Source organism: Microcystis ichthyoblabe FBCC-A1114 (assembly GCF_050500245.1).
Classification (GTDB): Bacteria; Cyanobacteriota; Cyanobacteriia; order Cyanobacteriales; family Microcystaceae; genus Microcystis; species Microcystis ichthyoblabe_A.
In genome coordinates, this window is the sequence record NZ_CP191408.1 from 1962173 (window position 1) to 2077515 (window position 115343).

110 protein-coding genes and 8 pseudogenes (2 of these 118 running past the window's edge) are annotated in these 115343 nt (G+C 42.8%); 50 read left to right on the plus strand and 68 right to left on the minus strand.

Features of this window, described 5'->3' with window-relative positions:
- From ACQY1Y_RS09495 to ACQY1Y_RS09505, 3 genes are all read left to right on the plus strand, one after another.
- Positions 1-295 carry the final stretch of an NAD(P)/FAD-dependent oxidoreductase gene (locus ACQY1Y_RS09495; RefSeq protein ID WP_024970543.1) on the plus strand. Its footprint begins 968 nt before the window's first position, so the window shows 295 of its 1263 coding nt (coding positions 969-1263); its start codon lies off the left edge, out of view; its stop codon occupies positions 293-295.
- A gap of 76 nt (positions 296-371) precedes the next feature.
- The gene (locus ACQY1Y_RS09500) at positions 372-617 is read left to right on the plus strand and encodes a hypothetical protein (protein ID WP_002739747.1); all 246 of its coding nucleotides are present in this window, start codon (positions 372-374) and stop codon (positions 615-617) included.
- On the plus strand, positions 617-958 hold the full coding sequence (locus ACQY1Y_RS09505) for a type II toxin-antitoxin system PemK/MazF family toxin (protein WP_012268344.1): 342 nt from the start codon (positions 617-619) through the stop codon (positions 956-958). Before ACQY1Y_RS09500 ends, ACQY1Y_RS09505 begins: the two co-directional genes overlap by 1 nt.
- A gap of 614 nt (positions 959-1572) precedes the next feature.
- On the opposite strand, the gene ACQY1Y_RS09510 is transcribed toward ACQY1Y_RS09505, so the two are convergent.
- The gene (locus ACQY1Y_RS09510) at positions 1573-3159 is read right to left on the minus strand and encodes a hypothetical protein (protein ID WP_430014465.1); all 1587 of its coding nucleotides are present in this window, start codon (positions 3157-3159) and stop codon (positions 1573-1575) included.
- Positions 3160-3434: 275 nt separating this feature from the next.
- On the opposite strand from ACQY1Y_RS09510, the gene ACQY1Y_RS09515 reads away from it, so the two are divergent.
- The 3 genes from ACQY1Y_RS09515 (at position 3435) to ACQY1Y_RS09525 (ending at position 4239) form a co-directional block, all read left to right on the plus strand.
- Positions 3435-3719 (plus strand): BrnT family toxin, encoded by a 285-nt coding sequence (locus ACQY1Y_RS09515; protein ID WP_002779234.1) that lies wholly within the window; start codon positions 3435-3437, stop codon positions 3717-3719.
- On the plus strand, positions 3694-3879 hold the full coding sequence (locus ACQY1Y_RS09520) for a hypothetical protein (RefSeq protein WP_002739472.1): 186 nt from the start codon (positions 3694-3696) through the stop codon (positions 3877-3879). Before ACQY1Y_RS09515 ends, ACQY1Y_RS09520 begins: the two co-directional genes overlap by 26 nt.
- Before the next feature lie 183 nt (positions 3880-4062).
- The gene (locus ACQY1Y_RS09525) at positions 4063-4239 is read left to right on the plus strand and encodes a hypothetical protein (RefSeq protein ID WP_002739998.1); all 177 of its coding nucleotides are present in this window, start codon (positions 4063-4065) and stop codon (positions 4237-4239) included.
- Here the strand turns inward: ACQY1Y_RS09525 and ACQY1Y_RS09530 are convergent.
- On the minus strand, positions 4165-4434 hold the full coding sequence (locus ACQY1Y_RS09530; protein WP_002779230.1) for a type II toxin-antitoxin system RelE family toxin: 270 nt from the start codon (positions 4432-4434) through the stop codon (positions 4165-4167). The genes ACQY1Y_RS09525 and ACQY1Y_RS09530 overlap by 75 nt on opposite strands.
- Positions 4431-4649, minus strand: coding sequence for a hypothetical protein (locus ACQY1Y_RS09535; RefSeq protein ID WP_002748617.1), 219 nt, complete (start codon positions 4647-4649; stop codon positions 4431-4433). The genes ACQY1Y_RS09530 and ACQY1Y_RS09535 overlap by 4 nt, the downstream gene beginning before the upstream one ends.
- Positions 4650-5070: 421 nt before the next feature.
- On the opposite strand from ACQY1Y_RS09535, the gene ACQY1Y_RS09540 reads away from it, so the two are divergent.
- On the plus strand, positions 5071-5964 hold the full coding sequence (locus ACQY1Y_RS09540) for a hypothetical protein (RefSeq protein WP_430014466.1): 894 nt from the start codon (positions 5071-5073) through the stop codon (positions 5962-5964).
- Between the two features lie 71 nt (positions 5965-6035).
- Here the strand turns inward: ACQY1Y_RS09540 and purH are convergent, their stop codons facing one another.
- The 6 genes from purH to ACQY1Y_RS09570 all read right to left on the minus strand — a co-directional run bounded on the left by purH (position 6036) and on the right by ACQY1Y_RS09570 (position 19330).
- On the minus strand, positions 6036-7571 hold the full coding sequence (purH, locus tag ACQY1Y_RS09545; RefSeq protein ID WP_430014467.1) for a bifunctional phosphoribosylaminoimidazolecarboxamide formyltransferase/IMP cyclohydrolase: 1536 nt from the start codon (positions 7569-7571) through the stop codon (positions 6036-6038).
- Positions 7572-7990: 419 nt separating this feature from the next.
- A complete protein-coding gene (locus ACQY1Y_RS09550; protein WP_002740119.1) occupies positions 7991-8704 on the minus strand; it encodes a polysaccharide deacetylase family protein in 714 nt (237 codons plus the stop codon).
- A 168-nt stretch (positions 8705-8872) separates the two neighbouring features.
- Positions 8873-9133: a hypothetical protein gene (locus ACQY1Y_RS09555; RefSeq protein WP_002793277.1), complete on the minus strand. Its 261-nt coding sequence runs from the start codon at positions 9131-9133 to the stop codon at positions 8873-8875.
- A gap of 1 nt (position 9134) precedes the next feature.
- A complete protein-coding gene (locus ACQY1Y_RS09560) occupies positions 9135-12242 on the minus strand; it encodes a Calx-beta domain-containing protein (protein ID WP_430014468.1) in 3108 nt (1035 codons plus the stop codon).
- Positions 12243-13477: 1235 nt separating this feature from the next.
- Positions 13478-17314, minus strand: a complete 3837-nt coding sequence (locus tag ACQY1Y_RS09565; protein WP_430014469.1) for a S8 family serine peptidase — start codon at positions 17312-17314, stop codon at positions 13478-13480.
- Between the two features lie 939 nt (positions 17315-18253).
- Positions 18254-19330 carry an AI-2E family transporter gene (locus tag ACQY1Y_RS09570; RefSeq protein WP_002740146.1) on the minus strand — a complete coding sequence of 359 codons (1077 nt, stop codon included), beginning with the start codon at positions 19328-19330 and terminating at the stop codon, positions 18254-18256.
- Positions 19331-19707: 377 nt separating this feature from the next.
- On the opposite strand from ACQY1Y_RS09570, the gene ACQY1Y_RS09575 reads away from it, so the two are divergent.
- Positions 19708-20475: an ABC transporter ATP-binding protein gene (locus tag ACQY1Y_RS09575; protein ID WP_042791122.1), complete on the plus strand. Its 768-nt coding sequence runs from the start codon at positions 19708-19710 to the stop codon at positions 20473-20475.
- A gap of 5 nt (positions 20476-20480) precedes the next feature.
- On the opposite strand, the gene ACQY1Y_RS09580 is transcribed toward ACQY1Y_RS09575, so the two are convergent.
- From ACQY1Y_RS09580 to ACQY1Y_RS09625, 10 genes and pseudogenes are all read right to left on the minus strand, one after another.
- Positions 20481-20786 carry a hypothetical protein gene (locus ACQY1Y_RS09580; RefSeq protein WP_002739492.1) on the minus strand — a complete coding sequence of 102 codons (306 nt, stop codon included), beginning with the start codon at positions 20784-20786 and terminating at the stop codon, positions 20481-20483.
- The gene (locus ACQY1Y_RS09585; RefSeq protein WP_002739848.1) at positions 20783-21067 is read right to left on the minus strand and encodes a hypothetical protein; all 285 of its coding nucleotides are present in this window, start codon (positions 21065-21067) and stop codon (positions 20783-20785) included. Before ACQY1Y_RS09585 ends, ACQY1Y_RS09580 begins: the two co-directional genes overlap by 4 nt.
- Positions 21068-21202: 135 nt before the next feature.
- Positions 21203-21481, minus strand: a complete 279-nt coding sequence (locus ACQY1Y_RS09590; RefSeq protein WP_353847148.1) for a YgiT-type zinc finger protein — start codon at positions 21479-21481, stop codon at positions 21203-21205.
- Positions 21420-21737: a DUF4258 domain-containing protein gene (locus ACQY1Y_RS09595; protein ID WP_430014470.1), complete on the minus strand. Its 318-nt coding sequence runs from the start codon at positions 21735-21737 to the stop codon at positions 21420-21422. Before ACQY1Y_RS09595 ends, ACQY1Y_RS09590 begins: the two co-directional genes overlap by 62 nt.
- Before the next feature lie 108 nt (positions 21738-21845).
- A complete protein-coding gene (locus tag ACQY1Y_RS09600) occupies positions 21846-22094 on the minus strand; it encodes a hypothetical protein (protein ID WP_002739691.1) in 249 nt (82 codons plus the stop codon).
- A gap of 330 nt (positions 22095-22424) precedes the next feature.
- The gene (locus tag ACQY1Y_RS09605) at positions 22425-22676 is read right to left on the minus strand and encodes a hypothetical protein (RefSeq protein ID WP_002779207.1); all 252 of its coding nucleotides are present in this window, start codon (positions 22674-22676) and stop codon (positions 22425-22427) included.
- A 35-nt stretch (positions 22677-22711) separates the two neighbouring features.
- Complete coding sequence (locus ACQY1Y_RS09610; RefSeq protein ID WP_002739967.1) at positions 22712-22909, minus strand: hypothetical protein; 198 nt, start codon at positions 22907-22909, stop codon at positions 22712-22714.
- 113 nt (positions 22910-23022) lie between these two features.
- On the minus strand, positions 23023-23796 hold the full coding sequence (locus ACQY1Y_RS09615; protein WP_430014471.1) for a PEP-CTERM sorting domain-containing protein: 774 nt from the start codon (positions 23794-23796) through the stop codon (positions 23023-23025).
- A gap of 472 nt (positions 23797-24268) precedes the next feature.
- Positions 24269-25678: pseudogene (locus tag ACQY1Y_RS09620) on the minus strand (IS4-like element ISMae7 family transposase).
- 177 nt (positions 25679-25855) lie between these two features.
- On the minus strand, positions 25856-27073 hold the full coding sequence (locus ACQY1Y_RS09625) for a CCA tRNA nucleotidyltransferase (RefSeq protein ID WP_002740293.1): 1218 nt from the start codon (positions 27071-27073) through the stop codon (positions 25856-25858).
- A gap of 94 nt (positions 27074-27167) precedes the next feature.
- Between ACQY1Y_RS09625 and ACQY1Y_RS09630 the strand changes: the two genes are divergently transcribed.
- The 3 genes from ACQY1Y_RS09630 to ACQY1Y_RS09640 all read left to right on the plus strand — a co-directional run bounded on the left by ACQY1Y_RS09630 (position 27168) and on the right by ACQY1Y_RS09640 (position 28178).
- Positions 27168-27416, plus strand: a complete 249-nt coding sequence (locus ACQY1Y_RS09630; protein ID WP_002760106.1) for a Ycf34 family protein — start codon at positions 27168-27170, stop codon at positions 27414-27416.
- Between the two features lie 110 nt (positions 27417-27526).
- Positions 27527-27784: a hypothetical protein gene (locus ACQY1Y_RS09635; RefSeq protein WP_149106510.1), complete on the plus strand. Its 258-nt coding sequence runs from the start codon at positions 27527-27529 to the stop codon at positions 27782-27784.
- Positions 27774-28178 carry a type II toxin-antitoxin system VapC family toxin gene (locus ACQY1Y_RS09640; protein WP_008207411.1) on the plus strand — a complete coding sequence of 135 codons (405 nt, stop codon included), beginning with the start codon at positions 27774-27776 and terminating at the stop codon, positions 28176-28178. The genes ACQY1Y_RS09635 and ACQY1Y_RS09640 overlap by 11 nt, the downstream gene beginning before the upstream one ends.
- Positions 28179-28197: 19 nt before the next feature.
- On the opposite strand, the gene ACQY1Y_RS09645 is transcribed toward ACQY1Y_RS09640, so the two are convergent.
- The 3 genes from ACQY1Y_RS09645 to ACQY1Y_RS09655 all read right to left on the minus strand — a co-directional run bounded on the left by ACQY1Y_RS09645 (position 28198) and on the right by ACQY1Y_RS09655 (position 35041).
- On the minus strand, positions 28198-30891 hold the full coding sequence (locus ACQY1Y_RS09645) for a DNA methyltransferase (protein ID WP_430014472.1): 2694 nt from the start codon (positions 30889-30891) through the stop codon (positions 28198-28200).
- A 206-nt stretch (positions 30892-31097) separates the two neighbouring features.
- Positions 31098-32555, minus strand: a complete 1458-nt coding sequence (locus tag ACQY1Y_RS09650) for a DASH family cryptochrome (RefSeq protein ID WP_430014473.1) — start codon at positions 32553-32555, stop codon at positions 31098-31100.
- 173 nt (positions 32556-32728) lie between these two features.
- Positions 32729-35041: a GumC family protein gene (locus ACQY1Y_RS09655; protein WP_430014474.1), complete on the minus strand. Its 2313-nt coding sequence runs from the start codon at positions 35039-35041 to the stop codon at positions 32729-32731.
- A 672-nt stretch (positions 35042-35713) separates the two neighbouring features.
- On the opposite strand from ACQY1Y_RS09655, the pseudogene ACQY1Y_RS09660 reads away from it, so the two are divergent.
- The 9 genes and pseudogenes from ACQY1Y_RS09660 to ACQY1Y_RS09700 all read left to right on the plus strand — a co-directional run bounded on the left by ACQY1Y_RS09660 (position 35714) and on the right by ACQY1Y_RS09700 (position 44731).
- Positions 35714-36484 (plus strand): annotated as a pseudogene (locus tag ACQY1Y_RS09660) (Uma2 family endonuclease).
- A gap of 144 nt (positions 36485-36628) precedes the next feature.
- Positions 36629-36907, plus strand: coding sequence for a hypothetical protein (locus ACQY1Y_RS09665; RefSeq protein WP_036401672.1), 279 nt, complete (start codon positions 36629-36631; stop codon positions 36905-36907).
- Positions 36908-37044: 137 nt separating this feature from the next.
- Positions 37045-37764, plus strand: a complete 720-nt coding sequence (locus tag ACQY1Y_RS09670) for an FkbM family methyltransferase (protein WP_259679000.1) — start codon at positions 37045-37047, stop codon at positions 37762-37764.
- 31 nt (positions 37765-37795) lie between these two features.
- Positions 37796-39331: an oligosaccharide flippase family protein gene (locus ACQY1Y_RS09675; RefSeq protein WP_430014475.1), complete on the plus strand. Its 1536-nt coding sequence runs from the start codon at positions 37796-37798 to the stop codon at positions 39329-39331.
- Between the two features lie 442 nt (positions 39332-39773).
- Positions 39774-40523 carry a class I SAM-dependent methyltransferase gene (locus ACQY1Y_RS09680; protein ID WP_430014476.1) on the plus strand — a complete coding sequence of 250 codons (750 nt, stop codon included), beginning with the start codon at positions 39774-39776 and terminating at the stop codon, positions 40521-40523.
- A gap of 6 nt (positions 40524-40529) precedes the next feature.
- A complete protein-coding gene (locus ACQY1Y_RS09685) occupies positions 40530-41429 on the plus strand; it encodes an FkbM family methyltransferase (RefSeq protein ID WP_430014477.1) in 900 nt (299 codons plus the stop codon).
- Positions 41430-41434: 5 nt separating this feature from the next.
- Positions 41435-42634 carry a glycosyltransferase gene (locus tag ACQY1Y_RS09690; protein ID WP_002745573.1) on the plus strand — a complete coding sequence of 400 codons (1200 nt, stop codon included), beginning with the start codon at positions 41435-41437 and terminating at the stop codon, positions 42632-42634.
- 19 nt (positions 42635-42653) lie between these two features.
- A complete protein-coding gene (locus ACQY1Y_RS09695; RefSeq protein WP_430014478.1) occupies positions 42654-44027 on the plus strand; it encodes a hypothetical protein in 1374 nt (457 codons plus the stop codon).
- A 173-nt stretch (positions 44028-44200) separates the two neighbouring features.
- Positions 44201-44731 carry an IS1 family transposase gene (locus ACQY1Y_RS09700; protein WP_430014661.1) on the plus strand — a complete coding sequence of 177 codons (531 nt, stop codon included), beginning with the start codon at positions 44201-44203 and terminating at the stop codon, positions 44729-44731.
- A gap of 63 nt (positions 44732-44794) precedes the next feature.
- Here ACQY1Y_RS09700 and ACQY1Y_RS09705 read toward each other — a convergent pair whose 3' ends face one another.
- Entirely contained in the window at positions 44795-45730 is a 936-nt protein-coding gene (locus ACQY1Y_RS09705; RefSeq protein ID WP_430014662.1) for an IS110 family transposase, read from the minus strand.
- Positions 45711-46849, minus strand: a protein-coding gene (locus ACQY1Y_RS09710; protein ID WP_430014479.1) for an IS630 family transposase whose coding sequence is annotated in 2 segments (ribosomal slippage) — positions 45711-46417 and positions 46417-46849 — 1140 coding nt in all. Because the reading frame shifts where the segments join, the coding sequence is not laid out codon by codon here. The genes ACQY1Y_RS09705 and ACQY1Y_RS09710 overlap by 20 nt, the downstream gene beginning before the upstream one ends.
- A gap of 368 nt (positions 46850-47217) precedes the next feature.
- Between ACQY1Y_RS09710 and ACQY1Y_RS09715 the strand changes: the two genes are divergently transcribed.
- Positions 47218-47505: a helix-turn-helix domain-containing protein gene (locus tag ACQY1Y_RS09715; RefSeq protein WP_069473899.1), complete on the plus strand. Its 288-nt coding sequence runs from the start codon at positions 47218-47220 to the stop codon at positions 47503-47505.
- A 10-nt stretch (positions 47506-47515) separates the two neighbouring features.
- On the opposite strand, the gene ACQY1Y_RS09720 is transcribed toward ACQY1Y_RS09715, so the two are convergent.
- Together ACQY1Y_RS09720 and ACQY1Y_RS09725 are read right to left on the minus strand one after the other, a co-directional pair.
- Complete coding sequence (locus tag ACQY1Y_RS09720; RefSeq protein ID WP_430014663.1) at positions 47516-47977, minus strand: IS630 family transposase; 462 nt, start codon at positions 47975-47977, stop codon at positions 47516-47518.
- Positions 47978-48198: 221 nt separating this feature from the next.
- The gene (locus ACQY1Y_RS09725; protein WP_256094101.1) at positions 48199-49323 is read right to left on the minus strand and encodes an IS4 family transposase; all 1125 of its coding nucleotides are present in this window, start codon (positions 49321-49323) and stop codon (positions 48199-48201) included.
- 115 nt (positions 49324-49438) lie between these two features.
- On the opposite strand from ACQY1Y_RS09725, the gene ACQY1Y_RS09730 reads away from it, so the two are divergent.
- Complete coding sequence (locus tag ACQY1Y_RS09730) at positions 49439-50125, plus strand: IS630 family transposase (RefSeq protein WP_430014480.1); 687 nt, start codon at positions 49439-49441, stop codon at positions 50123-50125.
- 223 nt (positions 50126-50348) lie between these two features.
- Here the strand turns inward: ACQY1Y_RS09730 and ACQY1Y_RS09735 are convergent.
- Positions 50349-50636 (minus strand): annotated as a pseudogene (locus tag ACQY1Y_RS09735) (IS4 family transposase); the annotation flags it as partial.
- Between the two features lie 58 nt (positions 50637-50694).
- Here ACQY1Y_RS09735 and ACQY1Y_RS09740 point away from each other — a divergent pair.
- A pseudogene (locus ACQY1Y_RS09740) lies at positions 50695-51559 on the plus strand (IS5 family transposase).
- A 203-nt stretch (positions 51560-51762) separates the two neighbouring features.
- Entirely contained in the window at positions 51763-52008 is a 246-nt protein-coding gene (locus tag ACQY1Y_RS09745; RefSeq protein ID WP_002767334.1) for a hypothetical protein, read from the plus strand.
- Positions 52009-52079: 71 nt separating this feature from the next.
- Here ACQY1Y_RS09745 and ACQY1Y_RS09750 read toward each other — a convergent pair whose 3' ends face one another.
- Positions 52080-52478, minus strand: coding sequence for a YidH family protein (locus ACQY1Y_RS09750; protein WP_024970573.1), 399 nt, complete (start codon positions 52476-52478; stop codon positions 52080-52082).
- 71 nt (positions 52479-52549) lie between these two features.
- A complete protein-coding gene (locus ACQY1Y_RS09755; RefSeq protein ID WP_024970572.1) occupies positions 52550-53356 on the minus strand; it encodes a prohibitin family protein in 807 nt (268 codons plus the stop codon).
- A gap of 816 nt (positions 53357-54172) precedes the next feature.
- Here ACQY1Y_RS09755 and ACQY1Y_RS09760 point away from each other — a divergent pair.
- The 4 genes from ACQY1Y_RS09760 to ACQY1Y_RS09775 are packed head-to-tail and all read left to right on the plus strand — an operon-like array spanning position 54173 to position 58632.
- Positions 54173-55471, plus strand: a complete 1299-nt coding sequence (locus tag ACQY1Y_RS09760) for an O-acetylhomoserine aminocarboxypropyltransferase/cysteine synthase family protein (protein WP_430014481.1) — start codon at positions 54173-54175, stop codon at positions 55469-55471.
- Between the two features lie 15 nt (positions 55472-55486).
- Positions 55487-56578 (plus strand): homoserine O-acetyltransferase MetX, encoded by a 1092-nt coding sequence (gene metX / locus ACQY1Y_RS09765; protein ID WP_430014482.1) that lies wholly within the window; start codon positions 55487-55489, stop codon positions 56576-56578.
- A 51-nt stretch (positions 56579-56629) separates the two neighbouring features.
- Positions 56630-58048 carry an AAA family ATPase gene (locus ACQY1Y_RS09770; protein WP_430014483.1) on the plus strand — a complete coding sequence of 473 codons (1419 nt, stop codon included), beginning with the start codon at positions 56630-56632 and terminating at the stop codon, positions 58046-58048.
- Positions 58045-58632, plus strand: a complete 588-nt coding sequence (locus ACQY1Y_RS09775; RefSeq protein WP_002779088.1) for a hypothetical protein — start codon at positions 58045-58047, stop codon at positions 58630-58632. Before ACQY1Y_RS09770 ends, ACQY1Y_RS09775 begins: the two co-directional genes overlap by 4 nt.
- 13 nt (positions 58633-58645) lie before the next feature.
- Here the strand turns inward: ACQY1Y_RS09775 and ACQY1Y_RS09780 are convergent, their stop codons facing one another.
- From ACQY1Y_RS09780 to cysK, 10 genes and pseudogenes are all read right to left on the minus strand, one after another.
- Positions 58646-58858: a DUF6887 family protein gene (locus tag ACQY1Y_RS09780; RefSeq protein ID WP_002779089.1), complete on the minus strand. Its 213-nt coding sequence runs from the start codon at positions 58856-58858 to the stop codon at positions 58646-58648.
- Positions 58859-58949: 91 nt separating this feature from the next.
- The gene (locus tag ACQY1Y_RS09785; protein ID WP_430014664.1) at positions 58950-59192 is read right to left on the minus strand and encodes a DUF6888 family protein; all 243 of its coding nucleotides are present in this window, start codon (positions 59190-59192) and stop codon (positions 58950-58952) included.
- Between the two features lie 40 nt (positions 59193-59232).
- Positions 59233-59940, minus strand: coding sequence for an MBL fold metallo-hydrolase (locus ACQY1Y_RS09790; RefSeq protein ID WP_223210829.1), 708 nt, complete (start codon positions 59938-59940; stop codon positions 59233-59235).
- Positions 59941-60738: 798 nt separating this feature from the next.
- Positions 60739-61383 (minus strand): annotated as a pseudogene (locus ACQY1Y_RS09795) (FAD/NAD(P)-binding protein); the annotation flags it as partial.
- 197 nt (positions 61384-61580) lie between these two features.
- Positions 61581-62219 carry a cadmium resistance transporter gene (locus tag ACQY1Y_RS09800; RefSeq protein WP_430014484.1) on the minus strand — a complete coding sequence of 213 codons (639 nt, stop codon included), beginning with the start codon at positions 62217-62219 and terminating at the stop codon, positions 61581-61583.
- Between the two features lie 31 nt (positions 62220-62250).
- A complete protein-coding gene (locus tag ACQY1Y_RS09805) occupies positions 62251-62826 on the minus strand; it encodes a Crp/Fnr family transcriptional regulator (RefSeq protein WP_002731893.1) in 576 nt (191 codons plus the stop codon).
- Positions 62827-62977: 151 nt separating this feature from the next.
- Positions 62978-63652, minus strand: a complete 675-nt coding sequence (locus tag ACQY1Y_RS09810) for a hypothetical protein (protein ID WP_002793799.1) — start codon at positions 63650-63652, stop codon at positions 62978-62980.
- A gap of 218 nt (positions 63653-63870) precedes the next feature.
- Positions 63871-64407: an MgtC/SapB family protein gene (locus tag ACQY1Y_RS09815; protein ID WP_002733201.1), complete on the minus strand. Its 537-nt coding sequence runs from the start codon at positions 64405-64407 to the stop codon at positions 63871-63873.
- 76 nt (positions 64408-64483) lie between these two features.
- Positions 64484-64618, minus strand: a complete 135-nt coding sequence (locus ACQY1Y_RS09820; RefSeq protein WP_002779101.1) for a hypothetical protein — start codon at positions 64616-64618, stop codon at positions 64484-64486.
- Between the two features lie 15 nt (positions 64619-64633).
- Positions 64634-65581 carry a cysteine synthase A gene (gene cysK / locus ACQY1Y_RS09825; protein WP_430014485.1) on the minus strand — a complete coding sequence of 316 codons (948 nt, stop codon included), beginning with the start codon at positions 65579-65581 and terminating at the stop codon, positions 64634-64636.
- A 670-nt stretch (positions 65582-66251) separates the two neighbouring features.
- On the opposite strand from cysK, the gene ACQY1Y_RS09830 reads away from it, so the two are divergent.
- On the plus strand, positions 66252-66770 hold the full coding sequence (locus tag ACQY1Y_RS09830; protein WP_002733930.1) for a phycocyanin subunit beta: 519 nt from the start codon (positions 66252-66254) through the stop codon (positions 66768-66770).
- Between the two features lie 55 nt (positions 66771-66825).
- Positions 66826-67317 carry a phycocyanin subunit alpha gene (cpcA, locus tag ACQY1Y_RS09835; RefSeq protein ID WP_002732914.1) on the plus strand — a complete coding sequence of 164 codons (492 nt, stop codon included), beginning with the start codon at positions 66826-66828 and terminating at the stop codon, positions 67315-67317.
- A 174-nt stretch (positions 67318-67491) separates the two neighbouring features.
- On the opposite strand, the gene ACQY1Y_RS09840 is transcribed toward cpcA, so the two are convergent.
- The 3 genes from ACQY1Y_RS09840 to ACQY1Y_RS09850 all read right to left on the minus strand — a co-directional run bounded on the left by ACQY1Y_RS09840 (position 67492) and on the right by ACQY1Y_RS09850 (position 69904).
- Positions 67492-68490 (minus strand): sulfurtransferase, encoded by a 999-nt coding sequence (locus tag ACQY1Y_RS09840; RefSeq protein WP_430014486.1) that lies wholly within the window; start codon positions 68488-68490, stop codon positions 67492-67494.
- A gap of 386 nt (positions 68491-68876) precedes the next feature.
- Complete coding sequence (locus tag ACQY1Y_RS09845; RefSeq protein ID WP_430014487.1) at positions 68877-69527, minus strand: phosphatase PAP2 family protein; 651 nt, start codon at positions 69525-69527, stop codon at positions 68877-68879.
- Positions 69524-69904 (minus strand): hypothetical protein, encoded by a 381-nt coding sequence (locus tag ACQY1Y_RS09850; RefSeq protein ID WP_002779112.1) that lies wholly within the window; start codon positions 69902-69904, stop codon positions 69524-69526. The genes ACQY1Y_RS09845 and ACQY1Y_RS09850 overlap by 4 nt, the downstream gene beginning before the upstream one ends.
- Before the next feature lie 209 nt (positions 69905-70113).
- Here ACQY1Y_RS09850 and ACQY1Y_RS09855 point away from each other — a divergent pair, with 209 nt between their 5' ends.
- Entirely contained in the window at positions 70114-71523 is a 1410-nt protein-coding gene (locus ACQY1Y_RS09855; protein ID WP_430014665.1) for an IS4-like element ISMae7 family transposase, read from the plus strand.
- Between the two features lie 218 nt (positions 71524-71741).
- Here the strand turns inward: ACQY1Y_RS09855 and ACQY1Y_RS09860 are convergent, their stop codons facing one another.
- From ACQY1Y_RS09860 to ACQY1Y_RS09880, 5 genes and pseudogenes are all read right to left on the minus strand, one after another.
- Positions 71742-71948 (minus strand): hypothetical protein, encoded by a 207-nt coding sequence (locus ACQY1Y_RS09860; protein ID WP_002733122.1) that lies wholly within the window; start codon positions 71946-71948, stop codon positions 71742-71744.
- An 18-nt stretch (positions 71949-71966) separates the two neighbouring features.
- On the minus strand, positions 71967-72428 hold the full coding sequence (locus tag ACQY1Y_RS09865; protein WP_002732132.1) for a hypothetical protein: 462 nt from the start codon (positions 72426-72428) through the stop codon (positions 71967-71969).
- 268 nt (positions 72429-72696) lie between these two features.
- Entirely contained in the window at positions 72697-73317 is a 621-nt protein-coding gene (locus ACQY1Y_RS09870; RefSeq protein WP_002779196.1) for a hypothetical protein, read from the minus strand.
- 524 nt (positions 73318-73841) lie between these two features.
- Positions 73842-75475: pseudogene (locus ACQY1Y_RS09875) on the minus strand (IS1634 family transposase).
- A 412-nt stretch (positions 75476-75887) separates the two neighbouring features.
- Positions 75888-76706: a carbon-nitrogen hydrolase family protein gene (locus ACQY1Y_RS09880; RefSeq protein WP_430014488.1), complete on the minus strand. Its 819-nt coding sequence runs from the start codon at positions 76704-76706 to the stop codon at positions 75888-75890.
- A gap of 86 nt (positions 76707-76792) precedes the next feature.
- Between ACQY1Y_RS09880 and ACQY1Y_RS09885 the strand changes: the two genes are divergently transcribed.
- The 5 genes and pseudogenes from ACQY1Y_RS09885 to ACQY1Y_RS09905 all read left to right on the plus strand — a co-directional run.
- Entirely contained in the window at positions 76793-77425 is a 633-nt protein-coding gene (locus ACQY1Y_RS09885) for an HAD-IB family phosphatase (protein WP_069475323.1), read from the plus strand.
- Between the two features lie 452 nt (positions 77426-77877).
- Entirely contained in the window at positions 77878-78570 is a 693-nt protein-coding gene (locus ACQY1Y_RS09890; RefSeq protein WP_430014489.1) for a PEP-CTERM sorting domain-containing protein, read from the plus strand.
- 113 nt (positions 78571-78683) lie between these two features.
- Positions 78684-78923, plus strand: a complete 240-nt coding sequence (locus ACQY1Y_RS09895) for a hypothetical protein (RefSeq protein ID WP_043995482.1) — start codon at positions 78684-78686, stop codon at positions 78921-78923.
- 6 nt (positions 78924-78929) lie between these two features.
- Positions 78930-79163 carry a hypothetical protein gene (locus ACQY1Y_RS09900; RefSeq protein WP_002779205.1) on the plus strand — a complete coding sequence of 78 codons (234 nt, stop codon included), beginning with the start codon at positions 78930-78932 and terminating at the stop codon, positions 79161-79163.
- Positions 79164-79485: 322 nt separating this feature from the next.
- Positions 79486-80595: pseudogene (locus ACQY1Y_RS09905) on the plus strand (IS4-like element ISMae7 family transposase); the annotation flags it as partial.
- A 78-nt stretch (positions 80596-80673) separates the two neighbouring features.
- Here ACQY1Y_RS09905 and ltrA read toward each other — a convergent pair.
- Entirely contained in the window at positions 80674-82518 is a 1845-nt protein-coding gene (ltrA, locus tag ACQY1Y_RS09910; RefSeq protein ID WP_430014490.1) for a group II intron reverse transcriptase/maturase, read from the minus strand.
- A gap of 694 nt (positions 82519-83212) precedes the next feature.
- Here ltrA and ACQY1Y_RS09915 point away from each other — a divergent pair.
- A pseudogene (locus ACQY1Y_RS09915) lies at positions 83213-83512 on the plus strand (IS4 family transposase); the annotation flags it as partial.
- Between the two features lie 142 nt (positions 83513-83654).
- On the opposite strand, the gene ACQY1Y_RS09920 reads toward ACQY1Y_RS09915, so the two are convergent.
- From ACQY1Y_RS09920 to ACQY1Y_RS09980, 13 genes are all read right to left on the minus strand, one after another.
- The gene (locus tag ACQY1Y_RS09920) at positions 83655-84737 is read right to left on the minus strand and encodes a sulfate ABC transporter substrate-binding protein (protein ID WP_430014491.1); all 1083 of its coding nucleotides are present in this window, start codon (positions 84735-84737) and stop codon (positions 83655-83657) included.
- Positions 84738-85202: 465 nt separating this feature from the next.
- Positions 85203-86246, minus strand: a complete 1044-nt coding sequence (locus tag ACQY1Y_RS09925) for an IS630 family transposase (RefSeq protein WP_069474877.1) — start codon at positions 86244-86246, stop codon at positions 85203-85205.
- Between the two features lie 375 nt (positions 86247-86621).
- Entirely contained in the window at positions 86622-87014 is a 393-nt protein-coding gene (locus ACQY1Y_RS09930; RefSeq protein WP_002779116.1) for a DUF5615 family PIN-like protein, read from the minus strand.
- The gene (locus ACQY1Y_RS09935; protein WP_002734748.1) at positions 87011-87388 is read right to left on the minus strand and encodes a DUF433 domain-containing protein; all 378 of its coding nucleotides are present in this window, start codon (positions 87386-87388) and stop codon (positions 87011-87013) included. Before ACQY1Y_RS09935 ends, ACQY1Y_RS09930 begins: the two co-directional genes overlap by 4 nt.
- Positions 87389-87648: 260 nt before the next feature.
- Positions 87649-88020, minus strand: a complete 372-nt coding sequence (locus tag ACQY1Y_RS09940; RefSeq protein WP_042790242.1) for an aspartyl protease — start codon at positions 88018-88020, stop codon at positions 87649-87651.
- Positions 88017-88292: a hypothetical protein gene (locus ACQY1Y_RS09945; RefSeq protein WP_002733756.1), complete on the minus strand. Its 276-nt coding sequence runs from the start codon at positions 88290-88292 to the stop codon at positions 88017-88019. Before ACQY1Y_RS09945 ends, ACQY1Y_RS09940 begins: the two co-directional genes overlap by 4 nt.
- Before the next feature lie 248 nt (positions 88293-88540).
- Positions 88541-88750 carry a hypothetical protein gene (locus tag ACQY1Y_RS09950; protein WP_002732654.1) on the minus strand — a complete coding sequence of 70 codons (210 nt, stop codon included), beginning with the start codon at positions 88748-88750 and terminating at the stop codon, positions 88541-88543.
- Positions 88737-89228 (minus strand): type II toxin-antitoxin system VapC family toxin, encoded by a 492-nt coding sequence (locus ACQY1Y_RS09955; protein ID WP_287637345.1) that lies wholly within the window; start codon positions 89226-89228, stop codon positions 88737-88739. The genes ACQY1Y_RS09950 and ACQY1Y_RS09955 overlap by 14 nt, the downstream gene beginning before the upstream one ends.
- Before the next feature lie 266 nt (positions 89229-89494).
- Positions 89495-90250, minus strand: coding sequence for a hypothetical protein (locus tag ACQY1Y_RS09960; RefSeq protein WP_287637344.1), 756 nt, complete (start codon positions 90248-90250; stop codon positions 89495-89497).
- 594 nt (positions 90251-90844) lie between these two features.
- The gene (locus tag ACQY1Y_RS09965) at positions 90845-91234 is read right to left on the minus strand and encodes a DUF1842 domain-containing protein (RefSeq protein ID WP_287637343.1); all 390 of its coding nucleotides are present in this window, start codon (positions 91232-91234) and stop codon (positions 90845-90847) included.
- A gap of 730 nt (positions 91235-91964) precedes the next feature.
- The gene (locus ACQY1Y_RS09970) at positions 91965-92264 is read right to left on the minus strand and encodes a DUF5615 family PIN-like protein (protein ID WP_238560374.1); all 300 of its coding nucleotides are present in this window, start codon (positions 92262-92264) and stop codon (positions 91965-91967) included.
- 34 nt (positions 92265-92298) lie between these two features.
- The gene (locus ACQY1Y_RS09975; RefSeq protein WP_430014492.1) at positions 92299-92673 is read right to left on the minus strand and encodes a DUF433 domain-containing protein; all 375 of its coding nucleotides are present in this window, start codon (positions 92671-92673) and stop codon (positions 92299-92301) included.
- 274 nt (positions 92674-92947) lie between these two features.
- Positions 92948-93373 (minus strand): aegerolysin family protein, encoded by a 426-nt coding sequence (locus ACQY1Y_RS09980; protein ID WP_042790244.1) that lies wholly within the window; start codon positions 93371-93373, stop codon positions 92948-92950.
- 476 nt (positions 93374-93849) lie between these two features.
- Between ACQY1Y_RS09980 and ACQY1Y_RS09985 the strand changes: the two genes are divergently transcribed.
- Positions 93850-96180, plus strand: coding sequence for a heavy metal translocating P-type ATPase (locus ACQY1Y_RS09985; RefSeq protein ID WP_430014666.1), 2331 nt, complete (start codon positions 93850-93852; stop codon positions 96178-96180).
- A 199-nt stretch (positions 96181-96379) separates the two neighbouring features.
- On the opposite strand, the gene ACQY1Y_RS09990 is transcribed toward ACQY1Y_RS09985, so the two are convergent.
- Positions 96380-96721, minus strand: a complete 342-nt coding sequence (locus tag ACQY1Y_RS09990; RefSeq protein WP_002734498.1) for a hypothetical protein — start codon at positions 96719-96721, stop codon at positions 96380-96382.
- Positions 96722-96733: 12 nt separating this feature from the next.
- On the opposite strand from ACQY1Y_RS09990, the gene holB reads away from it, so the two are divergent.
- On the plus strand, positions 96734-97699 hold the full coding sequence (gene holB / locus ACQY1Y_RS09995; RefSeq protein ID WP_103113279.1) for a DNA polymerase III subunit delta': 966 nt from the start codon (positions 96734-96736) through the stop codon (positions 97697-97699).
- A 37-nt stretch (positions 97700-97736) separates the two neighbouring features.
- Positions 97737-97952, plus strand: coding sequence for a hypothetical protein (locus ACQY1Y_RS10000; RefSeq protein WP_002779127.1), 216 nt, complete (start codon positions 97737-97739; stop codon positions 97950-97952).
- 652 nt (positions 97953-98604) lie between these two features.
- Here ACQY1Y_RS10000 and ftsH2 read toward each other — a convergent pair.
- On the minus strand, positions 98605-100491 hold the full coding sequence (gene ftsH2 / locus ACQY1Y_RS10005; RefSeq protein ID WP_002734973.1) for an ATP-dependent zinc metalloprotease FtsH2: 1887 nt from the start codon (positions 100489-100491) through the stop codon (positions 98605-98607).
- A 320-nt stretch (positions 100492-100811) separates the two neighbouring features.
- On the opposite strand from ftsH2, the gene ACQY1Y_RS10010 reads away from it, so the two are divergent.
- Positions 100812-101078, plus strand: coding sequence for a type II restriction endonuclease (locus ACQY1Y_RS10010; RefSeq protein ID WP_301337544.1), 267 nt, complete (start codon positions 100812-100814; stop codon positions 101076-101078).
- 15 nt (positions 101079-101093) lie between these two features.
- Entirely contained in the window at positions 101094-102026 is a 933-nt protein-coding gene (locus tag ACQY1Y_RS10015; RefSeq protein WP_430014493.1) for a DNA adenine methylase, read from the plus strand.
- A gap of 35 nt (positions 102027-102061) precedes the next feature.
- Here the strand turns inward: ACQY1Y_RS10015 and ACQY1Y_RS10020 are convergent, their stop codons facing one another.
- On the minus strand, positions 102062-102361 hold the full coding sequence (locus ACQY1Y_RS10020; RefSeq protein ID WP_002734830.1) for a hypothetical protein: 300 nt from the start codon (positions 102359-102361) through the stop codon (positions 102062-102064).
- Between the two features lie 218 nt (positions 102362-102579).
- Here ACQY1Y_RS10020 and psbX point away from each other — a divergent pair, with 218 nt between their 5' ends.
- A complete protein-coding gene (gene psbX, locus ACQY1Y_RS10025; protein ID WP_002733679.1) occupies positions 102580-102699 on the plus strand; it encodes a photosystem II reaction center X protein in 120 nt (39 codons plus the stop codon).
- 44 nt (positions 102700-102743) lie between these two features.
- Here psbX and ACQY1Y_RS10030 read toward each other — a convergent pair whose 3' ends face one another.
- Both ACQY1Y_RS10030 and ACQY1Y_RS10035 read right to left on the minus strand, forming a co-directional pair.
- A complete protein-coding gene (locus ACQY1Y_RS10030) occupies positions 102744-103391 on the minus strand; it encodes a ComF family protein (RefSeq protein WP_002779130.1) in 648 nt (215 codons plus the stop codon).
- Positions 103360-103659, minus strand: a complete 300-nt coding sequence (locus ACQY1Y_RS10035) for a DUF1816 domain-containing protein (protein WP_002733535.1) — start codon at positions 103657-103659, stop codon at positions 103360-103362. Before ACQY1Y_RS10035 ends, ACQY1Y_RS10030 begins: the two co-directional genes overlap by 32 nt.
- 255 nt (positions 103660-103914) lie before the next feature.
- On the opposite strand from ACQY1Y_RS10035, the gene ACQY1Y_RS10040 reads away from it, so the two are divergent.
- From ACQY1Y_RS10040 to ACQY1Y_RS10060, 5 genes are all read left to right on the plus strand, one after another.
- The gene (locus tag ACQY1Y_RS10040) at positions 103915-104274 is read left to right on the plus strand and encodes a ferredoxin thioredoxin reductase catalytic beta subunit (protein WP_002779133.1); all 360 of its coding nucleotides are present in this window, start codon (positions 103915-103917) and stop codon (positions 104272-104274) included.
- Between the two features lie 9 nt (positions 104275-104283).
- Positions 104284-104709 carry a DUF309 domain-containing protein gene (locus ACQY1Y_RS10045; protein ID WP_185239678.1) on the plus strand — a complete coding sequence of 142 codons (426 nt, stop codon included), beginning with the start codon at positions 104284-104286 and terminating at the stop codon, positions 104707-104709.
- 225 nt (positions 104710-104934) lie between these two features.
- Positions 104935-105435 (plus strand): LptA/OstA family protein, encoded by a 501-nt coding sequence (locus tag ACQY1Y_RS10050; RefSeq protein WP_002732682.1) that lies wholly within the window; start codon positions 104935-104937, stop codon positions 105433-105435.
- A gap of 158 nt (positions 105436-105593) precedes the next feature.
- Positions 105594-106322 carry an LPS export ABC transporter ATP-binding protein gene (gene lptB, locus ACQY1Y_RS10055; protein ID WP_002734513.1) on the plus strand — a complete coding sequence of 243 codons (729 nt, stop codon included), beginning with the start codon at positions 105594-105596 and terminating at the stop codon, positions 106320-106322.
- Positions 106323-106354: 32 nt separating this feature from the next.
- Complete coding sequence (locus ACQY1Y_RS10060; protein ID WP_016516317.1) at positions 106355-107524, plus strand: LptF/LptG family permease; 1170 nt, start codon at positions 106355-106357, stop codon at positions 107522-107524.
- A 36-nt stretch (positions 107525-107560) separates the two neighbouring features.
- On the opposite strand, the gene rsmI is transcribed toward ACQY1Y_RS10060, so the two are convergent.
- Positions 107561-108400, minus strand: a complete 840-nt coding sequence (gene rsmI, locus ACQY1Y_RS10065) for a 16S rRNA (cytidine(1402)-2'-O)-methyltransferase (RefSeq protein WP_430014494.1) — start codon at positions 108398-108400, stop codon at positions 107561-107563.
- Between the two features lie 189 nt (positions 108401-108589).
- Here rsmI and ACQY1Y_RS10070 point away from each other — a divergent pair, with 189 nt between their 5' ends.
- Together ACQY1Y_RS10070 and ACQY1Y_RS10075 are read left to right on the plus strand one after the other, a co-directional pair.
- A complete protein-coding gene (locus tag ACQY1Y_RS10070) occupies positions 108590-108706 on the plus strand; it encodes a photosystem II reaction center protein I (protein WP_002732356.1) in 117 nt (38 codons plus the stop codon).
- A 140-nt stretch (positions 108707-108846) separates the two neighbouring features.
- Positions 108847-111240 carry a DUF3769 domain-containing protein gene (locus tag ACQY1Y_RS10075; protein WP_430014495.1) on the plus strand — a complete coding sequence of 798 codons (2394 nt, stop codon included), beginning with the start codon at positions 108847-108849 and terminating at the stop codon, positions 111238-111240.
- Positions 111241-111607: 367 nt separating this feature from the next.
- Here ACQY1Y_RS10075 and ACQY1Y_RS10080 read toward each other — a convergent pair whose 3' ends face one another.
- Positions 111608-115343: the end of a DUF6973 domain-containing protein gene (locus ACQY1Y_RS10080; RefSeq protein ID WP_430014496.1), read on the minus strand. It continues 4109 nt past the right edge of the window; 3736 of the gene's 7845 nt are visible here — the last part of the coding sequence; its start codon lies off the right edge, out of view — the gene reads right to left on this strand; it ends in the stop codon at positions 111608-111610.

Sequence of the window (115343 nt, forward strand, 5' to 3'; positions counted from 1 at the left end):
AAAAAAATCGCCCCAACCCTATTATTATCTCCATTTAGGTGATATGTTAACCCTGGGTAAACAATCAGCCCTTGTTTCCAGTTTTGGCATTAATATTACTGGTAGATTGGCTGATATAATGCGTCGCTTTGTCTATATACTGCGTTTACCCAGCCAACGCCATCAGTTAAAAGTGTTTCAACATTGGGCAAAAAAAATTCTTCTCCGACTCCGTTATTCACAGGTGTTATCTAATACTAAATCCGTTGAGCATAGGCTACATATCAGGACAGGCAAAAGGCAAAAGGGAGAATAAATAATCAGTTCCAACTAGGTTGTTAGCCCTTACACAATTGGCTACAATAGCCCTACACAAGCTACGAGAGAAAAGTATGCCTGAATTAAAAATTAGCATTAGTGAGGCTGCTCACAAAACGCTGTTAGCACTCGTTGACTCCTCTGGGGATACGCTCCCAACAGTATTAGACAAAGCCATCGAAAATTATCGCAGATATGTTTTTCTAGTTCAAGCGAATGAAGCCTTCGCCGCCTTAAGGAAGAATGAGACTTTATGGCAAGAGGAAATTTCTGAAAGGCAGACATGGGAGCAAACTCTCGCTGATGGAGTAGAAGGGTAGTGGCAGAAATTACCAGAGGAGAAATATGGCTAGCAGACCTTAATCCAGTAAGAGGGCATGAACAGGCTGGTAAGCGTCCATGTTTAGTGATTTCAGCAGACCTGTTTAATCAGGGTGCATCTGGCTTAGTTGTTGTTTTGCCAGTAACTTCTAAAGACAAAGGAATCCCTTTTCACATAAAAGTGGAACCTCCAGAGGGAGGAGTGAAAATGCCAAGTTTTATCAAGTGCGAGGACGTAAGATCAATCTCAGTAGAACGACTTGAGAAGCGATGGGGAACTGTATCCTCAGAAACGCTGGCATTGGTTGAAGACAGACTGAGAATCTTAATGGGACTGTAATGAAGATATTTTGACCAATTTGCGCTCCAAGCCCAGGTTTTAGTTTGCATTCTTCCACTGTTCCAATGCCACCTTCGTGTGACTGTACCATTCTGAATTTGATTACGATTAGGCTTGCCCTCGTAACCCCCCGATAGCAGCAATTCTCAATTTGCCCTGTAGCAAGGCTTTTGGGAGTTAGTTCGCATAATACGGGGTAAAATTCAATGGGATTGCGAATTTCATTTCACGAGTCTTCAGGCTTTTGACTTGATAGTACACCCAAAGTTGCCCCAAAAATCCCCCTTTAAAATGTTCTTTAAATCCCTAAAAGGCTTGCTGTGTCTAAAACTGAGAATTGCTGGCCCGATAGACCAACCAATGCCTTCAGCATCGCACTTAAACTCACATCTTTAATCAATGTGCATGGTGCGTTCCCAAAAATTGATCGGTGGAGCAGTGGGAGCCAGATTAGGGAACGCACCCTAGAAGATCTGAATGTATATCTGATGGTTAAACGCTTAAGATCGGTGATCGCACTGCGTTATTCATGGTTGTTATCTAAGCAACCGATTGAATCAAAAAATACTCGTCAAATAGCTAAAGAAAATTGATTTAGTCAATTTTCAACTCAGCTAATTTAGTTTATATAAATAGGCTTCGGGAGTTTCTAAAACAAGATTAGCTTTTTGCTCTAGCGATGGAGTTTTAGTTAGGGAAAAAATGGGAAATAGATCATTCATTTCCAAGTCCATTTTAAACTTGGATTGCAGTATATAGTCACCTGTTTGACAGCTATTAACAACCTGTAAGTTTCTTTTAGTTATATGATTATCAATATAGTCGTATTGATTGTTTATTTTTCTTTTGCCTTTCTTGGCTGGATAACAAATATTTGATCTAGGGGGAATCTGATTAAAAATGTCTATAATATCAGAAGCAGATAGTAGTCTTTCTGTACTATATTTACTAGATATATAGCGTTGATCGAAGTCGAGATTTGTAGCGATAGAATAACCAATTAATCCAATTAAAATAATACCGAAAAATCTTGACCATTTGTTATTAAAATTTAAGTAAGCTAAACTGATAATTCCCATCAACATTGGCGCAAACCAAATTAATATTTTACGGTGAGAGAAAAAGTATTCTTCTTGATAATTGGAAGCAGCATACATAAAAATTAGCCAAGTTAGAGCAAGAACAGCTAATATAGTTTTGTTACCTTGAAACTTTCTGAGGGTAAAGTATAAAGAAATAACACAAAAAAACACTGACAAAAATAAATTAAACCATAGCCAATCCTTCGAGATAAAATACACTTGATTACCAAGAAAAACAAACTCCCAAATAGCTTTAAATAAGCGAGCTAACAGATTAGCATTTTCAGTTGTTGTCTCGTCCGAACCTATAATTGCATTGATGATCGCTTTGGTGTTGCTAAAATTACGAGCAATTTCTACTTTCCAATAGTGTAGTAGAGCAATATTCGAGGAAATAATCGCTAACAAAGGTAAAAGACACTTGAGAAAATTTTTCCTGTTCTTATAGACAAACCATAGAGAAGTAAGGATACATACGACAGGAAGAACGAACATTGTAGTAGAATGTAAACTTACCAAGATGGCTAAAATTACACCATAGACTATCCAAGAAATTGCTTGATAATATGAAGGTTGTTTAGTCTCTAACTGAAATTTATAAAGGAGTACAAAGATTATTAGAAAAAACGGTATTGGACTAGGATTCCAAGAAAAATTACTAATAAAATAGTCTGTATAAAACGTGCTATACCAAAACCCAGCCAGACTCGATAAGAGGATTCGCTTGGAAAATTCCACCTTTTCCAAAAGTTGATAAACTAGATAGATTAGGAGTGGAATCGCTAAAAAGGAAAAAACACCATTAGCTAAAACTAGAAAAGCGGGATCGGAACCAAAAATAGTAAAAGGAAATACTAAATAAAAGTAAAGAGGAGGAATAGTAAAGGGATATTTTCCTCCAGAACCAGCCATACCTAAAGCGGGTATTTTTCCCTGCCACATATTGATTACAGTATTGCCAATTACTATCTGATCGGGCTCTGGTCCGATATCAAAGGTAACGTATTCAAAAGCAGTGATAATTCTCGTAAAAAATGCGAAGGCAATGGCTAAGATTATCAAAACCACTGCTGTTAACTGCATTCTATCTTTGGGTCTGAAGTTAATTAATTTTTGCATTGATTAACATAATTTACGAATGACGATTTGAGATTATACAACTTCAACTCTATTATACAAGAAAACAAGGCTGAAACTACAAGATCGGCGATCGCGCCATGCGATCAGCGATTGCACTTGATTTACGGTCGGTTCTGTCTCAAATGTGAAAGTAGTCATACCATGTATCGAGTAATGTTGTCTGATGTTCTATCACCAGCCGATCAATTTGATTCAACTCATGTTCTTGAAAGTCTATGTTAAAATCATAGTGATTAGGCTTATCAACTCCGCCTATGGATGAAAGCTTTGAATGGGATGAAGATAAAAATCGTTTAAACCAACAGAAACACGATGTTTCCTTTGAATTAGCTCAATACGCATTTTTTGACCCCAACAGAGTTATCGTACAAGATCTGGCTCACAGTCAAGAAGAAAATCGATTTTACTGTATGGGGCAAATCAATGAAGAAATTATCACAGTACGCTTTACTTACCGGGAAGGAAAAGTTAGAATTTTTGGAGCTGGTTATTGGCGAAAAGGACGTAAACTATATGAACAGCAAAATAACTTATACTGATGAACCAATGGAACTGGGACAAGTCGTTAAAGATTTTTTACCGCCTCCAGACCAGTTAGTTCCTAAAGGTAAAACCAAAACTACTCAAGTAACATTAGAATTAACAGAAGAAAGTGTAAGCTTCTTTAAATCTCAAGCAGATCGAAAGCAAATTACTTAGGAAAAAATAATCGAATTACTGGTGAAACAATATGCTCGTGAATGTATATCTGATGGTTAAACGCTTCATAAGAGCATTGTCTAACCGACATTATAGCTGACTTGAAAAAGGTGCGTTACACGCGCGTTTTCGCACCCTACAAGATCGGCATCGCACTTAAACTCACAGCCTCAATAAATGTGCATGGTGCGTTCCCAAAAATCGATCGGTGGAGCAGCAGGAGCCAGATTAGGGAACGCACCCTATGGCGATGGCGTGCTGCTACGCAGTGCCTTCGGCATCGCACTACAATTGCTCCAGCAGCATATCGTACTCTGCATGGGAACCAACCCAGAACCAAATCACCGTATCATCCTCTAATTGACCGACAGCACGATAATCCCTATTGATGCGTGCAGAATAGATGGGCAGCTTTGGATGGACTTTCTTGAATCGCAAGCTGGGATAGCTTGGGTCTTCTTTGAATTGCCGATACGCTTTACGGGTCTGCTCTTGAATCGGTTTTGGAAGATCTGCAAACATCTCCCGAAAACGAGCAGTGGTACAAGACTTCACAACGTTTCTGGGTCTAATTCTTGAGTCTTGCCCAATCGATGTTCTGCCATTGCTTCGGCTGCTAGTTTAGCCAGCAAGTTTGGTGAGCGGGCAAAGGAGTCATTCCATCGCTTTTCTTCTTCGAGTTCTGCCAAAATTAGGGTTGCGATCGCGTCCTGTTGATCGGTTGACAAGGTTTGTAATTGGGCGATCGCCTGCTCAAGTCGTTCAGTCATATACAACATCTAACGTATAGGGCTTAATATATTCTAGCCTCCACGTTGCTACAGCGATGGCGTACTGCTACCCAGTGCCTTCAGCATCGCACTTAAACTCATAGCTTCATATGGGCATGGTGCGTTCCCAAAAATCTATTGGTGGAGCAGTAGGATCCAGATTAGGAAACACACCCTACAAGATCGGCGTGCTGCTACGCAGTGCCTTCGGCATCGCACTAATCAACCCATTGAATCCAAAAATACTCGGCTCTTCTAGGTTCTGTGTGATAAGTTTAACTTACATAGGATTGATCGATCTTTGTGTCCTTTGTGTCTGGAGTGGTTCGTTCCACCCCCTCGCTGGGAGGAATGTATCTTAGAATACATTTTACCCACCAAACCTGGGAGAGCCAATACTCGTTAATTGTAGTTAAAATCCATGAAAACCTTTCTCAAAAATATGGCAGCACCTTGGCAAGCAATCTCAGAGATTCTTAAAAACCTTAAGTCTCTGAATAGTTCTTCCTCAAAATATCAAGATATACTAGCAGAGTTACAAATTGATAATTATCTGATAGAAAACTTGCATAAAAACCCAAAATATGATAACCCTAAAAAACTAAACCGCTACGAATTTAAGGTTTTTTCCCAAGCGGGAGAAGATGGCATTATTAGCGAGATTTTTAATCGGATTGGAACCACAAATAAATTCTTTGTGGAATTTGGAGTTGGTAACGGTTTAGAAAATAATAGTGCCTATTTGTTAGTGAAAGGATGGCAAGGTTATTGGATTGAAGGCAGTGAGCGATTTTGTAAAAGTATTCGCCAATCTTTTAAAGATTTAATTGCTAACCAACAATTAACTTTAAAAAATACTTTCATCACTGCCGCAAATATTGAAGACTTGTTTCGAGAGGGCAATGTACCGACAGAATTAGATTTATTATCCATTGATATTGATGGTAATGATTATTGGGTCTGGCAAGCAATTACTAATTATCGTCCCCGGGTGGTAATTGTCGAATATAATGCTATTTATCCCCCCGAATCCAGTTGGGTGATGCAGTATAATCCTAGTCACCAATGGAAATATAATAGTCATGTGGGATCAAGTTTGAAAGCTCTAGAAAAACTTGGTCATCAACAGGGTTATAAACTGGTGGGTTGTAGTTTTTCGGGAGTAAATGCTTTCTTCGTGCGAGAAGATTTACTTGCAGATCATTTCTGTTCCCCTTTTAGTGCTGAAAATCATTACGAACCCGCGCGCTATTTTCTTTGTTCCCAAAAAGCTGGTCATCCTCGCACTTTTGGCAAATTTAAGACTATTGAATAGGGTAAATTAACCAATAATTAATACAAAGTTGGGGTGCGTTAATTTAAGCAACAACACACCCTAACTTTGTATTAATGCAAGAAATGACGAATGCCTGTTAAGACCATAATTAAACCTAACTCATTAGCGGCATTAATCGAATCCTGATCTTTTAAAGAACCTCCTGGTTGAACAATTGCCTCGATGCCAAACTGGGCCGCCGTGCGAATAGTATCATCAAAGGGGAAAAAGCCGTCACTAGCTAAATAGCCACCTTTGGCCGCTTCCCCTGCTTGTTCAAGGGCAATTTTCGCCGAACCAACGCGATTCATTTGCCCTGCACCAACCCCTAAAGTAGTTTTATTTTTCGTCACCACAATAGCGTTAGATTTAACGTGCTTAGATACCTTCCAAGCAAACAGTAATTCCGCTAATTGTGCGGCAGTGGGTTGTTTTTCTGTCACCACGCGCCACTCCTCCGGGGTTTCTACCACGTCATCGGCCGCTTGTACTAGAAAACCGCCGGCGATAACTTTTATTGTTTGTTTTTCTCCCGTGGTTAAATCCGGCAGCAATAAAATCCGCACCTTTGATTTTTTAGCAAGGATATCTCGGGCTTCAGGGCTACAATCGGGGGCAACCACGCATTCTAGGAAGGTTTTCGTTAATTCTTTAGCGGTTGCTTCATCTATGGCTTGATTTAGGGCAACAATACCCCCAAAAGCGGAGGTAGCATCGGCATGAAAAGCTTTAGTATAAGCTTCCACTAAACTACCACCGATCGCCACACCACAGGGATTAGTGTGTTTCAAGATAGCGGCGGCCGGTTCTTCCCTGCCGAATTCGGCGATTAAACGGCGGGCTGCTTCTAAATCGACTAAATTGTTATAACTTAGTTCTTTTCCCTGTAATAAGGTCGCTTTTCCCCAACCTTGAGCCATTGTACCGCTGCCGTACCAGGTGGCACTTTGGTGGGGATTTTCGCCGTAACGCAGGGTTTGCAGGGCATTTCCCGCCAAATTAAAGCGCGTCGTTTCCCCGTTTAAGCTGGCGAAATAGGATGCGATCGCACCATCGTAGGCATTGGTTAAGGCGAAGGTTTCCCCCGCCATTTTTTGACGGAATTCCAGGGAGATTTCGCCGTTATTTTGCCGTAATTGGCTTAAATACTGCTCGTAATACTTCGGGTTACTGATGACAGTCAAATGGGCGAAATTTTTAGCCGAGGCGCGTAACATCGCCGGACCGCCAATATCGATTTGTTCGATCGCCTGAGCGGTGGTAACATCAGGATTAGCGATCGTCTGTTCAAAGGGATAGAGATTAACCACCACCAAATCAAAAGGACGAATTTGATTAGCCTCCATTTCCGCTAAATCTGATTGCCAATCCCGTCTAGCCAAAATACCGCCATGGATGCGAGGATGGAGAGTTTTCACCCTTCCGCCCAAGATTTCAGGAGAGCCTGTGTATTCTCCCACTTTTATCACGGGAATCCCCGCCGATTGCAGTGTTTTGGCGGTTCCTCCACTGCTAATAATTTCAAAATCAAACTCTTCTGTTAGCTGACGGGCAAAGTCAACTATTCCGGTTTTGTCAGTCACGCTGATCAGCGCTAAACGTCCCATAGTAGTGATCTATAAGCAACCATTTCAGTATATCTCAGTCCTAACCCGTTAAAAATTAAAAAAAGTAGGTTAGTAAATAATCAGCGACTTCTATATTTTCCTCTCTCAAATATCAACTTATGCCAAGGCAATTTTTAAAGTCCTCCCAGAAAGATTTGGTCTGACTTGTTAAAAAAATACAGGATTGTTCGGGGTCAACAAGTCCCTCTAGATTGATAAAAACCCCTCAGCAAAACTCATCGCCCAATCTTGTCAGATTCCCATCATCTTTTTTTTGTCTTTAATGCCGAGAAAATCAGCTAATAAGTAGTCGGACATAAATTCTGTTGTCTATCTTACTTATAGAAATGTAAATTGCCGGAATTCTTACTGACGACTGACTCCTTACCCTACAGTTAACTTTACTTTTGTTCAACTACTTAACGTTTGTGATCAACTAATTGGCTGAGAGTCACCACCTGATAACCTTGATCGTGTAATTTCCCTAATAAATTCTTCAGCACGAGCACCGTATTTTCATCTCTTTCGGGGGAGCCACCGTGAAGCACTAAAATCGCCCCGGGGAAAATAAATTGCGAGATATACCAAGTGGTAAATTGAGGGTGATTCGTTGCTTTTCCGGTATCTAAAGGAATCATGGAAGCGAGGGCAAATCGGGACTCATAGCCTGGAAATGTCCCCAAAAACGAGCGCATAGATTGATTATAGAAGGCTTGACCGGGACGATACCAGCGCAGCTCTTGACCTGCAAGACGACTTAAAATATCGTTAGCTTCCCGAAACTGACTGGCAAAAGCGTCGGCAGCCAGTTGACTGGTACGCAGATCCTGGGTGCCGTGATTAGCGATTTCGTGACCTTGGGCGATTAGGCTCTCAATCAAGGTGGAGTTCGGTTGTAGGTGTCCCGTGATCAGAAAAAAAGTCGCCTTGACAGCAGTTGCTGGGCTGGCTTTTTCTCGATTATGATCGGCGATCGCCGCTAAAATGCGATCGGTGAATTTTCCTTCCAGATCGTTGGGAGTGGGTAGATCATCGATAGTAAGGGCGATAATTTTCTCTCCTGTCGGTTGATAGAAAATTGCCCCGGGGAAAAGTCGAGCGACGATCGAGATAATTAATTTGGCAATGCTCATTCATACTAAATCCGTTGAGTATAGGCTACATATCAGGAGAGGCAAGAGGCAAGGGGCAAAAGGAGCTATAGATAATCAGTTTTTAATAACCAGATTTAGCATGAGAAGAGAAGTAAAGATTAGCGACTACAGGCCAAAGATTATTGATGCAGGAGATATTTACGCATTTTATTCAGTTTCTGCATCAGCGACAAAACTGAGGATAGCGACTGCGGGTAAAAATAGGGTAGTGGTCACGATCGCCGCAGCTAATCCCAGACGCTGATGACAACTACCAAACCGGTGAGCCTTTTCTCCTAAAGCCGAGCGATCGGATGCTGGTAGCTTGAAAGCTGAGATAATCCAGATAAAAACCCTATGAACATTTGAAAGACCCCCAACAGTAGGAGAAGAGTCTCCTACTGCCTGCAAACTTAAATGATCTCTCAATCTAGATCACTACCACTGGTGTAGCGGCAGCAATGTTGTAACCACTCAGTTGAATGATCGCATCACTAGCGGCTTGGAAACCGGCCGCTCCATTATTGAGAGCGATAAAAGTACCACTTTGTCCTGTCACTTTAAAGGCCGCCGCAGTGTTAGCAGCAAAGGCCGCATTAGTCAAGACCAACTGAATCGCCGCTTCGGTTAAAGCAGTAGCTGTGCCTTTCGATGCGGTCAAAGTGATTGGTGCAATAGGCGCAGGGGCATTAATGCGATCAAGACTAGCACCCGTGCCACTGTAGCCTTGAATAACATCAAAGCCACTCAGCAGCGACTCACCTAGAGAATTGTAGTTCAAAGTATCCAATCCCGTACTTCCCGTCAGACTATCCTTGCCAAGACCACCGGTAAGAGAATTATTCAGAGTATTGCCGACGATGTTGTCGTTGAGGCTACCACCAATAACATTTTCAAAGGCAGTGGCACTAGCTAGGGTGAGAGTGAGATTTCCGGCGGTGACGGTTTGGGCGGCGGTACTGCCGAGATTGAGGTTGATGGTTTTAGTTGTAGTCGCCGCAAAGTTGAGGGTATCGATTCCAGAGGCATCAATTAGGCGATCGCTACCCAAGACCAGATCCGTGTCGAAGAGGTATGTGTCGTTATCGGCCCCACCATCAAGGGTGTCATTACCCGCTCCACCATCAAGGGTGTCGTTGCCTCCCACTCCAGCCAGGGCATCGGCAAGGCTTGTCCCGACCAAGTTGTCATTGGCTGCGTTACCATCATTGTCAAGAATGGTGGCCGTAGCGTTGTCAGGTCCACTGATAGTGTAGCCAGCGGGGGCGGTAATTTTGGTGATGATCGTTTCACTGGGATCACTCAAGAGGTCATCTTTGGTGGGCAGAGTGATGGTAGCAGTGGGGGAAAGTGCCAAAAAGGTGACGGTATTAGGAGTAGTGCCTGTATAGTCAACACCTGGAGTGGCCGTACCGGCAAGGGTGTAGTTAACCGTTAAGGCACTGGAGAGGTCGCCGGTGCGGGTGAGGGTAAAGACACTGCCCACTGAACCGGCTTCGTTACCGTCGGTGGTTTTGGCGATCGAGATTGATTTTGTCGGTGCTGCCGTGCCAATCGTCAGTGACCAACCACCGGCAATTGAACCAACATCCAAGAATTGATAATCATCAAAGGCGTACAAACTCCAGGTGCCATTGCCACTGGTATTGTTGAAAACAGATAAGTCTGCTTTATAAGGACCAACAGGGGCTGGGGAATCAAAAAAGTCACCATCACCACCATCAATGTCGTTAGGTTTATAAGAACCACTTGTACCCACATTGGAGTCATCAATCAGTGTTGTCGCGCTAGTGTCAAAAGTTAAGTTGACCCCACTAACTGATAAAGCTTCTCCAATGTCAGACATTAGGATTGACTTGGCCCCAGTAGGTCCGACTAAAAGGAGATCTACATCTCCGATCCAGGTATGACTAACATCATTAATGGTAACTTTTAAGTTGTTAATGTTGCCACTCAACCCAGATACGCTGATAGTAGAAGGATAAGGATTTGTTCCTCCACTAGATTCATCGTCAATTGAAATCGGGTTGGGGTTACTGAAGATATTGCCACCACCACCATCATTATCCACAATCGTCGCCGTGGCGGTGTCGGAACCACTGATAGTGTAGCCCGTGGGAGCAGTAATTTTGGTGATGATCGTTTCACTGGGATCTACCACACTATCATCTATGGTGGGCAGAGTGATGGTAGCAGTGGGGGAAAGTGCCGCAAAGGTGACGGTGTTAGGAGTAGTGCCTGTGTAGTCCACACCTGGAGTGGCTGTACCAGCCAAGGTGTAGTTGACGGTTAAGGCACTGGAGAGGTCGCCGGTGCGGGTGAGGGTAAAGACACTGCTCACTGGACCTGCTTCCTTCCCATCGGTGGTTTTGGCGATCGAGATTGATTTTGTTCCGCTGATAATACTACCGGTGATAGCGTACTGTCCCAAACTACCGTAGTCGGTATAACCCGTACCTAGAGGATCGCCCTTACCAACCCCATCCACCTTTAAGTAATAGGTGCCAGCGCCGACGGTGGCACTAATGGAAGCAGCCAAGAAATCCGCTGGGTTAGAGCTCGCCACCAGCACACCCGCAGAGTTGTAGAGTTCCGCCAGAATGTCCAGATTCGGACTGCGACCAGAGGGGGTTACGGTCAAACTAATTGGTCCAGCCGCAGTGGTGAAGCTAAAGAAGTCCACATCGGTGTTACGTTCGATAATACCGTTGGCGCTTACCGCCGTTCCAGAGACGGTTAAAGCCTTGTCTGTCGCCAAAGTATTACCCGTGTCATCGACCCTGTAACCAAAGCCATTTTGGGTGGTAATAATAGCCAGGTCATCTTCGGTGTTATTGGCAGCCAGGTACTCCCCCTTACTCCACTGGGTCAGATTCTGATAGTAGCCAGATCCCATAATTGGCCCCCAACCCGTTTCCCCACTACCATGGCCGTCGTAGTACTCTTCGGAAGGAATGGTTCTGCCGTCGTGATTGAGTCCCAGGGTATGACCCACTTCATGGCTAATGGCATCAGCTGTGTACTTTTCATCCGACAAGGTTTGGGTGCTAAAAACAAAGGTGGGAGTATCACTATTCCAGTTGAAGGAGCCTACATAGGCAACACCGCCAGCACCCGCACCTAACCAGTCAAAGCTGCTACCGCCAATGGCGACTCGCACACCCCAGGCCGTATCTGTAGTGCTGCTCTTAATCAAACGATCCAGGGTGGGTTCTTGGGTGGTGACGTTAACATTAAAGGGGCTAAAATCCTCGACGACTCGTTGCCAGATGTATTGAATGCGCTCCAGTTCAGAGGTACTGAAGGCAGCGGTATTACCATCTAGATCAAAGGCGGGAGTAACAATACTGCTCTTCCCAAAGGCAGTATTCCAAGTAGTACCTGTAGTGGTGTGGCCGTTAAAGTCGAGATAGATGGTGTGGTTGGCTCCAGGCAAGCTGTTTAGGAAAAAGGTCTTAGTCAGATCGAGGGACGGTAGGGGCAATTGGTTGAGAGTTTCAGATTGAGGGACAATCCGTCGAGGATCGACCGGAGGCAAGCTACATTGCGAACAGGTGCAAGGACCCGAAGCCTTTGAATCGCCTCCATGCAGACTACTAAACAACTGGAGGGAATGATCTTGACCAATCCACCCATCTCTGAACAGCTTGCTAACGTCATCCTGTTGATCATGAGCCGGCTGAGATGAGATCAGTGTTCTTGGAAAGGAATCAGCCAGTATAAAGGTATTATAGGCAAAGTTGCTCACCGCCGTCAGATCGTTGGCAGGGCGGACTGGAACCCTGGGGGACTCCGAGGAGATTGTAGATGGGGAGGGGTCAGAGTTCAGGACTCCTAAGGGAGAAGTTTCCTTCGATACAGTTAAATCGTCGGAACCTGTTAAATCAAAGGTGATTGGGGAGGCTCCATCAAAACTCAAAGAATCGGCTAGAGATGACATATCTGTACTAGATAAATTGGAACTTACTTGTGTTGTCTTCATCAGCAGGCACACCCCATTTCCCGAGAATTAATCGGTCAATTACTTGGGGGTGTTGAATTCCTTCTGTTTATGGCTAGGGAAAAAGACAAGCCTAACCTTTCTGCCTTGGGCTTAAATTTATTATCCATCTGTAATTACAACCAGACAAGTCTAACAAAAAAATTTTTTTCTTAAATTTATCCAAGAGCCTGATGAGTAACAGCAATAAGAAAAGTATTGTTGAGAATAATGAAGAAACTCAGAAGTATTGTCAAGTTTTGTCGAAAATATACGCAAATAACAGCAAACAACTGCTACTGTGGTTAGTGCAAGTTTACCTTACAGTTCCAATGAAACTATCAGATTATGCCAAGAAAAAGCGGATCAATTACTGGACTTACACGATACATAAATACTAAAAAATCAACAAAACCCTTATAACTTTTTTCAAAAAGTGTTTCATACTTGAATGTTAAGATTTTGAAGATCATGACCAAGTTATGTATTCGCTCTGATGATACCAAAAAGGACTGATTATTGACTCCATTCTCAATAGTCAATCTAATTTAGCACTGTAAAATACTGGTTTTGTGAAGTTTTATTGCAGGATTCAACACTTCTGAATAGGCGGTTAAAATGCGACTTAGCTTATAATTACCGTAAACTCCCGCCCGAATCAATTGTTTGAACAACAATTAATATTTGCTTCACTTTTTTGACACACAATGGAAAACCGGCGGGAAAACTGAGCAATCTCTGAGCCAGATTATTCTTTCCCAGCCGGTTTATGTTGACACTTAGCCTCAAGTCATCTAAGCCGCGAAGATATTATCTTCTGTCAAGTTAAGGTTAGGAGTCAAGGTCGCCAAGAGAGTCTGAACCGATGAACCATTACCATCCACATCAAAGAAGAGTTGGCCTGTTGGTTTATTAAAGATAAAGCGATGGCTGGCCGTCGTGGCGACGGTTCCCAAGACAAATTGAGCCGCCGCAATACTTTCACCGGTGATTAATCCGCCACCAAAACCCGCCGCCGAGACTTGGAGCGTATCTTGGAAAACGTTGAAGTCCGTAATCGTATCTTGGCCTTCACTGGCAAGGCTATAGGCAATTACGTCAAAACCAGCACCAGAGGTAATCGTGTCATTCCCTGCAGCACCTACTAACATATCGCTGGCATTGGAACCAATCAAAATGTCATGGCCCGCTCGACCGCTCAGATTGCGGGTAGTTCCGGCTTCGATCACATCGTTACCCGTGGTTCCCTGTTGATTGAGAACACCGTCATCATTCAGGATCGTAGTGGTGACAGCACCTGGTGTGCCAATGGTATAGCCAGTGCCACTTGCTAGGGTAAAGGCGATCGTTTCATTGGCTTCTTTGACGGTATCTCCGGTGGTCACGATCTCGATCTGAGCCGTTGTCTGACCAGATGCGAAGACAATATTACCCGTTGTTGGTGAGACAAAATTCCCGCCGTAGGCATTGTAGTCATTGCCACGAGTCGCCGTACCACCAAGGGTAAAGTTAACCGTTAAAGAGTTAGTGGTGGCTCCTGAACGAGTGAAGTTATAGACGAGGTTAGTTTTGCCGTTTTCACTCACGCCGCTATAGTTACTAGCCAAGGAAACAACCGGTAAGGTTCCTCCATCATTATCAGCAATATTGACTGTGGCACTAGCTGCAGCCCCTACGGTGTAGCCTGTTCCCGCTAAGACGGTGAGAATGGCGGTTTCTGTGCCTTCTACGAGGGTGTCGTCAATGACATTGAGGTTAACCACTGCGGTGGCAGAACCCGCGGCAAAATTTACTGGGGTCAAAATGGTCGTATAATCCGCGCCATTGGTCGCTGTGCCGTTCATGGCGATGTTAACCGTCAAGGCGCCGGCGGTGGAACCAGTGCGAGTGAGAGTATATTGACCATTGTTGGCGGGTTCGCCAGCCACGGCATCGGTGGCTGCTACTGTGATTGCGGGTAAATCATTATCAGCAATATTGACTGTGGCACTAGCTGCAGCCCCTACGGTATAACCCGCTCCTGCCGCAACATTCAGAATAGCGGTTTCGGTGCCTTCTACAAGGGTGTCGTCAATGACATTGAGGTTAACCACTGCGGTGGCAGAACCCGCTAAGAAGGTTACGGTGGTAGGAATGGCGGTGTAATCCGCTCCATTGGTCGCTGTGCCGTTCACGGCGATGTTAACCGTCAAGGCACTGGCGGTGGAACCAGTGCGAGTGAGGGTATATTGACCATTGTTGGCGGGTTCACCAGCCACGGCATCGGTGGCTGCTACTGTCACCACCGGAAGGGCAGTACCCGTACCAAAAATATTTAACTTCCAGGAACCCCATGTTCCGACATCTTGTGCAAATTGATCAGCAACCTTTAGCGTCCAGTTGCCTAAAGAAGATTCATCCCAAGCTCGTTTGGTAGTAAAAACCCAACTAGAATAATTATCGTTGCTATCGTTGTGGAATTCAGCTAAACGGGAGATTGTGCCACTGGGAGAGGTTAAGGTAACAACTAAATCTCCACGATAGGTGTGAGCCGCATCAAAAACAACTTCAACAGTTTCTACTTTCAGATTTTGTGATACGTTTACTGTCCTAGAAATTCCCGTAGAACTATTGTCTGGAATAGCGGCATTAACCGTTTGAGTACCAGAAGTGAAGGATGTTTCCGAACCGACATTCACCCAGTTTTTTGCAAGGTTGACGGCGGACAAGGCATCCACCGCTCCAAAACCGTAATTGTGATTGACAGATCGACCTGCACCATTGGTTGTCCAGTCAGTGTTCGTGGGATCATTTTTTTCCGCACTCCGAACTAGAATGTGCTGTACATCTCGCCAAGTAAGGTTAGGATTTGCTTGTAACATCAATGCGATTACCCCTGAAACCAAAGGAGTCGCTGAGGACGTACCACCAAAGTCATTTGTGTAATTTTGATCAGTCAGACCATTGTAGCCATCAGTCCCCATTAGATCCGTGGTAACAACTCCCAATGTTCCACCATCGGAAGGAGCTGTTACCAAAAGATTAGCTCCTGGTTCGCTGTACCCAGAAAAAACACCATTAGAATCATTTCTGTGAGCAGCAACGGCAACAACATATCGTGAGTTCGCATAGCCGTCATAATTTGAATTATCTAAACTATCTCGACCATTACCACCCGCCCAAACATAAATGTTGCCCTTTCCTGCCCTTCCAGTGGTCACTCCATTCTGAAGTGCGGCAAGTAGTAAAGGACCAGGTGCTTCTTTTATGGAGCCAGTGTCAGCAGGTCCCCAACTGTTGCTGTAAATATGATTACTCTGCAATTGATAGGTTAAAGCATTCGCTTCTTGTTGGTCATTTGCAGGAGCGGCAATTAGACGAATTCCAGATAAGCCCGCCCCATAGGCAACGCCCGAAACTCCAATACTGTTATTTCCCCTTGCCCCAGCAACACCACCTGCAGAAGTTCCATGACCATCTCCTGCAGAGGGTGTAGGATTGCTATCATTATCATTAAAGTCAAAACTTGAGGATGCTTGATAAGCTGGAGCAATGTCAGGATGTGCAAATTGTAGTCCATCATCAACGATAGCAATCGTTACCCCAATACCGTTAATAGGTCTGTTTTGGCTATCAAGAACGTCCCATGCTCCTATCACATTAGCATCAACGTTTGGAGTTCCTCCTCCCTGCCCTGTGTTATTCAAATGCCACTGTTGAGAAAATAGAAGATCGTTGGGAATAAAACGAGCTTCATGTTGACGAGGGACAAGAGGAAAGAAAAAGTCTATAGTACCTCCTTTGTCGTGAATACCTTTTAGAATTTGGGCAATTTCTTGGGGGGATTTGGTCTTAGAAAACTCAAATAAATAAGTTCCGGGAATAAACCCTGTTTTACCTTTGTTGGTTGCCCCTAAAAGAGTTGCTAAATCCCTAGGAGATTGAGAGCCAGAAATGCCGATTGCCCACTGTTTTGTCTGTGAAAACTCATCAAGTGAATAGTTACTCAGAATAGATGATCTTTCAATTGATTGCTTAATCGTATCAGATAAATTTCGAGCTGATCCACTAATGGAATCTTTCGGTACTAAAGGAATCGTGGAAAAAGGAGAGAACTTGGGCTGAATTGGTTTATTTAAGGCACTCGTAATAGCAGAGCTAGGAGCCGCTCCGCCCCAGCTATTAACATTGGTCGGTAATCCAACCCGAAAAGGACTGGGATTGGGATCTAGAAAAAGGGAAGCTTTCGGCAAAACTCCCCCCACCTTGGAGGACGTTAGCATTTCCCCCAGAGCGCTACTTCCTGTCCTCGTCATACCCGTATCGTGAAAAGGGTCGTCAACGCTTTCCCCAGTATTCTGTAATAGCTTCCCCTCTGTCTTCAATGGAGAGGGAAGGGTTTGGATAGCGGGAAGGACCACTGGACTCGTAGCAGCAGGGGAGGCTGAAACCGTAGGAGCCTCCGAGGAGACTGTAGATGGGGAGGGGTCAGAGTTCAGGACTCCTAAGGGAGAAGTTTCCTTCGATACAGTTAAATCGTCGGAACCTGTTAAATCAAAGGTGATTGGGGAGGCTCCATCAAAACTCAAAGAATCTTCTAGAGATGACATATCTGTGCTAGATAAATTGGAACTTACTTGTGTTGTCTTCATCAGCAGGCACACCCCATTTTCCGAAAATTAATCGGTCAATTACCTGGGGGTGTTGAATTTTTTCTGTTTATGGTCAGGGAAAAAGACAAGCCCAACTTTTCTGCCCTGGGGCTAAATCTCTCATATACTTATGATTATAAATAGACAAGTTTAACAAAAAAATAAATTTTTTCTTAAATTTATCCAAGAGCCTGATGAGTCACAGCAACAAGAAAAGTATTATTGAGAATGAAAAAACGTGAAAGTATTAAGCTGCCCGTGCATTTAAATTACTCCTTGAGACGCAGTTAAAATTCGTTGCGTAAATGCGTCCTAGCTTACTAGGTCAGGGTTTCTCAATCAACAGAGTAAATACTAAGACTATTTTCCAAAAACTGTAGCCCAATTATAGAAAAGATAATTAAGTGGATAAATCGCCTCTTATTGTTTCCGTGTGTAAGGGAGAAGAATAGAAATAATTTTCTAAAATATAGTCTTTAAAACCTTGCCTAGCAAGAGTTGTATAAATAAGCACTAATAAATATACTAGGTTTATCAGAGATAATAAATGGGTAATATTTGGAGATAAAAAGTAATTTTTTGTTTAATAACTGGTAAAATTTTTTATAGTTTTTTAACTGATTTGCGATTTATATTTTTTAAATATAAATCAGTAATTTTATTTATTTTTCTATTAATTACCAGCCAAATATACACCTTTATCTTCTTACAATAAATCAGCCGCCACATTCAAATCAATACCTATTGCTTAAATCAAACCTTCTCCTCACTTCAGTCTGGTTTCTGCGGTTTGATTGCTTGCTGTCACTAACCGAAGAAATCTTACCTTTAGATGAGCCTACTTTTACCTCAATCTGCTTAACCGGAACCGTGGCTAAATTAATCTTTTTTTCCTAAGTTTCCTGGAAAGATTAAGGTAAAAATTAGCTCTATCCGCCCTTAGATTGGCTGATCATGGCTATTGGCCACCGATTCGGGGCTATCCTCGCCAATCCAAGCCCTAACTAACTCGTAGCAGAGACCGAGCAGAACCGGCCCGACGAACAAACCAATAATCCCATAGGCGATCACTCCCCCGAACACCCCTAGCAGAATCACCACCATGGGAATGGGCAGACCGCGCCCCATTAAGATCGGTTTGAGGAAATTATCCACCAAGGTGGCGGGAATCATCCAGAGGGTAAATAATAGGGCGATGGAATGGGGTAGTGTTACCCAAGCGTGAATGAGCGCCCCCAAGACAATCAAACCAGGGCCAATTTGGAGAATGCCCAAAATTAGGGTGAGGAAAGTTAATAAACCGGCCGCAGGGGTTCCCACCGTCACTAAACCGATGCCGATCAAAAGACTCTGGATAATAGCAACGCCAATAACACCACGGCTAACATTGCGGACGGTGGAGGCGGTTAGACTGGCCAGCGCGATGCCTCGACCTGGGGCAATCTTTTCCGCTAAACGGTTCATCAGGTGAGTCAGATTTTTAGCCGAGAGGGTGAGGGCCGCCGCAATCAGAATCGAGGCGATAAATTTCAGCACCGTCAGACCGGTACTGGTGGCTAGGGAAAGGGATATTTTGCCCAGTTCTTTTAATTGTGGCTCGAAGCGTTGAAGAAATTGACCCGTGTTATCCGATGCCTGCTGCCAGAGACCGGCAATCCTTTCGCCGATTAGCGGCCAGGTGGCCAGATCGGCGGGGGGAGGGGGAATCACCGCCGCACCGGTATCGATATATTCGGCCAGCGTTCGCAGATTACCGGCCAGAACCGCTGCAATACCACTCACCGGACCGATAATAATCCCTAGACAAAGTAGGGTGAGGAGAACTGTGGCCAGTTTCGCCCGGCCCGCGAGTAACTTTTTTAACCAGAGAAAGAGCGGATACCAAGCGATCGCCAGAATTGCTCCCCAGAGGATCATGGTTAGGAAGGGACGCAGCAGGGTAAAACCAGCAAATAACAACAGGCCGAGAAAAAACAGCCGGATGACGAGATCGATAATTTTAGCGTCATTTTTCATCAATAGCGATCGCCTTTTGGCTAGATGAGGACATTGCTGCAATTATGGCAGTTTTTCGTTATCGGTAGTGATTCGCTAGTAGTGGTGAGCCTTCTTGCTGATCTGGTGGGGATTGTGTAGAATGTTTCCTGATCAAAATAACTGCCCGATAAATCTCTACAACTGATTCTTTCAGGGTAAATCTCCTGACAAATATCTTTTTTTTTGGTCGGTGCAATGCTTACTTCCAATCGTCTTGATCGAGTAAAATCGACTAATTTAATCTATTAAGTAGGTAGGTGTTAAAAGTTGTCAGACACCCCCCTTATCAAGGGGGGCAGGGGGGATCGAACCTAAAATCCATTTTTAATTTAATTATAACCAGCTACTTAACAATGATGCAGACAAATTTATTAGAAGTGCGGGGAGCCACCCGTCGATTTGGGGGATTAGTCGCTGTTGATGGCGTTGGCTTTCAGGTACAAAAAAACGAGATTTTTGGCTTAATTGGACCCAATGGGGCGGGAAAAACGACTTTATTTAATCTGATCACCGGTTTAATTCCCCTATCCAGTGGTGATTTAATTTATCAAGGCGACAGTCTGGCGAAATATCGTCCTCACCAGATCGCTCAGGCAGGAATTGCCCGTACTTTCCAGAATTTGCGCTTATTTGGTGAATTATCGGCTTTAGAAAATGTAGCGATCGCTGGTCACATTCATAATAGATCCAATCTCTGGACGGGAATTTTGGGTTTACCAGTTTCGAGAAGGGAGGAGGAAAAAACCTACAAAAGAGCGGGGGAATTATTAGATTTAGTCGGACTAACCGACCAAAGCAATCGAAAAGCCCGTAATTTAGCATATGGTGATCAAAGACGCTTGGAAATTGCCCGCGCTTTAGCTTTGCAACCCCAGTTATTACTCCTCGATGAACCAGCAGCCGGGATGAATCCCAGCGAAAAGGGGGCATTAAGTCAGCTAATTCGACAAATTCGCGATAATTTAGCTCTAACCGTCCTGTTAATCGAACATCATGTGCCTTTAGTGATGGGATTATGCGATCGCATTGCCGTGTTAGATTTCGGTAAGTTAATCGCTTTGGGAGATCCAGTCACAGTCAGGGAGAATCGCGCAGTGATTGAAGCTTATTTAGGGGATGAATAAGGATTTTAGATAATTTGTCCTTGTTGGCGTGCCTGCGCCCAAAATAAAGCAGCTTTTCGCATTGCATCCGTTGTAATGGCTAGGTATTCTATTGAGTTAGCTAACTCATCCAGTCGCTTAATTCCTTTAATCTTGTTAGCGCGTAACAACTCTCGACGCACCTCATAATCAGCAATTTCTGGAAGAATAACCCTAATACCTGCTTTAATTAGTGTTTGTAGCCAACAATTACAAGCTAGACTTTCAGGCGCTCGCTTAGGATTAGTAATTAAACCGATAATTCCCGTATCTAATAAAACTACTCTATTCACCAAGTTACTCCCTTTAAGTGAGCCGGAAATAAAGGACGCTCAGATAAACGATCTTGATTGAGTGCTTCGATTAAATATTCACCTGTTTCTTGTTGTTCCTGTTCATCTTCTTCATCAATCCAAGATTGAAGTAAATTAACCAGTTTGGTCTGTTTTTCTTGTTCTAAAATAGTATCCTTGAGCAACTTTAGGACATAAGCTTCTAGAGAAAGACCTTTCTCCCTCGCTTTTTGGCTGAGATATTGTTCGATTTCCGATGTTAAATTAAGAGTTAGTGGCATGGGCTTGACTTGAATCAATTTATCGTGTCTTTAACTATTATAAACAAAAAAGCGATCGCCCTCTACAAATATAGCGCAATCGCCCCTAATTTAAGACTTCAATTGTTGCTCGATTTGCCAGTTTTCTATTAAACACTAACTAGCAAAGTCAAATACTGGTGTTTCAATTACCCGTTTTGGTCGCTTATTTTCCCAGACAATTTCCTGCAAGCGTTCGACAGTTTCTGGTGCAAAAAAACGCTCTCCCGTTTCTACACAGACTCTAGCGGGGACATTTTCTATAATGAAAAAATTGCCATTGATTTCAAGGGTATAGGTAACTTCTTGTTCAATTAAGGTTTCTTGTCTAGAATTAGTTGACATCTGGTGTTCTCCTTGATTTAAAATAAATCCATAAATTTGGATCGGGTTCATATAGGGTAATAATTTTGAGCAAAGGGCGAGAGGGATAGCTACAATGAATGTATAAGGCTCTATTAATTAGAGTAAATCCCAAAAGTAAACAGCTTGCACCATACTTATCAGCCGGATAATCTTCAATAATTTCGCTTTGTTCCATCGCCTCCCGTAATTCTTGAACACTGATCTGATGCAGGATACTTTGATTGACAGCGTGTTGAGAAAATTCAAATTGGTTTTGTCTAACTTTTTGACGAATTTCCTCAATCATTTCAGTGATAGCCGCCTTTACTTTGAGCGTAAATAGGCTCTTCTCGACTTTGTGTGATAATTTTTGCTTATGGAATCGTGAAATGTTGACGGAGAAAGACTTTTACGACTATTTTGCCGAAGAAACTATCAGTATAGGCTTCGTTTCCACACAGAAACCGGAAGAGCCGTAAATATCCGTCGCTGTCATTTCGCCAAATAACTGATCTTTAATTTCTAAATAATTTAGAGGTTGGGATGATGTTTCTCTTAGAAAGAAGGCCGCTTTAGCAATTCCCAATCTTTCTACGAGAGCTTTAACTCCCTCTTTTCTAATTTCCTCAATCTCAGGAATCGTCAAATCTGTTGGAACTTTCATAGTAATTTTCCTCAATTCGGCTCTTCTAGTTTCTGTGTGGAAACGAGGTCTATACTGATGGTTTCTTCGGCAAAACAGCCATAAAAGTCTTGCCCGATAAGCATTTCACAATTCCATAAGCAAAAATTATCACACAAAGTCGAGAAGAGCCTCAATTCAAGCGTCGAAATAGATTTTCAATTTTGCTTCATTCATCCACACTCCTACCACCATAACAAAAAAGCGATCGCCCTCTACAAATATAGCGTGATCGCATCTAATTCGAGACTATAGCTTTATTCGCCATTCCCTTCGCTTTCTTATAAATACTCAATCCCGCCCTGCATTTTGTCAGGACTCAGCCTTTAGGTTAGCCTGTACTGTAGAAGCAAGAGTTTTGTTATCTCGCGTTACTCTGATCAACAATCTTAATGCTTCGTTAACCGCATCAGCAGTGGGAAACATTTCTGCGACATCAGGCTCCAAGCGCACAGTGACTCCACCAAAGCTTTTTCTTCCAGAGCCTAACTTTCTAACTCGGAGGTGCTTCAAGTCATACTCTGTCCGTAAATCATCTTCCATTTCTGGCTCATCCCTCTTCATAAGCTTCTCGTTCGGTTTGCGTCACTTCCCTTGCACTAATGAGACTCATACCAGTGTAGTTCAGCTTTGCGGATTTCTCCATTAGGAAATTGAACTAAGCCGACTCCTTTTAGCTTTCGCCATCGACGACCCCCAAACTGCGCTTTTAGCCTTCTGAGTTCACGAATAGAGAGGTTGACGGCGATAATCTCTATTTCTGTTAGTTCTCCAATCAACTCAAAGCCATTACCCATGTCATCATTCTAACAAAGATTAATAAAAATCTGGAATGTCTCCCCAAAAAAGCGATCGCACTTTATCAATATAGCGCGATCGCTGCTAATTTAAGGCTAGATTTGCCAGTTTTTTATTTTAATTTGCGCTTCCAGGCTGCACCCGCACCTAAAGCACCAATGGCGAGTAAACCCAAGAGTGAAGAAGGTTCGGGAACAGGAGTAGCTAGAGGAGTAAAATCAATACTGACATTATCGACTCCTTGATTAAAAAAAAACTGGTTGTCAACTTCCGCAAATCGGAGAATGTAGCTCCCGCCTGCTCCTACCAAGCTGGTAATGTCAAAACTATAAGAAGTATAAGGGTTAGGATTGGAAGCAAAGGGATCGTTTCCCAAATAGAAATTACCGACGATATCCGCAGGATTGGTTGAGAAGGGGTTGGCCCCAGCAACTAGGATATCCACCCGTGCGTGTTGGTTGGGATCACTGGTGTAGTCTAGTCCAGATGGATTGACGATAGGTCCAAGTCCACTCCAATCATTGACGAACATATCGTAAGACAAAATTACCGATGAGGCAGCTCCAGGAACGATAAAAGTCTGGGTTAGCGCATAGGCTCCCGGACCGTCTTGGTCAGACACTGCATAGAAAGAGCCACTGGCTGGACCAACAGTTGCTTGACCATTGAAAGGCGTGGAGCCGTCAGCATCATCAATAAAGAAACCATTCGTCGAGCTACTCCCAGGTTGTATTGAGACATTCCAACCCGTAAAACCTGTTTCAAAGCCGCCGTTGGTAATCAATTCAGCGGCATGGGCGGTTCCCGTAGTCAGTATCCCCAAAGTTACAAAGACAGTACCGGCTGCTACTCTGGAGCAATTTTTAAGCACAGTCGAAGTTTTCATACTCAGAAAATTTCCTCAAAACAAATAAACAAACAAACAAATGTTCTGACTGACCTTTAAAGGAGAAAATCTCGAATTAAGCGACATTGGCAAGGGAGAAAAATTGGTTTTTTCAAAATTGCCAATCACTAAATTTTAAGTTAGTTCCTCAATGACAAGACAGAGCAACAACGGGATTTTACCCCCCCCCGATTTTGTCAAGTGTAAACCAACACAAATTTACAAAAATTTATAATTATTGTTACTCTTGAGAGTAGGGTAGTAAATCTCAATTTGGTCGAAATATCTATATTACAGGGCGCACGCAGTTCGATAAACTCACTGACCACAGTGCGCTCCTACCATTGGCGCAATAATATTATTGTAGGGGCGAATTGCATTCGCCCTCTTTGATCCCCCCTTAATCCCTATCCATTAGTCACATCTTTCTTAACATAAAATTTGACAAAAAGAGAAAAGTGTGCAAGATGGCTCAAGGGGGTTCTATGGGGGGACTAATTTGATGAGATAGTTTCCAAGTCTGGCTGATATCATGTAACCTTCGCAGTCCCAACCAAATAGTTTTAACACCTGGTTCACCGTCACCTTTTCTACCTAAAAACCCCCCAAGAGAAGCAATCATTCTGACCGCTTCTCGAAAGGAGGGCGGCTTTTCAGGTGGCGGACTCTTTTTATGAATAGTGGCACACAAAGATTGCCATTCATGTTCTTCCAAAAAACTTTCACAACTCTCCTCTCCGTGTAAGCGTGCTTGATAGGTTAACCAAAGTAATCTCCAAGCTACAATTGAATAGGTAGCTAAGGCCATCTCAATTCTACGACCCGTTTCTAATTGCAGTTTTTCTAATCCACAACCACTTTTTAAAACAAAATGATAGCGTTCTATTAACCAGCGATAACTATACCAGCGCACACAGGTTATCGCTGATTCAAAGCTACTAATGTCTAGGCTAGTTAAGAGGAGTCAACTGATAGGATTAACTCCAGGACGCGGATTTTCTTCTTCAGCTAAAATTACCTGTAATTTGACCGGTTGACGAGGGTTCGCTTTCGAGTGATGCTTAGGTACTTGTATTTCAAAACTGGCAAATCTAACTGTTAGTTTAGCTAGTCTAGCCTCGTGATTAGGATTGCGTTTTACTTGCACATCTAGGCTACCACAGGCTTTTATTTCTCTGATGGATTGATGTAAATATTTAGGCTCTGGATGCCCTGACTTTTGCTTGTCTTCGAGATAGTTAACTTTTCGGTTATGAGTTCCTCGGATTAATAAATGAGAGTTAGGACTTCTTGATTGGGCAAATAAATCAAATATGTCTGCCTCACAATCTCCGATTGTTACTACTTGAATATCTTCGGGTATTTGTTGTTGTGTTTCTGATACAGACTCTAACCATCTTTGACTTTCTTTTTCTTCGGTTTCTCTTTTTTTTCTTTGCTTGGCAATCCCTAAATTCTTTTCTTCTCTTGCCCAGACATATTGATTAATCAGTCCTAAAGGTATTCCTTGCGCTGACACTCCTAAGGTGGTATGAACTTTGAGACCAAAGGATTTTTTATAATCTAGATAACCCATTCCTTTTTTGGCTTTTTGCGTCGTAAAGTCTAAACTTGTTGTGTCTTGCACTGCCAAAACTATTGGATGTTCTTTGATTCTTTCTACTGTACTTTTGGCTTGGGCGGCAATTATATCTGAGGGGTGAAAATAGGGGGAATTCCAAAAGTCGTAGGTGGCACTCGCTGCGGCTAGATTTCCCGAAGCTTGTGGCACACTTGTACTAGGTTGGCTGGCCAAGTTTTCTACGATACTGATTAACCTTTTCTTTCTTCTGGTGTCCCCTAGGTCTGCATACTGTAATTCTTGGGCTGCCCATTTCTCCATTTTTTTGCTTACCTCCACCTTAATTCCTTCTTTCAAAACTATACCTATCAATCGTTTCCCCTTTTTTTAAGTTTCTTCTCTTTTTGTTAAGAAAGATCTGACTAATGGATAGCTTAATAAGGGGGGCAGGGGGGATCGAACCTAAAATCCATTTTTAATTTAATTATAACCAACCACTTATAATAACTTTTTAGCAAAATCGATCGCCTCCTGAAAAACTGTAACTTGGCCCTCAATTTGGGCAATTTGTACCTCGGTTAATAACTTACCGATAATCGGACTAGGTTTCAGGTGTAAATGGTTAATTAAATCATCGCCCCTTAATAAAGGTCGGGGATGGGCGATAATATTATCGGGATCGAGATAGGAAGTCAACAGAGAAGCGACGATATTTTTGTTAATCCCCATTGATAAAGCAAAAAGGGCAAAGACAGGAAATACTTTTCCCGTATTTAGATAAATAAAATACTGTTCCCGCAGACTTAAATTATCTGCCTCCTTGAGAGGAGGTAAACACTTAATTACCGTGATTACCGTGCGAATTTCCCCCCTGGAATACTTGAGATCGATTAACTCTTTTTCCGCTTCTGCCAAAATATCCGATACCAATAGGGCCAATTTTGTCAACTGTAACTGAGAAGGGGAAAAGATAAAGTTTTCCGGTAACAAAGATTCTAAAAATCCCGCTGCCGCTTCCACCCCCATAACTCGCTCCATTTTTGCGGGGGTAATCCGACGCAACCAGAGAGATAATAAGCCATCTTCCCAGGCACTTTTTAGCCATTTATTGCCACGGGAATTGAGCAAAAGGTAATTCAACTCGGATTGTACCCTTTCGGCGGCTACACGGTGCAATAAAGGGGCAAGAGAACGAATAGTTGCACGGGTATGGGGTTCGATCTCAAAGTCCAATTGAGCCGCTTGTCGATAGGCCCTTAATAATCTTAGGGGATCATCCTGAAGATTTTCGGGGGAAATCATCCGCAGGGATTGGCATCCTAAATCTTTTAATCCCCCTAAAGGATCGAAAATTTCTTGGGTGTGGAGATTATAAGCGAGAGCATTAACGGTGAAATCCCGTCTTTTTAGGTCTATTTCTAGAGATTCTCCCTCCTGTTGTGCGAAATCAAGAGTACCCTGCGGAAAAACGACGCGAGCAATTTGACGAACCGCATCTAAAACCACAAAACCGGCCTTATACTGATGGGCAATAGTTTGAGCAATTTCGATCGCTTTTTCGGGAACCACAAAATCTAGGTCAATATAGTCTTTCTGACGGTTTAATAAAGCGTCTCGCACAGCACCACCGACTAAATAAGCATTTTCTGGCAATTCTTGCCGATTAATCGCAAAAACTTCTTTAACTAAACTATCTAGGTTTTTTTGACAAGACATCGAGAAGATAAATTTACAAAAATATAATTTTGACCGGCCCTATTTGGGGAGAGACTGAGCTAGATTAACGGAAAAGACCTATAGAGTTAAACCTATGTGTATTTGTATTAACTGCTATTTTGTTGATCGCTGTCTCACCTATCATGCCGTAGAAACACAACATCAGGAACGTCATCTCACCGAGACACCGGACTTTGAAGCGAAGAACCCTTCTATTAACGTTAACATTCGCACCAAAGAAGATTATATCGAAATGGAGTGGGATGTGGTGGGTTGTGAAAGCTTTTTACGCGAAACCGGTAAATGGTCTAGTTTGCGGCCAGGTGAACCAATTCCCACCTAAAACACCTGAACTACCCATACATATCTACTACAAGAGCCGAAAGTTAATCCACAAATATGTCTTGGACAGCCAACGATTCGAGGAATGCGTAATTTAAGAGCGAGGTATTTATGGATAAAGAAGAAGAACTACTTGAACAATGGCGAGAATTGACCCCGGAAAAGCAACAAAAAGTTTGGCAATTTGTTCAAATACTTAAATCTGAGTCACAAACAACACCAGAAGCTGAATTTATTCCCCAAACACCATTAAGCAAAAAGTTATGGGAAATCCGACATCGGGCGATCGCAGCTGGATTGCAACTGCTCAATGAAGAGGAAATAGAACAAGAACTTGCTGCACGTCGAGGAGGGTGCAGTGAGTCATAGGAAAGCCTACATAGACTCTGGCGTACTGATTACTGCTTTCCAAGGCATCCAATCAGCCAGTATCAAAGCCTATCAAATTCTCAACGATGAAAATCGGGAGTTTGCCTCCAGTCGATTTGTTCAGTTAGAAGTATTGCCTAAAGCAACTTTTAACAAGCAACAAGAAGAAATAGAATTTTACGAAACATTTTTTCTGGCTGTTAATTACTGGGCAACTGACTTAGAAAAAATTATACAGAATGCTCATGAAATTGCTGGCACTTACGGTTTAGCGGCGATGGATGCACTTCATGTTGCTGCTGCGCTGCAAATTCAAGCTGATGAACTAATCACCACCGAAAAGCCAACCAAACCAATGCACCGAGTCAGGGAAATTCAGATTGTTTCAATCTAATGTAAGGGGTTAGAGTAATCTAAGAGTAAGGAGACCAGGGACCGATGACGGTTTCTCCTCGCTTCTCTTTTTCTGCTAATTCTAGGTTTAAGGTTAATAGTTTCTCTAAGATGTCGTCGTCAGCTTGGAAGTGATAGGCCTCCATCACTAGCTTGTCTAATTTCTGATGGAGTTGATACAGTTGGCTACTGGGTTCGTTAAAGAATTGGTTATATAGTTTAGTGATTCCCCATTGTTTTTTCTCCATCTGTTGGCTGCGGTATTCGTGTAATTCCCCGGCGGTTTTACGGATTTTTTCGACAAGTTCCTGTGAAGGTGTCTGGGGAAAAGGGAAGGTTTCAAAACAGGTTGTATTAGTATAGCGAGTTCTGTCTTCAAGAGTTGAACTTTGAGCTTTTACCCAGAGGCGATGTATTTTTGAGTTGAGAATTCCCAGAATATAGAAATCATCGGAGGCTATCACCATATTTGCTTCACAGGGAAGTATGGACACATCAACTGGAGTAAAAATAACCTGCTTTGATATTTTAGGAACTGCAAAATAAAGACTTAACCCCTCTATTGCATTTCTCATCGCTGGACTGTAGCGACGAAACCTCCACCAATATTTTTTATTTAAACTACTTCTATTTACATCTCTCTCTGGTTTGACTTTTTCTTGTACAAGCTTAAATGGTTGTTCATATTCTGAAGCTTCTTCTAAAGACATATCACCAAAATCAATAACCCAACTTAATTCTTCAAAAGGATGAATTAAATTTCGTCCATCCATCATTGGCTTCAATACATTTTTGTTTTTAGGATTAAAATCAATCCATTTTTTTGCAACTTGCTCAGATATTATAAATCCTTTACCACCCAATGCACATCCTTCAAAAGAGAAATTATTATTGACTTTTATTTTTTCAGCATTATCTACTGATATTTCAGATTTCAATGCAGTATTTAATAAATTAACTGACAAATTATCTAGAAATAATTCTTTTGGTCTTTCTTTACTCCAATTAACAATACTAACATGAACATTAGCTTCACCAGACCAAGGCTGAGTTGAAATCGCTTCATGTATAAATCCACCTTGCTTAACTACATAATCTAAGCTTGCTTTTCTCCCAGAAACTTGTGATATTGAATTAGTACCAACTAAACCGGCTCTTCCTAATTCTCCAAGATTTTCCGCAGCTTTTCTAAACCAAAAAACACAAAAATCAGGTTGTCCTTGAACATCAGGAAATTTTTGATAAATTTGTTCTGCATACTCATCTCCTAGTTCTGTCCTTAACTTTTTCCCTCCCAAAAATGGAGGATTACCGATAATTGCATCTGCTTTTTGCCAATCTGTAAACAAAGCATCAGCACAAATAATATTACTATCCAAAGTATCCAAAGGTAAAGAAGCTTCCGTTAAATTAAACTTATCAATCGCCACCTTTCTGGCAATCATTAAAGTCACCCGCGCCAACTCTACAGCAAAAGGATTAATATCCATACCATAAAACTGTTTAGGCGTAACAAAACTAATCTGTAACTGGTCACTAGCAGAACGACGACGGTTAGCAATCTTTTCAATTAATAACTGTTCAATGCGCTTTAATTCTTGATAGGCAACATAGAGAAAATTACCCGAACCGCAAGCCGGATCTAATACCTTATACTGCTGTAATTCTAACTGAAGTGTATTTAACTCGCCAATCGTCCCAGCTTGCTCAATTTTCTCCTCCCAGTAACGGCTAATAGTTGGGCGAACAATTTTCATAATATCCGCTTCTGAGGTAAAGTGCATTCCGTAGGTGTGGCGTTCTTCAGCATTAGCTGTCCCCTCAAAAATATTACCAAAAATTGCCGGACGGATCTTACTCCAATCCTGACGCGCCGCTACATCCAAAAACTCTAATTCTTTATTAGTTAATTCAATCGGATGAATTATACTAAACAGTCCCCCATTAAAATAATCCACTCCCTGATACTTGCCAGCGGGGGTAATTCCGGGTTGGTTCATCTGTTGAAATAATCCCCCCAAGACATCATAGGAATTGCCCCCATTTAGACACTCTTGTACACAAGAAATAAATAAATCTCTCGGTAATAATCCTCGATCCTCAGCAAACATTGCCAAGACACACTGCAAAATAAATCGCTGGGCCGTCAACTCATCAAAACCGCTTTTATGACCGCGTTTTTTTAACAGTTGAAACAACTCACCCATCCGCCGCGCTGCCGTTTCTGTAATCTCGACTTGATTATTCTGAAAGATAGGGGTACGATTCCCTACTTCCATAAAATTGAAGGCACTCACCCGATTTTTCAAATCGTTGAGATTTACTCGATCTACCGGTTCATCTATTTGAAGATCAAAATCAAAAATCCAGAACTGATCAAAATTACATAATAAGACATAGCGAGGGCGATTAGGAACCAATCGACTCCAGTATTCAAAAGCTTGGGGATAGTGCTTACTTAAATCTTCTCCTCGCTTTTTCATTTCAATTAAAACACGAGGTTTCCAAACTAAATCAGCAAATCCCGTTTTACCTTTCTTGCTACCTTTAGTAATCGCCTCCTCATAGGTTGCACCCGCTTCTAACGCACCTTTATGACCAAAAGCTCGAAAGAAACGGTCTAGGAAAATCTGAGCTTCTTTCCTTTCTTTGCCAGTAATATGCTGTTGACAAAAATCAATAAATTCCTGTAAGCTTTCAAGAGTAGTAGTCATCTTTTGCCTTTCTATTGGAGTAGGGTGGGCGTTGTGGTGCGATCACTATCTTACACGATAAAATAAAGGAACTGAGTTGAAATCGAAGTCAAGCCTATGCCAATTCGAGGCGTTGTTGAATCAAGGTATGAATGGCAATTGTCCATCGTATCCAAAAGTTAGTTTGGGTCTAGGTTTTAAAAATCCCACAAGAGAAGATTCATATCTCAAATCAGCAACGACTTGGCGAGATAAATTTTTTCGTTGTGTTTAATTGATTGAAAAAAATCGACAATAGGACGAGGATAATTAACCCCTAAAATCACCCCATAACGCTTTTGTTCCTCCAGAGATAATTTATAAGGTTCGTGAATTTTATCGCCTTTTATTAGGGCTAATTCGGGCAACCAGTGACGTAAATAATCACCTTTGGGATCATAATCTTTCGACTGTTTCGGGATATTAAAATAACGAAATCCTCGTGCGTCATTACCGACACCAGCAGTGTAATTCCAATTACCCCAATTACTACAGACATCGTAATCAACTAATAATGACTCGAACCATTCTGCTCCCATACGCCAATCAATACCGAGATTTTTGGTCAGAAAACTAGCGACATTTTGCCGTCCACGATTTGACATAAATCCTGTAGCAGCTAACTCTCTCATATTAGCATCTACAAGGGGATAACCAGTTTTTCCCTCACACCAAAGATTAAATCTTTGCCAATCTTCTAGCCAGGGTAAATTAAGTTCTTGCAAACCAGATTTATAAAAGATTTTATTCCCGTGTTTACTGCAAATAAATCGAAAAAAATCTCGCCATAATAATTCAAAAATTAGCCAATAAGTAGAGTCATTTTTTACTCTTGTTTGCTCATATTTTTGTACTTCCTCATAAATATAACGGGGGGAAAGACAGCCAAAACTTAACCAAGCTGAGAATTTTGAGGAATAATTAGTCCCTAACATTTCATTGCGGGTTTCCTTATAGGTTTTTAAGGAATCACTATCCCAAATATATTCTTTAACCCGTGATTTTCCTGCTATTTCACCCCCTTGAAATGATAAAACACCTCCCTGGTCTAGAATTAGTTCTGTTAAGCCTAAATCCTTTAAGATAGGAAGATTTCCCCAATCTATTTTAGGTAATTTTGTCAACTTTTTCGGACTGGGATAAGTTGTTCTTATTTCCCAATGACGTTCTACTTGTTTACGAAAATTAGTAAATAATTCCGGCAGTTGATTAAGGGTAAAAGGTAAATCATCAGGATGATATAAAGTGGCTGTCCAAAAAGTTTTTATCTGCACAGGAATTATAGATAAAGCCTTATTTACAGCCTTTTCTACCGCTAATTCCTCTGCTGTAACCTCTTGATGATAATAAACCCTGGCTATCTGCAATTCTTGAACTAATTGCGGGATAATTTCTTCTGGTTTTCCCCGTCGGATAATTAAATTACTGCCTAAACCTTCCAGAGATTGTCGTAAATTTGCTACGCTTTCTAATAAAAATTTAGCCCGGAACTTGCCAGTTTTGGGAAACCCGTAGGAAGTAAAACCAAATTTACGCTCATCAAAACAATAGAAAGGAATTATCTCTAATTGTTCTTGAATGGCTCGATAAATTGCCTCGTGATCGTGAACTCGCAGATCATTCCGATACCAGATTAAAACCCGCATTTAACATCAATTAAAAGTTGATAACCGATCAATAAGTAGTTAGGTGTTAAAAACCATCAGATACCCCCCTTATTCAGGGGGGATTAAGGGGGGATCGAAACCCCCCTTATTAAGGGGGGATTAAGGGGGGATCGAAACCCCCCTTATTAAGGGGGGATCTATCTTTAATTTAATTATCTTTTCCCGTAGTAATGGCCATAGTAACGATAATTATGGTTTTTCCGACTAACATTATTAGCCACTAAACCTAACACGGAAATATGGGATAATCTCATATCTTCGAGCAGATTTTTCAGGGCAAAGCGATCGGTTTTGCCCAGTTTGGTGACGAGAATCAGTCCGGTGGCCATGGCGGCGAGAATTTTGGCATCGGCAAAAGCGGCGATCGGTGGTAGATCATAGATAATTAGATCGAAGGCTTGCTCTTGCTGTAAACGCGAGATCATCTCCTGCATTCTCTGGGAAGAAAGCAAGCGGGTTGGATCTGGGGGAATTTCACCGGCGGTAAGAATCGATAAATTCTCGTAACGGGGTAGAGGTTGAATTGCCTCATTCCAATCGAGACCCTCGGCGAGGACATTACTAAGGCCGTGGTCGTTATCGAGATTAAGTCGATGGTGAACCTGGGGTCGTCGCAGGTCAGCATCCACCAGTAAGACTCTTTGTCCCATACCAGCGGCGGCCTTAGCGATATTTATTGCCATGGTGGTTTTACCATCTCCCGGTGATACAGAACTAACCACGAGGGACTTGCGGGGGGAATCGGCATCGAGGAGGCGAATATTGGTGTTGAGAGTGCGGAAAGCTTCCGAGAAGGGGGAGAAATTATAGTAGGAGGGGTTTTCGTCGGCCGATTTCCCAGTAGTATTAGGGACAGTAATTTTGCGATCACCGACTGTTAACTGGGGTAGGGCGGCGGTGATCACTTTTTCGATGGTGCCAAGGTCTTTTTGCCAGGGAATTGCGCCCAAAAGGGGTAGTTTGGTATCTTCTTTTAGTTCATCTGCACTATGATGAACGGGGTCTAATCTTTCAGCTAAAAAGGCCGCCCCCAGTCCTAATAAAAGGCCACCGATAACCCCTAAAGCCAGATTTCGCACAGGTTTAGGAGAAACGAACTTTTCCCCTACTTCTGGTGGGGAAATTAGTTGCCAAGGCACCACTTGTTGTGCCACCTTGAGTTGAAGTTTTTGTTGTTCCTCCAGAAAACGGTCGAGACTGGTGGTGGCGATTTCCAACTCTCGCTGCAAATCCGTATAACGACGGGCTAAAACCGCCAGATTTTTGACCGAGGCTTTCTGTTGTTCGAGGGCCCGGGCAAGGGATTCTACCTTAATTTCTAGGGTTTTGCGACTGTTAGCGGCTTCCACCAATTGTTGGGTTAATTGTACCCGCAAAGCGCTCTGTGACACCAAAGCTGGGGAGTCACCCACTGTCTGGGGCAGTTTTTCTCCTAGGGTTCTCTGGGCTTCGTTTTGCAGTAGGGGCAGTAAATTAGCCCGTTTTTCCTCTAGGGTGGCGATTATTGGGCTATCCTTGGCAAAAACTGCCGATTGTTTGGCCAATTCCACTTCTACTTCCTGCAGCTGCTTGAGCAAATCTTGATAACCGGGAGATTCACTGAGATAAGTAGCGATAATTGCTTGATTAGGGTCTAATCCCACCTGTTGCTGTAAAGCCTGATAGCGAGAGTTAATTTCGTTAAGGGCAACTTGGGCACCCCGATAATCTTGTTCAGTAGTGGTTAACTGTTGTGATAAACGAGTTGCCTCTTTATCGGGATCGAGGAAATTGTATTGCTGCCGGAATTGCTGCATTTGTTTTTGTAGAGTATTAACTCGTTCCTGCAGCACGGGCAATTGAGCGTTAACAAAATCTAACCCTTGATTAATTTCGGTCTTCCGTTCCTGAGAACTATAGTTTAGGTAATGACGGGCTAAATTATCTAAAACCAGCTTAATTTTTTCCGGTTCCTCATCTTGATAGGAAATTTCTAAAACTTTCGTCTCTTTTTGTCGACTAATTTTGAGATCAGATTGGCCAGTTTTACTAATTAAATCACTGTAGGTAAAGTCGGGATATTGAGGAGTTATTTTACTAAAGATGGGGTTAAGGAGTTGCGGACTGGTTAAAACAGCGATTTGGGTATCATAATCGATGTCTTCACCACCTAACTGAGGTAGGATATCTTGGGCTGCCAGTCTGGAAGAACTTTTATTTTCCTCGATGGGTTGACCGATGAGCAGCAAGAATTTACCTTGATAGATAGGGGTTTTTGAGAAAGTATAAGCAGTGATCGCAGCCGTCACCCCTAGGGTGATGCCAACGATTAACCACCAGCGATGCTTGATGACGTAAAGGAATTGACGCAGGTTGAGTTCCTCTCCTTCCTGCGTGACGGAGGGGATAAAAGCTGGTTGGTCAAAAACTGGCAGATTTGCTTGACTTTGGGTTTTTAAAGCCCCATTTTGTTGGTTGTTCATCATTATCAAATAGTCAAGGGATAACTCTATTAAACCGCATCTAGTACGCCAGTATAGCTTAAGAATAATTTGGGAATTTGTCCAAACATGGTATCTATTTAAAATAGCCCCCAACCCTTATAGAGTAAGGAATATGACATCTAAAGCTGAAATTGACTTCGGGACACTTTTAAAGGACATAAACCGCAACCAGCTAGAGAACTGGAATCTCACTGGCAGGCCATTAACCCCTAAAAGTATTGCTATGCAAAGATCATAGCCGAAAAAGGCAAACTACGGGGTTCCCCGTGGACGCGGTTTAAAAGATTTTGCGGTAGCAATCTGGTTCGATTAGTCACCGCTTCATCATAACACCATGCTACAATGACAACTCTAGTTTTTCCGGTAATTACCAAATTAAGGTGCGTTTACCCTACCTAGCCAATGCCACTGGCCGCTTGACATACCCCCCCTGAACGGTTACAAATTATGTACTATTCTGCCAATCGCAATAAGCTGTACTGAATTTAAACTGCGTATTGAAAATTTTAGTACAAATGCTCAAACTGCTTCTCCCTGCCCCGCAGCTCCGGTACTCCCCTGCAATCTTAACGAGTAATTTAGATAGTCAAGAGCTTACTCATTTGCTCTTATAACAAGCTAAACCGCCATAACCACCATCACAGAAGAGCCTAAATGACAATCCCATTAGCACCTCGCATCTCCGATACTTTACCCCCCATTACCTGGGAGAAATTGCCAGCGGATTTTGTCCTCCCTGATGAACCAGTGGAAAGCACCCGACAACCCCTCCTCGCGGCGGCTTGGCGAGAATCTTTAGAATTAGCCAGTTTAATTGTGGAAGCGAGTCTTATTGCTGCTAATTTTGGCATTTGCGCCACCGTTGGCCCTAAGACAGTAGTAAAAGCTCCCGATTGGGTTTATGTACCCGCAGTAGCACCTATCCGAGAAGGAGAAATTCGCCGCAGCTACACGCCCCATGCAGAAGGGGAAGTGCCAGCAATTGTCATGGAATTCATCTCAGAAACGGAGGGAGGGGAGTATTCTATCAATCCCCACTATCCCTATGGCAAGTGGTATTTCTACGAGCGAATCTTACAAGTACCTTTCTATAGCGTTTTTCAACCACAAAGCGGAGAATTAGAAGTTTATCGCTTAGTATCAGGGAAGTATGAGTTACAAAAAGCGGATGAGGATCATCGTTACTGGCGGGCAGAAATCGGTTTATTTCTAGGAGTATGACAGGGGAAAAAAGCAGCAGTAACGGCTCATTGGTTGCGCTGGTGGGATCAATCAGGTAATTTACTATTGTGGGGTAGTGAACGGATTGAACAAACCGAACAACGAGCCGAACAAGCTCAACGGCGGGCTGAGGGAGAAAAAGCTAGGGCAGACAGCTTGGCGGCGCAACTTAAGGCAATGGGAATTGACCTGGAGGCTGAATGAAGAATCTATACAGCTTTACAATTTAGCTGATTGTGTGCTATGGTAGCAACTGTTATGCGTCGAGAGGAAATATATTGGGAAATTGCTGGAGATTGCGTCGATAATCAATTGTAACCAGTTATTAACAAATGAGAAAAGCCAGCCATGACCAGAAGCTCATCCGAACACTCCAGATGGACAGATGAGATGCTAGATAAATTGGCAGACTCAGTTTCGGAATTGACGGGATCGGTTGCAGACCTTAGAGATTCGATGGACGGGGTACGACTAACGGCAAACGCTCTACTCCAAATTGCCGCACAACAACAGCGTAATATGGATGAAGTGAGGCAAAGACAGGAAGAGTCAGACAAGCGTTTTGAGGTTTTGCTGTCAGAAGTTCGCTATTTGATTCGGCAAATTAAACCAGAAAATCAATCATAAGCTTGATCAAACCAGCGGCGATTGCGTCTCGACAATTTAACCTAACCTTTTGTGAAACTAATTTACAAAATAATTGATAGACTATCATGGAGCAAAAATTATTGTTGGCTAAATTGTTAAAAGGTCTCTCGAGTAGGATGTTTCGGCTATCGAAAAGAATCGAATATTTTGGATGTGAATCAAGTATATTCAGATATATAGATTGTTTTGAGACCATAGATATACTGCTTAAATTCATTCAACCAAAGTGTCTCTGTGATATAGGGGCAAATGCTGGTAACTGGACCTATGTTTTAAGTCAAATGAGTCCCACTTTAGAACACGTGGTTTTTTTTGAACCCCAATCTCAGTATCAAGAAAAATTGCAATCTTTATCTTTACCCGGAGTTAGCAAAGTTATTTACCATTGTGGATTAGGTGAAAGGGAAGATAAGTTATTAATTAAAGGAGGAACTTCTTCAGCATCTTTTCTTGATCCTGAAAAACAAAATAAGTATTTTCCTAATAGTATTTCGCAAAACCAGCAAGATCAGGAGGAAGTAGAAATTAGAATTTTAGATGCAATATATGCCAGTGATGATCTACCAATCCCTGATGTAATTAAACTAGATGTTCAAGGTTTTGAGCTTGAGGTTTTAAAGGGGAGTATAAATTTATTAAAAAAATCTAAATACTTAGTGATTGAATTATCATTTCGTCAGTTTTATCGAGATCAACCCTATTTATGGGAAATCATCAAACTACTAGAAGAGAATAAATATATTATGGTTGGCAAGGGATTTGAATGGCGATACCATGACAATCGTTCAGAAATACTGCAAATGGATGCTATATTTAAGAACACTGATGTTATGTAATTAGAGCGGTATCAAAAAGGAGTTTACTTAGTTGAGCGATCTACTTGCCAAAGCTGTTAATAATTCTAAGTGGACTGCCATTGGTTCTCTCATGACAGCTATTCTAGGATTCCTTTTTGCCGGGTTAACGATTCGCTGGTTGGGAGAAGCGGAAGCTGGATTTGCCATTGCCATTGCTACTATTGTTGGCATTAACAACACCTTTAGTGGTTTGGGACTGGGTGCTGCTGCAACCCGGTTGATTAGTCGGGCTTATGAAGAAAATAATTTGGGAGAAATTCAGAAAATAGCAGGAGTTTGTTTTACAACTTCTCTGGCTTTTGGATTGTTTGGGTTTTGTATTTTTGCTTTCGGTTCTGCTTGGATTGTTCAGTGGAGTAAATATGAAGGAAATGCTTCTATAGGACGTTGGTACTGTATATTATTAGGATTGGCGTTTTTGTTACAACAAATCACTGGTTATTTTAAGATATTTCTCGCTTCTCTTCAAAGATTTGACTGGCAGACTAAAATTAATACTACTTTTATGTTAGCCAATGGTATTTTGGGAATAACTTTTTTGAAAGCCTTTCCTAATATTTTAACATTAGGCATAATTAGTTTAGCTCTATCTATTCTGAGTTGTTTATGTACGGGGTTTATAGTTACTAAAATTCTGGGATTTTTGACACGCCCTTCCTGGGATCAAGCAATGTTTATTGAGCTTTGGTCTTTTGGGAAATGGGTTTACATGACTCAGATAAAAGTTATATTTTTTGATGGTGTTGATAAAATATTTTTAACTTCTGTATTTGGCAGTTCTTCTTTACCTTTTTACACCTTTGCTCAAAGAATTTATATAACAGTTCACCAAATGTTAGTTGGACAGTCTTCTTATCTATTTCCCATGCTCTCGGCTCAAGGAGATAAATTAGAAGTGGTAGCAGAACAAATAGAAGACCGCTTGCGCTGGTTTATTGGGTTAATTGCTGGTTTTGTCTATTCAGGACTGATTATTGCAGGTCCGGCCTTATTGACTATTATAGTCAATGCTGGATTTTCTAGCAAAGCTAGTTTTCAGTTGTTTATTTTTTGTTGGGTAGGCTATATTCATGCACAAGCTATAGTTCCATTCTTTTTTAATTTAAGTAAAGGAAATGCAAAACAAAACTGGATTTATGTTATTATCACTGATATAGGCTATTTTCCCTTTTTCGTTTTCTTCTCACTAAATTTTGGTTTTAAATATGCAGTTATCGGACAATTAATGATGATTGTAGGAGTCATTTACTTGTTGCGCCATGATCATAATAATATGAAGTGGTTGACTTTCAGCAAATGGACAATCCAACCCTTAATATCATCTATTATTTTAATGATTGTAGCTACTTTTATTCACCTTGTAACCAATTCAATCAAAGCTACATTGATCACACAATTTACCTCTTTAATGGTCTTTTATTTTTCTGGAATATTATTTGTTTATTATCTGGAAAATAGATGTTTTGGTAGTACGGGTAGAGCAAAAACTTTAAATAGAGCTATCTTGCTTTTTTGTGGTAAGCTGAATCTGTCAAAAGAGCGTTAGTCAACCAATGTTAAACTGATTGATATGTTTATCTAAAAAGCTGTTTCTATATTTTCCAAGCAAATATACTCGTATATCTCATTTAAGATTGCTATAGAATATGCCCTGTCGGTAGAATATCTTCTGTGGAACCTTTCATCTGCTACATAATCATTTACGAGCCGAGGTTGTCATTGAACAGTAGGTGTGATACAATAGGATGGAAGTTTGGGAAGGTATTGGGAACAAGGCGGGTTTCAGACACATTATCGCACTGCTGTGACTTTAGCCGCCCAGTTTTATAGGGGGAAGGCTAAAATCTTATTTACTCCCTAACCCTCTAAACAGTAACCACGATTTTTAGAAAAAATTCAAGAATTTTTTTCCTAGAAAGCTTTTGAGTTACTAAAAAGCCCATATATTCCGATAAACATAAACATAGGAACCTTAGAGGATTTAAGTCATGTTCAAAAATATTATTCAGGAGACTTTTAAATACCTGGGATACAAAATAGTTAAAAATAATGCTCCTGTTCTTCACTTTCACTCAAATGCTTATTTAAGGCATAATGCAAGACGACTTGAACATTTGGCCAGCCTTAACATACCTGTAAGAGGTATGTCAGTACTTGAAGTGGGAGCAGGGATAGGTGATCACTCTCATTACTATCTAGACAGAGAGTGCCAAATTACGATAACAGAAACAAGACAAGATAATCTTGATTATCTTGTCTTGCGTTACCCCGGAGTTAATATCTTGAGATTAGATTTGGATTCTCCTCAGCCAATTGAAAATAGTCCATTTGATGTAGTTCATTGCTATGGATTACTCTACCATTTGAAAAATCCTGATTTGGCCTTGGATTTTATAAGTCAATCTTGTCAAAAAATTCTTTTTTTAGAAACTTGTGTTTCTTTTGGTGATAATGAACAGATAAATCCTGTCAAAGAAAGACAAACTAACCCTACTCAGGCTTTTTCTGGTGTGGGATGTCGTCCAACACGACGATGGATATTTTCTCGTTTACAAAATCATTTTGATTATGTCTACATCCCCAGAACACAACCTAATCATGAGGAATTTCCTCTAGACTGGAATCATCCAGAAAAACATCAAGGTTTGAGTCGTTCTATATTTATTGCTTCGAGGACTAAACTTGACAATGAAATGTTGACAGATGAACTTATACAACACCAAGTAAGACATAACTGACATTGCATGAACAACCTAAAATTTTTTTCAAGAAGGGTAACAAGAGCGATCACCCGCAGATTAAGATTAGATCAAAATCTTTTTCGGCAAAATCAGCTTAAATTAGAATCTGCAAAAGCCAAAGGTCAAGAGTTGGTGGATGTAATGCCAGGAATTAATCTGCCAATGGTAATTCACCCAGATATGTACTTTAAAATTGGCTATACTAAATATATATTTGAACCTGAATCACTTGATTTCATCCGCGATCATCTCAAACCTGGACAAACTTTTCTGGATATTGGTGCTAACATTGGCTATTTCTCGCTGTTTTGTTCTAAAATAGTAACTCCAAGCGGTCGTGTTATAGCTTTTGAACCGGGAGACTTTGCCTTCAATCTACTGAAAAAAAATAAGGAGTTGAACAAATTTAATAACCTGGAAATACATCAGGCAGGTTTTGGAGAAAAAGATGAGATTGTAGAATTCAATTCAGGCGCACCAGGAATGGAAGTTTATAACTCATTGGGCAAGATTATTCATCCTTCAGCAGCTCCCGATAAATTTAAGACAATACCAGTTCAACTTTTTCAAGGTTCTACCTGGTTACAAAAGAATAATGTACAGCATATAGATTTAATGAAACTTGATGTGGAAGGCGGAGAATACCTTGTACTCAAGGGAATGCTGGAAATGTTTCAATCCCAAAAAATATCTCGACTTTTAATAGAAATTACCGATGAAATGTCAAAAGCCTTTGGTTATCAACCTTCAGACATTATCTTAATGCTTAGGGATTGTGGCTATAATTGGTTTAAACTGGGTTCTTACGGCCGGCTTGAGCCATTGCTTGAAAATGACATCAGTAAGGTTAGTATAGGCAATCATATGTTCGTGGCCGTATCACAGAAATCTAAGCAGAGTTAAAAGCCTTGAAAACCATCGCCCTAGTTGATACCCTGTGGGGTGGCCACCACCCTACCTACCTGAAGTTTTTCGCCAAGACGCTACTAGAATTGGGACATGAGGTAATTGTCCTTTGTCCCGCACCAGAAGAGATGAACCTGTGGATTGCCAGCCACTGTCCAGAGTTGGCAAATAACTTTCACTGCTTTGAGTTGCATGAACCCTCGCCAAGTCAGTTTTCCAGTCGCCGATTGCAGGCGAGGGGAATGGCTGTAGCCCGCTGGCAACGAGCCGCCCAGAGTATCCAAGAAATTTCCTCAAAGCTAGGCAAAGCCCCCGATATCACCTTTTTTGCCTGGCTTGATACATACTTAAGATTAATTCCCGCTATCACCGACACCATCTTTCCCTATCCTTGGTCAGGGCTTTATTTTCGACCTCGCTACCTACGGATACCACCAAAATTCCAGTGGATGCGCCACGGCATCTTAAATCCCTTATCAGTGCTAAAATCTTCCCACTGTCCAGTAGTTGCCGTGCTAGACGAAGGTATTGCTGAAAAGTTACAGCAGAAGCTTAATAAGCCTGTAGTCGTCTTAACTGATATCACCGATGAATCGCCACCCGATATGAGCTTTGAGATTGCCCAAAAAATTCGTGCTAAAGCTGCTGGCAGGAAGATAGTTGGTTTGTTGGGATCTCTAGACAGGCGGAAAGGAACACTTACGCTTCTGGAAGTTTCTCGGCAAGCAAGCGATCGCTGGTTTTTTGTGTTTGCAGGTAGGCTGGCTGAACCAGTATTTACAGCCGCAGAACTGGCGAAAATTCAGGAGATTGTCAAAGTAAACCCAGACAACTGTTTCTTTTACTTGAATTCGATTCCTGACGGGTCAAGATTTAATGCCGTTGTTCAGGTATGCGATGTCCTGTATGCTGCCTATGAAAATTTTCCTTACAGTAGCAACATCCTGACTAAAGCAGCAATCTTCGAGAAACCTGTAATCGCCAGCAAAAACTACTGTATGGGCGAACGGGTTCAGAAGTTTAATCTTGGCTATGGGATTGAAGGAGGAAGTGTGTCTCAGTGTGTTAGCATCTTAGAAAGATTGCATGAGGAACTCTCCACCGGCAATCTTTCTATCCAGCCAGATTTTGAAGGGTATAGACACCGGCATTCAATCGACCAATTGATCTCTGCTTTTCAGAAAATTTTAGAGTTTGTGTAAAATCTGTATTTTATTAGTAATGAGCATCTTTCAACCGCTGCCAACTCTCACTATTTCCAAGAAAAAAAAATACCTTCAAGCTTCCTTTATCAAGCTTGCCGCAACCTCGATTTTTTATGTCAGTCTATTTTTGCTGACTTTTTCTGATTTTCTCAATGCCCAATTTGACATAGAACAACGCAGCGCAGTCAAGGTAGGTGTATCATCAGGTACAAGCCTTACTTTTGTTATTCTTGTTGGCTCCGCCTTCTTTATTGATAGAGAATTTCGTCGCTTGTTATTGGGCAAAACAGGAATTTTCTATGGGGCTGTTGTTATCTTTTATACTTGGATGGGCTGGCAACTTTTTGGCAATAGTATTGATTGGATACGAATGGATTTATCTGTTTGTTTATGGCTGATAGGTGGCTTGGCAATGTTTCGCATTCTTGCTAATTCCTATCGCCCCAAAATACAACTTACTTCACTCATATCTGTTTCAACTGTATTTATTTACTATTCTATTTTACTGCAAGCTGAGAGAATGAACGCTCTTGCTAATGCGGGGGTGACAGAAAGAATCACAGATTGGAATACATGGGCATATTCCTCTTTACTCTTACCACTGACTGGAATTGCTCTTGGTGTATTATGTCGGCAGGGCTGGTTTTGGACAATCTCAATATTGGGATTAGTTGCGATTCACCTTTATTCTTTGGGATTTATTGGAGCAACGAGATCTGTTACCTTATCTTTACTAACTGTAGTAATTTTCTCTGCTTTTGGTTTATCTTATCCTATATCTAATGGAGCCCTAACTACTAAATCATCTCTAAAACAGCCAAAGCGGTTGATTTATCTATTATTCTTGATCGGTATTTTTCTGGTAGTCGCCGTATTTTTTATTAATTTTGAGCAGTTATTTGCGGATACATTCCAGAATAGTTTAATCTTTGAAAGGCTTTTCAATCCTAGCCAATCTACTAAACTATCTTCTCAATTGCGAATTGAGGAGGCCATCGGAGGGCTTCAAGTTTTGCAAGATGAAATTGAATTTTTATTTGGTAAGGGTTTAGGCGCAACGTTTTTCTCAGTATTGAGCTATGAAATTAACGCTTTCCATATAGGTATTTTGACTTTTTTGCTTAAGGGCGGATTGATCATGTTCGGTTTTGTTGTTTTTATTTTATATGTAAAACTTCCCCTATTATTTATAAAATCCATTGTGAAACCGCACCGATTAGATTATCTCAAACGAACTGCTTTGCTCACCGTCCTACCTGGAGTGTTTGGGTGGGCTGTATTGCTGTTGCTTTCGGGTGGTTACAGTCCTTTTAACTTTTTAGGAGTTGGTTTTGCTTTCGGTACTTACTCGCATATTAGAAAGCATGGTCTGGGCATTTTCTTTGAGTAATTAATAAATCGAGGTAATGATTCGGTAGTAGTGGCGTAGCTCTGTTGCTTACTTGGTATGAATTGTGTAAAATATTTATTAATAAAAATAATTGGAACCCGATCAGTCTTTAAACCTCTAGCTTGATCATGACTTTTCTGATAAATATCTTTTTCTGGCTCCTGTCTGGCTTACTGAAATATCAGTCTAGCACCGAACAAAGTACCCCCCCTAGTTCACCTCCGTTCCCCTGTCCTAATTGTGGTTCTCACCATAGGATCAAGAATGGTTCTATTCATAATGGAAAACCCAAACGTCAATGTAAAGAATGTGGTCGTCAGTTTGTGATCAATCCCACTAATAAAACCGTCTCTGACGAAACCAAACAATTAATTGATAAACTCTTGCTCGAACGAATTTCCTTACGAGGAATTGCTAGAGTAACAGGGGTAAGTTGGTCATGGTTACAAAATTATGTCAACAATAAACTGGCGGCTGTCCCCCGTCAAATAAAGGTTTCGGACAAACCAAAAGGTAAATTGGTTATAGAATGTGATGAAATGTGGTCTTTTGTTTTTTCTAAGACGATAAAGGTCTATATTTGGCTGGCAATTGATAGAAATACAAGCGACTGTCTTGATTGTCAAGGGGTAACTCAAAAAACAATCAAGGAGTTGCTGTCGAACCTAAAATCTCAAGCCAGAAAAAAGCGCAGCAAAAACTAAGTCGCTCAGGTTAAACCAAAGCAAGCGCAACCCTTGATCAGAGATAACAAAAAGTGTGAATCTCTAGGAACAAGGTGATAAATTGTCAGCAAGCTGCCAAGGCTGATTTTGGCGAACCATTGCATTAAGAATAACTAAGATTTTCCGCACACAAGCAGTCAGAGCCAGTTTTTTTGATTTACCTCGTCCGACTAGGCGTTCGTAAAAGGTTTTAATCACCGGATTATGACGCATAGCTACCACCGCTCCCATGTAAAGAGTCGCCCGAATCTGAGCGCGACCTCCCTGAATCATTCGCTTACCTTTATGTTGACCACTATCATGATTAATCGGTGCGACACCGACTAAGCGAGAGATTTGTTTGGCGGTTAATTGACCGAGTTCTGGTAAGTCGGAGACGAGAGTAGTAGAAATTACTTGACCAATCCCCGGCACGGTTTTGAGTAAATTGACTTTCTCGAGCCATTGTTGGTTAGCTTGGGTCAATTCCTCAATTTCTTGATTGAGTTTTTCGAGGCAGTTATCGAGATACTCAAGATGGGCTTCGATATCGACCAAAGCTTTACCGCGAGCGCGTTCCCGTCGGTTTTTTTCGGCAGTCCGCATCTCGACAAGTTGCCGGCGACGACTAATTAAGTCGCCCAATTGACGAGATTCTTCCGACTCAACCGCTAATATTTGCGGTTGCATTGCTTCGCCAAAATGAGCTAAGATTTGAGCGTCAATGGCATCGGTTTTGGCTAATTTACCAGTGGCTTTAGCAAAGTCTCTTCCTTGACGGGGATTGATTAAGGCTACAGGTAAATCCGCTTCTTGTAATTGAATCACCAGTTCAGTTTCTAAACCTCCTGTCGCTTCCAGAACGATGAGGTTGACAGTGTAGGATTTTAGGGTTTCGACCAGTTTAGATATGTCCTCCTTTGTGTTAGCAACTTTCATCGCTTTACCGAGGGGACGGAGGTAAACATCTAGTAGTCTGTCAAGTTTGAATTGAGGGATAGAGTTTTTTTAATTTAATACGAGCATCAGCAGTAGTAAATCTCCAGTCAACTGAATTTGACTTTTCATTTCGATTTTCTTCCCATGCCTTAATTTCTTGTTTTAAACTATCCATGTCTGGGATACGACGATCGAGACATTGACGATTCAAAACGCTCAACTCAATTTCTGCCATATTTAACCAGCTGCCATGTTTGGGAGTGTAATGAAATTCGAGTTTATCTAAAATTCTCTTGGCCTCTTCTGGTTCAAAGGCTTTATATAATGAGGCTTTTACATGAGTATTTAAGTTGTCTTGAATTACTCTAATTTTCTGGGCATCCGGATAACGCTCATCAACCAAATATTTCATTTGGTGTGCATAATCGCTCGCCGTCCTTTGTTGTGTAACTTCTACATGTCGCCCACCTTGTAATGGTTCAAAAAACATAAACATATTGGCTACACCATTATGCTCATATTGATAGTCATACCTTTCTGGTTCTCTCGGTTCGGCTGGTATTTTCTCTTTTGTTTCTTTGACTAATTGTTTACAAATCTCATCAAAACACAGCCAGGGATTTTGCTGGTCATACTCACTATGATAAATATCCAAGACATCTTCCATGGCACAGACAAACTCCGCTGATTCTTTTGGGGGAATGACCCATGATTGATTCAGCCATGGTTTCAATTCATTTTTTTTAAGGTTTTTCTGATGGTTTCTCGTGATATTTTTTCCACATATTCAAGTTCGACCATTTTATCTGCCAGCATTTGAAGTGTCCATTTTGCTCGTCCCGTTGGTGTTTCACTACAAGCGATGGCAATCAGATATGCTTCCTTTTCCCCATCGATAATTTTGGCACGGCGATGTTCTTGCTTTTTTCGAATTAATGATGATTCAATTCCTGACTCGACAAATCTTTGTCGTACTCTCTCAATGGTGGCTTGAGCAACATTTAAGGCTTCACTAATTTTCGAGTCAGTCCAACCACCTTCCTGTTGATTGACGTCTGCTAAAAGTAGTATTCTGGCATGGTTCATTTTGTAAGCTGCTATTTTTCCTTTCTTGGTTAGCTGCTCGAGTTCAGTTCTTTCGGAGTCTGTTATATCTACAATATATTTTTTCTTCGGCATTTTTTTGTCTGAAGTTGGATAACTTCTTCCAGATTAGCTCTTTTTTTATCCCTCAAAACAAAATTGATGCTCTACTAGGGTCGCTTTACTAATGTCAATGCCTACCCATTGAGAGATATTTTCCATGATTGAACCTGAGAAATTGGCGGGATTAATGGTTATTTTGGAGAGCATCCCCTTGATTTTACTCATCCTTGCCCGATACGGTCTCTTAGCTTAACAATTGATTGTTTTCGCCACGACCCCGGCGACTGTTCGAGTTTTGTCAGGGAGATTATGGTGGTGACCCTTGCTACGAAGCGGTCTTTTCCGACCAAGGTTGGGACGGTCTACCACCTCTCTCAATATACAAGAGTTAAAGGAAAAATATGGCAGGAGTTTATAAGATAGAAATATCTGAAAGTGAAGCAGAACTCAAGGAACTGCTTAGAAAAGAAAAAACTGGTTCAGGAAAAGAAAGAATACAAGTATTGTACTTGTTAAAGACAAAAAAGGCAAAAACGGTGACAGAAGCCGCGGAAATGCTAGGAAGAAATAGAGTCACTGTACAAGATTGGTTAGGAAAATATCGTCAAGGAGGACTCGAAAAATTATTGTCTAAAAAAGTCAGTACAGGAAGACCAAGAAAAGTTCCTCAGTGGGCAGAAAAAACCTAATACCAATTCTCTAAATGCCAACTACAGATAGAGCATCCAGGATATAACCTCGTTCAACAATTGAAACAATTACCTCTTTGTTCATTTCTTCGAGTCGTTGACCAATTAACAAACGTAATTCCTCTAAGTCTCTAGGTAGTTTCCATCTCAATCCTTTTTTTAGATATTGCCAAATCTGTTCAATTGGATTAGATTCTGGGCAATGTGGTGGCTGAAACATGAGAATAATGTTATCAGGTATTTTCAGGTTTTTTGCCTTATGAAACCTGCCATTATCTAACTGTATTATCAAAATACTATCGGCAAAATATTCAGAAACTAATTCTAAAAATATTTGAAAACATTGACTGTTTAAATGAGTGAATTCGTAAAAAAAATGCTCTCCTGTCTTCGGCTCTACCACCCCATAGATATAGGTTGCTTGAAATTGACCCTGCACTTTCCCGTAAGGTTTTACCCCTTTTGCTGTTATTTTTCACCCGCTGATTGTTTTCAGTCCCAGACGAGTTTCATCTTCACATAAAAAGCGAATTTTTCCTGTATTACTCATCATTGTTATCGCCACCCAACTCAGCATTGCCAAATTTTCTAGGAGGTTTTTTTTAAAATCCTCTAACCTTTCTTCTGATTGTTCTAGGCTTTTGGGTCTGGCTATTTTTGGAGACGCTTTTAGCTGAGAGGGGGACAAGCGAGCTAGAAGGTAGATAGGGCAAGCGATATCGCTCTTTGTCCTTTGATGTAATCCTTCAACCGATAGCGGCTAATTTGCATTAGCTCTTCTATATTTTTTTGGAACATTTGATGTAGCTGGAGCCAATGATAGAGATGTTGACCCACATAAAAACTGCTGTGTCTGCGTTGACCTTTATATCTTTTTTCAGGTCTTGTAACATATTTTTGGATTCCCATATCCTTAATTTTTTTACCTTGCAGTGTGGCACTTGTATAGGCGATAGCTATAACAATTATCAGCTTTGATAAGTATTGCGGTGCTAATTGAGAACCTTCTAAGCTATAGCCTCCCGACTTAAAATCTCGGAACATCTCCTCAATATCAAATCTTTTTTGATAGGCAATTATTGCCGTCTCTAAATCCCCAAAATTTGTCAGAATATACCAAGGTTCTTTTGTTTGAAAACCCCCATAGGTTTTTTTCCACTTACCAGCTAAGTTAAACTGGAAAAATCCCTGCTCTTTTGTAATATTGACATCATTCAAAAATAGTTGAGTTCCTGGACTTAAATCTAACTCTCTCATTTCTTGATAAATTCCTTCTTTTGTCTTGACATTTGTACTTTGTTTTTGTCTTAAGCAAAAGTATAAACTCTGCTTATGAAGCCACTTTCCAAGACTGACCGAGCAAAATTCTCTATCTCCTAACACCACTATTTTATGACCTGATAGCACGGTCAATGTTTTTTCTAATACTCGCTGCTGTTCTTCGAGATTACTACTTCCTTTTTTATCTAATATCTCCCAATAGATTGGGATGGCTCTCTTGTCATAAATTAGACTCACCATCAAGATATTTATTGCTCCCCAACTCGTTCGGTCTATGGCAATATATACTAATCCTTTTATTGTGAATCTCTCCTGCTGTTTTAACATCTCTTTTAAGCAGAGAAACCAGATTTTTTCAATATTCAGAATTTCCAGCTTTAAAAATCTTTTTAGTTTTTTTCTCCGACTCTCAAACAGGATTGGTATTGGTAAGGCTTCAGCTAATATCTCTAACTTAGCTTGCTTTAGTATTTGCAAGGTTCCAACTATCATTAACAACAGTAGATATCTGGCTCGTCCCAGTTCATTTTCTAACACTTTCTGGTATAGTTCACTTATCATTTTCGTTATTTAGGTCATATATGGTAAATATGACTTATCTTTTTTTGGAGTCTGTGTCTGTATTTTATGTTACATAAGCTTTTCAGCTTGCTTGTCCCCCTGTCAGTATTATCGGCTAAAAGCGTCTCCAAAAATAGCCAGACCCAAAAGCCTAGAACAATCAGAAGAAAGGTTAGAGGATTTTAAAAAAAACCTCCTAGAAAATTTGGCAATGCTGAGTTGGGTGGCGATAACAATGATGAGTAATACAGAAAAAATTCGCTTTTTATGTGAAGATGAAACTCGTCTGGGACTGAAAACAATCAGCGGGAGAAAAATAACAGCAAAAGGGGTAAAACCTTACGGGAAAGTGCAGGGTCAATTTCAAGCGACCTATATCTATGGGGTGGTAGAGCCGAAGACAGGAGAGCATTTTTTTTACGAATTCACTCATTTAAACAGTCAATGTTTTCAAATATTTTTAGAATTAGTTTCTGAATATTTTGCCGATAGTATTTTGATAATACAGTTAGATAATGGCAGGTTTCATAAGGCAAAAAACTTGAAAATACCTGACAACATTATTCTCATGTTTCAGCCACCACATTGCCCAGAATCTAATCCAATTGAACAGATTTGGCAATATCTAAAAAAAGGATTGAGATGGAAACTACCTAGAGACTTAGAGGAATTACGTTTGTTAATTGGTCAACGACTCGAAGAAATGAACAAAGAGGTAATTGTTTCAATTGTTGAACGAGGTTATATCCTGGATGCTCTATCTGTAGTTGGCATTTAGAGAATTGGTATTAGGTAGTTGACCACCTGAAAATCGGTAAAACCCCACACCCCACACCCTGCCCCCACGAAAAACTTTTTCAGCAAACCCTAAGTAGCTGGTTATAATTAAATTAAAAATGGATTTTAGGTTCGATCCCCCCTGCCCCCTTGATAAGGCTATCCATTAGTCACATCTTTCTTAACATAAAATTTGACAAAAAGAGAAAAGTGTGCAAGATGGCTCAAGGAGGTTCTATGGGGGGACTAATTTGATGAGATAGTTTCCAAGTCTGGCTGATATCATGTAACCTTCGCAGTCCCAACCAAATAGTTTTAACACCAGGTTCACCGTCGCCTTTTCTACCTAAAAACCCCCCAAGAGAAGCAATCATTCTGACCGCTTCTCGAAAGGAGGGCGGCTTTTCAGGGGGCGGACTCTTTTTATGAATAGTGGCACACAAAGATTGCCATTCATGTTCTTCCAAAAAACTTTCACAACTCTCCTCTCCGTGTAAGCGTGCTTGATAAGATCTCTTGCATAAGTCTAGACAAAATAGGATAAAATAGTCCAAGAGTTAAGATTGAAAGATGACTTACGAACAAGTAAAAACTTTAAAGCTAACAGAGTTCAAACGCTTGTGTGGCGTGTATCCAGATACATTTAAGGATATGGTAACAGTCCTAAAGGCAGAAAAAGTTTGGCAAAAAAAGACAGGTAGACCTAGCAAATTGAGTACGGAAGACCAACTACTAATAACACTAGAATATTGGCGAGAATATCGCACCTATTTTCATCTGGGAAATAGTTGGGGTATTAACGAAGCAACGGCGTATATAATTGTTAGGAAAGTAGAGAATATTCTCATCAAATCAGGTCTGTTTAATCTACCGAAAAAAAAGCCCTCTTAGAAAGTAATAGTGAAATAGAAGTAATAGTGGTGGATGTGTCAGAACAGGAGATAGAAAGACCCAAAAAAAACAGAAATCATGCTATAGTGGCAAGCAGGGATACCACACATTAAAGTCGCAAGTCGTTGCCGATCTCGCGCAGCGAGCGCGTTGCGACCAAAAAAGCGAGCAGGTAATCTGTGTCCGTTGTGAGAAAGGAAGAGTCCATGATTTTCGACTGTGGAAAGAGAGCAAAATAAGGTTAAATAAGAAAATAGAAATATTAGGGGATAAAGGCTATCAAGGAATTCAGAAGCTCCATCAAAACAGTCAAATTCCTCATAAAAAAAAGAAAAAAGAAAAACTAAGTAAAGAGCAAAAAAAAGCCAATCGTCAGTTATCACAACGGCGTATAGTTATAGAACATATTCATCGTCGTCTCAAAATATTTCGGATACTTTCATCAAGATACAGAAATCGCAGACGGCGATTTGGTCTGAGATTGAATTTGATTGCTGGTATCTACAATTACGAACTTCGTTACCGACAAAAGGATATATCTTGATTACTTTTGCAAGAGATCTACTTAGGGTGCGGAATGTGGGTTCTAAGCGTGTTGTGGTGAAATGGGTCTGGCAGCAAGGGATTTTCTCAATTTTTTAGGAGCGTGTCAATCGTTATACTCCGGGAGGATGGGCAACTGTGACATAATTTGGGACTAGGTACGGTAAGAGTCGCTAGTGAACCCCGTTAGCCTTGGAGACTTCCATGCTAGACACCATTTCCACCCTATCCCCAAAACTAACAGCGATCGAAACCACGGGAAATCCTCTCCCGAAAGTTGCTACTTGTTCCTCTACCTGTCGTTACTGTCGGTTTTATAAGTTTCAGGGGAGAGGAAATGGCTATTGTCAACGCTTGGGAGTCCCTGTTCACAGTCATTGGCGTGCCTGTCCTTTGATTTGTCCACCTTTCGCCCCTTCCTGGGAAAGGTCGGAAAATGGGCAATTTTAAGTAGTTATCTGGATTTTACCACCTGTATCGAGCAATTTTTTCCCCATCCCGCTCCCTGCGAGGATGGGGTTTTAATCGAAAACGATGCTTTCTACCCCACCGCTATCGGGACTGGTGGCGACAAAATAGAGAATTCCTGACCCGAGACCAGAGATCGCTATACTAAAGCAAATAATCCAGACTTGAGCAGGTTCGTAGCTATTACTATCGATCGCCCGCCGGATGAGAAAATATCGGCGCGTGGCGATGACAACGGTTAATAATCCCACCATAGCGAAGACAAAACCCAACAACCAACCTAGTCCTAGAGATGACAAAGATGCTGTCCGTAAACGCAAAATGACCAGACCAAAACCCATCAAAGCGATCGAGGCACGCATCCAAGACAGATAGGTGCGTTCGTTGGCCGAATGATCTCGCCAGTAATCGGGGTTAAATTTCTGCTTTGTCTTTCGGGATTTAAACAGCATAGAGGAGTTCCTCGCAGTGAAATTCAATAAAATCAAGTATTCTTTTTTCTGGTTTTAATAAATTGTTTTTATCATCTAGTTTTTCGCTTATCTTTAACCAATTCAAGGGACTTAAGCAGATTATCATCCATAAATAGGGGAAGTTTACCGTCCCATCTTTCGATCGCTTTGTTCTGTAAAACTTCTGGACTTAAGGAATCTTGGAGAATGCGATGAGCTTCCGCCTCTCCTTTAGCCAGATTGATTTTCACTTCCGATTCTTTCAGAGCTTTCAGCACCATAAAACCGGCTTTTTTGGCTTCCTGTTCGGCAATTTGTTTGGCTTCCACCGCCTCGGTAAAGCGATCGGAAAAGTTGACATGAACCAAAGAAATATCATCGACACCGATATGATAATTTTTCAGTCTTTCGCTCAAACGAATATCTACTTCCCCTTTCACCTCCTCCCGTTTAGTAATTAATTCTTCGGCGGTATATTTAGCCATAACTTCCTTGAGAATTTCCTCCACTGCTGGATCGATCACTCGTTCAATGACAGCCGCTTCATCGCCAATTTGTTGAAAAATAGTATTAACTTCTGATGCTAAAATATGCCAATTCAGGGCCACATCTGTAAATACTTCCTGTAGGTCTTTGGAGGAAGCTTCGGCCGCTATCTGTTGTTTTTGGATTCTCACACTTAGTTTTTTTACCGTGTTAACAACGGGAATAATCCCGTGAATACCCTCATTAAGTATGTGATCTTGCACCTGTCCAAAAACCATTAAAACCCCTCTTTCTCCAGCATTGACAATCACGAAAGGATTAAAAATAATCGCCAAAATTAATAACAAAAAAAAGAGATTACTTGGTCTAGCTAAAAGGCGAATTTTGAGCATCTTAATTGAGAATAGAGATGGTTAATAGGATAGGTTTAAAAATAAATAAAAGGGCTGATTTTATCTTCATAATTAGTGATATTTTTATCTAGAAGAATTTCAGCAACTAGAAAATGAAGATTTAGTCTCGTTATTTCTTTCCCTTCTGGCTGGCAAAATATAGGTAATACTGTCTATAGCAATTCCCATAGTTGTGAGGTACAGAGTCTTAGGTTTTGAGTAGTCAGGAGTCAGGAGTTAAGATTTTGGTGTACCTCATGAGATTGGGAAACGCTATATTTATAGTTATCCTAGTCGCCGATTAAATGTTTTAGCAATCATAAATTTAAACGAGCATCTCGTTAGGTTTAGTCAGAAATTTGGTCAAAAAGGCATTTATTTATCCAAGAAAGGAATCAGGGTTATCCAGAAGCAATTATAACAAAATTTCCCTTGTCTTAAATGGTACATTCTCATTTCACCAGTCTAGCCGGTACTTTCTTTTGTAAGTAGGTAGGTGTTAAAAATTGTCAGATGCCCCCCTTATTAAGGGGGGATTAAGGGGGGATCGGCACCCCCTGATCAAGGGGGGATTAAGGGGATTAGAACCACTTACTTAGCAATTACCCTAACACAATCCAGTTTCGGTATAAAAGATATTTTGTATAAAGGATATCTCAATAAATTGACTCGCAGAAGATGGCTATGATAGAAAAATACAGTAAGCAGATAAGCCCACTGTACCCATTCCATCCCCTAAGGAGGTAATTTAATCACCCCTTGTCCTCGATCGCACAAATCGAGGAATTTCCCCTTTATTTTCCTCCCCGATCGCCTATGTCTGACCGTTACCGTTTCGAGACGCTGCAAGTACACGCCGGCCAAGAACCTGCCCCCGGAACTAAGGCCCGCGCCGTTCCCATCTATCAAACCACCTCCTACGTTTTCAACGATGCCGACCACGGGGCGCGACTGTTTGCCCTAGAAGAGTTCGGTAACATCTACACCAGGATCATGAACCCGACCACCGATGTCTTCGAGAAGCGGATCGCCGCTTTAGAAGGGGGTGCGGCGGCCCTGGCCACCTCTAGCGGTCAGGCAGCCCAATTTCTAGCGATCGCTAATATTGCCGGTGCGGGGGATAATATCGTTTCCACTAGCTACCTCTACGGCGGAACCTATAATCAGTTCAAAGTCTCCCTACCACGTTTAGGAATAAATGTCAAGTTCGTCAATGGGGATGAGGCCGAAGCTTTTCGAGCGGCGATCGATGATCGCACTAAAGCCTTATACGTCGAGACGATCGGCAATCCCCGATTTAATATTCCCGATTTTGCTGCCCTGGCCCATATCGCCCACGAGAAGGGCATTCCCCTGATCGTCGATAATACCTTCGGCTGCGGCGGCTATCTCTGTCGCCCGATCGAACAGGGGGCCGATATCGTGGTGCAATCGGCCACCAAATGGATCGGCGGTCACGGCACTTCCATCGGCGGAGTAATCGTCGATTCGGGTAAATTCGACTGGGGAAACGGCAAATTTCCCCAGTTTACCGAACCCGCGCCGGGTTATCACGGGTTGAATTTCTATGAGGTATTCGGACCGTCCGGCCCTTTGGGCAATATCGCCTTTATTATCCGGGCCCGGGTGGAGGGATTGCGGGACTTCGGACCCGCCTTGAGTCCGTTTAACGCATTTTTACTGCTACAGGGATTGGAAACCCTCTCCCTACGGGTCGATCGTCATGTATCCAACGCCTTGGCCCTGGCGAACTGGCTCAAAGAACAGCCACAGGTGCAATGGGTGGACTATCCCGGATTACCGGAACATCCTTACCACGAACGGGCGAAGAAGTACCTAAAACACGGCTTCGGCGGGGTTTTAGCCTTCGGGATTCGGGGCGGTTTCGAGGCCGGGCGGAATTTTATCAACCGGGTGAAACTGGCCAGTCATCTCGCCAATGTGGGCGACGCAAAAACCCTCGTTATCCATCCCGCCTCGACGACTCACCAGCAGTTAAACGAGGAAGAACAGCGATCGGCGGGAGTAACGCCCGAATTAATCCGCGTTTCCGTGGGTTTGGAACATATTGACGATATTATCGAGGATTTCCAGCAAACTTTCCAGAGTTTATAAGCCACCACCCCGCCCATGGATCGCCTAGACTTGATCTCCCCGGAAACCCGTTTCTATTCCCCACCGCGTCCTTTTGTTCTCGAATCGGGGGCGGTTCTCGAAAGGGTGCGGATCGCCTATCGAACCTGGGGAATTTTGAATAACAAGCGGGATAACGGGGTTATTGTCTGTCATGCCTTCACGGGATCGGCCGACGTGGAAGCTTGGTGGGAACCTTTGTTAGGAACCGGACGCGTTCTCGATCCGACCCGCGATTTTATTGTCTGTAGCAATATTCTCGGCAGTTGCTACGGGACAACCGGCCCCACTTCGATCGATCCCCGTACCGGTAAACCCTACGGTCCGACTTTCCCGGAGATTACCGTCCGGGATCTGGTTCACCTACAACGGCTGTTGATGGATGCGTTGGGGATCGAGTCTTTGCGATTGGTGATCGGGGGATCCTTGGGAGGGATGCAGGTTTTGGAGTGGGCGCTACTGTACCCAGAGAGGACGCGATCGATCGCTGTGATTGCGGCTTCGGGACGACATTCGGCCTGGTGTATCGCGCTGGGAGAGGCTCAAAGGGGAGCGATCTATGCCGATCCCCATTGGCAAGGGGGAAATTATGCGCTCGATCGCCCTCCGGCCCGGGGTTTATCGGCAGCCCGGATGATGGCGATGACTACCTACCGATCGCACGCCAGTTTCGAGTCCCGTTTCGGCCGGGAGTACGGGGAGGGGGGAGAGTTCACGATCGCCCGCTATTTAGAATATCAGGGAAAAAAGTTAGTCGAACGTTTTGACGCTAATGCTTATATCACCTTAAGTAGGGCGATGGATCGTCATGACGTCACCCGGACGGGAAAAAGTTACGAATCGGTTTTACAGTCGATTCAACAACCGACGGCGATCGTGGCGATCGATTCTGATCTTCTTTATCCTCCCGTAGAACAAGAGGAGTTGGCGAAATATATCCCCAATTCTGAATTATTCTGGTTGCGATCGCCGCACGGTCACGATGCGTTTTTAATGGATGGCGATATGGATGCGTTGAATGATCTTCTCGTGACTTTCGGGAATGGGTGGGAAATGGGAAATGGTCGCGGGTTGGGGATGGTGGGGTAGAGAGCGCTTGCGGTACTATGGTCTATAGCCGGATAGAGAGCGCACGCATCTATGCAAAAAATTGTCATTAAAAATTTCGGAGCGATCGAGTACGCTGAAATCGAGATCAAAAAGGTTCTAGTTTTAATCGGTGAACAGGCAAGCGGCAAGAGTACGATCGCTAAATTGATTTATTTTTTTAAATCATTAAAAGAAAATCTAAAATCTGAAAGTTTTTTATTCGCCCAAGAAAAAATACCGAAATATACAGATATTGACACTTATTTTAGAGAATTTATAAAAAGAAAATTTTATGATTTTTTTGGTTCTACGCTCAATTTTTTGAATTTTGAGGTTAGATTTTATTATAGTTTTCAAAAAAATAGATATATACAATTGAATCTTGATTTAAATAAAAATTTATGCTTAATATTTAGCGAAAATTTTTTAGATGAACAGTTCAAAAAGGGTTTTGCAGATTATATTAATTTGTCCAAAAAAAATATTGATAACTCCGAAAAACCATATATCAAAATAGATAATTTGACCCAGTATAGTTTATTCTATCAAATTCTATCAAATTTATTGGATAATTTATTTGAAAACGAGCAAGAAGATTTACTATTTATAATTGCTGGAAGAAATGCAACGGTAACTTATTCTGACTTATTTGAGAAATATTTATTTGCAAGTATTGAAATTGATTTAAAAGAAAATAGTAAAAAATATTTTGCTAACAAACTGCAAATGATAGATGAATTTTTAATGCTACAATTTATAGAAAAAGTGGAACTTATTAAACAAGTTTTTAGAAAATTTTCTGGCTTTGATGGATTAATTAACTATCAGGCAAATAAAAAAGGAATTGAGTATTTAAGAGTGATAAAAAATAAAATAGATTTAATATTAAAAGGTGAATACTTAATTGGCAATTCTGAAGAAAAGATTATATTTAACAAAAACGAGCGATATTCTATTGATCTTCGTAATGCTTCATCTGGTCAGCAGGAATGTATTAGAATTTTACAGGACATCTTTTTAAATATTATTTATGATTCGATAATTTTGAGAATTATAGAGGAACCAGAAGCGCATTTATTTCCAGTTGCCCAAAAACATTTAATTGAATTATTAGCGATAATGGTTAATCGGAATGAAGATAATCAATTAATTATCACTACCCACAGTCCTTATATTTTATCAGTTTTTAATAATTTACTATTCGCCAAAAGAGTTGTTGAAAAAAATCCATCGGCACAGTCTGAAGTGTCGGAAATAATACCAGAAGATTACTGGTTGAATGCGGCTGAATTTTCCGCGTACTCTCTAGGAAATCAATCTTTAGATGAGGAGGCTAATTATTGTGAATCTATTTTTGATAGTAACACGGGATTGATCGCTCAGAATTATCTAGATACCGTATCCGAAATGATGGGAGGTGAATTTAACGCTCTATATAATATTCACGCTAGAACCTTCAAAAGAAAATGACAGAGTTTGACGAAATCAAAAGCTATCTATCCCAAAAAATAGACAAACTCGATCAATTTATACAAATCGAGGAGAGACATGAGTTTCTAATTATCGACTACAATGGTCAGTCTTTTATCATTATCGATATTCCCGTGAATTCGACTTGTACTATTAACTTGAACGATGAGGACATTTTAATTAACGATTTCGACGACACTAAAACATTCAAGGTTAGCAACAATACAATAATTGGCTTTATCCCTATTGATGGCAGAAAAGGTCTTTTAGGATTTGGAACTTCCCATTGTGATTGTGTATTTTTCGATAAAAGTGATTTCTGCTTTGTCGAATTCAAATTCAATGCAAACAGCCTCAAAAAAGTTACTAAAAATCGTTGTCAAGCGATCAATCAATTAAGCAACACGATCAGTTATTTCGACGCAAGGCTGGACAAAAACTATCTAGACTTGAATCTAGAGGCGTATGTCTGTACACCCGAATTTTATCCTAGAGATGATGCGACTTGGAAATCTCTAGCGATCGAGTTTCTAGAAAACTATGGAATCGAACTTTTCGAGAGTAATCATAAAATCTGTAAATAATAGCGCATCGGCTTTATATTTTCTGTTGTTTATTGCGACGATTTTTGGTCACGAGATCGGGAAAATGACTTAAATCCTCGATCGAATGCGGTGCGGGATAAATTTCTCCCGGTTCGGCCGTCACCCGATCAAGATAAATTTGAAAGGCCCTTTCGTCCTCTCTATGTTCGAGAATATAACTCCGTAGTTCCTCGCGACTCATCGATTCAAACTCGCGTTTTATCATACATACCTCCAATCGCCATTTTTTAAAATAATAATTTCTTGCTCTTCCCCAGCAGCAATTCTCATTTTAAGGTTTCATGACATAAAAAGCCTTATAACAAGAGGGTTGTACAATTCTTAACAATTTTAGTGATCGCTGAAACGGCGCAAAATCGTTCTGAATTTATTTTTGCTGCTTCCCCAGCGAGAAAAAAGATATTTCCCGTTCTTTCGTCAATCGGAACAATATTAACGGGCAAATACATCTTCGTTGCCCAATAACTTAAAATAAAACAGGTTAGCTGTTGCGCGGCAGTAGGAATGGGCTTGTACTCCTCCAGTGTTTCGTTATCCAGTGTAGCGCAGGACCGACGGGGCGATCAATCGCTTGCCCGTTTAAATCTGATAATCCATGACGAAAACCACCTTACCACCCCGTGCGTTGGCACTTAAGGCCGCGGTCATCTTCTTGGGATAGGGGAGATTGAGATTATTCATCAACTCCACAAAGTCCTGACGATTGCGGCCGGCGAAACGGGGATTCCAGCGCTTTTCCTCACCGATCGAGGAGACCGTTCTTCCCAGATAATCGTGACAGGGATAAACAAGCGTATCATCGGGGAGAGTGAATAACTTCTCCGTCACCGTCTTGTATAGTACTTCCGGCGAACCGTTCTGAAAATCGGTGCGACCGCAACCGCGAATTAAGAGTGCATCCCCCGTTAATAGGCGTTTTTCATCGATGAGATAGGCTATATGACTATCGGTGTGGCCCGGAGTGGCGATCGCTTTTAGCTGCTGACCTGCCACGGTCCAGAGGTCGCCATCGCGTACATAACCATCGATATCGCTCACTTCGGCGTTTTCGGGAACGAGGATCGAACAGTTGGTTAACTCCCGTAAGCGGTGCGCTCCGGTGATATGGTCGGCGTGGACATGGGTTTCCATCGTGTAGCCTAGAGTTAACCCCAACTGCCAAAGAATCTGCCGATCGCGATCAACCTGTTCGAGGACCGGATCGATTAAAATCGCCTCCCCCGTACCCGAATCAGCGATCAGATAGGTGTAGGTACTCGATTCCCTATCGAAAAGCTGGCGGAAAATCGGCGCTGCCGGCCGGAATGCGATCGAGTAGGCCGCGGGGAGAGAAATTCTCTCTTTCAGCGATCGCAACAAATCCCGGGCCAGTTCGGCCGCCTGTAAACGCAGTTCGGGAATGGCGGTGGTTTCCCAGAGATCGCCTTTGCGGGGATTTCCCAAGCTGTACAGCGTGTTCGATGCCGTACCGTCTGGCCTGAGAATCGCCCCGTTGTCCGCAGTTTCGATACCACAATTCAAAGGATGGGGACGGATTAACCCCCGTTGGCGAAGATGAACGACGAGGGGATCGGTTATGGTCCTGTAATCGTTACTCGCGCCGGTACAGTTAATAATTCGATCGACGGTTAGGTTTAACAGGTTTCCCGTTCCCCGTTGACGGATAGTAACCTCTACACAGCCGTTTTTATCCTCGGCAGTTTCAATTCTTCCCCCATGATAGGTTAATTGTCCCGATTCTACAGCCTCATCGAGGATACTGGCGATCTCGTCGGCGAGGCGATGGCGAAGAACCTCCCAATAGGCTTTCAGGTGGCGTAGAAATCTGGCGCGTTCCCCTATCGGCAGACAATGCCATAGACCTTGAGATATCGGACGTAAGGCGTTTAAAACGGCCCGCCAGTCGTGACCTTGACTCTCGGCGGTTTTTACCTCGGCGCGAATTCGCCCTAGGAGTCCCCGGGTGGTCTGGGGCGCGGTTTCGAGGGTGAGGAACGGGGGATAGGGATCGGTGGGGCGGTGCGATCGGGGGATCAGGCCATGACGGGAAACCGCGTGGATTTTGCCCGTGAATCCCCTTTGTGCCAGGGAAACCACCATATCCACCATCGTTAACCCCGTCCCAACGATCAGGATCTTCCCGTCGGGTTTTAGATCGGCGAGTGTGTCTGTCTCCCAAGCGTCGCGGAGATAGGGGTAATTCAGAGACGCGAGGGGTTGGGGAACCGTTGCGGGAAAATTGCCCAGCGCCAGAACTACTTTTGCGGCGCTGATTTTCTTGCCTCCTTTGAGGGTAATCGTCGCCTTTTCCCCGTCGAGTGCCAGATCGATCGCCGCATCGGTAAACGTTTCCAGACGGTGATCGGCAATGGCGTTGTCCCGCGCTTCTTCTAGGATCGATCGGATGTATTTGCCGTACACTAGACGCGGGACGAAGCTGGCCGGATCGATCGATCGATAGCCGTTATCTGCTAACCAGTGGAGGAAATGTTCGGGATCGTCCTCGAAGGCGCTCATTTTGCCCGCAGGAATATTGAGCAGGTGGCCGCTGTCTCGCGTTCCGTAGGCGATCCCCGTACCGAGGGGTTTTCGGCGCTCGATCAGGGCGATCGATAATGGAGTCCCTGTGTCGCGTAACAGGTTCGCCGTCACGAGGGAACCACTAAATCCTCCCCCGATAATGGCGATGTCGAAAGTTGCAGAAAATTGATTCCGGTCAATGTAGCTCATAGATAACTATCGGGGAGGGAATTAGGGGTATGGTAAGGGTTAAAGAGTTAGTATTACTTGGTCTAAGTAAGTAGTTATAATTAAATTGAAGATAGATTTTGTCTCTGATCCCCCCTGCCCCCCTTGATAAGGGGGGTGTCTGACAACTTTTAACACCTACCTACTTAGCTGAAAGATAATTTTTTAGGCATTCTTGGTTAATAGGTTAAAAATAAACGATAGAATTGGCTATCAATTAAGATATAAATACCGAGAGCAATATAGATAAAAGGACTAATTTTATGTCCGTAGTTTGTAACCACTTTAGCTATCCTGGGATGGGTAATCAAAAAATAGGCTAGGACGCACCAAATCCCCATCATGAGATAAAAAATTATCATGATAATTAAGACGTGCATCGGGGAATTATTGGCAAAAAGAGAGGTATAGATACCAATATTATCACCGCCATTAGCCACGGTCACGGCAGCAACGTAATAGGTTTGGGAGGGAAAACGAGGAAAAAAGGAGCGATTTTTAGAATAATTAACATCTTCTCTTACTTCTTGAATATAATCCTCATTTTCCCTTGACAAAAGTTGTTTAATGCCGATAATTAGAGGGATAAATCCTAATAGACCAATCCATTCTTTAGAAACCAGTAACCCAAATAGTAAACCGAGGGAACTAGCTAGGAGAATCAGGGTAAAACCGAGGTATTGACCAACAATCAGGTGTCGAGGTCGAAAATTAGCATTAAGTCGCGAGAAAAACAACATTAGCACCATCAGATCATCGAGATTTGTGGCCACAAAACTCGTCACGCTAGTAATTAAAAGGGCTACTAACCAATTCATAGATTGAAAAAAGGGATAAATCCTTCCCATTCTAAATCTCGTAGTGCCAGATTTCCTCCTCTCGTAAAAGAAGACGATGGACGGGAAGACGTTCCACGGCCCCTTGTTGTTCAAGATGATTAAGTGCGCGGGTAATTGTGACTCTAGTGGTTCCTAATAAGTCAGCGATATCCTGATGAGTTAGACGCACATCAATTAATTGTCCAGTACCGGTTTGTTTACCAAATTGATTGCCTAACCATGACAGTAATTTCAAGACCATAACATCAGTACGTTTGTAGCTACGAATAATACTTAGTTCTTGTGCTTGCTGAAGATGAGACAGCAGAATTTCTGCCATTTGATAACTCTCAACTGTGGAAAAGGAAACTGCTTGTACAGGAGTGATGCACTCAACTTGATAGGGATTGACTCTCTCTAGGGTTTTGCCAACAAAATTGCCAGGTCCCCACAATCCCAAGACGATCAGGGTTCCATCTTCTAACCAGGTGGAGGTTTTCACGACTCCACTCTCGATTTTCCAGAAATTAGGGTTTCTAAGGGGCAAAATCGCCCGATTATCAAAGTGCCAGCGATGGGGGGTTGATGGTTGATAGGTAAGCGTCATGATTGGTAAGTAGTCGTGCAAAATTAATTTTGTAGTCGAGACTCCGAGACAGGAGACGGGAGACAGCTATTAGGGATCGGATTTGATAATTTTGGGGTAAAAACGATAATTACCCCAAAAAAGACCGATTTTATGCCCTTGCAAGCCCTATTTATTTCGGGGTGCTAGTCTTCTCCAGTTCCGTGGTGGCCGAGGAGATCAGTTCTTGCCAAGCTCGATCGCTTTCTTGTAGAGTTTGTTTAACCGCGTCGATGGTCTTTTCTACGCGAGTTTTCAGGAAAGGGGAAGCATTGTCTTTGAGTCGTTCGGTGTCGTCGGCTAAGATATCGATCGTCTCTGAGGTATTAACGAGGCTATTTTCTAGGGTAATAAGGTTGTTTTGCAGGGTTTCACTGAGTTTAGCCCCGGATTTGGTCAATTTTTTCGTCAATTTACTCACTTTTTCCCCTAGATCGTCAATATTATCCGCTAAGTCCTCTAGGTTGTCCTGTTGAGCTTCGATAATCTTCTTGTCGAGAGAAGGAGCGGCTAGTTGAGCCTTTAGGTCATCGATAGCCGATTTTGTCGCTTGGATGGCTTTTTCATAGGCAATTTGGGCATCTTCGAGAATTTTTGGGCTAGAAACCTCATTTTTTTTCTTGACTGGTTCCACCACAGTGCCACCCGTTGCTGTTGCACGGTCGATGACGGCCAACGGTTCGGGGAGTAGCGGCAAGGCGATCGCATTTCCTCTCCCGCCTAGGAGCAAAGTGACAGTTAAGAGGAAAATCAGCAGCTGGAAAACTTGATTTTTGAGGCTTTTAAAGCTCTTATTTTGGTTGATCATGATTTAATTTTCTCCTGTTTAGAAAAATTAGTTACTCTATCTAAATGTTATCATACAAAATACTTGTATGTTATTTATATACAGAAAATTTTATAAAAAATTTATTATATTTTTTTAAACGATAAATTTTAGACAAAATATAAACTTTTTGAACCAAAAGCCATTACAGAAAAGCTTTTGCTCTTTTAATAAAAAATTAATTTTTATCGCTTTTTTTATTAATGAGATGCTGAACTATCCGATGAGTCTATTTCTTGATTAATCGGAGATATTTTCTTACGACCTTTAATATATTTGGCTAAGGGTTGTTTTTTCTTCAGTCGTTTAATGCCACTGAGGGTGGAGAGAGTGAAAAAAGTTCCCACCAGAACCATCTGCCATAAACCGCAACCAGAAGCCGCGCCTAATCCTGCTGCTAACCAGATAGTCGCCGCCGAAGTCAAACCTTTCACTTGTACCTTATTTAGTTCCCGATGGGATTGTTGTAGGATGATGCCCGCCCCTAAAAAACCGACACCAGAAGCGACCCCTTGAATAGTGCGACTGAGAGCATTAGAAGACGCATAACCCACATCTCCTTCCGCTTGTAGGGGAATCATCACGAACATGGCAGCCCCGAGACTAACGATGATAAAAGTTCTCAATCCAGCCGGACGACCGCCTCGCTGTCGGTTATAACCAATCAGACAGCCGACGGCCATAGCCATACTCAGCCGAAAAATAATCGTTTGCCAATCTTCCGAGTCAAAAAACATTGTTTAACCCATCAAATGAGATAAAAACTTCGCCTAACCAATCAAAGCCTTTTCCAGATCCCGCTTTAAATCGTTCCTATTCTCGATCCCGATCGATAATCGTAGTAAAGCTGGTGTTATAGGTGGAAGTGAGATCAATGGGAATCGTTACCGCACCATGGCTAGAGTCTGGTTCTTGCCCCCCATGAATCGCCCTCGTTGCAAATTCCATCAATTTATTGTCCTATTAGTCGATATCTTCGAGGTCTTTAAACAGGGCCGTGCTGAGGTAACGTTCCCCAAAACTAGGCTGAATCATGACGATTAATTTATCTTCGTTTTCGGGTCTTTTGCCCACCTGAATCGCCGCCCATAAAGCCGCCCCGGCCGAGATGCCCGATAGTAGTCCCTCCTGACGGGCTAACCGTCGCGCGGAGGCGAAAGCCTCTGTATCATCGACGATAATCACCTCATCGATTAATTCCGGTCGGAAAATTGCCGGGATAAAACCGGCCCCGATGCCTTGGATTTTGTGCGGTCCGGGTGGTCCTCCCGATAAGACGGGACTATTAGCGGGTTCAACTGCGATCGCTTGAAATTGGGGACGACGGGGTTTAATGGTTTCGGCAATACCAGTAATGGTTCCCCCAGTTCCCACGCCACCAATAACGATATCTACCAGGCCGTCGGTATCGGCCCAGATTTCTTCGGCGGTGGTTTCTCGGTGAATTTTCGGGTTGGCTGGGTTGCGGAACTGTTGCAAACTATAGGCGTTGGGGGTATTTTCGACTATTTCCTCGGCTCGGGCGATCGCTCCTTTCATGCCTTGGCTACCCGGGGTTAATTCTAATTGCGCCCCGTAAGCTTTTAACATTGCCCGTCGTTCTAAACTCATGGTTTCGGGCATAGTCAGGACTAAGCGATAGCCTTTGGCCGCCGCCACCATGGCCAGGGCGATGCCGGTATTGCCGGAAGTGGGTTCCACCAGAATTGTTTTATCGGGGTGAATTAGTCCGGCAGCTTCCGCGTCCTCCACCATACTCACACCGATGCGATCTTTAACCGAGGCGGCGGGGTTCATACTTTCCAGTTTGACGACGATGCGGGCTTTTACTCCCTCTGCCACTGGGATTCGATTCAGTTGGACTAGGGGAGTCCTTCCTACCAATTGGGTGATGTCTCTTGCGATCGGCATAATCCCACTTGCTTTATACTTGTTGGCTATTTTTGATTATATATGTATTTAAGATGTTTTACAATACTTTTTAAGTCGGAGTACACTGCAAAATGCTGGTGTTGGCACCTCTGATCACAACGTCGGCGGGGATTATCCCTGTCGATTTTTTTGCCTTGCCACTTTTTTTGTATATCGAAGCACAATCGGCAAAGTTGTCTTGGGAAATTTCTCTTAATTTAGTTAATTATTATTAGTATATAAAAGCACATTTGTTTAAACAACTTAAAGGAATTATTAGAGAGATGAAAAGAGCGATACTTTTTCTTAGTATAGGGTTACACATTTAGAAAACTTTTCTGAGATTTATCCTAAAAAATTATTTTTTTGCTGTTTTTTTAAGAAACAATTTTTAATAAATAAAGGTAGAAATATGGTCTATAAAATAATTCATGGCAAAAACGAAGTATGTCTGGAAGCGCCTATCAACGCTAAATTCAATTAACAAGAATTGTTCCTCGATATACAAAAAAATCTGGCCAAGGGAGAGTAAAACTTTTTTCAAGGACGATAGTATAGTCCCAAGAAAAAAACTCCTAGATACTTTATCGGAAAAAATAAAGAAAAGCCAGAGAAATCAACCTCGATATTTTGCCGAAACCAATCATCATTATAGGAGATGAAAACTATGGTGTTAGATGCCTTTGCCAAAGTCGTTTCTCAGGCCGATACCCGGGGGGAATACCTGAGCGAGAATCAAGTCAATGCCCTAATTGCCTTCGTCAAAGATGGTAATAAACGCGTGGATGTGGTCAATCGTCTTTCCAGTAATTCTTCTGCGATCGTTACCGATGCCGCGCGTAGTTTGTTTTCAGAACAGCCCGTTTTAGTTGCCCCCGGTGGCAACGCCTATACAAACCGTCGTGCGGCCGCCTGCTTGCGGGATTTGGAAATTATCCTGCGCTACGTTACCTATGCCACCTTCACCGGCGATGCCAGCATCCTCGATGATCGCGCCTTGAACGGTCTCCGGGAAACCTACGTCGCCCTGGGGGTTCCGGGAGCTTCTGTTGCGGCCGGAATTCTCAAGCTCAAAGACGCTTCCCTTGCCCTAGCAGCCGATCCCAACGGGATCACTCGTGGGGATTGCAGTTCTTTACTAGCAGAAGTCGCTTCTTACTTCGATCGAGCGGCGGCGGCAGTTTCCTGATGCTGTGACTTTCTTATCTCAATCCGATTAAACTTTTGTAGGAGCAATTCCATCCATGACCAAAACACCTTTAACCGAAGCGGTGGCTACTGCCGATTCCCAAGGCCGTTTTCTCAGCAGTGCTGAATTACAAGTAGCCTTCGGTCGTTTCCGTCAGGCCGCCATCACCCTAGAAGCGGTAAAAATCCTCGCCCAAAAGGCCCCCAGTTTAGCCCAAGAAGCAGCCAACGCTGTCTATCAAAAATTTCCCTACACCACCCAACTCCAGGGGCCGAACTATGCCTACGATGAGCGGGGGAAATCCAAGTGCGTTCGCGATATCGGCTACTATATCCGAATTATCACCTATGCCCTCGTGGTGGGCGGTACAGGCCCGATCGATGAATATCTGGTCGCCGGTTTGAGTGAAATTAATAGTGCTTTTGAACTATCTCCTAGCTGGTATATCGAAGCCTTAAAATACATCAAAACCAATCACGGATTAAGTGGGGATGCTGCTGTAGAAGCTAATTCCTACATTGATTATGTGATCAACGCCCTTAGCTAATTTACGTCAACTTCACATCAAAATAAGCTCAAATCTCCTAAATTCACCTCGGGATGAGCGCCGAGGTTTTTTTGCGTCCGTCTAACTTAGCCCTACTCGGGAACCGACCCCAACAAAAAAACCATCTTGGGCAAGATGGTTAAACACAACGAGTATAGACCGACAAACTTGACTTCAGACCGCTTTTTCTGGCCCAGTAGCGACGGGCAGATCCGTGGTACTGTACTCTGTCCAAGAACCCTCATAAATTCGCACCTTGGGATAACCGAGCAGATGTTTGAGGACAACATACTGTAAAGTCGCTTCCCGTCCGGTACTGCAACTGACAATAATATTATCCGAGGGCTTGATGTTGCGTTGGGCAAGAATCTTCCTGATTTCGTCTAAAGATTTCAATTTATGGGGATTTTTCAGAGATTCATCGGGATTATTCGCTTCCGTAAAAGTCGGCCAGGGTATATTTTTCGCCCCCGGAATATGACCATTTCTCAGCCAGATATCCTGTTTTCCCTGAAAAAGTTCTTCCGGTCTAGGATCGATAAAAACCACATCGGGTTTGCCGATCAATTTCTCTACTTCTGCCAAAGTCACCCGAATCGAGGGATTATCACGGACAGTAAAGCTCCCTGGTTGATATTTAGGGAATTCTTTCGTTACCTTCTGTTCAGAAGCCTTATAACCCTTAAAACCACCATCTAAGACGGCCACATCTCGGAAACCAGATCGCTCTAGTAAATAGGCGACCATGGTTGCCCCCAAGACATCGCGACCATCGGAATATACTACCACTCGATCGCCATTAGTGATTCCCGCAGCGGCAAAGAGGCTGCCAATTTTATCCTCTTGCCAATATTGAACCGGCAAAAATCCGTTTGGACCACGAAAATTATTGTCGGCTATATTCACCGCTTTCGGTAAATGACCGGTGATATATTCCAAAGGATTAATCCGCACATCGAGAATTTTTAACTTCGGATCGTTGAGATTTTGTGCTACCCAAACCGGCGATACAAAGTCTATCTTAGTCTCAGATTTAGACGTGGCCATCAGGGGCGATGACGGTGCTAAGGTAAAGGTTAAAATGCAGAGAAGAACTAAAGTGAGAAAAGCAAGGGGACGGCTTTGAAACCGTCCCAGGGATAGACCCTTCCCTTGACGCAGTTTTGGTTTCATGATTCAGTGTCAGCGACGAATATCAAACGATAATTACTATAGGGCTTTGATTAGCTTTCTCCAAAAATTTAGGTATAACGTGATATTTTTTTTGGGCAGCAAGTCGGTCAACTAATTAGGGTTTGCTAAAAAAGTTTGTTGGTGGGGTTAGGAGTCAGGAGTCAGGAGTCAGGAGTCAGGAAGGGAAGTCAGAATAACAGAATAACCTCGCACACTGAGAAGCGGAACCCTTTGCAATCGCCTCTGGACAGTGCAAGGATTTTGAGTCCCTCGGATCGATTTATCAACGTTTGTCTTTGGCACTTTTCTTGAAAACAAAAGTCCCTAAACCATTTTCTAGCAAAGCTTTCACTGATATTCAGCCAACCCTAATTATTAATTTCTCCTTATTTCCTGATCGCCTTGGGTGTCTTTAATAACTGTTGCCACCAGAGATGAACTAGGAGAGACCAAGCGAGCGCTAAAAGCCAAGAGGCAAGGATATCACTAGGAAAGTGAACTCCTAAATAAAGACGAGTCCAAGCAATAACCAAGACGAAGGGAATCCCCAGTAAAACTACCCCTAAAAACCAGTGCGTTCTCCAAGATAAAATCAGTAAAGAAATGACTAACAGGGAACTAAATAAAGCATGACCGCTAGGGAAGGCAAAATCATCGGGTAACGGATAAAATAACTGCCAAAATTGCGGGCGATTTCGATGAAAAAAAATCTTGAGGTTATAACTAATAGCCCAACCTCCCGCCATGGTCACAAGGATATAAGCGAACCCATACCAGTATTTTTTTAGGGCAAAAATCAGCAGTAAAATTGTCAGTATCGGGGCCACTCCCCAATAAGTACCTAATCCCGTTAGTTTTATGGCCAAAAAATTTAGGTTTAAATTAGTAGTTTGATGAATAGATAGCATCAGGGATTTTTCCCAAGCAAATCCTTGCGGCTGCTGGCGAATAGCGATCGCTAAATCCGTAAAAGTTAGCGATGTTAACAAGATAACCAAGAAAATTAAGCTATTGTTTAAGTAAGTTTTGGGAATCACGGGGAAAAAGTGGCGATCGAGGATAACAGGGGCATTTCTAAAACCTGAAAATGCAGCAAAGCTAGGATTACTAAAGTATAAACTGTCGAGGAAAGTAATCCATTTCTTAATTCTTTTTGCCAATTGCGTTCTTCTTTCTCTCCACCGATTAATTCTTTCGTTCCGAACTGCATCAGCAAAATTCCCACCAGATTAGATAACCAATAACCAACCATGGCCGCTGGTAGAAAAAAATCGGCGTGCAAGCAAGCAATTAAACGACCGAAACCGTAGGCGATCGGCAGATTAAAAATTAGATCGTTCCACCAACACAGGGGCGATAATAAGTAACCGATCAATACCAAGGTTCCGTTTTTGATTTTGTCAAGTAGATACATCTTTTTTTTAGTTACTAACTATCAGCTTTGTTTTTTTTTGCCATCAGCTATCTAAGTAAGTAGGTGTTGAAAATTGTCAGATGCCCCCCTTATTAAGCTATCCATTAGTCAGATCTTTCTTAACAAAAAGAGAAGAAACTTAAAAAAAGGGGAAACGATTGATAGGTATAGTTTTGAAAGAAGGAATTAAGGTGGAGGTAAGCAAAAAAATGGAGAAATGGGCAGCCCAAGAATTACAGTATGCAGACCTAGGGGACACCAGAAGAAAGAAAAGGTTAATCAGTATCGTAGAAAACTTGGCCAGCCAACCTAGTACAAGTGTGCCACAAGCTTCGGGAAATCTAGCCGCAGCGAGTGCCACCTACGACTTTTGGAATTCCCCCTATTTTCACCCCTCAGATATAATTGCCGCCCAAGCCAAAAGTACAGTAGAAAGAATCAAAGAACATCCAATAGTTTTGGCAGTGCAAGACACAACAAGTTTAGACTTTACGACGCAAAAAGCCAAAAAAGGAATGGGTTATCTAGATTATAAAAAATCCTTTGGTCTCAAAGTTCATACCACCTTAGGAGTGTCACCGCAAGGAATACCTTTAGGACTGATTAATCAATATGTCTGGGCAAGAGAAGAAAAGAATTTAGGGATTGCCAAGCAACGCAAAAAAAGAGAAACCGAAGAAAAAGAAAGTCAAAGATGGTTAGATTCTTTGTCAGAAACACAACAACAAATACCCGAAGAAATTCAAGTAGTAACAATCGGAGATTGTGAGGCAGACATATTTGATTTATTTGCCCAATCAAGAAGTCCTAACTCTCATTTATTAATCCGAGGAACTCATAACCGAAAAGTTAACTATCTCGAAGACAAGCAAAAGTCAGGGCATCCAGAGCCTAAATATTTACATCAATCCATCAGAGAAATAAAAGCCTGTGGTAGCCTAGATGTGCAAGTAAAACGCAATCCTAATCACGAGGCTAGACTAGCTAAACTAACAGTTAGATTTGCCAGTTTTGAAATACAAGTACCTAAGCATCACTCGAAAGCGAACCCTCGTCAACCGGTCAAATTACAGGTAATTTTAGCTGAAGAAGAAAATCCGCGTCCTGGAGTTAATCCTATCAGTTGGCTCCTCTTAACTAGCCTAGACATTAGTAGCTTTGAATCAGCGATAACCTGTGTGCGCTGGTATAGTTATCGCTGGTTAATAGAACGCTATCATTTTGTTTTAAAAAGTGGTTGTGGATTAGAAAAACTGCAATTAGAAACGGGTCGTAGAATTGAGATGGCCTTAGCTACCTATTCAATTGTAGCTTGGAGATTACTCTGGTTAACCTATCAAGCACGCTTACACGGAGAGGAGAGTTGTGAAAGTTTTTTGGAAGAACATGAATGGCAATCTTTGTGTGCCACTATTCATAAAAAGAGTCCGCCACCTGAAAAGCCGCCCTCCTTTCGAGAAGCGGTCAGAATGATTGCTTCTCTTGGGGGGTTTTTAGGTAGAAAAGGTGACAGTGAACCAGGTGTTAAAACTATTTGGTTGGGACTGCGAAGGTTACATGATATCAGCCAGACTTGGAAACTATCTCATCAAATTAGTCCCCCCATAGAACCCCCTTGAGCCATCTTGCACACTTTTCTCTTTTTGTCAAATTTTATGTTAAGAAAGATGTGACTAATGGATAGCTTGATAAGGGGGGTGTCTGACAACTTTTAACGCCTACCTACTTAGCAATTGTTCACAGTTTGGAGAGTTTTGTCTGTTAATCAGAGTTTTAGATTCGGATTGAGTCTCAGGGTTTCGACTTATCCAAAACTCAGATTATCCAAAACTGAGATTTATTTAGTTTTAAGCTGTGAAGATTGGGGAGCGTTTTCTCCTTCTACGACAAAAGATTTCACATGAGAACCTTGAAACTTTTCCATATTGCTCACTCGCCACATGGCTAGGGGAAAAGTAATAGCAAATAAACCAAAAAGTCCCACTAATATCCAGACGATATCGTGCATTTTACGCGAGGAAACCTTTCTAACTTGAGCGTTCATTTTGTCACCTCCTAGGCTTTAAGTTAAAGGTAAATAGGGAAATAGTGGATGCCATGACATGGCCGTGGCGGCAATCATGAGGGCAAAAAACCAAAAGAGAATGGTCTTAGCTTTTATCTGGCGATCTTTCCAAAGATAATGCAGTATCGGCCAACTGACTAACCAGCCAATTAATAACATCGTTTCTTTGCCGGTATAACTGCCGATATTGCCCCACATTTTGCTAGGATTTTTACTGCCAGGTATCCAACTACCCAAATTCCAAAGGAAAGTTTCTACGGTTTTTGAATGGTCTGCATCGGAAAAATGGTGAGCAACCATCATTAAAAAACAGCCAATACCAGCACTAATAATCGCCGCCGCTGCTGGGCCAGAAGTGGCAGGGGAACGTTTGGCACCTTCGGCTAAACCTTGGGGAAATTGTTTTAAAAAAGCCCAGATTTTTCCATACCAAGGACTATCGACGTAACGTTGAGTCATCAGATTTGTTCCTATTTTTTCAGAGTTCGTAAGTGTCTAAAACCGAAAAGTCCCACCGCTAAAAGTCCCCAACCGTATTACCAGCATTAGGGAAACGACCGACGATTTGACTTTGGTTGCTAATGCTGGCCGCCCTCGTATCCGTACCATCGGGGCTAAGTTTACACCCCCTAGGGCGGGAGCGGTGATAGATGACCCGAAAAACGTGGCTAAAACGAGCAAAAGTTTAATTTTGTTCACTTTTGAGGTAAAGTAGCTAAATAAGGGTTTACAGGGCGTGAATTTTGGCAACACCGAGGCCGCTAACGAGTCCACCCATGGCAAAAAACATCATCGCCATCAGGGCAATGCAAGTGACCGTTAACACCGGTCGATTAGCTTTGTCTAGGATTGAGTCGCCGTATTTCCAGAGAATCCAAGTGCAGGCCACGCCTAGGGGTAGGATAAAAAGGACGCTGAATTCGTGGTATTCCATGAGGACGTATTGACCGAGGGGCGAATTTTCCTTTAGCCATGCCCGCGCACCGCCAAATTCTAAACCGGCCCGATAGCGCATATAGGCTAAATTGCCAGTGGCGATCGCCAAAAAAGCGAGGACGGTGGACCAGAAGGTGAGGGTTCGCATTTGCCGCAAAATTTTGCCAGAACCTCTGAGCAGGGGAAAAGCGAGATGACCAGCGTAAACAATCACGACTAGGGCTAATAGGGAACCAAAACCGTGAATTGTGCCTAGCCATCGCTGCCACGGACTCGGATGCAGCAGGTTGACGAAGGGCAGAAATAAAAATAGGCCCGCCGAGAGGATTCCTAGCCCATAGACGCAAACGGTGGCTATATCTAGGGTTTTCGGAAAATCAATTTTTTCTGATTCTGTGGTATAAGATGACATCGGTTTCTCCTTAACGGTCTAGAGAAGCTAAATGGGATTATTTCTCATTTAGCCCGGAATCTTGTTAGAACAAGTCCAGAGAGCATATTTGTCCAACCATCAGAGTATTTTTGGACTGAAGTTGACAATAAATAGAGTCAAGACTTGAATTTCGCCAATTCAAGTCTGAATTGCATCCCTGTCTGCTCTACAGCGTTTCTCGGATATATGAGGTATGTTTTCGCAACTGAGAATTCTTACTTCGGCAAGGTTTAACTTACAATTCACCTTGACGAGAAACGCTACATCTTTATATCCCATATTCCGCACTTCACTTTGAAGTATAAAAAACTACAGGTCTTTTCAAAGAAAAAAAATCAGAATAATCAAAAAAAATACTCAACCAATCAGATGTTGAGGAGAAATCATAAAATGCCAAATATTTTTTCGGCTCGAAGAGTTAAACTAAGTCACAACAATTCGAGGAGTAGTGACTCTCCTATAAGCATATTACTCAATTGTTATCAACTTTGTTGCTTTGTTATTTAGACTAACGATGACAGATAATATTTTTGACAAGATGAAGGCAGAAAATTTAAAATAAAACGGCGTTCTTCAGTTAAATTGACAATTTGCTTGACCCCATTCACAATAAAAATATGAATGCCCTGAAAACATTGAAATATCCATCTCATTGTGGGACGACTCGTTAATTTACTGACTTGATTTTTGACTCCAGCCTTTGCTCTTTTTAAGCTATTTCTTAGTTCTCTTTGTCCGAGGTTATAGACTAACAAGCAGAAAGACATCAAGAATAACATTGTCTCGATTCTTTCCGTTTTTTTAACAAAGAAACTATCCGCAAAAAATAAAGGCTCTTTCAAAAATCTAAATCCTCTTTCACAAGACTGTTGATTTTTATAAGTTGTCACCATTTCGGCTGAGTCTAATTTGTCTTCTTCATCAACTAAGTTAGTTGCTAAAATAAATCTGCCTGCTTCCTTTCTTCTTCTGACTATCTCTTCAGTTTTTTCTTGCCCTACGCCGCTAATTTTATAAATCGTTTTATGGTCTTTTGATTGACTGGCAATTAGGTCAATTTCTAGGATTTTAACGAGGTTTAATTTTTGATTAATTGCTCTTAATTTATATCGGGCTTGTTGGGGATTTTCAAACTCTTCTTTCTGCAAGCTCTTGAGAATTCTCTCCCCTTTGTCTTTTTCTTTTTTCAGGTTATTTTCTAGTTTTTTTAAGTCACTTATTTGTCTTTTTTCACTGGTTACTATTAGCCAGATTTGTTGGATTCCCCCATAAGTCACTTTTTCTTCTTTCCAGGTATATCCTTCTAAATTTAGCTCTGCCCTTTTTTCTCTTTCCTTGGCCTCTATTTCTTCCATTTCTGAATTTTGGACTAATTCTTTGGCTCTTTTTATCGTCATGGGAACTCTACTTATCCATTTTAGATGTTGAATTAGTTGAAGATTCTCTTGACTATATAAGGCACTGTCACAGACCATAATACTGTCAAATTTTATTTGTTTTTTAAATTCTACTAAGATTTTGCCAAAGACAGCTTTGTCCGCTTCATTTCCATCTCCGACTCTCACAAATAATGGTACGTCTCCATCCTCGGTTGTTATTAAGTCTAAGACGCATTGTTTCAAATCTGGTCGATGGTCACGAGAATATCCTTTGGTAATAATTATTGGTCTTTCTTTGAGCAGCTCTTCTTCTTTCTCTTTTTTTCTTCACTTTTATATTCTCCATCTAGATGAAATGATGTGGCATCTAGATGAGAATATTTTGTCTCTATTTTAAATTTTTTGATGACCGATAAGACAACTTCTATAAAGATATCATTCAGTCCATGTTTGTATAATTCATCCATGACTCTCCCAATTTTATCATCATTGATATAATCGGTTTTTATTTCTTCTCCCAATAATTCTTCGATTCCTTTATCTTCAAAAAATTGACTAAATAAGTATAAAGGTCTTGAAACAAATCCTAATCCATTGATTAGAATAGCTTTGACCACTGTTCCTGCTGAAATTTTTTCTCGGGGGTCGATTCCTAATTTAGAGTTGATTATTTCAACTATTCCTATTTCGTCAATTAGCCCGGCTACTATTCCTAAGTGATCTAGGTTTTTAATTTTTACCTCTGAGATAGGAGACAATTTTTGTACCTTTAATAGATTTTTGAGCTTTTTGATTGTCTCACTTTTTTGGGACTAATTCTCTGAGTATTTTTACTTATTTTTTCTTGAATGAGTTTATGCTACTTTATACTACATTTTGAAGTGCGGAGTGTCGGTTATATGATCCCTGATTCGGGGTGCGATAGTCAAGAGATTTTCAAGGAAGATTGTTAATAAAGTTTACGGATATTTTTACCTAGTTCTTCGTTACTTGGTATGGTTTGATCGGGTGGCATAAATCGACTACATCCTTATTAGATGAGCTTACCCTGAGAATCTGGCAAAGAAGGTTAGAAACTCAGTAAATCAAAGCTTTTAGCTTAACTAATTAGGTTACCGAGTTAAATACCAAAATTAGGCGTTTTTATCGACAAAATTGTCGAATCGAATTTTAAACAAAAACACGATGCTGCAGGGAAGGCATTTGTCGTCGCACCTGTTGCAGACGTTGGGGATTAATTTCGGCAATTGCCACCCCCGCTTCTTCCCCTGCGTCGGCTAAAACCACACCCCAAGGATCGATAATCATAGCGTGACCGTGGGTGTGACGGCGTTCGTAATTATTGCCCGTTTGAGCGGGAGCTATTATATAACAAGTATTCTCGATCGCTCGCGCTTGTAACAAAACTTTCCAATGATCTTTCCCTGTAAAAGCTGTAAACGCCGCAGGTACAAATAAAACATCGGCTCCTTGCTGCGATAAATAGCGATAGAGTTCAGGAAAACGCACATCATAGCAAATCGAGAGGCCAATTTTGCCCAAGCTATCGGAGCCATAAATTGGCGGTAAATCGATCCCTGCCATGACTGTACTCGATTCCTGATAGGTGTTACCATCCGGGACATTGACATCAAAGAGATGGACTTTTTGATAACGGGCTAATTCCGCACCGTTGCCATCAACTAAAATAGCCGTATTATAAGCCTTATCGGGAATACCCGTCACCGGCACGGGAAAACCACCCCCTAAAATGGTCACTTGAAACCGTTGGGCCATGGTGCGGAGGAATTTATCGGCTTTTCGGGCAATAGTCTCGGCCTGGGCGATTTTATCGGTTTCTGCCCCCATAAAAGCGAAATTTTCTGGTAAACCGATTAATTCCGCCCCTTTACCCACGGCAAGTTCGATCAATTCTTCAGCGGCAGCGAGATTTTTCTCTAAATCCGGCTGACTGGTCATTTGAATGGCGGCGGCGAGATAGGATTTCATGGGGGTTGAAGCTCTAGAGTCGGATAATCTCTGTAAAATTAATCATAACCTTCGATTATATCCAATTTCAGATATTTTGTCACCCCATGAGTAAAATTGTTTTCTGTGACTTTGATGGCACTATCACCGCCGTGGAAACTTTTGCGGGTATGCTCAAAGAATTCGCCCCCGATTTATCGGCCCAAATTATGCCCCAAATGTACGCCCGTACTCTGACTCTGCGCCGGGGTGTCCGTCAACTGCTAGAGTCGATACCGAGCCAAAAATACGCCGATATTCTCGCCTATGCCGAAAGCAAGCCAATTCGCCCCGGATTAGCCGAATTACTCGCTTTTTTACAGGAGCAATCCATCCCTTTTATTATTATCTCCGGTGGTATCCAAGGCATGATTGAAACGGTCTTAAAACGGGAGGGACTATTAGATAAGGTAACGGCAATTTATGGGGTCAATCTTCATACGCAAGGGGAATATCTGCAAGTTCACTCCGATTGGGAAAATGAGACGGAATTAGTGGCTAAAGCCTTGATTATGTCCAAATATTCAGGAGTAGAAACTATTGCGATCGGTGATTCTGTTACCGATATTACCATGGCTAGAAGGGCCGATCTAGTTTTTGCTAGGGATCGTTTAATCGATTATCTGCAATCGGAAAATCAACCCTATATTCCTTGGAATAACTTTTTTGAGATTCGCGAATATCTGTTATTGAGAGATTAGGGATTGGCTGTTAATTAGGTAGGGGTTAAAAATTGTCAGATACCCTCCTTGGATTAAGGGGGGATCAAAGAGGGCGAATGCAATTCGCCCCTACAATAATATTATTGCGCCAATGGTAGGAGCGCACTGTGGTCAGTGAGTTTATCGAACTGCGTGCGCCCTGTAATATAGATATTTCGACCAAATTGAGATTTACTACCCTACTCTCAAGGGTAACAATAATTATAAATTTTTGTAAATTTGTGTTGGTTTACACTTGACAAAATCGGGGGGGGTAAAATCCCGTTGTTGCTCTGTCTTGTCATTGAGGAACTAACTTAAAATTTAGTGATTGGCAATTTTGAAAAAACCAATTTTTCTCCCTTGCCAATGTCGCTTAATTTGAGATTTTCTCCTTTAAAGGGCATTCAGAACATTTGTTTGTTTATTTGTTTTGAGGAAATTTTCCGAACATGAAAACTTTGACTACAATTAAAAAACTGTCAATGACTGCTGCGGGAGCTACCTTTGTAGCTCTAGGAGTCACCTTTGCCCATACAACTGCTGCCAATGCAGCCATTGTTGCTTTGGATGATAGCAATTCATGGGTTTCACCGGGGACGAACACGCTAACCAATTTAGGTTTTAACATGGTTACTGTTCCCGATCCTAGCTTAGCAGCGTTCACAAATGTTACAACTCTATCCTCGCCTTTAGGTAATTTAACTTTCACTCCAAGTGTAAATTACCGAAAGATTGGTAGTGGTTGGACAAGCTGGAGTCACGGCTACACGGGAGAGGTGTATTATTCCAACGGTGCAACATCGATTCAGATTGACCTGCCCGCTAGTATTGCCGCTTTTGACCTGTATGTGCAGCCAGATCCATTCAACATCTTCAATATTACTGTAACTGCTCAGAATGGCACTACGACAAGTCTGACACAACCTGTAGATGGTAATGCGGGAGCCAAGTACTTTGGCTTCTACGGCACAGGCGGAGATTTGATTGACAAAATCACAGTTTCTAGTAGCGTAGGTTTTGCCGTAGGACAGTTTCGCTTAGGTAAATTGGCTGAACCTGTACCCGAACCTGCTTCAGTCTTGGGTTTACTCACCATTGGTGTTCTTGGTGCGGGTGCAGCCTGGAAGCGCAAATTAAAATAAAAAACTGGCAAATCTAGCTTTAAATTAGCAGCGATCGCTCTATATTGATAAAGTGCGATCGCTTTTTTGGGGAGACATTCCAGATTTTTATTAATCTTTGTTAGAATGATGAGATGGGTAATGGCTTTGAGTTGATTGGAGAACTAACAGAAATAGAGATTATCGCCGTCAACCTCTCTATTCGTGAACTCAGAAGGCTAAAAGCGCAGTTTGGGGGTCGTCGATGGCGAAAGCTAAAAGGAGTCGGCTTAGTTCAATTTCCTAAGGGAGAAATCCGCAAAGCTGAACTACACTGGTATGAGTCTCATGGTATTGGTCGGCGAAAAATGAAAGTTAAACGAGTTTTGGACTAAATATTTATGCAAACACCAGCATCTAACATTGAATTTGCTATCTGTATTACCGCTGAAGAAGGCGGAGATTTAGAGGTTTGTAAACTTTATCAAGTGTTACCTGATGCTGAAGCGCAAGAGGTGGGATGTTTGCGAGTGATTGACGAATCTGGTGAAGATTATTTGTATCCAGAAAATCATTTTGTCATAATAAAACTTCCTGAAACGGTACAAGTCCAGTTATTAGCAGTCCGCCCTTAAATAGCGAGTAAATTACCTGGGCGTTGCTGATAATAAACGACTTAAGCTGCAATACTGACCTTAGAAGTGATCGCCCTCTATAAATATAGCGTGATAGCTTTTTGTGTCAAAATGATAGAAGTGTGAATAAATGAAGCAAAATTGGCTCTCCCGTACTTGTGATGATAAGTAGGTAGGCGTTAAAAGTTGTCAGACACCCCCCTTATCAAGCTATCCATTAGTCAGATCTTTCTTAACAAAAAGAGAAGAAACTTAAAAAAAGGGGAAACGATTGATAGGTATAGTTTTGAAAGAAGGAATTAAGGTGGAGGTAAGCAAAAAAATGGAGAAATGGGCAGCCCAAGAATTACAGTATGCAGACCTAGGGGACACCAGAAGAAAGAAAAGGTTAATCAGTATCGTAGAAAACTTGGCCAGTCAACCTAGTACAAGTGTGCCACAAGCTTCGGGAAATCTAGCCGCAGCGAGTGCCACCTACGACTTTTGGAATTCCCCCTATTTTCACCCCTCAGATATAATTGCCGCCCAAGCCAAAAGTACAGTAGAAAGAATCAAAGAACATCCAATAGTTTTGGCAGTGCAAGACACAACAAGTTTAGACTTTACGACGCAAAAAGCCAAAAAAGGAATGGGTTATCTAGATTATAAAAAATCCTTTGGTCTCAAAGTTCATACCACCTTAGGAGTGTCAGCGCAAGGAATACCTTTAGGACTGATTAATCAATATGTCTGGGCAAGAGAAGAAAAGAATTTAGGGATTGCCAAGCAACGCAAAAAAAGAGAAACCGAAGAAAAAGAAAGTCAAAGATGGTTAGATTCTTTGTCAGAAATACAACAACAAATACCCGAAGAAATTCAAGTAGTAACAATCGGAGATTGTGAGGCAGACATATTTGATTTATTTGCCCAATCAAGAAGTCCTAACTCTCATTTATTAATCCGAGGAACTCATAACCGAAAAGTTAACTATCTCGAAGACAAGCAAAGGTCAGGGCATCCAGAGCCTAAATATTTACATCAATCCATCAGAGAAATAAAAGCCTGTGGTAGCCTAGATGTGCAAGTAAAACGCAATCCTAATCACGAGGCTAGACTAGCTAAACTAACAGTTAGATTTGCCAGTTTTGAAATACAAGTACCTAAGCATCACTCGAAAGCGAACCCTCGTCAACCGGTCAAATTACAGGTAATTTTAGCTGAAGAAGAAAATCCGCGTCCTGGAGTTAATCCTATCAGTTGGCTCCTCTTAACTAGCCTAGACATTAGTAGCTTTGAATCAGCGATAACCTGTGTGCGCTGGTATAGTTATCGCTGGTTAATAGAACGCTATCATTTTGTTTTAAAAAGTGGTTGTGGATTAGAAAAACTGCAATTAGAAACGGGTCGTAGAATTGAGATGGCCTTAGCTACCTATTCAATTGTAGCTTGGAGATATTAGGGGTCGAGAAGGTCGTCACCGACCTCCCCTCCCATTCAGAACCGTGCGTGAGACTTTCACCTCACACGGCTCCTAGTTTGACTGTTCCCTTGTTAAGGATACAGCTTGACTTCCTTTGGTTAACCTTGTATTATCTAGGTTGACTGTTGATGTCAAACCAGATGATTTTAGGCTTCCATCAGATGCCGATTTATCATCGTGACAGTGGCGGTGTAGTAATTGAAGGTTTTTATATTCATCCTTTCCGCCTAAGCTTAGAGGGTGAATGTGGTCAACTTCAATTAAATCCGATGGGGTGAAATACTGCCCACATCGGCTACACTTGCCTTGTTGCTTCTTAAGTAGTTTGGCTACTCTTGTCGGTGTGTCGATTGCTTGTCCTCGTCTGGTCGCCCAGTAAGTCCAATTTCCGTCGTAAGGTGAAGTTTCGGGGCGTACTAGGGTATGTCTGACAATTGGTGTCCAATTATGTTGCCATAAATGAAGACCATCTTTGGTCTTAAATAACCAAGATTCTTGCCTTTCTTTCCCATTGCTGAGTTTAACTGTACCCGGTCTAAAGTAGTTTCTCAGCTTTTCGTGGTTTGATTTACCGCATCTTGATACTGTCCATGCCCTTAACATTAACCAGATTGTATTGTCTAGTTTATTGAAGGTATCTGTGGATACTACTCCTGAGTAGTAGTTAGCCCAACCTCTAATGATTGGGTTTAAGTGACTAATCAGGGCTGATTGAGGTGCTGTTTTGTGTTTTTTGATTACACCTTTAATCGCTTCTGTGTGGGCTTTAACTGCTTTTTGGTTGGGTTTGATGTGGGTTTTGTGACCAATTAATTGGCTTCCTCTCCCTCCTGTTTTCCCAGATTTGTACTTTCCTGTTGGATATTGTCTGATATTGAATCCTAGAAAATCAAAACCGGGTTCTTCAGTTTTCCCATTGTACTCAATGGGGTTGAGTGTATGAGACACTCTGGTTTTTTCTGGTTTGAGTTCTAATCCAATTGGTTTTAACCATTCAGAAATGGCAGTTTGGCACTGTTCAATGATTTCGAGTGATGGTGAAATCACCACAAAGTCATCGGCGTATCTTATTAGAACAGCTTGAGTTTTACTACCCTTTTTGGGGAATAGTGTTTCAATTAATCTTGCCATTCCATCCAGTGCGATGTTGGCTAGTAGTGGACTTATTACCCCTCCTTGTGGTGTCCCTGTTTCTGTTTCTTCAAATACGCCATTATCCAATACTCCTGCTTTGAGCCATTGTTTAATGTCTCTTTTCAAGGCAGTGGGACAATGAATTTTTGACAGTAGGAAGTTGTGATTAATTCGGTCAAAACACTTGGCAATATCAGCATCTAATACGAAGTAGCTACTTTTATTGATGCTAAGGTATATCCTCGATATTGCATCATGGGCAGACCTTCCGGGTCGAAAACCGTAGCTGGTTTCTTCCATTTTTGACTCCCATTCTGGTTCGAGTGCCGATTTAATCAACGCTTGTCTAGCTCTGTCTTTGATGGTTGGTATTCCTAGTGGACGTTTTTCATCCCTGCCGGGTTTAGGAATCCATACCCTTTTTAACGGTTTTGCTTTAAGTTTTCCCTTGATTTCTTCGGTTAGATTTAGCCTTTGTTCTGGGGATATTGCTATCACTCCATCGACTCCTGCTGTTTTCTTTCCTTGATTATCTTGGGTTACTTTGCGAACTGCTAATAGACGAGCATAGTATGATTTCACCAATAGACGTTGCAACCTTCTAACCTTTGCATCCTGTCCCGATTTAGCCGCTTGGTATATCCTCTTTTGGAGCTTGAAAACATATCTTTGGATTTTACCCCAATTGATAGCTTTCCATACATTCGTAGTCTTAGTGGTTTTCGGTTTCCCGAACCCTTTACCTTCTCTCGATTTCGTCATATAGACTCCTACTAGACTCTATCCTTACAATCAAACCGTAACCTGTGAGCATATCCCGACTATTACCGTCAGGCGTTGGCTTTTGGTTACATCTCACACCCTTGAAGGCTTGCGCTTACACTTGTCACTACTGAGTATTTCGACCGATACTCAGAGCCTGAAAGGGCTTATCACGTTCCGTTTATATGGGCATTCCATCTTTAGATTTGTCCTATCCATCGGGGTACTTTTAAAGGTCTGTGTAAGTGAGTTAGTAAATTCCTTACTTTTCCCCTTGTTCTTTTGAACGCAGTGTATCAACCTATTTCACTACTAGCTAATTACGATGGTTCAGGTCGGACATTCGGTTCACACCTAATCATGGATGGTTGGCAGTGGTCTCGATTCTGGTGTTAGGTTACACCTCGGAGCCTTCCGTTCCCCGCTTCAGTCCCAGAATTGTGATTTCTGAATCTGGGGGTGGCTATCGCCGTTACTCTCACCTTTGTAGCAATTGTAAATAATTGTTACAGAGTGTATTGACCTTGAGTCCCTTTGCCTAGTTTGGTATCGCATTGATACTAAACGTCGGGACATATAAACAGTTATAAGGCTGGTCTGGGTTGACCTGTTAGATTCAGTCAGGGGACTGAAGACCTTACTAGGCGGTTATTTCGGGCGTTTGGCTCCCTATTTCATGCCTAAACGTTTCGCACTACTTTGGTTAACCTATCAAGCACGCTTACACGGAGAGGAGAGTTGTGAAAGTTTTTTGGAAGAACATGAATGGCAATCTTTGTGTGCCACTATTCATAAAAAGAGTCCGCCACCTGAAAAGCCGCCCTCCTTTCGAGAAGCGGTCAGAATGATTGCTTCTCTTGGGGGGTTTTTAGGTAGAAAAGGTGACGGTGAACCAAGTGTTAAAACTATTTGGTTGGGACTGCGAAGGTTACATGATATCAGCCAGACTTGGAAACTATCTCATCAAATTAGTCCCCCCATAGAACCCCCTTGAGCCATCTTGCACACTTTTCTCTTTTTGTCAAATTTTATGTTAAGAAAGATGTGACTAATGGATAGCTTATTAAGGGGGGATTAAGGGGGGATCAATTAATCAGAACCACTTACTTAGCTGACAGCTGACGGCCTACTACTAATTAACGCTGAATTTGGTCAAAAATCGCCCCATCAGCGAAGAATTTTTTCTGGATCGCATCCCAACTACCGATCGCCGTATAGGGGAACAGATTCGACACTTTTGGGTATTGTTTACTAAACTCTTTAGCCACATTAGCATTAACGGGACGGAAACCCACCTTGGCGAATTCCCGCTGCGCTTCCGGAGTAAAGAGAAATTGGGCAAAAGCTGTCGCTACTTCCCGGGTTTTGCGTTTATCAACTATTTTATCCACTACGGCCACGGGCGGATCGATCGAAACATTGACCGGAGGAATAGTATAGGAAAAACCGGTTTGTCCCTTTTGACGGGCCAAAATTACCTCGTTTTCGTAGTTAAGCAGCACATCCCCCTGATCCTGTTTAAAGAAGACATCGCTGGCTTCCCGGGCATCTTTGGGTAGTACAGGCACGTTTTTATAGACATTGCGGACGAAATTGGTCGCTTGTGCTTCATTGCCGCCGGTCCGAGTTACCGATCCCCAGAGAGCCAGAAAATTCCACCGGGCCACCCCAGAGGTTTTCGGGTTGGCAGTAATGACTTTAATCCCCGATTTGGCTACATCTGGCCAGTTGCGGATTCCTTTGGGATTGCCCTGACGAGTAACTAAAGCTACCACGGAACGAGTGGCGATGGCGTTATTGGGTAATTCTTTCTGCCAACCCGGGTTAACTAAACCCGCTTTTTGCAAGCGTTCCACATCGGAACCGATAGCCAAATTTACCACATCTGCATCTAATCCGTCGATAACAGCGCGAGTTTGGGAACCAGAGCCACCATAACTCTGTTTAATCACCACATCCTGTTTTTTCTCTCTTTTCCATTTGTTGACGAATAGAGGAATGATTTTTGAGTAGGCCGATTGAGTCACTGCGTAGGAAACTAGGGTGATTTCCACGGTTTGTTGTTTAGCTTGCTGTTTATCCGGACTTGCCAGCAGCTTACTCGATGCCGATAGGGGACTAAAAGTTAGTCCGATTCCCGTTGTGACGACGGCAGCCGTAGCTAGAGAAATAAAGGGTAAGAGGGTTTTCGGTTTTGAGGATCTAGGATCAGGGATCACGATGTCATCGGCTCCTTTGTTTATTTATGGGAGATTGCTAGGTATTTTCTCTGAGATTGTATTTTATATGAAATAAAAAACAATTTCAATACATCGAAGAAAAAATTATACTGTTTGGGTTAGATGCAAAGAAATCAAGCCATTAATGGCTTGATTAGCTGAAAAAACTGGAAATATTCGATTTATACGGCTTAAATGTGCCTTTAAATTTGCCTGAAGCCTCTTTATGCTTGCAGAATAGAGATTTTATCGTTTTTATGGAGAAGAAAGAATTTTTTAGCGATCAAAAACCTCTCCCTAGGTGGGTTCACTGGTGAAGTTAGCGGACTTTAGCAACTATTACCCTAAAATTGAAGCGGTCTAACGACTTCCATCAATGTGCATGGTGCGTTCCCCAAAATCTATTGGTGGAGCAGTAGGACTTGCATTATCGCACTGAGACAGTCCAGTAGGGTGTGTTATACTTTAGACGTTCATAATCTGAGATTTATTAAACTTCTGAAATCGTAGAGTCAGCAAGGAATCCAGTTCTTTTTTATGTTTCAGATGGGCATCATTCAGACATTCATAAATGGCTGAAGAAAAGTCAGAAAAGTTTTCATAATATTTACCATGTAAACATTTCTTTTTGACAAATTTCCACAGCCTTTCAATTAAATTTAGATTAGGCGAATAAGACGGCAGATAGAGTAGCTCTATTGACAAAGAAAGAGCCAATTCTTCAACAATTTTACATTTCTGATAGCGGGCATTATCTAAGACTAGAGTGATGGGAATCATTAGTCCTAAAGCAGCTATTTTTTCAAGAAGTTCACAGACTTGAGTTGCCGTAATATAAGTGTCATTAGTAACTAGAATAACTTCATGAGTTATTGCATTTAATGCTCCTAAAACATTGAAGCGTTTACGCCCGCTCGGTGACTTAACAAAAAGTCTCTCAAAACACCAAACAAAACCGAGAAATGCTCCCATGACGAAGTGAGCGGCATCAACAAAAAAAACAGCCCTTTTTCCTTCTTTAGCCTCATTTAGTCTGGGTTCTAGCTTTTTTTCTTTGTAGTCTTCTTGTTCATCTGGGTCAGCTTTAGAAGGAAGAGAACCTATTTTTAAACATTTCATTCCCAAGGATTTTAAGAATTTCCTCACTTGGGTAGGACTTCGTTTTATCCCTGTCAATTCTTCTATTCTATATACAGCTTCATTTATTGTGGCTGGTGGATTTTTCTCGAAATATTTTTTGAGTGTTTCTCTTTGAGACTCTAATTCACTTTTAGGGCGATAGAAGTTGATTTCTTTTAATTTTTCTATTCCGCCCTCTTGATAATCTCGAAGATAGGTTAATAAGGTATTTGGCGAGATTCCTGCTAACTGACAAATTTTTTTGTGCGGTATCTTTTGGCTTTTTAACCAGAGAACTTCCATCTTCAGTTGAACCCGGGGATGAGGATGATGAAATCTTTCATAATACAGTGAGTTCTTTTCTTCTTCCGTGAATTCTAGGTTAATCATGTTTTTAATGAGTGCTTTGCTTCTAATTATGACTCTTGAACTATATTATTGTCTTTGAGTAAAAAATGCAAGTTATAACCGTGCAAAGTATAGCGTCAGCGTAACGCACGGATTTTGAACATTAGATAAGGTGCGTTACATTTCATTAACGCACCCTACCAGATCGGCGTACTGCTATGCAGTGCCTTCGGCATCGCACTTAGACTGACAGCTTCAATCAATGTGCATGGTGCGTTCTCAAAAATCCTGCATTAGGGAACGCACCCTACAGCGATTGCGATCTATTCAGAAACTTGCCGCATAACGGCTAAGTTATGCCGTGCATCTCACCGACAAGACTGCGATCGCCCTAATTTTTAAGCGTAGCCGACAATATCATGGAATGAATAACCGACCAACCCCCTTGTAATTATCAATATCTACAGCAATTTCGATCAGTCGTTCAGCGCAGCGCTCTCTATACTCAGCTTCACTCAAACGATCGAGATTTCCAATCGTCAACACTGGAAACGATTTCTCTGTGTTCTCTTCTCGCATAACCTGCTCAAGGGAATCATCACCCTTCATATTTCGGTTAGCAGTAAGAATCATCATCTCCTGTTCTTGAGCATAGCGCCAGACTACGCGATCGCTACTTTCCATCGACAATCCAACCTCTCTAAAGGTGACAAATTGGACAGACTGAAACTCAAGCCAACCACGTTTTGCCAATATACCAAGAAAAATCAGCGCATAACCGTCGAGGTTGTAGTCAACTAAGAAAGTCATTGTTTTTGTGCAGCACGTCTGGCTCTCTGCTCCTCAAGCTTTGCCCAAAACGCTTCTTGTCCTGGTTTATGTGGCATTGCTGCAATTCGAGCAAAGCGTTCACGGTTACGATCTTCCCAGTATTGGCGAATTTCTTCCCTATTCTGAAGAACCTCTTGATATTCAACCTCGACCTGAGCTTGGTTTGCCTCAATGTAGGACAAAGCTGCGTCAATTTGCGCGTTCGTGAGGTTAAATGTGTCACGAATCAGTTTAGGAGGATAATCAGCTTTTAGGAGATCGATCACATCATAGAGGGTGATGCGCGTGCCAGCGATCGTCAGTCCTCGCTCTGTACGGATAATTTTCGCTTGTTGGTTTGCCGTCCAGGTCATTCCCTTAGCTCCTTAGAATCCACTTAATGGTCAATGGTTTCACCAGACAAATATTGGTCAATTTTTTCTGACCAATCAGGTTCACCGTTCATTATAGCCCGCCCCTTACCCGACAAAATCAGTGTACTGCTAGGCCGTGCCTTCGTCATCCCACTTAGACTGACAGTTTCAATCAATGTGCATGGTGCGTTCTCAAAAATCTATTGGTGGAACAGTAGGACTTGCATTAGGGAACGCACCCTACGGCGATTGTGATCGCACTATGACAAAGGTTTAATTGTCACTAATCCCCCAGCAAAACCCTGAATATTCAACTCATAGCCATCAAGTAAACCCATACCAACTAATGGATCTGTCTCTGACTCATTGATTTCAATAGATTTGATCTGACCATCCCAGATCACAGTTGTCTCAAATACGTTAAACATACAGAGGCTTCCATCGCCCAAGATTCCCTCTTCTTGCATATACCACGTTAATCCTAGTGTTGTAATGATAGCAGAAGGCAACGTGAGAAATCCACTGTAACCAGTGTCAATAACTGCTTTAATCGCTTGCCTCTGGTGATTTTCGCCTAGCACTACGAATTGAATAATTGCTTCTCGGCGCGAATTGACGCTCCCCATCATCATGGCGATACACTGGGGGAACGAAAGCCAAAACGATGGACGGCACGATGTCCAATGCGAATACCAAATATTTGTGCATCAGGAAAACGTATTAACAGTTGTTTAGCAGCTGTTAGGCTGTCGTCAGCCACTTCAAAAGCCCCTGTTTCGATGTCTATTGCTACAATCTTCCCATGATTCCCTTCCTCGATTTGGGAGCGTACCTGAGACTCATAGACTTCGTGTCCACGTCGGGCAAATTCTTCTTTGCTGTAGCGGGGTTGTCGAACTGTCATTGAAGCGACCCTGTGGCAACTTTTGCCCCCCTATTTTAACCTAAACATTGGCAATCTTCGCTAACATTCCTCAACTGGTCCCACAAGAGCAGCACCGCACCTAACCTCACAGCTTCAATCAATGTGCATGGTGCGTTCTCAAAAATCCTGCATTAGGGAACGCACCCTACAAGATCGGCGATCGCTACAATCGGAACGATCGCACTTGACTCGCTGGTCGGCATAACGGCTAAGTTGAGCCGCCACGATTAGATTTGAGATTCTTGTGGTTCATCCTGTTTTGGTCGGCTCCAACGACTTGTTAGACCTTGCTTTGGTGGTAAGCTGACTACCTGCCTGCCACTTTCTGCTTGTCTTTTTTGCCAATCTACAAACATTGCATCCAAATCGTAGTTAAAGGATTTAGCGTGTTCTTCTCGAAATTTATGAATTTCATCTAAAATGTCATCTTGCCACATCGTTATAATCTCCTAAAAGTTCGTAAGGAGTACAAATTATGGGTAACTCGTATCCCAAATCAAGACTGAGCTCTGCCAACTTCCTCTGAATTTGAGCGTTGGCAATATGTTTACAGTTCCATGTTAACAAGTAATCTAGCCCGTGGACAGTCGCCGCAGCAATGTGAACCGCATCATCAGAAGCTTTGGCAGGAAGGTTGCTTCGTATAAGAAACTGGGCTGCCAAGTTGCGTACAGCTTGATTGAGTTCAACCAAAGGCATTTCATTGACAATTTCTAACCTTTTCAAAGCAATCTCTGTATCTCCCTTAGCGACTTCATCTAAAACAACCTGTGAGATATAGAGAAGAAAATCATTACGGCGATTTTGCCACCAATCCCGTGTCGTTTCGATATTCCCAGCAACAACCAAGTTTTTGGTCGATCTGGCTGTCAGATAACCAATAACGCTGGTTTCAATATAGACGGTTTCCCTCACGGCAATCTAGAAAATCTATCCAACGTCTATCCTACTGCATTTAATCTTGGTTTTGAGGGAGTTGGGTAACAGCCGTCAACCCAACCTACAAGATCAGCGATCGCACTATGACCTTTAGATTTAAGTGTTTTCAAAAGTGAAAGGCGCGTGGGACGCACCATACAGATCAGCGATCACTGTCAAAAGGTTTTACCCATAAGAGTTCCGGGATTTATAATTTTACAAATCATTTGCGAATGCTATAGATTATGCTTTAAGAGCATGAATCATTGGACTAATTTAATACTATCTACTACATTATGATCTTTAATGTGGAATTGAGTGACCACTTCCCCAAATTTTCGCTCCAAGAAAGACACCCAACTCTGCTGAATGTGATGAAGCAAATCGGATTCGACAGCATTTGAAGATGGACGAGTACGGCCACTTATCCAGACATTAAACTGTCTATCAATTTGAGGAGCATAAGCTCTCATATTAGGAGTAAAGAAGATGAAAGAATCTATACTCGTATATCTCGATGCAAGTAGATTCCCCAAAATGTACATCATGAAATTTGGGGGTATCGAGTAATTGCCATCATTGGCAAGAATCAATAAACCTTTGGCATCAGGAAGCCGGAAGTATTTCTTTGTTTCTTTAATTTGCTTGTTAGCTTTTTCAACAGCCTCTTTTGTAGGGGAGCTAAACACTTTGAACACATCAACGGCGCATTGACGGGGTAAGTCGTCTATCTGAAATCTTCCGTCTTTTATATGTTCTTGGCGAAGAAGCCCCTCTGTGATCCAGCTGTGCATCATTAAGTTGAGCTTATCGCCTACCTTTCGATCATTGAAGTAATTCTTTTCAAGACACTTTAGCTCCGCCACTACCGTCCGATTGCAAAAGAAATAATCGGCGTTATTTGGTCTTTTGCCTTTGCCTTCAAAAAGTTTGCTTATAAGCTCTCCGCCTAAATCTTCGACAAACTCATTGAAGGTTGCCTCAACTTCCATTTCTGGCAGCGGCTGTCTGTTTTCCATAGATATATACTTCTCAGAAGAAAAAGCAATTTAACTAATAATTATATAGAAGTTTTCCCCATATTGCCACAAGTACGCACTTTTAAAATTAACTAGAGGAAGAAGAAGTATAACTATATATTATGCGGAAATTTTCCGTATATAACTCTAAATACACATTTTTTAAAGAATCTTTCTGTATATTACGCTCAAATGGAGCGATCGCAAGAAGTTTTCCGTATAATATTACGATAAGCGTGTTATGCCGATTAGCGTACTCTGTGATGAACCCTCCCCCACTGATTTGTTCAAAGTTTTCTCGTTGTGCGACTGTCAGATAAACTTTATCTCGCCTACATCTTCCCATGATTGATGTCCTCAGTTGAGCTTATCTATTGCCCTATTTTAGCTGTGTCAGTCCAGTAGGGTGTGTTAGCGTCAGCGTAACCCACGGATTTTGAACATTAGATAAGGTGCGTTACATTTGATTAACGCACCCTACAAGATTAGCGATCGCACTGCCATGTTAGGGTAGTATGTTGTGTGAAATGTCGGGCAATGATAAAGCTGCTGCCTGACCTACAGGGACGAAATCAGTATGAAACCAACCGGATTTTAATCGGCTTGCTTCACATCAGATTTATAGCTATTTGAACCTACTGCGAATTGACCTTGACCGCTCCACTTTGAATCAAGGGCAAAGCTGGCTGAAAATGGGGCAAGATAAGTGCCGATCGCTGGAGGAGTCACGGATACGGCGGCTTCACCGGAAACAGCACCGACTCTGACAATATGCCCAAAGCCAGTACTATGCATCGCACCCGACACTTTAGCGGTGAAAGTTTGCGGATGCTCCGTTCCTTCTAGAATTGTCCCTTGCGCCTGACCGTGCAGAACACCAGTGGGTGCATCGACCGTTACCGCAAGCGTCATTGAGCCAGCACCGACTGTACCCGGTGGAGGGGTGAAGCCAAGTTTAAGCAGATAAAGACCTACTTCCGACATGATAATTTCTCCTGTGGATGAAAACGCTATCAGTGAAGCTCCTGATATGCATCTGAATTAATGCCCTTTTCAGCTTCTGGCATTTTTGGCTGGTTGCCAAATTCCGAATATTTAAGAATCCAACTACGTTAAATTCTTGTCGCCTAACTATATATTACGCGGAAATTTTCCGTATATCACGCCAAATACACATTTTTTAAAGAGTCTTTCTGTATATTACGCTTAAATGGAGCGATCGCGAGAAGTTTTCCGTATAATATTACGATAAGCGTGTTATGCCGATTAGCGTACTCTGTTATGAACCCTTCCCCACTGATTTGTTCAAAGTTTTCTCGTTGTGCGACTGTCAGATGAACTTTATCTCGCCTACATCTTCTCATGATTGATGTCCTCAGTTGAGCTTATCTATTGCCCTATTTTAGCTGTGTCAGTCCAGTAGGGTGTGTTAGCGTCAGCGTAACGCACGAATTTTGAACATTAGATAAGGTGCGTTCACTTCGTTAACGCACCCTACCAGATCGGCGATCTGCTATGCAGTGCCTTCGGCATCGCACTTATAACTAACCAATCGGACTATTTACAAAGACAAGTACGAATCATTGTCGGTCTAACGGCTTAGTTGAGCGGCGGCAGTTAGCCTTGAACTCATCACCAAGTTCTCTCACTCCGTCCGCTCCAACAACGTGTTAGGCAACTTAGATTTCTGGAGTAGAAAATGATAGAGATCGCATCAAGAGAAAGGAATGAAAAGAACCCGACCTTCACATTCTTCAGGTTCACTACAACAAATAAATAGTTCTAAATCATCAAGGATCTTACCAATGGGTGCTTTTGAGATCACCTCAACAACTCCAGTCATAGGTAGTCCTTGATTGACACGATTGTAGGCATACATCGTAATAGTGGCTACATCATGGGTGAGCAAGATGCGTCCCTCATTAGCCGCCCATTCTAAAATATCTGGATCGTCAGTGTTCATCAGTCCTACATCTTGGACGCGAATTATATCTAATTCAGGTAAACGCCTCACCAGCCCACGCAAGATGGCTCCATTAAAATTTTCGTCAGTTAGAAGGCTCACTTTGCCTCGACTCTCCTTTTGACTGATAACGAGCAAGCAAGCGCTGTCTTAAATCGACTAAGTTGTGTTTTTGAGTTAGTTGTTGTCTCAGTTGTTGAGCTTGTTGGTCGCGTTGCTCCAAATAACTGTCAATTTCCTGACGGTGATTTAAATAATAAGCAATGGCACTGTATATATCTTCCAAACGAAGAACTGAAAACTGAATAGCGATTTCTTCAGGAGTGGAGCCGTTGTGGTATGAGGCAAGTATGCTATCCAGAGTCACTCGGCTCGAACCTATACGGATACCTCCCGCTTCATCCCAACGAAAAGGGGGAGAAGTTACTTGGAATTTGGCTGGGGTGTTCATTAGAGACATATTGCACCTGAGTTGAATTGCATAAAAACATCCTAGCAAAAATCAGAATACTTTGTCTGACACTGCTTTCTGGCACGAAAAGGGGTGGGTTAGCAAAACGCAACTCACCCTACTGGATTGTTTCAGCTAATTTGGTGTATTAGAAAAATGCTAGAAATTTTATAATCTAAGACTTTAAGCCGAAATCTATTGCCCTATTTTAGCTGAAACAATCCACTACTAATTTTCGTTTCTGTTGGCGAGTCTTCCCAGACCTATTGAGAAAGTTCACATATCAGGATATATCAGCAACGACAACTGACAGCATTCCAATTGACCCGCCATAGGTAGAGCCTCCGCTTACGCTAACAACATATTTGTCGGAATCATAATCACTAGCCCCCCATGTATTGGTTTTTGATCCCCATGGACAGTCCCATGATATCTTGCAGACCTTATAGTCTGGATCGCTGGGATCTTTCCCGTCAATGCAAATATAGAAAGAGCCTTCAGTACCAGAGGCAGAGTCTGATCGGCCACATGAGCAAATCACAGTGTTGTAAACTCTGCCGTCCTGGAATTTGATTCCGTTGACATTAGCAATTTCATCATCTTTGTTGTCGTACTTGTAAAACTTTCCCCAGGATAGATTTCCGTAGTCAGTTGTTCCTGCAAAGCCTTTTACCTTAATCGTAAAGCTGACCCATTGTGCGTAAGCCATGTTAAGTTACCTCCAAATGATTGAGTACCAAAGTTTTCGTGACCGCCTAACTATATATTATGCGGAAATTTTCCGTATATCACGCCAAATACGCATTTTTTAAAGAATCTGTCCGCATATTACGCTCAAATTGAGTGATCGCGAGAAGTTTTCCGTATAATATTACGATAAGCGTGTTATGCCGATTAGCGTACTCTGTGATGAACCCTTCCCCACTGATTTGTTCAAAGTTTTCTCGTTGTGCGACTGTCAGATGAACTTTATCTCGCCTACATCTTCCCATGATTGATGTCCTCAGTTGAGCTTATCTATTGCCCTATTTTAGCTGTGTCAGTCCACTACCAGATCGGCTACCTGAAATTTCAGCTATCTGTAATGAAATTTCATCTATCTGTAACCCTACTCGCTAAAATAGTTTAAAAATCGGCCGAGAATTTCTAGGATAGAAGTAAAGACCATCCTTGCCTACTTTTTCTATGATCCTAGCCGCCGAAACTGGACTAAAAACCGCTACTCTAGACGTAAAAGGCATGAAATGCGCCGGCTGTGTGAGTGCCGTAGAACGACAACTCAGCCAAAATCAAGGGGTAAAATCGGCCCAAGTTAACCTAATCACGGAAATTGCCGTGATTGAATACCAACCGGATGCGATCGCACCAGAGCAGTTAGCCGCAAAATTAACCGCGATTGGATTCCCCACCCAACCGCGCAGCTCATCGACTCCCCTTGGCCAACAAAATCAACGGCTGCAAAACCAACAAAAAGAACGGCAACAACAATTATACCGATTAGCGATCGCTTGTTGTTTACTGGTTTTTTCCCTGATTGGTCACTTACACCACATCGGGGGACCAGAAATCCCTATCTTTCAAAGTATTGCTTTTCACTGGACTTTAGCCACCCTAGCCATTTTATTCCCCGGCCGCGATATTTTCATCGATGGTTGGCGGGGATTACGGCACGGGATGCCAAATATGAACACTCTCGTTAGTTTAGGCACAGGTAGCGCCTATATAGCCAGTTGTTTGGCTCTTATCTTCCCTAATCTCGGTTTAGAGTGCTTTTTTGATGAACCGGTCATGCTGTTAGGGTTTATTCTCCTCGGACGGACTCTAGAAGCGCATTCCCGTCATCGCGCAGCCGCAGACCTAGAAGCACTTACTTCCCTACAACCGGCAGTGGCTCACCTGATTGGTAGTACAGATGACCGTGTGGGCGTGGCGATTCCAGTGGAACAGCTGCGCGTCGGGGAATGGGTGCGCGTCTTACCCGGGGAAAAAATTCCCGTGGATGGGGAGATTATTCAGGGAAGAACCACGGTAGATGAAGCTTTATTAACGGGGGAATCGCTGCCGGTGGTCAAGGAAATGGGAGATCTAGTCATTGCTGGCAGTTTCAATCTCTCTGGTGCGATCGCCGTGCAAACTCGTCAGGTGGGGACTGATACCACCCTAGCTAAGATTATCGCAGCTGTGGAATCAGCCCAAACTCGCAAGGCCCCGGTACAGAAGATAGCGGACCGGGTAGCGGGTTATTTTGCCTACGGAGTGATGATAATTGCCCTAATTGTGCTGCTCTTTTGGTATTTTTGGGGAACTAGGCTCTTTCCAGAGGTGTTAGGGTCAACCACAGGACACCACGAGATGATTCAACCCACTTCTCCCCTACTTTTGTCCCTAAAATTAGCGATTTCTGTGCTTGTGGTCGCTTGTCCCTGCGCTCTCGGTTTAGCCACACCGACGGCCCTACTGGTGGGAACCAGTTTAGCAGCCGAAAGGGGTATTTTGATTAAAGGGGGTGATGTTTTGGAAACTGTCTCGCAACTGCAAACGGTGGTTTTTGACAAAACGGGAACCCTTAGCCAAGGTCATCCGGAAATTACCGATTGTTTGAGTTTTTCTGAGCTTAATTCCCTGGAAATTCAACAATTAGCGGCAGTAGTGGAGAGTGGTACTAATCATCCTCTTGCTCAGGCGATTTTAGACGCGGTTACTCCTCCTACTAACCTGACGGGGGAAGATTTTCAAACTGTCGCCGGATTGGGAGTTTCTGCAAGGGTGCAGGGGTCGAAAATTGTTCTAGGAAATCGGCAATGGTTGGCACAGAACGGCATTAAAATCGATGAAACTATCTGGGGGATTCAAGAGCTTTTACAAGCGGGTAAAACGGTGATTTATCTGGGTATGGAAGAACAATTGCTCGGCGCGATCGCTTTTCAGGATCGATTGCGTCCCGATGCTCAAACAACCGTTAATCAGTTGCAAAAACTCGGTTTAGAGGTGATTTTACTCAGTGGTGATCGCCAAGAAGTGGTAACAGCGATCGCTAATAGTTTGGGTATTAGCCAATTTTATGCCGAAGTTGCCCCCACCGAAAAATCGGCCTTAATTGCCGACCTACAGACAAAAGAGGGCAAAATCGTGGCTATGGTCGGGGATGGTATCAATGATGCTCCTGCACTAGGACAGGCTAACATCGGTATTGCTCTGGCCGGTGGCACGGAAGTGGCCATGGAAACGGCTGGGATCGTTTTAATTAGCGATCGCCTAGAGGATGTGGTGCAATCTCTGCATTTAAGTCTGGCCACATGGCAAAAAATCCGACAAAATCTTTTTTGGGCTTTGGGTTATAATACCTTTGCTATTCCCATTGCCGGTGGTTTATTACTGCCCCATTGGGGTCTAGCTTTCAGTCCGGCCCTAGCAGCAGCTTTAATGGCTTTTAGTTCGGTTATGGTAGTGAGTAATTCCTTGCTTTTACGTCGTCAATTTCCTCCGCTCTCATCGACGAAGGAAAGCGAAAATTAAAGCAATTACCGATTTTTTCTCGATAAATCTATCAAGCACCAAAAAGAGCAGCTCTATTATTCCTTGTGTGATAAGTTTCACTGATACAGGAGCGATCAATCTCTGTGTCCTCTGTGTCTTTGTGGTTCGTTACCCAAGAGAGCCAAGATGGTATTTTGTCCCCGTCTTTGTCAGTTGACGGAGACAGGAACAAATCGGGTTAAGCGGTAATTCTGGTCAGGGATTGACCTTGATAATTGTTGGTAATAATCTGGTGAATAGATTCAAAAAATCGCCGACAACGATTATTAGTTCTCAGGGGCAATTCATGATTTTTTACCAATAAATCGATCTGAAGTTCCGAGCTAGTGGGAGGATGAATAAACAATTCCACTTTCACTAACTGGGGAAAGAAAGCATCGTTAGGAACTTCCGATAAAAGCAAGACATCGGTCCGGCGCTTGATGATTTCAAATTCACCCAAACTTAATATATCATCGTATAAAAACCCGGTCTGATGAGGAGAAATCCCGACAAAATAGGAACAGCAATAGCGAGCCATGGCAGGGAAAAGATGATAAATTGGTCAAGGTTAATCGGTCAAAATCAGGCCATTGAACTACTACAAAGAGCGCTTGAAGTCAATTCGATCGCTCCCGCTTACTTATTCGCCGGCGCTAAGGGGATTGGACGCAATCTAGCAGCAAAATGTTTCTGTCAAGACTTGTTAACTAGAGATCGATCTCCAGAAACAAGGGAATTAATCCTGAAACGCTTTTTAGGGGGCAATCATCCCGATTTACTCTGGATTGAACCCACTTATCAACACCAAGGCAAACTGCTCACCGCAAAAGAAGCACAGGAAAGCAATCTCAAGCGTAAAGCTCCCCCGCAAATCCGCATCGAACAAATTCGCGAGATTACTAACTTTTTAAGTCGTCCTCCCCTGGAATCGGCCCGCTCTGTGGTGGTGATCGAGGAAGCAGACACCATGACGGAATCGGCGGCAAATGCCCTCTTAAAAACGCTTGAGGAACCGGGAAAAGCGACTTTAATCCTGATTGCTCCCAGTCCCTCCTCTTTACTACCCACTCTCGTTTCTCGCTGTCAACACATCCCTTTTCAGCGTCTTTCGGAAGAAAATCTCGCTCAAGTCCTCCGCTCTAACGGACAAGCTCGCGTTCTCAATTATCCGGCAATTCTCGGTTTAGCCCAAGGTAGCCCCGGAGAAGCGATCGCAGCTTTAGAGTTTCTCGACAGTCTCCCCCAAGATTTACCGCGATCTTTGAGCAAATTTCCCCTAAAACTCTCCCAAGCACTGGAATTAGCAAAAATTATCGCTCAAACTCTTGACACGGAAACCCAATTATGGTATGTGAGTTATCTTCAGTATGAGGATTGGCAACGACGACGAGAGCGATCGATTTTAGAAATCTTGGAAAAAACCCGCCGGCAGCTGTTAGCCTACGTTCAACCCCGTTTAGTCTGGGAATGCACTTTCTTGGCATTGGCCAAACTATCCACCGCCCAAAAGTCTTAAGATTGTTATATTTATCGATCGAGTGGGGAGAAAGACCATGAAAATCAAATCCTTAGTTTTGCTGATTCTGTTAACCTTGACTACGGTTTTAGGTGCTTGTCAGGGAGGAAAAGAAGCCGAAGAACCGAAAAACGTCCCCACCACGGTGGAATCGCCGCAAAAAGACGATGATAGCGATAAAGACGGGGAAAATCGGCAAAAAGACGATGATAATGACCAGAATAAAGACGATGACGATGATGATGATAACTAATTGTAAAAATCAAAAAATTATTGTTAGGGTTAGGAGTCAGGAGCCAGTAGTCGGTCGTCAGGAGAATTAAGAATGAATGATAATCAATTAAATTGTCTATTTACAGATTTTAGGCAATTTAATCCTTATTTTTGCCGCTTTTGAACCCTTAACTAGGGTTTGCGGCAAAAAGTTTGTTGGTGGGGGCAGGGTGTGGGGTGTGGGGTGTGGGGTGTAGGGTTTTACCGATTTTGAGGTAGTCAGTTACCTAATTTTCAGGGAAAAAGTACCTGAATTTTACCCCCGATCCCTCCAATGGTCGGCACTTTTTGAGGTCAAAAAAGTCTAAAAGCCTTATCCAACAAGGTTTTTAGATTTATTCAGCAAGCCTTAACTAGGGTTTGCGGCAAAAAGTACGGGCGAAGCATTCGGTTAGAAAATCTACGGTTTCACCGATAGGTGATTGTCCGAATGCTTCGCCCCTACAGGACGCGGGCCGATGAAGACGCAAGGTTTTGAACGACGATTCTCTCAAAATCTTGCACCTGTTTCGCGAAAAAAGCCACAAAACTCTTACCTTGCCTACATTTCACATTTATTCAGCAAACCCTAACTGGGATAAAAAAATCGGGTGAGCTTTAACCCACCCGATCGCATATAGATTGAAATCAACCTATAACTGTGGTACAAACTGTTCTTTTTCGGGAACGTAGGCGTATTCAGCCACAATTTGCCGGAATTCTTCCCCATTGATCGTTTCTTTTTCGATCAGCAGATCCACCACTCGATCGATCACTTCGCGATGATCGCGGACAATTTGTCGAGAAATTTCATGGCAGTGTTCCACGATTGATCGCACCTGATCATCGATGCGAGTAGCGACCTTCTCAGAATACTCGGAACGAGTCATCAAACCGCCACCGAGGAACACTTCACCCCCTTGACTTTCTAGGGACAAAGGACCCAAATCGCTCATCCCGAAACGAGTCACCATCTGGCGGGCCATATCAGAAACTTGCTGTAAATCGCCACCGGCACCGGTAGTCACCTCATCATAGCCGAAGATTTCTTCCTCAGCCGCCCGACCACCTAAAGCACCGGAAATCCGGGCCATTAACTGCGCTTTCGTGGTTAAACCCTGTTCTTCGTTGGGAGTGAACCAAGTTAAACCCTGGGCCTGGCCCCGGGGAATCAGAGTCACTTTCTGGACGGGATCGTGATCTTTTAAGAGCGTACCCACGATCGCATGGCCCACTTCATGGTAAGCGATTAGGCGCTTGCTCTTGCTATCGACTAAAGGAGTGCCTTCCATACCGGCGATAACGCGATCCACTGCGTCATCTATCTCTAGGAGGGTAATGGCATCTTTGCGACGACGAGCGGTTAAAATTGCCGCTTCGTTGAGTAAATTGGCTAAATCTGCTCCACTGAACCCCGGAGTGCGACGGGCGATCGCTTCGATGGAAACGTCGTTAGCCAGCTTTTTATTGCGGGCGTGAACGTCTAAAATCTCTAAACGACCTTTAAAATCGGGCGCATCGACGGTTACTTGCCGATCAAAACGGCCCGGACGCATGAGAGCGGAATCGAGAACATCGGGGCGGTTAGTGGCGGCAATGATGATAATTCCCGTATTCCCCTCGAAACCGTCCATTTCTGTCAATAATTGGTTTAGGGTTTGTTCCCGTTCATCGTTACCGCCACCGATACCGGCACCCCGTTGACGACCTACCGCGTCAATTTCATCGATAAATATTAAACAGGGAGCATTTTCCTTGGCTTTTTTGAACAAGTCGCGCACGCGAGAAGCACCGACACCGACAAACATTTCCACAAATTCCGAACCGGAAATGCTGAAGAAAGGTACACCCGCTTCACCGGCGATCGCTTTGGCTAACAGGGTTTTACCCGTACCAGGAGGACCAACTAACAGGACTCCTTTGGGGATTTTGGCACCGACGGCGGTAAATTTCTCCGGTTGTTTGAGGAAAGTGACGACTTCCTGTAATTCTTCCTTCGCTTCATCAATTCCTGCCACATCATCAAAGGTGATGCCGGTTTTTGCTTCCATCTGGAAACGAGCTTTTGATTTGCCAAAACTCATCGCTTGACCGGGGCCGCCTGGCATATTATTAGAACGGCGGAACAGGAAAAAGAGAGCGGCAATCAGCAAAAAGGGGAAAAGTAGATTACCGAGGAATCCCCACCAAGCGCCGTCATTCCGCATCGGGTGAGCATCGAAACTAATTTTAGAATCGCGTAAACGGGCGATTAAATCGGGGGAATTGGCAGGTAAATCGACCCGCAGGCGTTGTACTCGGTTTTCTAGTTCTGGATCTAGGGCCTGTACGATCGCGGTTCGGCCCCCTTCGTAGAGATCGACGCTAACAACCCTACCACTGTCTAGGTATTCTAGAAAGCGTCCGTAGGTCATGCGGGTAGTGGCGGTGTTATTGCCGATATTACCGGTGGCCGTGGCAAAAGTGCCTTGCCAGAGGAAAAAACCGACCACAAGGGCGGGCAATGTCCACAGTAAAATCGTTTTCCAGGATAGTTTCATGTTTGTTTAGTGGTTCTAGGATAAAGATTTTTGCTTAACTCATTTAGCTGTTTTTGTCAAGGATTTTACGTTATTTTTTCGAGATTAATCCCCGCAGCCAATTAAATCTTAACTAAATGTAACGTAATTCTCATAATTCTGACAAGAATGGTGACGATAGATTTTGGCTCTCTTGGGTTTGGTGGGTAAAATGTATTCTAAGATACATTCTTCCTAGCGGGGGGGTGGAACGAACCACAAAGACACAAAGGACACCAAGATTGATCGATCCTATATATATAAGTTAAACTTATCACACAGAACCGAGAAGAGCCAGATTTTTGAGTTCATTTGTTCTAACAAGAGTCTCATGGTTTCTGGGATCAGCTGTACTGAATTTAAACTGCCTCAAGGTATATACTATATCTATTGATACGAAAATCATCTCCAAAATCCTAGAATTGCTTCTTTTTCCCATATTTGATAATTTTGCTAGATGTAACCAATTAAAGATAGAGTTAGTATCTCAACAAAATTTTTACCCTGATTTGACCTTTATTCACGAGCCAACAGGAGCTAAGTTTGCTGTGGACAGAGATTACTATTGATGAGGAGAGTGTTTAGTGAAGTTAACGCCACTTGTGCCACCGATTAAGTGTCAAGGAATTAAAACTAAATTGGTGAAAGATATTAAAAATATTGTGTCTGATCTGAGCTTTGGGCGTTGGATAGAACCCTTTTCTGGATCGGGGGTGGTGGCTTTTAATATTAATCCCAAAAAGTCTTTACTTGCGGACACAAATACTCATATTATACAGTTTTATAATAATCTAAAAAATCAAGTTATTACCAGTAAAACTGTTAAGCTTTTTTTGCAAGAAAATGGTCAAGTTCTTAAGGAGCAGGGAGAAAGTTATTATTATCAAGTACGAGAAAGATTTAATCAATCTCCTAATTCTCTAGATTTTTTATTTCTCAATCGCTCCTGTTTTAATGGCGTGATGAGATTCAATCGTAAGGGACAGTTTAACGTACCTTACTGTCATAAATCAGAGCGATTTTCTCAAGCATATATTACCAAAATAGTCAATCAAGTTATTGCCCTAGAAAATATTCTTATTAAAACTGATTATAATTTTCAAGTTGCTGACTTTCGAGAGACTTTATCTGATTGGCAAAAAACAGACTTGATCTATCTCGATCCTCCTTATTTAGGGAGACACACCGATTATTTTAACTCTTGGTCTGAAGAGGATGAAGATTGTTTGGTGACTATTTTAAAGGATATTTCTTGTCGGTTTATTTTGTCCACTTGGCATAGTAATCAGTTTAGGAGCAATCCTTTAATTAAAAAAAATTGGAGTGCTGATAAGTTTTATATCTATACTAAACAGCATTTTTATCATGTGGGTTCCACAGAAAAATTACGTCATCCGATCACCGAAGCACTCATTACTAACTTTAACATTCCCTTGTTGCCAGAGCGAGGAACTGATTTGCAACAACTGTCATTATTGCCATCGACAGCAGAAAATGAGGGAGCGAGAACAGTCTAGAAGATGCCTAGTGGCTAATTCTCACTCCTTACTATTTATCCTTGGCTTTGGCGCAGATGGTCGTTAATTTGGCGTTTACGCTTTTCTTCGGGGGCAGTGCTAGTAATTTCGCCAAAATCTTGACTACTCATGGAAAGATGGGACATTATCTTTCTTTTGCGCTCTTTAGCGGTTAATTCCGGTGAAGGAGTTACTGGAGGCGGCGCTGCCACGGGTTCCGCTACCACCGGAGGAGTTTCCACAATTGGCAGCGGTTTTTTGGGAATATAGTCAGCACCAGTGGTACTTCTGGAGAGATGATCGAGAATGCGCCGTTTGCGATCGTCAGTAGCCATAAAAATCTTTGCCAATCTAGTTTAAAGTTTTGTAACTATCACCTATTGTCAAACATCCCTATCCCCTTGAGAAGTCAAGGGAGACTTTATCTTGAGGGATTGAAGACATATAAAACCTGCGATCGCATTTATCTGGCCGTGGAACTGGGGGTCTTCTCGCCCAAGGTGATAAGATAAAAAACTAAGTCTTTGAAAATATGACAAAGGATTTATCTATCATGACACCCTCTTTAGCTAACTTTCTCTGGAGCCTTGTTTTAGGTGCGGTTATCGTTCTGATCCCTGCCACTATCGGTTTGATTTTCATCAGTCAATACGACAAGATCAAACGCACTTAATTTAATCTAACTCTAAAATGCCCAGACCGATTCCTCTGGGCATTTTAGCTAATTTTGGAACTGGCAAGAGCGATCGCACCGACTACCCGATATCCCTCTGTGCGTAAAACCTGCACAGCTTCCTCGATCGTGGTTCCTGTGGTATAAATATCGTCAATTAAGAGAATCGGCACTGATTTCGGTAAATTTTTCCCCAGTTGAAAAGCCGCTTGCATCGTCCTTTTTCTTTCCTCGGCTGCCATACTAAACAAGGCTGCCGTGTTCTTAGTCCGAATTAATCCGCGACTAGCCAGATGATAACCGGTTAAACGACAAAAACCTTCGCCAATGACTTCTGCTTGATTAAAACCCCTTTCCTTTAACCTTTCTGGGTGGAGAGGGATAGGAATCACCGTCAAACGTTTATCGGTGAGGGGAGGACGCAGCAGCCAAGTTTCCCCCATGCAACTGCCTAGCAAAGAGCCGAGAGCGGGATGGCGATCATATTTCATTTTAGCGATCGCCTGTTTTAATTTACCTTCATAGCGTCCCCAGATAAACAGGGGAATAGAACTACGCCAGAGAAAAAGCGGGTTATTCTGACGATAGGCCTGTAATTGTCGCCCACAATCACGGCAAAGCTCTCGATCGCTCTGCCGTTGACAAAGAGGACAGGGAGACTTAAGAAATAAAGCGAGAAAAGGTTCGAGCATGGGAAGCAAAAGTTTTAGCTAGATCCTGACTTCCATCGTCAAAAACGGTCAAATAATGGGGATTACTCCGCTCGATCGAAAGACTGATTCCTTGCGCTCCTTCGGACTCTAGATCTTGGAGATAACCCCCCTGATGCTGTTGTGCTTCCTCAAAGGAGGCAAAGGGACCAAAATAGTAGATACAGTGGGGATAAAGGGAGGTAATTTTCAGCCACCAAGGCGTGTTATCGTCAGAAATTTTATTTGTCTGCAAGAAAGATAAAATCATGTTCTGGTATTGATAGGGTACAGGGATTGCAGGAATCAAGGACAGGTTTTGAGGAACTTTGCCTCCATAATTCCCGTTTGCTGGCCAAAAAGTCGAGCTTTTGGCCAAAGAGAGTCTTTTTATCGTATTAGATTAACAAGGGGATCGGTCGCAAAATCAAAAGAGATTCTAAAAATTCCCCTCAGCCAAGGGGAAGCGGATCGAGATAGGATAGTAAAAAGTTTTTTTGTAGAAAGCTAGGGAGATAAGATAACTATGAGCCAGATCACAGACACAGATAAGAGTCTTGAGGCGATGAAGAAGTTTGCCGAACAGTACGCTAGAGGTACAAATACCTATTTCTGTAGCGATCTCTCGGTGACAGCCGTAGTAATTGAGGGATTAGCGCGTCATAAGGACGAATTAGGCGCTCCTTTATGTCCCTGTCGTCACTACGAGGACAAAGAAGCGGAGGTAAAAAATACTTTCTGGAATTGTCCCTGTGTACCGATGCGGGAACGGAAAGAATGTCACTGTATGCTGTTTATTACCCCCGATAACGAGTTTGCTGGGGAAGAACAGGTAATTTCCCTCGACTATATCCAAGAAGTCCGCGAATTGATGAAGGGGCATTAGTATAGGGTAATGACAGCCAGCGCTTTTGGGCAAGGAATCGACGAATTTAATCGCCAGCAATTCTATGCTTGTCATGATACCCTAGAGGCTTTGTGGATGGAGTCCGCAGAGCCTGAAAAAACCTTTTATCAAGGCATTTTGCAGATTGCTGTCGCTTGTTACCATCTAGAAAATAATAACTGGCGCGGGGCGGTAATTCTTTTGGGGGAAGGGGTGAGACGTTTACAACACTATCAACCCGATTACGAGGGGATCAACGTGACGCACTTGGTGGGGGAGAGTTTGGATCTATTAAACTTTTTACAGAATCTCGATCCCCAAGCTTTACCGGCAGTGTTAGAAGCGATGAAAAGCAATCAGGAACATCCTCATCCCCACCTCGATCAATCTATCTGTTCCCTGCCGAAAATCCTCAAAATTCATCCCGTTCTCTAAACAGCTAGATTAGTTAGTCAATACAATTACCTCTAAGTAGGTGGGTGTTAAAATTGTCAGCACCCCCCTTATCAAGGGGGGATTAAGGGGGGATCAGCACCCCCCTTATCAAGGGGGGATTAAGGGGGGATCAGCACCCCCCTTATCAAGGGGGGATTAAGGGGGGATCAAGGGGCAATTTATCTTCAATTTAATTGAAACCATTTACTTATAGGTGACATTTTTATGAGAGCAAGATCCGCAAAAATCAGGGGATGGCTAGTTGCCCTCGTTTCTACCAGCTTAATGGTGGGATTGGGCAATTCTCCCCTAGTCAAGGCACAGCAGAATATTGTACCCGGTAATGCCATGACAGTGCGATCGGATATTCAAGAGGCAAACTCAAAAACGGGGGTAATTACTGCTAGGGGTAACGTACAAGTGTTCTATCCCGCTCGCAAAATGCAGGCCACTTCCGCCCAAGCTCAGTATTTTAGCCGCGAACGTCGTTTAGTGATGACGGGTAACGTTTACGTTTTGCAAGAAGGCAACAGTATCCGCGCTGAAACGATGACTTATCTAGTCGATGAGGGTAGATTTATCGCTACTCCCCAAACCAGTCAGCAGGTGGAGTCAATTTATTTAGTCAAAGATAACGAAACTTCCCCCCAACCAGCTGCTTCCCCGACACCCGCACCCATACCTTCCCCTTCCCTCCCCGCTGCCCCAATTATTAACCCGCAGTGATAGTCAGGAGACAGGAATCAGGAGACAGGAGACAAAAGGCAAAAGGCAAAAGGCAAAAGGCAAAAGGCAAAAGGCAGTATTCTCCCCACACCCCACACCCCACACCCCACACCCCACTTCCCCACACCCCACACCCCACACCCCAACACCGGATAAAGATGACTTTAGTATTAGAAAATATCCATAAATCCTACGGTAAAAGACTCGTGGTTAACCGAGTGAGTATTACCGTTGCCCCGGGGGAAATTGTCGGGTTATTAGGACCAAATGGCGCGGGGAAAACCACAACTTTTTATATCGCCACGGGATTAATTAAACCGAATCAAGGGCGCGTTTGGCTCGATCAAAAAGAAATTACCAAATTACCCCTTAATCAAAGGGCGCGTCTGGGTATTGGCTATCTGACGCAGCAGGCCAGTATTTTTCGTTATTTAACTGTATCAGAAAATATTCAGTTAGCCCTAGAACAGTCGGGAGTTCCCTTTTCCCAACGGGCAAATCGTCTCTATAATTTATTAAAAGAATTTCGCCTCGATAAGATTGTTGGCACTAAAGGAGCTTACGTTTCTGGAGGAGAAAGAAGAAGGACGGAATTAGCTCGCGCTTTAGCGGTGGGAGTCAACGGACCAAGATTTTTGTTATTAGATGAACCTTTCGCCGGGGTGGATCCAATCGCTGTATCTGAGATTCAAGCGATGATCGCTGGTTTAAGGGATCGTCAGATGGGAATTTTAATTACTGATCACAATGTGCGAGAAACTTTGGCTATTACTAATCGGGCTTATATTATGCGCGAAGGGCAGATTTTAGCGGCGGGAAGTGGTGAAGAACTTTATAATAATCCTCTGGTGCGTCAGTATTATTTGGGTGATAATTTCTTAAGATAATTGTTATTAATAAAAAATCGCTGCATTATATCATGAAAGTTAGCAATTGGCAAGGAAATTTAAGTAGAATACCCGGATTTACCATCTTAGACCGCTATATTTTTGTCGAGTTATTATTACCCTTTCTATTTGGTATGGGTTTATTCACTTCTTTGGGAGTGGCGATCGGGACTTTATTTGATTTAGTGCGACGGATTACTGAATCGGGTTTACCTTTTACTTTGGCCCTAAAAATTCTCCTATTAAAAATGCCAGAGTTTATTGTTTTAGCCTTTCCCATGTCGATACTTTTAGCAGCTTTAATGGCCTACAGTCGTTTAGCCAGTGATAGCGAATTAATTGCTTTTAAAAGTATTGGAATTAGTGTTTATCGCCTAATAATTCCCGCCATTGTGCTAAGTTTAATAGTGACGGGATTAACCTACATTTTTAATGATTATGTGGCTCCAGCTGCTAGTTATGAAGCTAATGCTACCATGACGAAAGCTCTGCGACCAAATCGCAAATCTTTTATTGAAGATAATATTATTTATCCTGAATACGGCAAAGTGCGGCCACCGGATGGAGGGGAATCGCAAACAGTATTAAGAAGGTTATTTTATGCTGAAAGATTTAACGGTCAAGAAATGTTAGGTTTAACCATTCTTGATCGCACCCAACCGGAAGTTAATCAAATTATTACCTCAGAATCAGCTTCTTGGAATATTGAAAAGAATATCTGGGATTTTTATAACGGCACAATTTATCTAATTGATCCTAATGGTTCCTATCGTAATATTGTCCGCTTTCAACATCAACAATTAGCCCTACCGCGTACCCCTTTAGATTTAGCTTTTCGGGCGCGAGATGGTTCAGAAATGACCCTAAGACAAGCGCAGGAATACCTAAAAATAATGCAATTAAGTGGCAATCCTACCAAAATTAGAAAACTACAGGTTCAAATCGAGCAGAAAATATCTTTACCCTTTGTTTGTTTAGTTTTTGGGATGATTGGGGCAGCCTTGGGATTGCGTCCCCAAAATTCTAATAAAGCCACCAGTTTCGGTATTTGTATTGTCCTAATTTTCTCCTATTATCTCCTATCTTTTGTCACCAGTTCCTTAGGCATTGGCGGAGTTTTAACCCCCTTGATGGCCGCTTGGTTGCCCAACATTTTAGGATTAACTGCCGGGGGAATTTTGTTACTTCAATCGGCTAAATAATCGAGGATTAGCGGTGGGAATAAAAATTGATAATCATCAAATTTCTAGGGCTAATTTGTATAAACGACTGCGGGATAAATTAGTAACCTGTGCTAATTGTCTGCTGGCTTGCGATCGACTAACTCCCCGTTCTATAATTTGTTTTAATTCCCGTTTTAATTCCTCCTCGGATAATTGGATATTATCGGCCTGATCGTTGCCCATAACTATGAGCGTAAATTCCCCTTTAGGAGTTTTATTCTCCCGATATAAATTAATCGCCTCGGCGATAGTTCCTCGCCAAATTTCTTCGTAAAGCTTGGTTAATTCCCGACCTAAAACTATCTTTCTCGTTGATCCGAAAGTTTCGCGTAAATCCTCCAAAGTCTTAATAAGTTTGTGAGGTGCTTCATAAAAAACCATCGTTCTTGTTTCGGTTTTTAAACCCTCTAAGCGCTCTTGTTTCAGCTTTTCCTTACCCGGAAGAAATCCTTCAAAACAGAATCTTTCCGTGGGTAATCCCGACACCGCTAAAGCAGTAATTACCGCCGTTACTCCGGGGATGGGAACCACTTCGATCTGAGCTTCTATACAAGCTTTAATTAACTCATAACCAGGGTCAGAAATCCCCGGCATTCCCGCATCAGTAACCAAGGCGATATCCTGACCTTGGCTGAGAATATTTAATAACTGATCGAGACGGGAAAGGCGATTATGTTCATGGTAACTAATTTGAGGGGTTGAAATATCAAAATGCTGTAATAATTTGCCGGTGTGTCTGGTATCTTCGGCGGCAATTAGAGCGACTTTTTTGAGAGTTGCCAGGGATCGGAAAGTCAGATCGTCTAAATTGCCGATCGGCGTTCCCACCACATACAATTTACCGATATTATTCATAAATTGGCTAAAAATAGGCTATTTAGTTGTATTTTAAGTGATCAGTAAACTAAAAATTCACATCTGCTCACTGATAACTGAGAACCGATCGCTTTTCTCTGTTCAGGGATCACTCAAATAGGGTAAAGTAGGTCAAGGTATGCTAACCCTGTTATTGCATTAATCTAGTCTAAGGAGAACGTCTTAGTAATGTTAACCCTAAAAATCGCCGTTTATATCGTTGTTTCCTTCTTTGTCTTACTTTTTATCTTTGGCTTCCTTTCTGGCGATCCTACCCGTAACCCCGGACGCAAAGACTTTGAGTAGAAGACAATTATCAAACTGGTTCTAGGGTAGAGACACAGGGAACAAGTTATCGGACTTTCCCTGTCTCCCTAGAAATAATGATCGTGGTAGTATCATTGAGGTTCGCTCGTCCTCTATTTCGATCGCCGACTCGTGCAGTCATGTCTTTTTTTTTCTTAGCTGTTGAACCACCTGCCCTGATTAATACTGTAGCCGAACCGGAAACGGAGGAGCGCCAAGTTGCTGAAAATATTCCCACGTCTGTAGTTCCCCTCCCTGTCACCCCAGCACCTCTAGAGGCAAAAAAGCCTTCAGAAGAGAGCGTTTCTATTCCCCTCACCGTCACTCCACCTCCGGAAACCGTCGAGGTAAAACCCTTGGTTCCCGATCAGGGTATTCCCTTAGAACCTTTACCTAGCAGTGCGGGTGATGCGGCAGCTTTAGGAAAACCCCTTTCTGTCCAGAATTCTCCACCCCCCGCAGCCGTTGGTGTCACCATTCATCCCGAAACCGAGATAGTTTCAGGATTAAATCAAAAAGCTCTTAACCAGAAAAATGGCTCAACTCGGCTATTAGTGCGGAAAAAAGGCGAAAAAACCAGCCAAGAATACTTGATTTCCCTCAATAACAGCCTAGCTCAGACCGATGCAGTTAATCCAGAAGGGGAAAAGCCCCTAGAATTAGTGGCCGATGAGCAGGAATTTGACCAAAATCGGCAGATTATCACCGCTAGGGGTAATGTCACCCTACGTTTTGCCCAAAGTGTACTAACAGCCGATCGCTTACAGATTAATCTTCCCGAAAAGTTAGCGGTAGCGGAGGGCCAGGTGATCCTAACCCGGGGAGATCAAATCCTGCGCGGCGATCGCTTTGAGTATTATTTCGTCCAGGATAGCGGTGTGGTATTTAATGCTAATGGGGAGATTTTTCAACCCAGCACCGCTAGGGATTTAGGACAAACGCTGCCCACGGATGTGGGGGCCGGTAGTTCTTTTGGAACCCTAACCGATCGTTTGGCATTAAATCAACCCTTGCAGAGAATCACCACGGGAGAGGGTTTTCAATTTGTCGTCGGGGGACAGGATCCCAGTCGACGCGATCGACAGAATATTAGTAGTCCATCGGGGGGAACGATTAATCGTGTCCGTTTTCAGGCCGAACGCTTGAATTTTGATGGTAAGGTGTGGAATGCCACTAATGTGCGTCTGACTAATGACCCTTTTTCCCCCCCTGAATTGGAAGTTCGAGCTAATTCCGCCACTTTTCGCAGTACCGGCCCCTTTACCGATGAGTTACGGATGAGTAATTCCCAGTTGGTTTTCGATCAACGGGTAGTGGCACCCACTTTTATTAATAGTCTTACTTTCGATCGCCGTCGTCGTCGTCCTTTTTTAATTGCCCCGGGCTATGATGGGGAGGATCGGGGCGGATTTTTCGTAGAAAGTCCCCTAACTTTAGTGGAGACACCGAAGACTCTTTTTGAGTTGACACCGCAATATTTAATTCAAAAAGTCCTTAATCCCGATGCTTTTCCCTCAGCTAACCCCGGAGGTGGCGAAGTTTCGCCCCTTAGTCCGAAAGCTTTTGGTTTGTTGGGCAATTTTGCCACTAATTTTGGTGAGCGCTCGTTTTTGCAAGCGACAGCTTCTTTTTCTAATTTAGATTTGGAACAGATCGAAAATATTGTTCGTTCTAAAATTCGCTTTCAACAGACGATCGGACAGTTGCAGGATCCCTATCTGCTCAATGTGGAGTACAATTATCGCGAGCGTCTCTTTAACGGTTCTTTGGGGTTTCAGACGGTTAATAGCAGTTTTGGGGCAATTTTGACCTCACCGGTGATTGTTGTCCCCAATACGGATATCAGACTCAGTTATCAAGCTTCTGTTCAGAATGTTAACGCACCCACCGATCGCAGTGATCTCTTAGCGGCCAATGCAACGGATAATGTGACCAATTTAAGCCGTTTTCAGGGTGCTATCTCCCTCAATCGCAGTTTTTTACTCTGGTCTGCCCTTACTTTACCACCGACTCCCGACCAAGGTTTAAGATTTTCTCCTCTTCCCGTTCAACCCTATATTGCTCTTGTCACTGGTGTCACCGGTGTCAGCAGTTATTACACTAACGGAGAGACGCAAAATTCCGTCACGGGAACCGTGGGATTATTGGGACAGTTTGGGCGTTTTTCCCGCGATTTGTTCGACTATACCGGATTTAATCTCAGTTTTAGTCAGGGTTTAGTTAACGGACAATCACCCTTTTTCTTCGATCGCTTTGTTGATCAACAAACCATGTCCTATGGTATAACTCAACAGGTATATGGTCCGATTCGCGTGGGTTTCCAGAGCATTTATAGTATCGATCAAGCTAAGGAAATCAGTACAGAATATTTTCTCGAATGGAGTCGTCGGACCTATAGTTTAATTTTGCGCTATAACCCAGTGCTGCAGTTGGGAATACTCAACATCCGCGTGTCGGATTTCAACTGGACAGGCAACCCCGGCTATTTTGAGGGTAGCGATGTCCGTCCAGTGGTGGATGGAGTAACCCGTTAAGCTGAGGAGATAGGAGAAGGGAGAGGGGAGAATAAATAATCAGTTTTTAATAACCAGATTTAGCATAATAACATCAAACTGGAACAAACACAAGCCCGCACTTTTTCTACTTATATCTTCTCTTTAAATTGACAGAAAAGCTCCTAAAATTTTCATGGTGTTGATCGTTTCATAATTTAACCCTTCTACTCCCTTAATATTTGTTTGTTGGCCAATTCAGACTTGAATTGGCCATGCTTTTTACTACTCCCCTTCCTCTTAGTTGTAAAATACCTACACCTGTCAGGGAGTGTGGGGAGGCGGGAAGCGTGAGAAAACGATATAGTTTTTGTGGATTCAAGTTATGTTTTTGAACAAGTTCGTAGATTCAAAGAAGAAAATGAGACTGCTGCATAGTCAGTTGTCCTGTTAATGCAATCATCAACTCAACATTGTTCAGATCACTGTTAGTATTTAGCGAGACATAAGTCATGCCGCTGGAGGCGAAAAAGCGAACCTGCCCAGCGGCACTGAACGCTGATGAGCCGATAAAGACAAAGGCATTATCCGGGACGCTGGATGCCACGGCATCGATACCCGATATGTCGATCCGGTCCCCTTGGGCCAGGGAAAAGTCTGTGATAATGTCTGCATCATACTCAAAGTTAGCACTATCTTCAATTGTTTGAAAACGGAAAGTGTCTGCTCCAGTGTTGCCAGTCAATGTGTCCTGTCCGAGACCGCCACTGATGATATTTTGGCCAGCATTGCCAGAAATCGTGTTGGCCAAAGTATTTCCGGTTGCGTTAATGTTGCCGCTGCCAAGCAAAGTTAGATTTTCCACGAATGCTCCCAAGGCATAGGTGATTGAACTGCGGACATGGTCTGTCCCAGATGTTGGCAATTCAAAAACCACATCCCCCGCATTATCGACGGTGTAGGTGTCATCACCGCCAGCGCCAGCCATGGTGTCAGCACCAGCGCCACCGTCAAGGTTGTTGTTGCCGTTGTTGCCGGTCAGTTGATTGTTGAGTCCATTACCCTGACCATCGATGGCATCTTCTTCGCTCAGTGTGAGGTGTTCAACGTTGGCACCCAGTATCCAAGAAACAGAGGATTCCACCGTATCGCTGCCAGCGTTGAGGGCTTCTATAACGGTATCGGTGGCCAGATCAACGATGTAGCGGTCGTTACCGGCACCCCCTTCTAGGCGGTCTTGCTCACTGCCACCGTTGAGGAGGTCGTCGCCATCACCACCATAGAGACTGTCGGTTCCTCCCTGGCCGTAGAGGGAGTCATTGCCGGCTAGAGCGGTCAGGATATTGCTGCCGCTGGTTCCGATGATCTCGTTATCCAGAGTGTTGCCGGTGCCATTGCGGTTGATGCCATCGTCCCAACTGATATACAGTTGTAAATTCTCCACATTGGCACCCAGGGTATAAGCAGAGCGATTTGAATACACCCAGTCGATACCTGCATTGGCCGCTTCTGTCACTACATCACCAGCGTTATCGACGACATAGACATCGTCTCCAGCTCCACCGCTCATCGTGTCAGCACCTAGGTCTCCATCGATCCAGTTGTCGCCGGTGTTGCCAGTGATCTGGTTGGCGAGATCATTGCCGGTTGCTGAGAGATCTTGCGAGCCGGTCAGGACGAGTTGTTCGACATTCCCACTGAGGGTATAGCTGATGGAGGACTGCACCCGGTCTGTGCCAGCGGCATCTTCCTCCTGAACCGAATCACCTTGGTTATCAACGATGTAGATGTCATTGCCAAGGCCGCCAATCATGGTGTCGGCACCGGCAGCGCCGTTGAGGGTGTTGTTCAGGGCATTGCCCCAGAGGCTGTTGTTGGCTTCATTGCCCGTACCGTTGAGGGCGGTACCAATCAGCACCAGGTTTTCCAGTCGTGCGCCGAGGGTATAGTTCAGCGAGGCCTCAACGGTGTCTATGTCGCTGCCTGTTTCGATGATGACATCGCCTGTGGCATCGATGCGATAAAGATCGGCTCCCCATCCACCATTCAGGGTGTCGGCTTCGGCACCCCCATCGAGGGTGTCATTACCGGCGAGACCTTCCAGTCGGTTGGCGGCGCTGTTGCCACTGAGGCGATTGGCAGAGGCATTGCCGGTGCCGTTGATGGCATTGGTGCCAAGGAGGGTCAGATGCTCTAGGGTGCTGCTCAGGGTGTAGGTGATGGAGGTACGCACATGATCCTCCCCAGCATTAGCTAATTCGATGACCACATCCCCCACGTCATCGACGGTGTAGGTGTCATCACCGCCAGCGCCAGCCATGGTGTCAGCACCAGCGCCACCGTCAAGGTTGTTGTTGCCGTTGTTGCCGGTCAGTTGATTGTTGAGTCCATTACCCTGACCATCGATGGCATCTTCTTCGCTCAGTGTGAGGTGTTCAACGTTGGCACCCAGTATCCAAGAAACAGAGGATTCCACCGTATCGCTGCCAGCGTTGAGGGCTTCTATAACGGTATCGGTGGCCAGATCAACGATGTAGCGGTCGTTACCGGCACCCCCTTCTAGGCGGTCTTGCTCACTGCCACCGTTGAGGAGGTCGTCGCCATCACCACCATAGAGACTGTCGGTTCCTCCCTGGCCGTAGAGGGAGTCATTGCCGGCTAGAGCGGTCAGGATATTGCTGCCGCTGGTTCCGATGATCTCGTTATCCAGAGTGTTGCCGGTGCCATTGCGGTTGATGCCATCGTCCCAACTGATATACAGTTGTAAATTCTCCACATTGGCACCCAGGGTATAAGCAGAGCGATTTGAATACACCCAGTCGATACCTGCATTGGCCGCTTCTGTCACTACATCACCAGCGTTATCGACGACATAGACATCGTCTCCAGCTCCACCGCTCATCGTGTCAGCACCTAGGTCTCCATCGATCCAGTTGTCGCCGGTGTTGCCAGTGATCTGGTTGGCGAGATCATTGCCGGTTGCTGAGAGATCTTGCGAGCCGGTCAGGACGAGTTGTTCGACATTCCCACTGAGGGTATAGCTGATGGAGGACTGCACCCGGTCTGTGCCAGCGGCATCTTCCTCCTGAACCGAATCACCTTGGTTATCAACGATGTAGATGTCATTGCCAAGGCCGCCAATCATGGTGTCGGCACCGGCAGCGCCGTTGAGGGTGTTGTTCAGGGCATTGCCCCAGAGGCTGTTGTTGGCTTCATTGCCCGTACCGTTGAGGGCGGTACCAATCAGCACCAGGTTTTCCAGTCGTGCGCCGAGGGTATAGTTCAGCGAGGCCTCAACGGTGTCTATGTCGCTGCCTGTTTCGATGATGACATCGCCTGTGGCATCGATGCGATAAAGATCGGCTCCCCATCCACCATTCAGGGTGTCGGCTTCGGCACCCCCATCGAGGGTGTCATTACCGGCGAGACCTTCCAGTCGGTTGGCGGCGCTGTTGCCACTGAGGCGATTGGCAGAGGCATTGCCGGTGCCGTTGATGGCATTGGTGCCAAGGAGGGTCAGATGCTCTAGGGTGCTGCTCAGGGTGTAGGTGATGGAGGTACGCACATGATCCTCCCCAGCATTAGCTAATTCGATGACCACATCCCCCACGTCATCGACGGTGTAGGTGTCATTACCCCCGCCGCCGGCCATGGTGTCGGCTCCAGCGCCACCGTCAAGGTTGTTGTTGCCGTTGTTGCCGGTCAGTTGATTGTTGAGTCCATTACCCTGACCATCGATGGCATCTTCTTCGCTCAGTGTGAGGTGTTCAACGTTGGCACCCAGTATCCAAGAAACAGAGGATTCCACCGTATCGCTGCCAGCGTTGAGGGCTTCTATAACGGTATCGGTGGCCAGATCAACGATGTAGCGGTCGTTACCGGCACCCCCTTCTAGGCGGTCTTGCTCACTGCCACCGTTGAGGAGGTCGTCGCCATCACCACCATAGAGACTGTCGGTTCCTCCCTGGCCGTAGAGGGAGTCATTGCCGGCTAGAGCGGTCAGGATATTGCTGCCGCTGGTTCCGATGATCTCGTTATCCAGAGTGTTGCCGGTGCCATTGCGGTTGATGCCATCGTCCCAACTGATATACAGTTGTAAATTCTCCACATTGGCACCCAGGGTATAAGCAGAGCGAGTTGAATAC

Bases quoted from the DNA above. Each gene is read 5' to 3' on its own strand.
- ltrA (WP_430014490.1), bottom strand. From the start codon at position 82,518: ATGACGAAATCGAGAGAAGGTAAAGGGTTCGGGAAACCGAAAACCACT.
- ACQY1Y_RS09760 (WP_430014481.1), top strand. From the start codon at position 54,173: ATGTCTGACCGTTACCGTTTCGAGACGCTGCAAGTACACGCCGGCCAA.
- ACQY1Y_RS09890 (WP_430014489.1), top strand. From the start codon at position 77,878: ATGAAAACTTTGACTACAATTAAAAAACTGTCAATGACTGCTGCGGGA.
- ACQY1Y_RS09745 (WP_002767334.1), top strand. From the start codon at position 51,763: ATGCTAGACACCATTTCCACCCTATCCCCAAAACTAACAGCGATCGAA.
- ACQY1Y_RS09635 (WP_149106510.1), top strand. From the start codon at position 27,527: ATGGATAAAGAAGAAGAACTACTTGAACAATGGCGAGAATTGACCCCG.
- ACQY1Y_RS09605 (WP_002779207.1), bottom strand. From the start codon at position 22,676: ATGAAGAGGGATGAGCCAGAAATGGAAGATGATTTACGGACAGAGTAT.
- ACQY1Y_RS10045 (WP_185239678.1), top strand. From the start codon at position 104,284: ATGACAGCCAGCGCTTTTGGGCAAGGAATCGACGAATTTAATCGCCAG.
- ACQY1Y_RS09990 (WP_002734498.1), bottom strand. From the start codon at position 96,721: ATGGCTCGCTATTGCTGTTCCTATTTTGTCGGGATTTCTCCTCATCAG.
- ACQY1Y_RS09810 (WP_002793799.1), bottom strand. From the start codon at position 63,652: ATGATCAACCAAAATAAGAGCTTTAAAAGCCTCAAAAATCAAGTTTTC.
- ACQY1Y_RS09715 (WP_069473899.1), top strand. From the start codon at position 47,218: ATGGCAGGAGTTTATAAGATAGAAATATCTGAAAGTGAAGCAGAACTC.
- ACQY1Y_RS09665 (WP_036401672.1), top strand. From the start codon at position 36,629: ATGACCAGAAGCTCATCCGAACACTCCAGATGGACAGATGAGATGCTA.
- ACQY1Y_RS09925 (WP_069474877.1), bottom strand. From the start codon at position 86,246: ATGATTAACCTAGAATTCACGGAAGAAGAAAAGAACTCACTGTATTAT.
- ACQY1Y_RS09550 (WP_002740119.1), bottom strand. From the start codon at position 8,704: ATGAGCATTGCCAAATTAATTATCTCGATCGTCGCTCGACTTTTCCCC.
- ACQY1Y_RS09610 (WP_002739967.1), bottom strand. From the start codon at position 22,909: ATGGGTAATGGCTTTGAGTTGATTGGAGAACTAACAGAAATAGAGATT.
- ACQY1Y_RS10060 (WP_016516317.1), top strand. From the start codon at position 106,355: ATGAAAGTTAGCAATTGGCAAGGAAATTTAAGTAGAATACCCGGATTT.
- ACQY1Y_RS09780 (WP_002779089.1), bottom strand. From the start codon at position 58,858: ATGATAAAACGCGAGTTTGAATCGATGAGTCGCGAGGAACTACGGAGT.
- purH (WP_430014467.1), bottom strand. From the start codon at position 7,571: ATGGGACGTTTAGCGCTGATCAGCGTGACTGACAAAACCGGAATAGTT.
- ACQY1Y_RS09880 (WP_430014488.1), bottom strand. From the start codon at position 76,706: ATGAAATCCTATCTCGCCGCCGCCATTCAAATGACCAGTCAGCCGGAT.
- ACQY1Y_RS09775 (WP_002779088.1), top strand. From the start codon at position 58,045: ATGACAGAGTTTGACGAAATCAAAAGCTATCTATCCCAAAAAATAGAC.
- ACQY1Y_RS09520 (WP_002739472.1), top strand. From the start codon at position 3,694: ATGAACAGCAAAATAACTTATACTGATGAACCAATGGAACTGGGACAA.
- ACQY1Y_RS09860 (WP_002733122.1), bottom strand. From the start codon at position 71,948: ATGAACGCTCAAGTTAGAAAGGTTTCCTCGCGTAAAATGCACGATATC.
- ACQY1Y_RS09595 (WP_430014470.1), bottom strand. From the start codon at position 21,737: ATGATTGAGGAAATTCGTCAAAAAGTTAGACAAAACCAATTTGAATTT.
- ACQY1Y_RS09870 (WP_002779196.1), bottom strand. From the start codon at position 73,317: ATGTCATCTTATACCACAGAATCAGAAAAAATTGATTTTCCGAAAACC.
- ACQY1Y_RS09820 (WP_002779101.1), bottom strand. From the start codon at position 64,618: ATGGAATTTGCAACGAGGGCGATTCATGGGGGGCAAGAACCAGACTCT.
- ACQY1Y_RS09980 (WP_042790244.1), bottom strand. From the start codon at position 93,373: ATGGCTTACGCACAATGGGTCAGCTTTACGATTAAGGTAAAAGGCTTT.
- ACQY1Y_RS09850 (WP_002779112.1), bottom strand. From the start codon at position 69,904: ATGTATCTACTTGACAAAATCAAAAACGGAACCTTGGTATTGATCGGT.
- ACQY1Y_RS09510 (WP_430014465.1), bottom strand. From the start codon at position 3,159: ATGCAAAAATTAATTAACTTCAGACCCAAAGATAGAATGCAGTTAACA.
- ACQY1Y_RS10050 (WP_002732682.1), top strand. From the start codon at position 104,935: ATGAGAGCAAGATCCGCAAAAATCAGGGGATGGCTAGTTGCCCTCGTT.
- ACQY1Y_RS10040 (WP_002779133.1), top strand. From the start codon at position 103,915: ATGAGCCAGATCACAGACACAGATAAGAGTCTTGAGGCGATGAAGAAG.
- ACQY1Y_RS09585 (WP_002739848.1), bottom strand. From the start codon at position 21,067: ATGCCACTAACTCTTAATTTAACATCGGAAATCGAACAATATCTCAGC.
- ACQY1Y_RS09960 (WP_287637344.1), bottom strand. From the start codon at position 90,250: ATGGAAAACAGACAGCCGCTGCCAGAAATGGAAGTTGAGGCAACCTTC.
- ACQY1Y_RS09770 (WP_430014483.1), top strand. From the start codon at position 56,630: ATGCAAAAAATTGTCATTAAAAATTTCGGAGCGATCGAGTACGCTGAA.
- ACQY1Y_RS10030 (WP_002779130.1), bottom strand. From the start codon at position 103,391: ATGCTCGAACCTTTTCTCGCTTTATTTCTTAAGTCTCCCTGTCCTCTT.
- ACQY1Y_RS09630 (WP_002760106.1), top strand. From the start codon at position 27,168: ATGTGTATTTGTATTAACTGCTATTTTGTTGATCGCTGTCTCACCTAT.
- ACQY1Y_RS09800 (WP_430014484.1), bottom strand. From the start codon at position 62,219: ATGAATTGGTTAGTAGCCCTTTTAATTACTAGCGTGACGAGTTTTGTG.
- ACQY1Y_RS09600 (WP_002739691.1), bottom strand. From the start codon at position 22,094: ATGAAAGTTCCAACAGATTTGACGATTCCTGAGATTGAGGAAATTAGA.
- ACQY1Y_RS10020 (WP_002734830.1), bottom strand. From the start codon at position 102,361: ATGGCTACTGACGATCGCAAACGGCGCATTCTCGATCATCTCTCCAGA.
- ACQY1Y_RS09680 (WP_430014476.1), top strand. From the start codon at position 39,774: ATGTTCAAAAATATTATTCAGGAGACTTTTAAATACCTGGGATACAAA.
- ACQY1Y_RS09895 (WP_043995482.1), top strand. From the start codon at position 78,684: ATGGGTAATGGCTTTGAGTTGATTGGAGAACTAACAGAAATAGAGATT.
- ACQY1Y_RS09570 (WP_002740146.1), bottom strand. From the start codon at position 19,330: ATGAAAAATGACGCTAAAATTATCGATCTCGTCATCCGGCTGTTTTTT.
- lptB (WP_002734513.1), top strand. From the start codon at position 105,594: ATGACTTTAGTATTAGAAAATATCCATAAATCCTACGGTAAAAGACTC.
- ACQY1Y_RS09685 (WP_430014477.1), top strand. From the start codon at position 40,530: ATGAACAACCTAAAATTTTTTTCAAGAAGGGTAACAAGAGCGATCACC.
- cysK (WP_430014485.1), bottom strand. From the start codon at position 65,581: ATGCCGATCGCAAGAGACATCACCCAATTGGTAGGAAGGACTCCCCTA.
- ACQY1Y_RS10070 (WP_002732356.1), top strand. From the start codon at position 108,590: ATGTTAACCCTAAAAATCGCCGTTTATATCGTTGTTTCCTTCTTTGTC.
- cpcA (WP_002732914.1), top strand. From the start codon at position 66,826: ATGACCAAAACACCTTTAACCGAAGCGGTGGCTACTGCCGATTCCCAA.
- ACQY1Y_RS09515 (WP_002779234.1), top strand. From the start codon at position 3,435: ATGGATGAAAGCTTTGAATGGGATGAAGATAAAAATCGTTTAAACCAA.
- ACQY1Y_RS09805 (WP_002731893.1), bottom strand. From the start codon at position 62,826: ATGACGCTTACCTATCAACCATCAACCCCCCATCGCTGGCACTTTGAT.
- holB (WP_103113279.1), top strand. From the start codon at position 96,734: ATGATAAATTGGTCAAGGTTAATCGGTCAAAATCAGGCCATTGAACTA.
- ACQY1Y_RS09590 (WP_353847148.1), bottom strand. From the start codon at position 21,481: ATGAACCCGATCCAAATTTATGGATTTATTTTAAATCAAGGAGAACAC.
- ACQY1Y_RS10000 (WP_002779127.1), top strand. From the start codon at position 97,737: ATGAAAATCAAATCCTTAGTTTTGCTGATTCTGTTAACCTTGACTACG.
- ACQY1Y_RS09655 (WP_430014474.1), bottom strand. From the start codon at position 35,041: ATGATGAACAACCAACAAAATGGGGCTTTAAAAACCCAAAGTCAAGCA.
- ACQY1Y_RS09975 (WP_430014492.1), bottom strand. From the start codon at position 92,673: ATGTCTCTAATGAACACCCCAGCCAAATTCCAAGTAACTTCTCCCCCT.
- ACQY1Y_RS09950 (WP_002732654.1), bottom strand. From the start codon at position 88,750: ATGTGGCAAGATGACATTTTAGATGAAATTCATAAATTTCGAGAAGAA.
- metX (WP_430014482.1), top strand. From the start codon at position 55,487: ATGGATCGCCTAGACTTGATCTCCCCGGAAACCCGTTTCTATTCCCCA.
- ACQY1Y_RS09625 (WP_002740293.1), bottom strand. From the start codon at position 27,073: ATGTCTTGTCAAAAAAACCTAGATAGTTTAGTTAAAGAAGTTTTTGCG.
- ACQY1Y_RS09940 (WP_042790242.1), bottom strand. From the start codon at position 88,020: ATGATGATGGGGAGCGTCAATTCGCGCCGAGAAGCAATTATTCAATTC.
- ACQY1Y_RS09900 (WP_002779205.1), top strand. From the start codon at position 78,930: ATGCAAACACCAGCATCTAACATTGAATTTGCTATCTGTATTACCGCT.
- ACQY1Y_RS09525 (WP_002739998.1), top strand. From the start codon at position 4,063: ATGGTGCGTTCCCAAAAATCGATCGGTGGAGCAGCAGGAGCCAGATTA.
- ACQY1Y_RS09535 (WP_002748617.1), bottom strand. From the start codon at position 4,649: ATGACTGAACGACTTGAGCAGGCGATCGCCCAATTACAAACCTTGTCA.
- ACQY1Y_RS09645 (WP_430014472.1), bottom strand. From the start codon at position 30,891: ATGACTACTACTCTTGAAAGCTTACAGGAATTTATTGATTTTTGTCAA.
- ACQY1Y_RS10075 (WP_430014495.1), top strand. From the start codon at position 108,847: ATGTCTTTTTTTTTCTTAGCTGTTGAACCACCTGCCCTGATTAATACT.
- ACQY1Y_RS09985 (WP_430014666.1), top strand. From the start codon at position 93,850: ATGATCCTAGCCGCCGAAACTGGACTAAAAACCGCTACTCTAGACGTA.
- ACQY1Y_RS09965 (WP_287637343.1), bottom strand. From the start codon at position 91,234: ATGTCGGAAGTAGGTCTTTATCTGCTTAAACTTGGCTTCACCCCTCCA.
- ACQY1Y_RS09755 (WP_024970572.1), bottom strand. From the start codon at position 53,356: ATGCTCAAAATTCGCCTTTTAGCTAGACCAAGTAATCTCTTTTTTTTG.
- ACQY1Y_RS09670 (WP_259679000.1), top strand. From the start codon at position 37,045: ATGTTTCGGCTATCGAAAAGAATCGAATATTTTGGATGTGAATCAAGT.
- ACQY1Y_RS09930 (WP_002779116.1), bottom strand. From the start codon at position 87,014: ATGACTTTCTTAGTTGACTACAACCTCGACGGTTATGCGCTGATTTTT.
- ACQY1Y_RS09695 (WP_430014478.1), top strand. From the start codon at position 42,654: ATGAGCATCTTTCAACCGCTGCCAACTCTCACTATTTCCAAGAAAAAA.
- ACQY1Y_RS09935 (WP_002734748.1), bottom strand. From the start codon at position 87,388: ATGACCTGGACGGCAAACCAACAAGCGAAAATTATCCGTACAGAGCGA.
- ACQY1Y_RS09855 (WP_430014665.1), top strand. From the start codon at position 70,114: ATGGAGAAATGGGCAGCCCAAGAATTACAGTATGCAGACCTAGGGGAC.
- ACQY1Y_RS09615 (WP_430014471.1), bottom strand. From the start codon at position 23,796: ATGAAAACTTCGACTGTGCTTAAAAATTGCTCCAGAGTAGCAGCCGGT.
- ACQY1Y_RS09575 (WP_042791122.1), top strand. From the start codon at position 19,708: ATGCAGACAAATTTATTAGAAGTGCGGGGAGCCACCCGTCGATTTGGG.
- ACQY1Y_RS09945 (WP_002733756.1), bottom strand. From the start codon at position 88,292: ATGACAGTTCGACAACCCCGCTACAGCAAAGAAGAATTTGCCCGACGT.
- psbX (WP_002733679.1), top strand. From the start codon at position 102,580: ATGACACCCTCTTTAGCTAACTTTCTCTGGAGCCTTGTTTTAGGTGCG.
- ACQY1Y_RS09840 (WP_430014486.1), bottom strand. From the start codon at position 68,490: ATGAAACCAAAACTGCGTCAAGGGAAGGGTCTATCCCTGGGACGGTTT.
- ACQY1Y_RS10035 (WP_002733535.1), bottom strand. From the start codon at position 103,659: ATGATTTTATCTTTCTTGCAGACAAATAAAATTTCTGACGATAACACG.
- ACQY1Y_RS09540 (WP_430014466.1), top strand. From the start codon at position 5,071: ATGAAAACCTTTCTCAAAAATATGGCAGCACCTTGGCAAGCAATCTCA.
- ACQY1Y_RS09815 (WP_002733201.1), bottom strand. From the start codon at position 64,407: ATGTTTTTTGACTCGGAAGATTGGCAAACGATTATTTTTCGGCTGAGT.
- ACQY1Y_RS09565 (WP_430014469.1), bottom strand. From the start codon at position 17,314: ATGAAGACAACACAAGTAAGTTCCAATTTATCTAGCACAGATATGTCA.
- ACQY1Y_RS09500 (WP_002739747.1), top strand. From the start codon at position 372: ATGCCTGAATTAAAAATTAGCATTAGTGAGGCTGCTCACAAAACGCTG.
- ACQY1Y_RS09750 (WP_024970573.1), bottom strand. From the start codon at position 52,478: ATGCTGTTTAAATCCCGAAAGACAAAGCAGAAATTTAACCCCGATTAC.
- ftsH2 (WP_002734973.1), bottom strand. From the start codon at position 100,491: ATGAAACTATCCTGGAAAACGATTTTACTGTGGACATTGCCCGCCCTT.
- ACQY1Y_RS09885 (WP_069475323.1), top strand. From the start codon at position 76,793: ATGAGTAAAATTGTTTTCTGTGACTTTGATGGCACTATCACCGCCGTG.
- rsmI (WP_430014494.1), bottom strand. From the start codon at position 108,400: ATGAATAATATCGGTAAATTGTATGTGGTGGGAACGCCGATCGGCAAT.
- ACQY1Y_RS09865 (WP_002732132.1), bottom strand. From the start codon at position 72,428: ATGACTCAACGTTACGTCGATAGTCCTTGGTATGGAAAAATCTGGGCT.
- ACQY1Y_RS09650 (WP_430014473.1), bottom strand. From the start codon at position 32,555: ATGCGGGTTTTAATCTGGTATCGGAATGATCTGCGAGTTCACGATCAC.